Origin of the sequence: Paenibacillus sp. 7523-1, assembly GCF_002276415.1 — a bacterium.
In the GTDB taxonomy this organism is placed as follows: Bacteria; Bacillota; Bacilli; order Paenibacillales; family Paenibacillaceae; genus Paenibacillus; species Paenibacillus illinoisensis_A.
On record NZ_NPBR01000017.1, the window covers coordinates 57672 to 173014 of the forward strand.

The 115343-nt window shown below is 48.3% G+C and carries 104 protein-coding genes, 6 tRNA genes and 2 riboswitches (2 of these 112 cut by a window edge); of the genes, 34 read left to right on the forward strand and 76 right to left on the reverse strand.

The annotated features are described in order from the left end of the window. The 8 genes from cobT to cobD all read right to left on the reverse strand — a co-directional run. Positions 1–570, reverse strand: partial view of a nicotinate-nucleotide--dimethylbenzimidazole phosphoribosyltransferase gene (gene cobT, locus CHH60_RS18780; protein ID WP_095360842.1) — the 5' portion only. 558 nt of this gene lie to the left of the window's left edge; 570 of the gene's 1128 nt are visible here — the first part of the coding sequence; its start codon is at positions 568–570; its stop codon lies off the left edge, out of view. Between the two features lie 48 nt (positions 571–618). Further along, positions 619–1428, reverse strand: coding sequence for an ABC transporter ATP-binding protein (locus tag CHH60_RS18785; protein WP_095360843.1), 810 nt, complete (start codon positions 1426–1428; stop codon positions 619–621). 32 nt (positions 1429–1460) lie between these two features. Continuing rightward, positions 1461–2507, reverse strand: coding sequence for a FecCD family ABC transporter permease (locus CHH60_RS18790; protein ID WP_095360590.1), 1047 nt, complete (start codon positions 2505–2507; stop codon positions 1461–1463). Then, the gene (locus CHH60_RS18795; RefSeq protein ID WP_375335116.1) at positions 2504–3505 is read right to left on the reverse strand and encodes an ABC transporter substrate-binding protein; all 1002 of its coding nucleotides are present in this window, start codon (positions 3503–3505) and stop codon (positions 2504–2506) included. Before CHH60_RS18795 ends, CHH60_RS18790 begins: the two co-directional genes overlap by 4 nt. A gap of 409 nt (positions 3506–3914) precedes the next feature. Beyond that, a riboswitch (cobalamin riboswitch) is annotated at positions 3915–4043 on the reverse strand. A gap of 172 nt (positions 4044–4215) precedes the next feature. Then, entirely contained in the window at positions 4216–4863 is a 648-nt protein-coding gene (locus tag CHH60_RS18800; protein ID WP_176476121.1) for a histidine phosphatase family protein, read from the reverse strand. Further along, positions 4854–5834 (reverse strand): adenosylcobinamide-phosphate synthase CbiB, encoded by a 981-nt coding sequence (gene cbiB, locus CHH60_RS18805; protein WP_095360844.1) that lies wholly within the window; start codon positions 5832–5834, stop codon positions 4854–4856. Before cbiB ends, CHH60_RS18800 begins: the two co-directional genes overlap by 10 nt. Before the next feature lie 44 nt (positions 5835–5878). Beyond that, positions 5879–6673, reverse strand: coding sequence for an adenosylcobinamide amidohydrolase (locus CHH60_RS18810; RefSeq protein ID WP_095360593.1), 795 nt, complete (start codon positions 6671–6673; stop codon positions 5879–5881). After that, positions 6673–7800, reverse strand: a complete 1128-nt coding sequence (gene cobD / locus CHH60_RS18815; protein WP_095360594.1) for a threonine-phosphate decarboxylase CobD — start codon at positions 7798–7800, stop codon at positions 6673–6675. The genes CHH60_RS18810 and cobD overlap by 1 nt, the downstream gene beginning before the upstream one ends. Positions 7801–8011: 211 nt before the next feature. On the opposite strand from cobD, the gene CHH60_RS18820 reads away from it, so the two are divergent. Together CHH60_RS18820 and CHH60_RS18825 are read left to right on the forward strand one after the other, a co-directional pair. Further along, entirely contained in the window at positions 8012–9013 is a 1002-nt protein-coding gene (locus tag CHH60_RS18820; RefSeq protein ID WP_095360595.1) for a lipoate--protein ligase, read from the forward strand. 241 nt (positions 9014–9254) lie between these two features. Beyond that, complete coding sequence (locus CHH60_RS18825) at positions 9255–10058, forward strand: Cof-type HAD-IIB family hydrolase (protein ID WP_095360596.1); 804 nt, start codon at positions 9255–9257, stop codon at positions 10056–10058. Between the two features lie 272 nt (positions 10059–10330). On the opposite strand, the gene CHH60_RS18830 is transcribed toward CHH60_RS18825, so the two are convergent. Next, positions 10331–11269 carry a DMT family transporter gene (locus CHH60_RS18830; protein ID WP_095360597.1) on the reverse strand — a complete coding sequence of 313 codons (939 nt, stop codon included), beginning with the start codon at positions 11267–11269 and terminating at the stop codon, positions 10331–10333. Positions 11270–11389: 120 nt separating this feature from the next. On the opposite strand from CHH60_RS18830, the gene CHH60_RS18835 reads away from it, so the two are divergent. Further along, complete coding sequence (locus CHH60_RS18835) at positions 11390–12814, forward strand: aminotransferase-like domain-containing protein (protein ID WP_255248003.1); 1425 nt, start codon at positions 11390–11392, stop codon at positions 12812–12814. A gap of 142 nt (positions 12815–12956) precedes the next feature. On the opposite strand, the gene clpP is transcribed toward CHH60_RS18835, so the two are convergent. From clpP to cysT, 8 genes are all read right to left on the reverse strand, one after another. Further along, the gene (clpP, locus tag CHH60_RS18840; protein WP_095360598.1) at positions 12957–13541 is read right to left on the reverse strand and encodes an ATP-dependent Clp endopeptidase proteolytic subunit ClpP; all 585 of its coding nucleotides are present in this window, start codon (positions 13539–13541) and stop codon (positions 12957–12959) included. A 17-nt stretch (positions 13542–13558) separates the two neighbouring features. Beyond that, the gene (locus tag CHH60_RS18845; protein WP_095360599.1) at positions 13559–14428 is read right to left on the reverse strand and encodes an RNA polymerase sigma factor; all 870 of its coding nucleotides are present in this window, start codon (positions 14426–14428) and stop codon (positions 13559–13561) included. A gap of 158 nt (positions 14429–14586) precedes the next feature. Beyond that, positions 14587–15369 carry an MBL fold metallo-hydrolase gene (locus tag CHH60_RS18850; protein ID WP_095360600.1) on the reverse strand — a complete coding sequence of 261 codons (783 nt, stop codon included), beginning with the start codon at positions 15367–15369 and terminating at the stop codon, positions 14587–14589. Positions 15370–15558: 189 nt separating this feature from the next. After that, complete coding sequence (locus CHH60_RS18855; RefSeq protein WP_095360846.1) at positions 15559–16005, reverse strand: hypothetical protein; 447 nt, start codon at positions 16003–16005, stop codon at positions 15559–15561. 144 nt (positions 16006–16149) lie between these two features. Next, on the reverse strand, positions 16150–17211 hold the full coding sequence (locus CHH60_RS18860; RefSeq protein ID WP_095360601.1) for a sulfate ABC transporter substrate-binding protein: 1062 nt from the start codon (positions 17209–17211) through the stop codon (positions 16150–16152). Between the two features lie 26 nt (positions 17212–17237). Further along, complete coding sequence (locus CHH60_RS18865; RefSeq protein ID WP_095360602.1) at positions 17238–18302, reverse strand: sulfate/molybdate ABC transporter ATP-binding protein; 1065 nt, start codon at positions 18300–18302, stop codon at positions 17238–17240. Between the two features lies 1 nt (position 18303). Next, a complete protein-coding gene (locus CHH60_RS18870; RefSeq protein WP_095289208.1) occupies positions 18304–19101 on the reverse strand; it encodes a sulfate ABC transporter permease subunit in 798 nt (265 codons plus the stop codon). Further along, positions 19098–19913, reverse strand: a complete 816-nt coding sequence (gene cysT / locus CHH60_RS18875; RefSeq protein WP_095360603.1) for a sulfate ABC transporter permease subunit CysT — start codon at positions 19911–19913, stop codon at positions 19098–19100. Before cysT ends, CHH60_RS18870 begins: the two co-directional genes overlap by 4 nt. A 302-nt stretch (positions 19914–20215) precedes the next feature. Between cysT and CHH60_RS18880 the strand changes: the two genes are divergently transcribed. Then, a complete protein-coding gene (locus tag CHH60_RS18880; protein WP_095360604.1) occupies positions 20216–20617 on the forward strand; it encodes a secondary thiamine-phosphate synthase enzyme YjbQ in 402 nt (133 codons plus the stop codon). 179 nt (positions 20618–20796) lie between these two features. On the opposite strand, the gene CHH60_RS18885 is transcribed toward CHH60_RS18880, so the two are convergent. The 5 genes from CHH60_RS18885 to tkt all read right to left on the reverse strand — a co-directional run bounded on the left by CHH60_RS18885 (position 20797) and on the right by tkt (position 26231). After that, positions 20797–21378 carry a TetR/AcrR family transcriptional regulator gene (locus CHH60_RS18885; RefSeq protein ID WP_095289205.1) on the reverse strand — a complete coding sequence of 194 codons (582 nt, stop codon included), beginning with the start codon at positions 21376–21378 and terminating at the stop codon, positions 20797–20799. Between the two features lie 5 nt (positions 21379–21383). Next, positions 21384–22016 (reverse strand): YigZ family protein, encoded by a 633-nt coding sequence (locus tag CHH60_RS18890; RefSeq protein WP_095360847.1) that lies wholly within the window; start codon positions 22014–22016, stop codon positions 21384–21386. A gap of 169 nt (positions 22017–22185) precedes the next feature. Next, entirely contained in the window at positions 22186–23541 is a 1356-nt protein-coding gene (locus tag CHH60_RS18895) for a glucose-6-phosphate isomerase (RefSeq protein ID WP_095360605.1), read from the reverse strand. A gap of 184 nt (positions 23542–23725) precedes the next feature. Then, a complete protein-coding gene (gene ppnP / locus CHH60_RS18900; protein ID WP_095289203.1) occupies positions 23726–24043 on the reverse strand; it encodes a pyrimidine/purine nucleoside phosphorylase in 318 nt (105 codons plus the stop codon). 145 nt (positions 24044–24188) lie between these two features. After that, positions 24189–26231, reverse strand: coding sequence for a transketolase (gene tkt, locus CHH60_RS18905; RefSeq protein ID WP_095360606.1), 2043 nt, complete (start codon positions 26229–26231; stop codon positions 24189–24191). 422 nt (positions 26232–26653) lie between these two features. Here tkt and CHH60_RS18910 point away from each other — a divergent pair, with 422 nt between their 5' ends. Continuing rightward, positions 26654–27139 carry a hypothetical protein gene (locus CHH60_RS18910; protein WP_095360607.1) on the forward strand — a complete coding sequence of 162 codons (486 nt, stop codon included), beginning with the start codon at positions 26654–26656 and terminating at the stop codon, positions 27137–27139. Positions 27140–27210: 71 nt separating this feature from the next. On the opposite strand, the gene purU is transcribed toward CHH60_RS18910, so the two are convergent. Next, positions 27211–28104, reverse strand: coding sequence for a formyltetrahydrofolate deformylase (purU, locus tag CHH60_RS18915; protein ID WP_095360608.1), 894 nt, complete (start codon positions 28102–28104; stop codon positions 27211–27213). Positions 28105–28126: 22 nt separating this feature from the next. Next, the gene (locus CHH60_RS18920) at positions 28127–29254 is read right to left on the reverse strand and encodes a deoxyribonuclease IV (RefSeq protein ID WP_095360609.1); all 1128 of its coding nucleotides are present in this window, start codon (positions 29252–29254) and stop codon (positions 28127–28129) included. A gap of 167 nt (positions 29255–29421) precedes the next feature. Here CHH60_RS18920 and CHH60_RS18925 point away from each other — a divergent pair, with 167 nt between their 5' ends. After that, positions 29422–29892, forward strand: coding sequence for a DUF2621 domain-containing protein (locus CHH60_RS18925; RefSeq protein ID WP_095360610.1), 471 nt, complete (start codon positions 29422–29424; stop codon positions 29890–29892). Between the two features lie 148 nt (positions 29893–30040). Then, the gene (locus CHH60_RS18930; RefSeq protein WP_095360611.1) at positions 30041–30952 is read left to right on the forward strand and encodes a TIGR01777 family oxidoreductase; all 912 of its coding nucleotides are present in this window, start codon (positions 30041–30043) and stop codon (positions 30950–30952) included. Here the strand turns inward: CHH60_RS18930 and CHH60_RS18935 are convergent. The 16 genes from CHH60_RS18935 to CHH60_RS19010 all read right to left on the reverse strand — a co-directional run bounded on the left by CHH60_RS18935 (position 30941) and on the right by CHH60_RS19010 (position 45298). Further along, entirely contained in the window at positions 30941–32800 is a 1860-nt protein-coding gene (locus CHH60_RS18935; protein WP_141236968.1) for a DUF6382 domain-containing protein, read from the reverse strand. The genes CHH60_RS18930 and CHH60_RS18935 overlap by 12 nt on opposite strands. Before the next feature lie 24 nt (positions 32801–32824). Continuing rightward, positions 32825–33337, reverse strand: coding sequence for an A24 family peptidase (locus CHH60_RS18940; RefSeq protein WP_095360613.1), 513 nt, complete (start codon positions 33335–33337; stop codon positions 32825–32827). A 19-nt stretch (positions 33338–33356) separates the two neighbouring features. After that, positions 33357–34388, reverse strand: coding sequence for a TadE/TadG family type IV pilus assembly protein (locus CHH60_RS18945; RefSeq protein ID WP_095360614.1), 1032 nt, complete (start codon positions 34386–34388; stop codon positions 33357–33359). A gap of 31 nt (positions 34389–34419) precedes the next feature. After that, complete coding sequence (locus CHH60_RS18950) at positions 34420–36648, reverse strand: hypothetical protein (protein ID WP_176476122.1); 2229 nt, start codon at positions 36646–36648, stop codon at positions 34420–34422. After that, positions 36629–37303 carry a TadE/TadG family type IV pilus assembly protein gene (locus tag CHH60_RS18955; protein WP_095360616.1) on the reverse strand — a complete coding sequence of 225 codons (675 nt, stop codon included), beginning with the start codon at positions 37301–37303 and terminating at the stop codon, positions 36629–36631. The genes CHH60_RS18950 and CHH60_RS18955 overlap by 20 nt, the downstream gene beginning before the upstream one ends. Next, the gene (locus CHH60_RS18960) at positions 37287–37475 is read right to left on the reverse strand and encodes a Flp1 family type IVb pilin (RefSeq protein ID WP_095289191.1); all 189 of its coding nucleotides are present in this window, start codon (positions 37473–37475) and stop codon (positions 37287–37289) included. The genes CHH60_RS18955 and CHH60_RS18960 overlap by 17 nt, the downstream gene beginning before the upstream one ends. An 11-nt stretch (positions 37476–37486) precedes the next feature. Then, positions 37487–38356: a type II secretion system F family protein gene (locus tag CHH60_RS18965; protein ID WP_095360617.1), complete on the reverse strand. Its 870-nt coding sequence runs from the start codon at positions 38354–38356 to the stop codon at positions 37487–37489. A gap of 12 nt (positions 38357–38368) precedes the next feature. Further along, positions 38369–39130 (reverse strand): type II secretion system F family protein, encoded by a 762-nt coding sequence (locus tag CHH60_RS18970; RefSeq protein WP_095360618.1) that lies wholly within the window; start codon positions 39128–39130, stop codon positions 38369–38371. A 21-nt stretch (positions 39131–39151) separates the two neighbouring features. Next, entirely contained in the window at positions 39152–40456 is a 1305-nt protein-coding gene (locus CHH60_RS18975; protein ID WP_095360848.1) for a CpaF family protein, read from the reverse strand. Then, positions 40456–41676 (reverse strand): nucleotide-binding protein, encoded by a 1221-nt coding sequence (locus CHH60_RS18980; protein ID WP_141236969.1) that lies wholly within the window; start codon positions 41674–41676, stop codon positions 40456–40458. The genes CHH60_RS18975 and CHH60_RS18980 overlap by 1 nt, the downstream gene beginning before the upstream one ends. A gap of 178 nt (positions 41677–41854) precedes the next feature. Next, the gene (locus CHH60_RS18985) at positions 41855–42238 is read right to left on the reverse strand and encodes a VOC family protein (protein WP_095360620.1); all 384 of its coding nucleotides are present in this window, start codon (positions 42236–42238) and stop codon (positions 41855–41857) included. A gap of 230 nt (positions 42239–42468) precedes the next feature. Continuing rightward, a complete protein-coding gene (locus CHH60_RS18990; RefSeq protein ID WP_095360621.1) occupies positions 42469–43332 on the reverse strand; it encodes a DUF6612 family protein in 864 nt (287 codons plus the stop codon). A gap of 95 nt (positions 43333–43427) precedes the next feature. Continuing rightward, positions 43428–43850, reverse strand: coding sequence for a thiol-disulfide oxidoreductase DCC family protein (locus tag CHH60_RS18995; protein WP_095360622.1), 423 nt, complete (start codon positions 43848–43850; stop codon positions 43428–43430). Between the two features lie 148 nt (positions 43851–43998). Then, entirely contained in the window at positions 43999–44277 is a 279-nt protein-coding gene (locus CHH60_RS19000; RefSeq protein WP_095289182.1) for a hypothetical protein, read from the reverse strand. Positions 44278–44427: 150 nt separating this feature from the next. Further along, the gene (locus CHH60_RS19005) at positions 44428–44673 is read right to left on the reverse strand and encodes a zinc ribbon domain-containing protein (RefSeq protein WP_024629326.1); all 246 of its coding nucleotides are present in this window, start codon (positions 44671–44673) and stop codon (positions 44428–44430) included. A gap of 205 nt (positions 44674–44878) precedes the next feature. Then, entirely contained in the window at positions 44879–45298 is a 420-nt protein-coding gene (locus CHH60_RS19010; protein WP_095289181.1) for an organic hydroperoxide resistance protein, read from the reverse strand. Positions 45299–45729: 431 nt separating this feature from the next. Here CHH60_RS19010 and CHH60_RS19015 point away from each other — a divergent pair, with 431 nt between their 5' ends. Next, positions 45730–47025, forward strand: coding sequence for an Nramp family divalent metal transporter (locus CHH60_RS19015; protein ID WP_095360849.1), 1296 nt, complete (start codon positions 45730–45732; stop codon positions 47023–47025). A gap of 162 nt (positions 47026–47187) precedes the next feature. Here the strand turns inward: CHH60_RS19015 and CHH60_RS19020 are convergent, their stop codons facing one another. Together CHH60_RS19020 and CHH60_RS19025 are read right to left on the reverse strand one after the other, a co-directional pair. Next, positions 47188–47871: an HAD family hydrolase gene (locus CHH60_RS19020; RefSeq protein ID WP_176476123.1), complete on the reverse strand. Its 684-nt coding sequence runs from the start codon at positions 47869–47871 to the stop codon at positions 47188–47190. A gap of 170 nt (positions 47872–48041) precedes the next feature. After that, positions 48042–48437 carry a hypothetical protein gene (locus CHH60_RS19025; RefSeq protein ID WP_095289178.1) on the reverse strand — a complete coding sequence of 132 codons (396 nt, stop codon included), beginning with the start codon at positions 48435–48437 and terminating at the stop codon, positions 48042–48044. Between the two features lie 118 nt (positions 48438–48555). Beyond that, positions 48556–48728: riboswitch (cyclic di-AMP (ydaO/yuaA leader) on the reverse strand. Between the two features lie 368 nt (positions 48729–49096). On the opposite strand from CHH60_RS19025, the gene CHH60_RS19030 reads away from it, so the two are divergent. Next, entirely contained in the window at positions 49097–49573 is a 477-nt protein-coding gene (locus tag CHH60_RS19030) for a glutathione peroxidase (protein WP_095360624.1), read from the forward strand. A 138-nt stretch (positions 49574–49711) separates the two neighbouring features. Here the strand turns inward: CHH60_RS19030 and CHH60_RS19035 are convergent. Next, positions 49712–49794, reverse strand: a tRNA-Leu gene (locus CHH60_RS19035). 425 nt (positions 49795–50219) lie between these two features. Between CHH60_RS19035 and CHH60_RS19040 the strand changes: the two genes are divergently transcribed. The 3 genes from CHH60_RS19040 (at position 50220) to CHH60_RS19050 (ending at position 52097) form a co-directional block, all read left to right on the forward strand. Continuing rightward, positions 50220–50921 carry an urease accessory protein UreF gene (locus CHH60_RS19040; RefSeq protein ID WP_176476124.1) on the forward strand — a complete coding sequence of 234 codons (702 nt, stop codon included), beginning with the start codon at positions 50220–50222 and terminating at the stop codon, positions 50919–50921. Positions 50922–51179: 258 nt separating this feature from the next. Further along, positions 51180–51383, forward strand: a complete 204-nt coding sequence (locus CHH60_RS19045) for a Rha family transcriptional regulator (RefSeq protein WP_095360626.1) — start codon at positions 51180–51182, stop codon at positions 51381–51383. 57 nt (positions 51384–51440) lie between these two features. Further along, positions 51441–52097, forward strand: a complete 657-nt coding sequence (locus CHH60_RS19050) for a hypothetical protein (protein ID WP_095360627.1) — start codon at positions 51441–51443, stop codon at positions 52095–52097. Positions 52098–52132: 35 nt separating this feature from the next. Here the strand turns inward: CHH60_RS19050 and urtE are convergent, their stop codons facing one another. From urtE to urtA, 5 genes are all read right to left on the reverse strand, one after another. After that, complete coding sequence (urtE, locus tag CHH60_RS19055; RefSeq protein WP_095289171.1) at positions 52133–52828, reverse strand: urea ABC transporter ATP-binding subunit UrtE; 696 nt, start codon at positions 52826–52828, stop codon at positions 52133–52135. Next, positions 52806–53615, reverse strand: a complete 810-nt coding sequence (urtD, locus tag CHH60_RS19060; RefSeq protein ID WP_095360628.1) for an urea ABC transporter ATP-binding protein UrtD — start codon at positions 53613–53615, stop codon at positions 52806–52808. Before urtD ends, urtE begins: the two co-directional genes overlap by 23 nt. Further along, positions 53578–54669 (reverse strand): urea ABC transporter permease subunit UrtC, encoded by a 1092-nt coding sequence (gene urtC, locus CHH60_RS19065; RefSeq protein WP_375335117.1) that lies wholly within the window; start codon positions 54667–54669, stop codon positions 53578–53580. The genes urtD and urtC overlap by 38 nt, the downstream gene beginning before the upstream one ends. A 21-nt stretch (positions 54670–54690) precedes the next feature. Then, entirely contained in the window at positions 54691–55596 is a 906-nt protein-coding gene (gene urtB / locus CHH60_RS19070) for an urea ABC transporter permease subunit UrtB (protein ID WP_095289165.1), read from the reverse strand. Between the two features lie 148 nt (positions 55597–55744). After that, complete coding sequence (gene urtA / locus CHH60_RS19075) at positions 55745–56995, reverse strand: urea ABC transporter substrate-binding protein (protein ID WP_095360630.1); 1251 nt, start codon at positions 56993–56995, stop codon at positions 55745–55747. A gap of 220 nt (positions 56996–57215) precedes the next feature. On the opposite strand from urtA, the gene CHH60_RS19080 reads away from it, so the two are divergent. From CHH60_RS19080 to CHH60_RS19105, 6 genes are all read left to right on the forward strand, one after another. Beyond that, positions 57216–57557 (forward strand): urease subunit gamma, encoded by a 342-nt coding sequence (locus CHH60_RS19080; RefSeq protein ID WP_375335118.1) that lies wholly within the window; start codon positions 57216–57218, stop codon positions 57555–57557. 18 nt (positions 57558–57575) lie between these two features. Continuing rightward, entirely contained in the window at positions 57576–57965 is a 390-nt protein-coding gene (locus CHH60_RS19085; RefSeq protein ID WP_095360631.1) for an urease subunit beta, read from the forward strand. Beyond that, positions 57962–59680, forward strand: a complete 1719-nt coding sequence (ureC, locus tag CHH60_RS19090) for an urease subunit alpha (RefSeq protein WP_095360632.1) — start codon at positions 57962–57964, stop codon at positions 59678–59680. The genes CHH60_RS19085 and ureC overlap by 4 nt, the downstream gene beginning before the upstream one ends. Positions 59681–59836: 156 nt before the next feature. Next, entirely contained in the window at positions 59837–60532 is a 696-nt protein-coding gene (locus tag CHH60_RS19095) for an urease accessory protein UreF (protein WP_095360633.1), read from the forward strand. Positions 60533–60596: 64 nt separating this feature from the next. Beyond that, on the forward strand, positions 60597–61319 hold the full coding sequence (gene ureG / locus CHH60_RS19100) for an urease accessory protein UreG (RefSeq protein ID WP_095360634.1): 723 nt from the start codon (positions 60597–60599) through the stop codon (positions 61317–61319). Then, on the forward strand, positions 61234–62196 hold the full coding sequence (locus tag CHH60_RS19105; RefSeq protein WP_176476125.1) for an urease accessory protein UreD: 963 nt from the start codon (positions 61234–61236) through the stop codon (positions 62194–62196). The genes ureG and CHH60_RS19105 overlap by 86 nt, the downstream gene beginning before the upstream one ends. 119 nt (positions 62197–62315) lie before the next feature. On the opposite strand, the gene CHH60_RS19110 is transcribed toward CHH60_RS19105, so the two are convergent. From CHH60_RS19110 to CHH60_RS19125, 4 genes are all read right to left on the reverse strand, one after another. After that, on the reverse strand, positions 62316–62732 hold the full coding sequence (locus tag CHH60_RS19110; RefSeq protein ID WP_095289152.1) for a helix-turn-helix domain-containing protein: 417 nt from the start codon (positions 62730–62732) through the stop codon (positions 62316–62318). A 212-nt stretch (positions 62733–62944) separates the two neighbouring features. After that, a tRNA-Leu gene (locus tag CHH60_RS19115) sits at positions 62945–63027 on the reverse strand. A gap of 17 nt (positions 63028–63044) precedes the next feature. Next, positions 63045–63120 (reverse strand) — tRNA-Lys (locus CHH60_RS19120). A gap of 89 nt (positions 63121–63209) precedes the next feature. Continuing rightward, positions 63210–63281, reverse strand: a tRNA-Glu gene (locus tag CHH60_RS19125). A 319-nt stretch (positions 63282–63600) separates the two neighbouring features. Between CHH60_RS19125 and CHH60_RS19130 the strand changes: the two genes are divergently transcribed. Further along, on the forward strand, positions 63601–64377 hold the full coding sequence (locus CHH60_RS19130; protein ID WP_095360636.1) for a DeoR/GlpR family DNA-binding transcription regulator: 777 nt from the start codon (positions 63601–63603) through the stop codon (positions 64375–64377). A gap of 4 nt (positions 64378–64381) precedes the next feature. Then, a complete protein-coding gene (locus CHH60_RS19135) occupies positions 64382–65278 on the forward strand; it encodes a Cof-type HAD-IIB family hydrolase (protein ID WP_095360637.1) in 897 nt (298 codons plus the stop codon). Positions 65279–65309: 31 nt separating this feature from the next. On the opposite strand, the gene CHH60_RS19140 is transcribed toward CHH60_RS19135, so the two are convergent. Then, positions 65310–65981, reverse strand: coding sequence for an MgtC/SapB family protein (locus CHH60_RS19140; RefSeq protein ID WP_095360638.1), 672 nt, complete (start codon positions 65979–65981; stop codon positions 65310–65312). A gap of 260 nt (positions 65982–66241) precedes the next feature. After that, on the reverse strand, positions 66242–66841 hold the full coding sequence (locus tag CHH60_RS19145) for a flavin reductase family protein (protein ID WP_095360639.1): 600 nt from the start codon (positions 66839–66841) through the stop codon (positions 66242–66244). 150 nt (positions 66842–66991) lie between these two features. On the opposite strand from CHH60_RS19145, the gene CHH60_RS19150 reads away from it, so the two are divergent. Continuing rightward, positions 66992–67690 carry an ArsR/SmtB family transcription factor gene (locus tag CHH60_RS19150; RefSeq protein ID WP_095360640.1) on the forward strand — a complete coding sequence of 233 codons (699 nt, stop codon included), beginning with the start codon at positions 66992–66994 and terminating at the stop codon, positions 67688–67690. Between the two features lie 110 nt (positions 67691–67800). On the opposite strand, the gene CHH60_RS19155 is transcribed toward CHH60_RS19150, so the two are convergent. The 3 genes from CHH60_RS19155 to CHH60_RS19165 form a co-directional block, all read right to left on the reverse strand. Beyond that, positions 67801–67889 (reverse strand) — tRNA-Ser (locus tag CHH60_RS19155). Between the two features lie 6 nt (positions 67890–67895). After that, positions 67896–67971 (reverse strand) — tRNA-Asn (locus CHH60_RS19160). Between the two features lie 153 nt (positions 67972–68124). Then, on the reverse strand, positions 68125–68595 hold the full coding sequence (locus CHH60_RS19165) for a SprT family protein (protein WP_095289073.1): 471 nt from the start codon (positions 68593–68595) through the stop codon (positions 68125–68127). Between the two features lie 120 nt (positions 68596–68715). Here CHH60_RS19165 and CHH60_RS19170 point away from each other — a divergent pair, with 120 nt between their 5' ends. Beyond that, the gene (locus CHH60_RS19170) at positions 68716–69072 is read left to right on the forward strand and encodes a hydrolase/acyltransferase (protein ID WP_095360641.1); all 357 of its coding nucleotides are present in this window, start codon (positions 68716–68718) and stop codon (positions 69070–69072) included. 209 nt (positions 69073–69281) lie between these two features. Then, positions 69282–69425 carry a cortex morphogenetic protein CmpA gene (gene cmpA / locus CHH60_RS19175; protein ID WP_095289070.1) on the forward strand — a complete coding sequence of 48 codons (144 nt, stop codon included), beginning with the start codon at positions 69282–69284 and terminating at the stop codon, positions 69423–69425. A gap of 145 nt (positions 69426–69570) precedes the next feature. On the opposite strand, the gene CHH60_RS19180 is transcribed toward cmpA, so the two are convergent. The 6 genes from CHH60_RS19180 to CHH60_RS19205 form a co-directional block, all read right to left on the reverse strand. Next, positions 69571–71790, reverse strand: a complete 2220-nt coding sequence (locus tag CHH60_RS19180) for a Tex family protein (protein ID WP_095360642.1) — start codon at positions 71788–71790, stop codon at positions 69571–69573. A gap of 277 nt (positions 71791–72067) precedes the next feature. After that, a complete protein-coding gene (locus CHH60_RS19185) occupies positions 72068–74257 on the reverse strand; it encodes an alpha-galactosidase (protein WP_095360643.1) in 2190 nt (729 codons plus the stop codon). Positions 74258–74489: 232 nt separating this feature from the next. Beyond that, the gene (locus CHH60_RS19190) at positions 74490–74840 is read right to left on the reverse strand and encodes a type II toxin-antitoxin system PemK/MazF family toxin (RefSeq protein ID WP_024630714.1); all 351 of its coding nucleotides are present in this window, start codon (positions 74838–74840) and stop codon (positions 74490–74492) included. Positions 74841–74843: 3 nt separating this feature from the next. Then, the gene (locus CHH60_RS19195) at positions 74844–75125 is read right to left on the reverse strand and encodes a CopG family ribbon-helix-helix protein (RefSeq protein ID WP_056699650.1); all 282 of its coding nucleotides are present in this window, start codon (positions 75123–75125) and stop codon (positions 74844–74846) included. A gap of 262 nt (positions 75126–75387) precedes the next feature. Next, positions 75388–76575, reverse strand: a complete 1188-nt coding sequence (gene alr, locus CHH60_RS19200; protein ID WP_095360644.1) for an alanine racemase — start codon at positions 76573–76575, stop codon at positions 75388–75390. A gap of 439 nt (positions 76576–77014) precedes the next feature. Next, positions 77015–78226 (reverse strand): outer membrane lipoprotein-sorting protein, encoded by a 1212-nt coding sequence (locus tag CHH60_RS19205; protein WP_095360645.1) that lies wholly within the window; start codon positions 78224–78226, stop codon positions 77015–77017. 292 nt (positions 78227–78518) lie between these two features. Between CHH60_RS19205 and CHH60_RS19210 the strand changes: the two genes are divergently transcribed. Beyond that, the gene (locus CHH60_RS19210; protein WP_095360646.1) at positions 78519–80021 is read left to right on the forward strand and encodes a serine hydrolase; all 1503 of its coding nucleotides are present in this window, start codon (positions 78519–78521) and stop codon (positions 80019–80021) included. 47 nt (positions 80022–80068) lie between these two features. On the opposite strand, the gene CHH60_RS19215 is transcribed toward CHH60_RS19210, so the two are convergent. Beyond that, positions 80069–81928, reverse strand: a complete 1860-nt coding sequence (locus CHH60_RS19215) for an ABC transporter substrate-binding protein (RefSeq protein ID WP_095360647.1) — start codon at positions 81926–81928, stop codon at positions 80069–80071. Between the two features lie 122 nt (positions 81929–82050). On the opposite strand from CHH60_RS19215, the gene CHH60_RS19220 reads away from it, so the two are divergent. Next, complete coding sequence (locus CHH60_RS19220) at positions 82051–83319, forward strand: MDR family MFS transporter (protein WP_095360648.1); 1269 nt, start codon at positions 82051–82053, stop codon at positions 83317–83319. Positions 83320–83445: 126 nt separating this feature from the next. Beyond that, positions 83446–85623: a serine hydrolase gene (locus CHH60_RS19225; protein ID WP_095360649.1), complete on the forward strand. Its 2178-nt coding sequence runs from the start codon at positions 83446–83448 to the stop codon at positions 85621–85623. A gap of 100 nt (positions 85624–85723) precedes the next feature. Here CHH60_RS19225 and CHH60_RS19230 read toward each other — a convergent pair whose 3' ends face one another. Further along, entirely contained in the window at positions 85724–86779 is a 1056-nt protein-coding gene (locus CHH60_RS19230; RefSeq protein ID WP_095360650.1) for a hypothetical protein, read from the reverse strand. Beyond that, complete coding sequence (locus CHH60_RS19235) at positions 86779–88614, reverse strand: HSP90 family protein (protein WP_095360651.1); 1836 nt, start codon at positions 88612–88614, stop codon at positions 86779–86781. Before CHH60_RS19235 ends, CHH60_RS19230 begins: the two co-directional genes overlap by 1 nt. 457 nt (positions 88615–89071) lie before the next feature. On the opposite strand from CHH60_RS19235, the gene CHH60_RS19240 reads away from it, so the two are divergent. The 3 genes from CHH60_RS19240 (at position 89072) to CHH60_RS19250 (ending at position 91718) form a co-directional block, all read left to right on the forward strand. Next, entirely contained in the window at positions 89072–89977 is a 906-nt protein-coding gene (locus tag CHH60_RS19240; RefSeq protein WP_095360652.1) for an ABC transporter ATP-binding protein, read from the forward strand. Further along, complete coding sequence (locus tag CHH60_RS19245; protein ID WP_095360653.1) at positions 89970–90803, forward strand: ABC transporter permease; 834 nt, start codon at positions 89970–89972, stop codon at positions 90801–90803. Before CHH60_RS19240 ends, CHH60_RS19245 begins: the two co-directional genes overlap by 8 nt. A 108-nt stretch (positions 90804–90911) precedes the next feature. Next, complete coding sequence (locus tag CHH60_RS19250; protein WP_255248004.1) at positions 90912–91718, forward strand: MurR/RpiR family transcriptional regulator; 807 nt, start codon at positions 90912–90914, stop codon at positions 91716–91718. On the opposite strand, the gene CHH60_RS19255 is transcribed toward CHH60_RS19250, so the two are convergent. Beyond that, positions 91715–92701 (reverse strand): Gfo/Idh/MocA family protein, encoded by a 987-nt coding sequence (locus tag CHH60_RS19255; RefSeq protein ID WP_095360852.1) that lies wholly within the window; start codon positions 92699–92701, stop codon positions 91715–91717. The two genes, CHH60_RS19250 and CHH60_RS19255, sit on opposite strands and share 4 nt — an antisense overlap. A gap of 30 nt (positions 92702–92731) precedes the next feature. Further along, entirely contained in the window at positions 92732–93742 is a 1011-nt protein-coding gene (locus tag CHH60_RS19260; RefSeq protein WP_095360654.1) for a Gfo/Idh/MocA family oxidoreductase, read from the reverse strand. A 19-nt stretch (positions 93743–93761) separates the two neighbouring features. On the opposite strand from CHH60_RS19260, the gene CHH60_RS29880 reads away from it, so the two are divergent. The 3 genes from CHH60_RS29880 (at position 93762) to CHH60_RS19270 (ending at position 97045) form a co-directional block, all read left to right on the forward strand. Continuing rightward, positions 93762–93899: a hypothetical protein gene (locus CHH60_RS29880; RefSeq protein ID WP_176476126.1), complete on the forward strand. Its 138-nt coding sequence runs from the start codon at positions 93762–93764 to the stop codon at positions 93897–93899. An 82-nt stretch (positions 93900–93981) separates the two neighbouring features. After that, positions 93982–95268, forward strand: a complete 1287-nt coding sequence (locus CHH60_RS19265) for a DUF5050 domain-containing protein (protein WP_176476127.1) — start codon at positions 93982–93984, stop codon at positions 95266–95268. Positions 95269–95416: 148 nt separating this feature from the next. Further along, positions 95417–97045 carry a helix-turn-helix domain-containing protein gene (locus CHH60_RS19270; RefSeq protein ID WP_176476128.1) on the forward strand — a complete coding sequence of 543 codons (1629 nt, stop codon included), beginning with the start codon at positions 95417–95419 and terminating at the stop codon, positions 97043–97045. Positions 97046–97134: 89 nt separating this feature from the next. On the opposite strand, the gene CHH60_RS19275 is transcribed toward CHH60_RS19270, so the two are convergent. Beyond that, positions 97135–97710 (reverse strand): GbsR/MarR family transcriptional regulator, encoded by a 576-nt coding sequence (locus CHH60_RS19275; RefSeq protein ID WP_095289047.1) that lies wholly within the window; start codon positions 97708–97710, stop codon positions 97135–97137. A gap of 494 nt (positions 97711–98204) precedes the next feature. On the opposite strand from CHH60_RS19275, the gene CHH60_RS19280 reads away from it, so the two are divergent. Further along, a complete protein-coding gene (locus CHH60_RS19280; protein ID WP_095289046.1) occupies positions 98205–99434 on the forward strand; it encodes a quaternary amine ABC transporter ATP-binding protein in 1230 nt (409 codons plus the stop codon). Continuing rightward, positions 99400–101988, forward strand: coding sequence for a glycine betaine ABC transporter substrate-binding protein (locus CHH60_RS19285; protein ID WP_095360657.1), 2589 nt, complete (start codon positions 99400–99402; stop codon positions 101986–101988). Before CHH60_RS19280 ends, CHH60_RS19285 begins: the two co-directional genes overlap by 35 nt. 179 nt (positions 101989–102167) lie before the next feature. Here the strand turns inward: CHH60_RS19285 and CHH60_RS19290 are convergent, their stop codons facing one another. From CHH60_RS19290 to rhaD, 7 genes are all read right to left on the reverse strand, one after another. Then, entirely contained in the window at positions 102168–102380 is a 213-nt protein-coding gene (locus CHH60_RS19290; RefSeq protein WP_095360658.1) for an Imm17 family immunity protein, read from the reverse strand. Between the two features lie 210 nt (positions 102381–102590). Continuing rightward, positions 102591–108119: an S-layer homology domain-containing protein gene (locus CHH60_RS19295; protein WP_217990000.1), complete on the reverse strand. Its 5529-nt coding sequence runs from the start codon at positions 108117–108119 to the stop codon at positions 102591–102593. Positions 108120–108633: 514 nt separating this feature from the next. Then, positions 108634–109998 (reverse strand): ABC transporter substrate-binding protein, encoded by a 1365-nt coding sequence (locus tag CHH60_RS19300; protein WP_095360660.1) that lies wholly within the window; start codon positions 109996–109998, stop codon positions 108634–108636. A gap of 292 nt (positions 109999–110290) precedes the next feature. Continuing rightward, the gene (locus tag CHH60_RS19305; protein WP_095360661.1) at positions 110291–111112 is read right to left on the reverse strand and encodes a carbohydrate ABC transporter permease; all 822 of its coding nucleotides are present in this window, start codon (positions 111110–111112) and stop codon (positions 110291–110293) included. Then, a complete protein-coding gene (locus CHH60_RS19310) occupies positions 111109–112071 on the reverse strand; it encodes a carbohydrate ABC transporter permease (RefSeq protein ID WP_095360662.1) in 963 nt (320 codons plus the stop codon). Before CHH60_RS19310 ends, CHH60_RS19305 begins: the two co-directional genes overlap by 4 nt. 429 nt (positions 112072–112500) lie before the next feature. Further along, positions 112501–114318: an APC family permease gene (locus CHH60_RS19315; RefSeq protein ID WP_095360663.1), complete on the reverse strand. Its 1818-nt coding sequence runs from the start codon at positions 114316–114318 to the stop codon at positions 112501–112503. A 252-nt stretch (positions 114319–114570) separates the two neighbouring features. After that, a protein-coding gene (gene rhaD, locus CHH60_RS19320) for a rhamnulose-1-phosphate aldolase (RefSeq protein WP_095360664.1) crosses the window boundary here: on the reverse strand, positions 114571–115343 show its 3' portion. Its footprint extends 73 nt past the window's final position; the window shows 773 of its 846 coding nt (coding positions 74–846); its start codon lies off the right edge, out of view — the gene reads right to left on this strand; the stop codon is at positions 114571–114573.

Consider the following 115343-nt stretch of genomic DNA (forward strand, 5'->3'; position numbering starts at 1 on the left):
CATGACTGCAGCACTCGCCGTAGTATTTCCGATACCCATTTCACCGGTGACAAATAACCGGGTTCCCTTGGCGACTTCAGTCGCCACGACCTCGGCTCCGGCAAGAATCGCCTGGATCGCTTCATCACGGCTCATGGCTGGGCCCTGCGCCATGTTGGCTGTACCTTTGCGTACTTTGCGGGAGACCAGGTCAGGGTGCTCCAGATCGGCATTCACGCCAATGTCCACACAGATGACATCTGCCCCTGCATGGCGCGCCAGAACGTTGACGGCCGCTCCTCCTGCCAGAAAATTATGAACCATCTGCGGCGTTACCTCTGCCGGGAACGCACTGATGCCTTCGGCAACGACGCCGTGATCGGCAGCCATTACGATGACGGCCCTGCGATCCAGACAAGGGCGAGCCTCGCCGGTTATCCCCGCAAGTCGAATAACCAGCTGTTCCAGTTTGCCGAGACTTCCCGGCGGTTTCGTTAATGAATCCACATGTGCCGAGGCTTCCGCCGCCACTTCTTCATTAGGACCCACGATCCGATCGATTAACTGTTCCAACGTCTGTTCATTATTCATACCGCCAGCACTTCCTTCATCAAAATATAGGGTCTCCCCGCTTTTCATTCACTCGTGTTCTCGCCGCAGCAGCAATTGCGGCAATCCAGTATCGGGATGATTGACCATGGCCGGGTTCACCCGGAAGATATCCCGAATGTTCTCTTCCGTCATCAGCGAATGGGGTGTTCCACTGCTTACGCACATGCCCTCGCGCAGAGCGAGAATCTGATCGCAGAATTGCGCAGCGAGGTTCAGATCGTGCAGCACAGCCACAATGGTAATCTTGTTTTTTTGCCGCCAGGAGGATAACAGCTCCATGAATTGCAATTGATATCGGATATCAAGAAATGTGGTTGGCTCATCCAGCAATAATAATTGGGGCTCCTGAGCCATGACTTTGGCGAGCGCCACCCGCTGCCTCTGCCCTCCACTGAGTGCATCGAGCGGCCTGTCGGCCATTTCGGTTAGACCCAGTTCTTCCAGTACCCGGTCCACCACGGCCGCTCCATCCGCCGACTCCCTGCCTAGCCAATTCTGATAAGGATAACGTCCCATCTCCACCACATCTCGGACGGGATACGAGATGGCAGGCAGGCCATCTTGCTGCAGCACCGCAATCATGCGGGACAGATCTTTGCGAGTGTATGAGGTAATCTCCCGCCCTGCAATCCGAATGCTGCCTGCGCCAGGCTGTTCGGTTCCTGCAATGAGCTGGAGCAGCGTTGATTTCCCGCTTCCGTTTGGACCAACGACACCCCACCATTCGCCTTCTGTGACACGCCAGTCCACGTTATGCAGTGCCCGGTGCTCTCCATACATTTTGCCTGCTCCAGCAACTTCAATCAGTGGATCGTTTGAGGTAACGCTTGTACCCATGTTTGTACTCGTGTTTGCACTCATGCTTGTACTCATGGCATCACCCCTTTTCGCAGCTTTTTATTCCGATGCAGCAGATACGCGAAGAAAGGGGCTCCCACAAAGGCCGTCACCACACCAAGCGGAATTTCAGTCGGTGCCAGCAGGGAGCGTGCAATCGTATCGGCCCATACCATGAAGATGGCTCCGCCAATCGCGGACAAGGGAACCAGCAAACGATAGTCAGGCCCAACGATTAGACGAAGAATATGCGGGATGACAAGACCGACGAATCCAATGACACCCGAAACTGAGACGGCCCCGGCAGTAAGCAGTGTTCCTACGGCAAGGACAGATAGCTTCAGACCATCCACCTGGACACCGATATGTGCAGCTTGCCGTTCACCCAGTGCAAGAACATTCAAGGAACGGGCACGGCTCCAGAGGAAAATCAGACCCAGTATAAAATACGGGAAAAGGATGGCCGTATACGACCACCCACGCAGAGCCAGACTTCCCATCGTCCAGTATATAATTTCGTTAATCGTCTGTTTCGACATGGTCGACAGGAAGGAGACCACCGCTCCCAGAAAGCTTTGCATCACCACACCCGCCAGAATCAGGCTGTGCGTCGGTATTTTGCGCCCTTCACGAGCCAGGGCGAGTACAAACCATAATGTGAGCACGCCCGTCAGAAACGCAACGAGCGGCAAGGTCCAGATTCCGATCAGTGCATACTGCAATCCGAAGAAAATCAGAAAAGCAGCGCCCACCGATGCACCAGACGATACGCCAAGCGTAAACGGATCTGCCAGCGGGTTACGAAGGACCCCCTGAAAGCCTGCTCCGGCGATGGCCAGCGATGCACCCACGAGTACAGCAAGCAGTACCCGCGGGAACCTGACCTTCCATATAATCTGCTCGGCTGCCGTACTCCAGTCAGGCGTGATCCAATCTCCGATCCATGGCATGTGATGAAGCAGAATGCCTGCAATGTCACGGACAGGCAGAGCCACTGAACCGATGCCTGTACAGATCAGCACAGTCAGCACAAGCAGCAGAATTCCGGCTGTTCCGTACACTGCCAGCTTTTTACTCATTGGAACAGGTCAGGATAGATCGCTTTGGCTACAGCTTTCAAACCTTCCGTTACACGTGGGCCCGGACGGCTCAGCAGGTTGGCATCCAGGCCAATAACTGCATCGTCTTTCACCGCCGTGATTTGATCCCAGCCGCTGCGCTCTTTGATGATCTGATCCAATGTTTTGGAGTTCTCATCAATAACATCATTGGCGTACAGAATGACATCCGGATTGGAAGCAATAATGTTCTCTTCGTTAATTTCATTCCAGCCCACGAGGTCGGAAGCAACGTTGATTCCACCGGCTACCGTAATCAGTTCATCCATGAATTCGCCTTTACCCACAGTCCAGCCTGGGGAGAATTCAACATATACCTTTTTCTGATCTTCCGACTTCACAGCCTTAACCGCTTCGGTTACGTCCGCAACGTCCTGTTTCATCTTCGTGATGAGCTCCTGTGCCTGCTCCTGATGATCCGTGATTTTGCCGAACGTTTCGATGTTGTTCATCACATCGTCTATCGATTTCGGATCTGTTTTGAAAATGGTGATTCCCAGTTCGCGCAGCTTCGTCACAGCTTCTTCGCTCATGGAGATCCCTGTAAATACGATGTCTGCTTCCGCTGCGATAATTGATTCTTCATTGGGCTTCGACACACCGCCCATTTTCGGTTTGGTCGTTGCAGCTTCCGGATAATCGTCATAGTCGGATACGCCTACGATCTGCTCGTCTAGTCCAAGCGCGAACAACGACTCGGTTTCTGCCGGAGATACGGATACGATTTTGGCTGGCGCTTTCTCAAACGTGAAGGATTCACCTGTCGCATCCGTTACCGTAAGTGGATATTGTGTTTTGAGATCCGTCTGCTCCTGGCCTTGGGATTGCTCCTGTGCCGGCTGCTGTGTAGAGGTACCTGTTCCCTCGCTCGTTGTTGCGTTTCCACATCCGGCCAAAGCCAGTGTGAGCATCGCTGCTGTCAGCAGGGACGCCATGCCTTTCCAATTCTTGATGTTCATTCTGTTCATTCTCCCCTTCTCTATTTGTACTATTTCTTGCAACATGCTCAAACTCTTACTCCCCATACTTTGGTGTTCCTATATAAGGTTTGAACTGCAACATTTACACGTTAACGGAGAGTACAGAACCGATCTGGAGAAACGAAGTGTTCGCCTTTATCACCGGATTTCCCCTTTTAATAAGGGGATCAAAGAAATCTGGGGATAACAGCGATCGGAAGACGGTACTGCAATCGTAGTGGTCTAGTGTAAAGCTTACAGGTTCATCCTATATGAACAAAAAAATCCCCGATCCTTACGTCAGGATCAGGGATGACGTCTCGCATATGGCGATCTGCACATCTACAGCGTACCCGCCGTTGATGCACATAGAATTGCCCGAAACGCTGTCCTTTCCTCGAAGGAACACCGGTTTGTACGTCCAGGGCAGGTAACCTGACTTACAGGACTGCTCGTCCTGATTTACAGTGGCGGGACCGTGCCGGATTCACACCGGCTTCCCTATTTCACCCATTGTGCCGTTCATCGTTTGCATAAACTTGATGAGCTCTTCTTGCTCGCACAAGGGACCCGTGGTCGCTGATATTGTAACCATTCAAGTGAGCATGTCCCATCCCTCAGCGCTTAAACGCATAACGAGATATGTATTCATGCTGAAGTCACACTTCTGTTGTGATTATAGGTTATATTGCACATCCTTACAACCCGATTCACGGAAAAGATACCCTGCTTGAAACCCAGCTATTTCCCCTTTTTTCAAGCCGGACCTTAATTGCTTGCCCCGGAATGACCTGCGTATCCCAGAATCCCAGTTCCGTTATGAGGCGTGACATGGCATACCGAATGACACCGCCATGGGTAACTACGGCAATCGCTGGAACATGATTTTCTTCGGAATGTTCCTCTGGCGAAACGGACACAAGGCACTCCTCCACGAAGGAGTCGATCCTCGCAGCAAATGCCTGCCAAGGCTCGCCGCCCGGTGGCGTCACATCCTGCGGTGCATCAATCCAATTCCGGTAGAGCGGATTATCCTTGAGCTCATTGTAAGTCATGCCTTCCCATTGCCCAAAATCAATCTCACGCAGACGCGGATCATACTGTGCTTGTCCTGCTTGTACCGGGGCAATTCGTTCCACGGTCTGCCGGCAGCGCAGCAAATCACTGCAAAATAGTGCATCCCATGTGATCCCGCGAATGGACTCACGAAGCGGAGCCAGTTCCCGCTCTGCATCCGGCAGGAGACCAATATCGGTATGTCCGAGGTATCTCTTTTCCACATTCCAAGAAGTTGTCCCATGACGGATAAACACGATCTCCCGCGTTGCTGTTCCACGCTTCCCGGATTCTACTTCCATAACAGCGCACCTCCTGCTGTCCAGATGCCGAACGTTACCAGCCAGCATAACAGCACAAAAGCTCCCGCCGACCAGAACATCAAACGCGTGGTCCGCACGATATCCTCTGCTTCCATCAGCCGTGTCTGATCGCCCATATAGGCTCGAAAAGAAGCCACTCCGTGATAGACGTTATACCCGCCAAGCCTGATGCCCAGCGCTCCCGCAACGGCCGACTCCGGGAATCCGCTGTTTGGGCTAGGGTGCAATCTGGCATCCCGGCGAACCATGCGTGCAGCGCCTTTTGCGTTCAATCTCATGAACCATGCACCCGTAATGAGCAGCAAGGCAGTAAGCCGCGCCGGAATCCAGTTCGCCCAATCATCCAGACGAGCAGAGGCCCATCCGAGATGCAAATACTTTTCATTTTTATAACCAACCATGGAATCCAGGGTATTGACGGCCCGATAGGCCATCGCAAGCGGAGCACCGCCAATCAGGGCATAGAACAGCGGTGAAACGATGGCATCTACGATGTTCTCCGCCACAGTCTCCACGGTTCCCCTTACCACTTCCGGTTCATCCAGATGCGCTGTATCCCGCCCCACGATCATGCCCAGTGAACGTCTAGCCGCAGGCCAATCCCTTTCTCTCAGATGACGATACACTTCCATGCCTGCGTCCTTCAGTCCTTTGGAAGCAATGGTGGTGGCAATCAGTACTACTTCTGCGATAACGGCAACCACCGGGTGAACAAGTCCAAGGATGTATAACACTCCCCAAGTAAGCACAAATGAACCACCAGCAATGATGATCGGAAAAAGCAACCCTGCCCGTTTAAGCCCCTGATCGCTGCTCACTCGTTTTCTTATGGTCCGCTCCAGTGCAGAAATTCCTTTGCCCATGCCGATCACCGGGTGGGGGATCCAGCGTGGATCTCCAATGAGGCGATCCAGTATGTATGCTGCTAAAATAATCCATGCTCCTGTCATTCCTGCCCATATGGGCCAGTCCGCCCATTGACTCAGAGATATCATCACTTGCTATTCCTCTCTTTCCACGCCTGTCCAGCTTGCAAACTTTCGGTAACGGCATCATAGACGACACGCCCAATTCCTGCCCCAATCACTGTGGCTGTACCTGCGTAAGAGATCAGTGGTTTCCCCTCCACCTGACTCGTGGCCAACACAATGGCATCCGTCGTCGTTCCCGTTGCAGTCAGTCCATTTTCCGCATCCATTACACCGCAATCCGAGAGCGCTGCCGTTTTGGCTTCCACCGCTGTCTGAATGGCATTGACCATAGCTCCGGGCGTCATGCGGCCGTTGATCCATAACATGATATTAATTGTACCGGGAGTGTAGGGTGATTCAGCGGATATTCCCTCCTGGCTAGTTATGTTCCCTGCAGCATCAAATACGGTTCTTGCGGAGCCTGCCCGGGCAGCATTGGATACACCTGCTGTCGTACAGCACAAAATCCCTGCTTCCTCGCCCACATATTCCTGAACCGATGTGTGAGCAAGCTTAACCGCTGTCAGCAATCCGGCACAGCCTGTTGTGCGCTCCTCCCACCCTCTCAGGAGGTCTGCAATATCACGCGGCGGGTCGTCACAACGATAATGCCTGTCTACATAAATATTGAATATGCGATCCAGCTCGATCATACCCCCGCCGAACACGGCACTCGAAATGGCGCTTACCGGGTTAGGGATCGCTGCTCGAATATGGCGTTCATGTGCGCTGATGGTTAACCCGGGCCATGCAGAAGAAGTATATTCATTTTGCTCTACATTTGCATGGGTAAAGTGCTTCAAGAATGGCAATGCCATTACTCCGCCCCCCCGCCCGTTGGCACCGGAGTCGGTTGTCCGCTCACACTTCTCATTTCGTTCACCAGACGAAGATTCGACTTCGCGTCCTTCACCGCCAGTCGGATATGTCTTTCCCCGAGTCCAGGGTACATGGCGCAGCTTCGGATCAGAATCCCTCGCTCCCCCAGAGCCGCCTGTATGGTTCCTGCTGTCCATGGCTTCGGCACACGTGCCAGCAAGAAGTTCGCTTCCCCGCGTGTCACTTCGCATCCACAGGCCTCCAGGCCGGATGCCAGTTTCTCTCGTTCAAGCGCCACCTGTTCCAACGTCTCCCGTTCAAAAGCTTCCCCGCTGCTTAGACAGGCTTCTCCAGCGATCAGTGCCAAGCCGTTGACACTCCAGGTTACCTGTTTCTTCGTCATGGCACGAATCAGATCCGGGCGTCCAATCGCATAGCCAAGCCGAAGACCCGGAATGGCATAGAACTTGGTCATCGAGCGAATGATGATCACCTGTGGGTAATCCTGTAATCGGGAAGCCAGGGATTGTCGCTGCGTTTCAGGAATGAAATCCATAAATGCCTCATCGATCACCAGGACCGTATCTGTCTTCTCGGCATGACGGGCCAGCCGCTGCAATACTTCAACCGGATACTGTACTCCATTGGGGTTGTTCGGCTGTCCAAGAAACAGCAAGTCCACCTGTTCCATCAGCTTCTCGATATCTTCGGGAGCTGCTCGCCATTCGAGCTCCTCCTGCCCCAGAACATGATGCATTTCTGCCCCAAATTGCTTGGACAATGAACGATACTCCGAGAACCCCGGTTCCACTGTGCCCACCTTCCGTGGAGAGAGTCCGAGCAGGATCAGAGCCATGCTTTCCGCAGCTCCATTCCCTATAGATATATACTCCTCTGACAGGCCAAGGCGTTCGCCAAGCAATGATTTGAATGTCCGATGTGCAGGATCAGGATAACGAAGTATCGCCCGCATCCCTTGCTCCAGCGCTTTCAGAACGTCCTTGGGCGGACCCAGAGGGTTAATGTTTGCACTAAAATCAAGGAAATCCTCAGGACTTCCCCCAAATCTTGACGCAGCAGTCTCCACGTCACCACCATGTCCAAAAACTTCAATGATACCGCTCATTTTGTCCGTCATCCTTTCTGCATGTCATTTTTATTATGGATGGCGTAACTGTCACGGGTCAATCCTGATTTACCTACACCATCCATTCCCTGCTTCAATTCCTTTGTGTCCAATCGACAATTCGATTACAATAGAAGAGGAATTTTGATTCGCAGGCGCAACACTACATAAGGGATCATCGTCCCTCACATACATTAATGGAGGAATGACCATGCTGTTTGTTGATAACCAGGGCATTACAGATCCTTCTGTAAACCTCGCGATTGAGGAATACATTTTGAAGCATCTGCCGATGGATGACAGCTATCTGCTGTTTTACATTAACCGCCCTTCCATAATTATTGGAAAACACCAGAATACTATCGAAGAGATTAATATCGAATATGTTCAAGATAACGGTGTGCAGGTTGTACGTCGTCTCTCCGGAGGCGGAGCAGTCTACCATGATTTGGGCAACCTCAATTTCAGTTTTATTACCAAGGATGACGGACAATCCTTCCACAACTTCCGCAAGTTCACCAAACCTGTCGTGGAAGCTCTGCAGGAGCTTGGTGTGAATGCCGAGCTGACTGGACGTAACGATCTGCAAGTCGGGGAAAAGAAAATCTCGGGTAATGCCCAGTTCTCCACCCGCGGACGCATGTTCAGTCACGGAACGCTCATGTTTGATCTTAATCTGGATCATGTTCAGGCATCCCTGAATGTTAATCCTGAGAAATTCAAATCCAAGAGCACCAAATCCGTACGCAGCCGGGTTGCCAACATTCGGGATCTGATTGACAGCAACCTGACCATTGAACAATTTCGGGACGAGCTGTTGCGTCACATCTTCCGCATGGAGCCGCAGGATGTTCCCCAATATGAACTCACGGAGAAGGATTGGGACAAGATCAAGGAAATCTCCGCTGAGCGTTACAGCAACTGGGACTGGAACTATGGGTTGTCTCCGGAGAGCAATGTGAAGCATACCCGCAAATTCCCTGTCGGCATTATCGATCTGCGCATGAACATCAAGGATGGACGAATCGAGGATATCAAAATCTTCGGTGACTTCTTCGGTGTAGGCGATGTGGCGGATATCGAAGATATGCTGCGTGGCAAGCGTTATGAGGAATCCGAGGTGCGCACGGCACTTGAGGGCCTTGATGTGAAACACTACTTCGGTAACCTGGAGCTGGAGGACTTTATCGGCCTCGTTTTCCTGGAAGAATAGATTTAGATGTAAGTATAGTTTTAGAACGAATTCCTTTATTACACTTTAACGGAAAAAGCAGAATCAATCTGGAGAAGCAAAGCGTTCGCCTTTATCCCTGGATTTTCCCCTTTATATAAGGGACTCAAAGAAATCTAGGATAACAGTGATCGAGAGATGATTCTGCGTTTGGAGTGATCTGGTGTAATGATGGATCCATTCGTTCGTGATTATAGATACAGATAAAAGGAGAGAAACTCAAATGGCTTACAAACTGATGGCAATCGACATTGATGATACCCTCATCAACGACAACAAGGAAGTAACCCCTGCAACACAAACGGCATTGGAGCAAGCGGTTGCTCATGGTGTAGTCGTTACCCTGGCAACAGGACGTGCCTATGCTTCTGCACAAGCACTTGCTCGCCAAACGGGATTAAACGTGCCAATCATTACCTATCAGGGTGCTTTGGTCAAAAACCTGCTGGACGAGAAAGTACTCTATGAGCGCTATGTACCGCAAGACGCTTCCCGCAAATTGTACGACTACTGCCTGGAGAACAATCTCCATCTTCAAACGTACATTGATGACAAGCTGTATGCTCGCGAAGAAAACGACAAACTGCGTGATTACGCCAAGCTGAATGGTACCCAGTACCATATCGAGCCGGACTTCATCAAAGTTATTGAACAACAAACACCAAAATTGCTTATCATCGATGAGCCAGACTATCTGGATAAAGTGGCCGTTGACCTGCGTGAATTGCTTGGATCAGAAGTCCATATCACCAAGTCCAAACCATACTTCCTCGAGATCATGCATCGCGAAGGAACCAAAGGCCATGCCCTTACATTCCTGGCAGATCACTTTGGTCACCAATTGAGCGAGTGCATCGCGATCGGTGATTCCTGGAATGACCATGAAATGCTGGAAGTTGCCGGTCTCGGCGTGGCTATGGGCAATGCGATCCCTGCTCTCAAAGAGCTGGCAGATTACATTACGGCAAGCAACAACGAAGACGGCGTGAAGCAGGTCATTGAGAAATTTGTGCTGAACGCGGAGTAATACGATAACGCTAAGCATACGGTAAAACAAAACAGCCCTGGGCAGCGAATAAACTCGCTGAACCAGAGGCTGTTTTTGTTTTTGGTCATATCCTGGAATCATTTCTATTGATATCGGGAATTCAACCATATTTTGCGAAAGTAACCCAATAGTGAATTGAACATTAGAAATACCAGAGCTCCGACACCAAACAGCAGTGCAATCATAATCGATTCGCTATGTGGACCTTTAACATGATTCTTTACCTCATTCCTATGTAAAAAAGGTAATACCTATTTTACCACAGGTTTGGAAGTTTGCACCAATGAATTAGCTCGTTTACCTCTCTTCAGCCAGCTCATCACTTTCTCATTCATCGCCAGCAAGCCGGATACAACCAGTACAACACCGATCCAGGTGATCCAGCTTACATGTTCACCATAGACAACCGCTCCAAGACCGACCGCAATCGGAGGAGAAATGTACAGCCAGGTTGCCGGGAACAGCGGGTTGGTACGTGACATGATCCAGTAGAACAGGCTATGCCCTACCATTGAACCAATCACCGTCAAGTAGATCAGGGACAAAATCGCCGAAGCCCAATCAAGTCCAGACGTGCTCCACGATTCCGTCACTGCCGAGAGCCCGGATAACAGCAGGCCTCCATACATCATCTGTACGGCATTAATCGCTACGGGACTTGCTTCCTTGAACTGGTTGATCACCTTCTTGGAGTACAGGGCGCCTGCCGAATAGCATACTTCTCCCACAAGTACGGCGATACACCCCCATAACCACAGTGAACTCCCGCCAATGGATACACCGGGTAAAACGACAAGCACAACGCCTCCGAAACCGATCAGGCAGCCTGCAATCATGCGGGCAGAGGTTTTCTGCCGCAGCAAAGCAGTCTGCATTACCATAATCATCAGCGGCCCGGTAGCTGACAAAATAGCCCCGACGCCTGAGCTGACATATTGCTCTGCCCAATATAACGTGGCAAACGTACCAAAGGTCAGCCCTGCTCCGGTCAGGAGCATTTCTTTTCTCCACAGCAGGGACAGATTCACCTTCCCTTTCATCCACATCCATGCAAACATCAATGCCCCTGCAATAATAAAACGTAATCCGGCGGATAGAAAAGGCGGCATGCCTGCCTCGACCCCAATTTTAATCGCCAGGAACGTTGTTCCAAAAATAAGACACATTACTGTAAATGCTGCTGCAACCATGCTAGCCCCTCCTTCATCTGTTCTCCATCATATAGCACTGTCTACAGAACAGAATGAAGAAAACAGAACAGAATCTACTCCTTTCCTGTTACAATAGAGTCCAAAAGGAGCGTGAGTCGGGTGGGCAAAGCCATGTTGATGACAGATAACAGCCTTAAACTATATGAACAGGTGGTTCATTATCTCGTGGTGCGTATAGAGGCGGGAGAGTGGGCCGAACACGAAAAGCTCCCTTCCGTGCGAAGCCTGTCCGAGCAGCTCGGTGTACATCGGCTTACGGTGTTCAAAGCCTATCAGGAGCTGAAGGAACGCGGGAATGTATACGTTAAGGACAAGTCCGGTTATTTTGTCAGCCCTGCTGACCCGTCCCCTGTAGCGGACCAGGCAGATGACCCTGCTGTATCCGCCTGGCTGCACTGGGACTCACTCGCGCGCGTGCAATCCCTTGAAGCAGAATATCAATTTTCGAAGTCACTGATTGATCCCGCCCTGCTCCCTAACCGTTACTGGGGAGAACTCATGCGGGATTTGCTGGATCAGTATCCCCGGCTGCTCGGTACGTATTCAACCATTCAGGGTGATGTGGAGCTGCGTAGTGCGCTGGCAAGCCATCTGACACTGAAAGAACGATTTTACATTTCAGCGGAAGAAGTACTCATTACTACGGGAGCGCAGCAGGCCATTGATCTGATCTCTCGAAGCCTGGTCAGACCAGGCGACCGTGTCCTGATGGAAAGGCCGACCTACGGTCCTGCCATGGAAATTTTCCGCAAACAGGGTGCACGCCTGATCTTCACGGATATACACCCGGCGGGTTATGATCTGGAACAGATTGAGCATCTGATGAAGACGGAGAAGCCCCGTGTATTTTACATGACGCCAACCTTCCAGAATCCGACCGGTATTAATATTCCAACCGAGCAGCGGAAACAGCTTCCCGAACTTGCCGAACAATATGGATGCTTTCTCGTTGAAGATGACAGCACGTACGATATTTATTTTAAGGAGAAACCTCCGGCGCCAATCTTTACGTACGATACGACAGGACACACGCTCTACATCCGCAGCTACAGCAAATATGTTGCGCCGGGTCTGCGTATTGCGGCCATTATGTGCCGTCCCCGGTTTATGCCAGGACTGCAGGCGGTTAAAGCACTGGCTGATAACGGAACTCCCCTTCTAAACCAGAAGCTGTTTCTCCGGTACTTTCAATCTCCGCGCATGCATCAGCACCTGTCGAAGCTGCGCACCGCCATACAATTACGGATGGAAGTCATGGAAAAATGTCTGCAAGAAACAGACTGGAATTGGACCCGGCCTGAGGGCGGACTCAACATCTGGGCAGAGCTTCCGGAAGGCATCGATACAGGACGACTGCTTCACCAGTGCATGGAACATTCTGTGGCTTTTGTCCCCGGAACGGTATTTGATCCTTCGGAAGCTTCCGCAAGTCGCAAACTGCGTTTGTCCTTCTCCTATACACACGAACAGCAGATTCGCGAAGGGATGAACAGACTCATGGAACTAGTTAAAAGGATGAATTAGCTCCCGTATGCTTCCACTGTTTAACTGACAACAACAATGGAATTACAGTGAAATTACAGTGAACGAACCAAAGAGCCCGGAAGATCAAATGACCTTCCAGGCTCTTTAGATGTTTTAAGGTGTAAATTATACGGCTGCTTGCTTAATCTGTTCTGGATATTACTTTGTCCACCAATCCATATTCCACTGCTTCCGCTGCGGTCAGGAAATAATCGCGATCCGAATCTCTCTCGATGCGCTCCAGCGGTTGGCCTGTATGGTTCGCTAACAGCTCGTTGAGCCGCTGGCGGTGCTGAATGATCCGGTTGGCATGAATCAGCATATCCGATGCCTGCCCGCGCGTACCTCCATGCGGTTGATGGATCATAATCTCACTGTTCGGCAGAGCGAGCCGTTTTCCTTTGGTTCCACCTACTAACAGAATCGTACCAAAACTCGCGGCCATGCCCGTGCAGATCGTTGAAATATCCGGCTTCACAAATTGCATCGTGTCATAGATTGAGAATCCGGCTGTAACAGATCCGCCCGGACTGTTGATGTACATCTGGATATCCTTTTCGGGGTCCTCTGCGGTCAAAAACAGAAGCTGGGCCACAATGGCATTTGCCATCTGATCCTCAATCTCCCCGGACACCATAATAATTCGATCTTTCAGCAAACGTGAATAAATATCATAGCTCCGCTCACCGCGGGCTGTCTGTTCAACTACATAAGGTACATGGTTCATGCTTGTCGCCTCCCGGTTTACGCAACCATGAACGCGGCGTATCCTCCTCCATACATCATTGAAGTCATGCCGGAATTGGAATACCCGTACATCATTGGCTGCGTTGATGAAGACGGCAAAGACTGCTGCAGAATCGTTCCTGCCACGGCCACCGGATCATCCGTACGATTGAGGCACAGATCAATCAGACGCGCGGTATCTCCACTGCGAAAAGCCATCAAATAACTTCGCAGCTGCTCTGCGCTCACTGAATCTTCATCTGCACCACTCACTGCTTCGCCTTCCGTTTCCAGGCGGCTTCGTCTGACGCGTTCCAGAGCAGATCTGGCGCGATTCAGCGCGGCTTTGACCGCTCCTTCCGATGTCTCCAGCATCTCTGCAGTCTCTGCCGTCGTGTAACCCATTAAGTCACGTAATACATATATCGCTCGCTGCCACGGCGGCAGCTCATTGATAAGGATCTGAACAGCAGACTCGATCTCCTCGAATCGCTCCTCCTCCGCACATTCTTGCATAAACGGTTTCAGGCTATCCAATTTACAAGCGAGCTTCTCCCGCTTCCGTATGACGTCAATCCATGTGTTGCGCGCAATCCGGATCAGATAGGCTTCCCAGTTCATCTCTTGCTTTGTACTACAGGACTGCATAGCCGAAGAAGCCAGCATTTTCACGCAGGTATCCTGAACCAGATCCTCGGCCTCCCAGGTTGAACCGGTCAGAGACAGACAATAAGCATAAAGGCTGCTCATCAGATCCGGTAGCACACTTTCCATCATCTGTTCAACGCTGCATTCAGCTTGATGACCAGTCTGGGTATATGGTTTGAATAAGTTACGGTTATCATGTGGTCTGTTGATTCTGCAATCCACGGACTTCACAAAGGCCATGTTTGGGGCCCCCCTTTGTTGGTTCCTGATTGATCTTGCTTCATGTCATGCTTTTCGATGTCTTGCTCTTATGGTCTTACACTATGTAAACGAAGAACGTCCGGTAAAGGATACGCTCTTCTGTATTTATTTTTTTATATTCCAAATAGGTTCTAAACTTAAACGCTGCCCAGCTGTACCTTCATGCCTGTAGCTGCCAGCGTAATACCTGGATCCAGATCGTAGTTTTGCTGTACATCCACGTCATGAGACATATGGGTAAAATAGGTGCACCCCGGTTTCAGTTCCCGCAGCAGTTCCTGCGCCTCACGCATGTCGTATACGGAACGTGTGGAGAATTCCGCAAGCTCATGGACGAAGCTCGTTCCGAGCACCAGCAGATCCAGCCCGTGCAGCGGCTTCTTCTCCGCTTCCTTCAGATCGATGGCATCCGAACAATAAGCCCAGCAGTACCCTTCCCGCTCAAGCCGATATGCATAGGAATAACCGTTTTTACCATGGCAGACCTTCCAGGAGTGCACGTTCCATCCGCCAAGCTGGATATCATCATCCGTTTCCAGAAAGTTCATGTGCGCGCTTAGCCAAGGAAATTGACTCTGAATGGTTGTGATCACTTCGCGCGGTGCGTACAAGCTGCCCTTAACCCCCAGCCAGCGGCAAGCATCCGCCCATTCCGGCAAACCTCCAATATGGTCAAAATGCGCATGTGTCACCAATAATGTATGAACCATACGCAATCCCTGATCCTCCATCTGTGATCTCCAGTCTGGTCCGCAGTCAATCATAAACGGTTCGGATGCACCATCTGAATGGATCAGAACAGAAGAACGTTTACGCTGGTTGATCCCGGTCAGACGGGCCTCCGTGCAGACTGCGCAATCACAGTATACACGCGGTACGCCCATGGCATCCCCGGTTCCCAGAAATGTTAGCTGATTCATTACAGTGATCCCCTCTCTATCCGATGCTGTACTTTCCAAGAAGTTCTGTTTTCCTAAATTGTATATCCTCGCCCCCTGCTTTTGCAAAAAAAAGCTCTCCCTATGCAGTTCAAATCCTGCATCAGGGAAAGCCTGATCTCTGACTATATGTAGTCAGCGTATGTCACTTCTACTTGGCCCGCTTGTCGCCTAGACCAAGGCACGCAATTTCAAGGTCAATTCCTGACCCTCGGGCACATCTCTCGAATCCGTAATGACCCAGTTCGATGCAAGGCGCTTCGCCAGCACTTCTGCCTGCTCCGGCTTCAACTTCAGGCCGGTTACTATGCCCTCACCGACCGTGAAATCACGCTCCGGTTGTAAACCAAAAGCCTTCTCAATCCAGATACCCAGCCCGCCCCGGGTATTGAAAGTAATTCGGTAGCCCTCTTGAACGGCCGCTTCCAGATTTTCACCATGCTCATCTGCATATGAGATAAAATCATCGTATCTGTAGTGCTCTTCGGAAACGGCATCAAAAGCTGCCACGTCCTTGGCCTTGATGGCTTGCAGTATTTGATCTTCAGGCATGCCTTTACCACGGGCCTGTTCCAGGCGAATGGCCGTGCTTTGGGATAATTTGATCTCTGTACTCATCATCTCTCACCTTCCTGCAAGACCTTCGGGAGTAGGATGGTCTTACACTACTCTATGATTTCCTTTTACAGCAAAAAACCTTCATCTCTACTATATTCCGCGAAATGAAGGCTTGATGTCAATGCTGTGACTAGACGTAACCAACTATAATCCCGCCAGCACCTGATACCAAACTCCCCGTTTGGAGTACAAGGTACTGCGGACTTCGTCCCAGCCACCAAGGTAATGGATATCAAACAGACCTTCAGGTGTTGGAAACGATGATTCAGTCTCGGCAAATACATTCGGATCTACCGAACGAAAACCATGCTTGGCAAATATGCGCTGAGCCTCCGGGGTTCGCAGGTAATCCACAAATGCCTCTGCCAACTCCCTATTCCCATGTTTATCCGCATATTTATCCACCACAACCGCCGGATTTTCAATCAGGATTGTATTCTTCGGTACAACGATATCGTACTTAACACCCTGGGCAATACGAGCAAGCAATTCATTCTCATAAGTCACGATGACATCGCCGACGCCATATTCAAAGGCTGCCATGGAAGATCGGCCGCTCTTATCCAGCGACTCGACATTTTCATGCACTTTCTCTAGAAACGCTTTGGCAGCGGCAGGGTCCTTCTGGCCCTTTTCTTCCGACATCTTCAGCCCAGCTCCGTAGATTGCATTGATATCCCATTGGGCTCCGCCTGACGTTTTGGGATTGGGATACAGCACCTTGACTCCCGGCTTGGTCAAATCCTCAAAATCACGAATTCCAAGTGGATTGCCATCCCTTGTTCCAAGAACAACAATCGAACGTGTAATCATGCCATCATTCGGCGTTTGTTTCCAATCGGAAGTCACGAGGTCGGCTTTGACCAGTTTATCGATGTCACTTTCCATGGCAAGCAGTGCCACATCAGCCTCGAATCCACCGACAATGGCTCTTGCTTGTGTACCAGAGGCTTCATAGGACTCCTGGAAATTGACGGTCTGTCCGGTTTTTGCTTTCCATTCCTCCTTAAACTTGGGCAGCAGCTCTCCTACAGCATCCTTGGCTACACTGTATGCACCAATGACAAGCGTATTGGATTGTTCAGCTGCAGAGGGTCCGTTCTGTTCGTCTTCCGCTTGCTGATTGCTGCAGCCTACGGTCATGCAGACGAGCAGAAGCATAAGGGCGGCGTATATGGGGGTTCTTTTCTTCTTCATCGTCTGCATGGGGCAGCCTCTCTTTCGAGTGCATTTTAGATCATGACCGGCATTGGATCTTCCTTCAAACGATTCTCGACAACCCAGCTATCCGTGTCATTAAACAGATAAGCGCGGTGTACAAGCACCCGGATCTGTTGACCAATCTCCAGTGTCGTTTTCTCAAGTGAACGATATGTGATCAGCTTGTGGCCCTGTACCTCGACTTCCACCATCCACTCACTACCACGGAAGTGAAGATGCTTCACCGTACCCTTTTCGGTAGCTGACAGCATGGAGAATTCGTTTTTCAGACCAATCTCGATATACTCAGGCCTGATTAAGGCACGCGTATGATCTCCTTCTACAGCATGTTCAAAGCCCTTAAGCTGCGAGGCATCCTCCACAACGGTGGATTCACCAATAAAGGTTGCCACAAATGGAGTCTGCGGATTTTTGTAGATATCCCACGGTGTTCCTTTTTGCTCTAAACGGCCTTGGCTGATAATCATGATCTCATCTGCAACTTCGATCGCTTCATCCTGATCATGTGTTACAAATATCGAGGTAATGCCGACACGCTCAATCAGCTCTCTCAACCATGAACGCAGCTCTTGGCGAATCTTGGCATCGATGGCGGCAAAAGGCTCATCCAGCAGCAGCAGCTGCGGCTCAGGAGCCAAAGCTCTGGCAAATGCGACACGCTGACGCTGTCCACCGGACAGTTGATGCGGATAGCGCTGTTCAAAACCTTTTAGCCCGGTCAGCTCAACAAGTTCCATGACCCGATCGCGAATCTGGGCTTTGGGTGTCTTTTTGACCTTAAGTCCAAAAGCGATATTATCAAAAACAGTCATGTGTTTGAACAAGGCATAGTTCTGAAAAACGAACCCGATTCCCCGCTCCTGCGGAGGCAGATGATTCACAACCTTGCCGTGAAAGCGAATCTCTCCGGAGCCCGGGTTTTCCAGACCGGCGAGCATGCGCAGAATAGACGTTTTGCCTCCTCCACTGGGCCCCAGCAGACCGATCAGATGGCCTTTGGCAATATCGAACGAGACATCTTTTACCGCATGAAATTGACCGAAATGTTTGTTCAGATCACGGACTTCCACATGCATATCAATGCACTTCCTTTCGCTTCTTGGCCCATTCCATCATGAGCAGCAGCCCAACGGAGAAGGTAACCAGTACCAATGCCACACCATTTGCGGCAGAGACATTAAAATTCTCAACATCCTGATAAACAAGCGTTGTTGCCGTCTGCGTTCTGTTCATAATATTGCCCGACACCACCAGCACTGCACCGAATTCTCCAAGCGATCGTGCAACGGTAAGTACAAGCCCGTATACGACAGCCCAGCGGATGGAAGGCCAGGTGACACTCCAGAACGTTCTCCACCCATACGCGCCAAGCGTTGACGCCGCCTCTTCCTGCTGCGAACCGAGTTCCTGCAGAACCGGCATAACCTCTCTGACCATCAGCGGGAATGTGACAAACAGCGTTGCAATGACCATACCCGGGAAGGCGTAGACTACATTGAAGCCGATTCCTTCAAAAAAGCCACCCATAATGCTGTTCGGCCCGAGCAGCAATACAATCATTAACCCGCCAATGACGGGGGACACCGCATAAGGCAGGTCCACAATGCTGTTCAGCAATCCTTTGATGCGATCACTAAGCCATCCAGCACGAACGAGGTAAATGGCCATCATAATGCCAAACAATGTATTTAACAGCGTGACGACCAGAACCACAAGTCCGGTCATCATCAAGGCATGCAGCGCCTCAGGGCGCATCAGCCCATCCAGAAAGCCTCCTGCACCGTCTTCAAATGCTCCGATCAAAATGCGTCCCAAAGGAATAATCAGAAGCACAATAAATACCGCAAATGTCAGTCCAATTAATAGTCGTCTCATCGTTTTCTCCCCCGCATCTGCACCAGATTAATCAGCCAGAGGATCAGGAAAGAGAGCGTGAGGAGCAGCACGGATACAGCAGCTGCACCCGTAGGATTGTCACTTTCAATCTCGCCGTAGATAAATACGGAAGCCGTTAGCGTCCTGCCCGGAATGTTGCCCGCCACCAGCACAACTGCTCCAAACTCTGCAAGTGCTCTGGAAAAAGCAAGCATGCCACCGCTAATCATGCCTGGAGCCATAGAAGGCAGAATGACCTGCCTGAAAGTACGCGCCTTCGATGCACCCATGGTATAGGAGGCCTCTTCCTCAGAAGGGTCGATCTCCTCCAGCAGGGGCTGCACCGCACGAATCACGAATGGAAACGTAACAAAGGTCATCGCAATGACGATCGCAGGCTGATGAAACACGATTTCAATTCCCATGGTTTCAGCAAGCTTGCCTACAGCACTGACCGGTCCAAGCAGCAGCATAATCATTAATCCGCCAACTGCAGTAGGAAGTGCGAAAGGCAGATCTACGAGACTGTTGAGAAACGATCTCCCAAAGAAACGATAACGCGTGAGCACCCAGGCAATCATGGTTCCAAGTACCACGTTAATCAGTGTGGCGATAACAGCCAGTCGAACGGTCAGCAATACGGCTTTCCACGCGATTGGATCCATGATGCTCTCGGCGAAATTGCTCCATCCTTCAGAGAAGGAATTGACGTACACACCGATAATTGGAAGCACGATGAGTACAATAAAATATAGCAATACAGTACTGCGGAATCCCCAAGTCCATCCCTTGTGACGAAGAACGGTATTCATTGCTGCATTCCCTCCCAGCCTCCGGTTCCATATCCGGTCGGCAGTCTCCCTGCTTTGGTACATTCATTTTCCTAAGTTAAATTATATCACTTTAACATTATTCCCATTAGTCTACTTGGTTTTTTGCTTATCTGATACTTTACCAGTTTGCAGTGCTAACCGTCAATGTTTTTATTGTACATAATTTGGGCGTATAGCAGATGATTGGTTACCCATTTTACCCGTGAATTGTGGTTTGTTTGAATTGGAGTGGTTAAGGTACAATCTAGAAGAGAATTTAAGAGGATAAGGAGTGCTGCCAGATGCTATATACGAAAAAAATATCGACCTCCAGACGGGATGAAATCAAGGATATTACAAGAGAAGTAGAGCAGGTTGTCCGCAATAGCGGTGTACAAAACGGAACTGTACTTGTCTATTGTCCCCATACTACAGCTGGTATTGCCATTAATGAAAATGCCGACCCGGATGTTAAACATGATGTGCTGCTTCGTCTGGATGAGGTGTATCCTTGGGAACATCCCCAATATCGACATGCTGAGGGGAATACCGCTTCCCACCTGAAATCAATCACAACCGGTCCATCTCAAATGGTGATCATTCATGAAGGCCGATTATTACTCGGCAGATGGCAGGGTATTTATTTCAGCGAATTCGACGGCCCTCGTGAGCGGGAATATTTTATCAAGATTATGGAAGGCTAATTCAGCCAAACGCAAACAGGCGGACAACCCTGATTTAGGGCTACGATCCGCCTGTCTTGGTCTTTCGCGCCAATAAACTTTCGCGAGACAACGTTATAAAGAATTAATGTTATGACAATTCACCGCCCTGAAGTATAGGAGTGCGACAAAAGCGCCTTTTATAGGACGCCAGGCTGGTGTTATAGATTGCGGCATAGTACTTTGACATGAGATAATGCCGACGATTCAATCTCAGCAAACGTTACACGATCCTGAATATAATACGATATAAATCCGTGCATGGACAAAAACAGTGTGCGCGGCACACATTGGATATCCTCATCCGTACAGCCTTCCTCGTTCATGTACTGCCTGACAATGGATGCAAACAATTCAAAGCATCTTCCCTGCTCCGTACGACAATAGGATAACAGCTCCTCATCCCGAATCATGAACATAATCTCGTATTGATACGGATTCTCCAGGCCAAAACGAATGAATTCCAACATGATATGCTCTACCTTGCTCATACCGCCCACGACTGGCCTGACCATGGCTTGCAGCAGCAAATGTCCCAGATGATTGAAATCTTCTACCACAATGGCATAGAACAATTCTGCCTTTTCCTTAAAATGATAATACAGCGACCCATGACTATAGCCCAGATGCTGGCCGATGCTTCGCATCGAAATGGCGCGGTATCCTTTGGTAATAAAAAGATGTCTCGCCGCCTCCAGGATCCGCTCCCTCGACAACTCTTGTTCGACTGCTCTTCTAGCCATATATTTTATTCCCCTTCAATAAAATAAAGCCGCTGTCCCTCCGTGATCCGGGATTGCCCTTGCGTCAAATCCGTGATCCAGGCGATAAATGCCTCGGTTTCACTATCCGGCGGAAGACAAGTCAACGTAACCTTATCGGTGAATCCAGTCTCACCCGTACGGACTTCCCGGCTTCTTAATTCATTTTCCACTTTTCCCAGCCACGTATAATCCAGCTCCACAAACACTTCACGATGAAGCACTTTGGTTATGGCCTCTCCAGCTTCAATAGCGGCTACAGCGCCATCCGTATATGCTCGGATTAAACCGCCAGCCCCAAGCATGATTCCCCCAAAATACCGTGTAACCACAATAGCCACATTTTTCAGTTGCTGATTTTTGATGACTTCAAGAATGGGTTTCCCTGCAGTTCCGCTTGGTTCCCCGTCATCGGATTGCTTCTGGATCTCATCTCTCTCTCCTATCATGTAGGCGGAACAGTTATGAGTGGCATTCCAGTGTTTCTTCTTGATTTCATCAATAAAAGCAACTGCTTCTTCTTCCGTTGTAACTGGCATAATATGACCGATGAAACGCGACTTCTTGATGACAACTTCCAGATTGCCCGGTCCTCGAACCGTGCGGTAACGTTCAAGCATTTCAATCCAACTTTCCGATTTAATCCATTTTACAAGAAAGCAGTTCCCCGCGCGGACGCGGATGAACTGCCTTGGTTTAAACATCCGGGGATCACTGCATTTTACCTCACAATGAAAACCCGGGTGTCATTACACATGCTTTATTTAACTATATGAGTCAAACCATGAATTATTCAGAAAGTCTCGCTTCAAGCGCCGCTTTCTCTTCTTCAAAGCCTGGTTTGCCCAGCAATGCGAACATATTTTTCTTGTAAGCTTCTACTCCTGGTTGGTCAAACGGGTTGACGCCCAGCAGATATCCGCTGATGCCGCATGCTTTTTCAAAGAAGTATACCAGATATCCGAAAGAATATGGAGACATATCCGGAATATTCACAATCAGGTTTGGAACTTGGCCATCTGTATGTGCAAGCAATGTGCCTTGGAACGCTTTTTTGTTGACGAAGTCCATTGTTTTGCCTTCCAGGAAGTTCAGACCATCGAGGTCATCCGGATCGGCTTCGATCGAGATATGCTCGGATACCTCAGCTACCTGAATGACGGTTTCGAAAATGTTCCGGCTTCCTTCCTGGATGAATTGACCCATGGAGTGCAAGTCCGTGGAGAAATCAACAGATGCAGGATAGATTCCTTTGTAATCTTTACCTTCGCTCTCTCCGTAAAGCTGTTTCCACCACTCGGATACAAAGTGCAGGGATGGCTCGTAGTTAACGAGGATTTCTGTTCCTTTACCTTTGCGGTACAATGCGTTACGAACAGCAGCATATTGATATGCTTCATTCTCAGCTACATTCGGGTTGCTGTATTCTTTGGATGCGTCAGCTGCACCTTGCATCATTTCTTCGATGTTAATGCCAGCTGTAGCAATCGGCAGCAAACCTACTGCTGTCAGTACGGAGTAACGTCCACCTACATCATCCGGAATAACGAAAGACTCGTAACCTTCTTCGTTCGCCAGTTTTTTCAGTGCGCCGCGCTCTTTGTCTGTTGTAGCATAGATACGTTTGCGTGCTTCTTCTTTACCGTATTTTTTCTCCAGTGCAGCACGGAAGATACGGAAAGCAATGGCTGGCTCGGTTGTCGTACCGGATTTGGAGATAACGTTCACGGAGAAGTCTTTGCCTTCAACCAGATCCAGCAAATGAGTTACATATGTGGAACTGATATTGTTTCCTGCGAAATAGATTTCAGGCGTTTTGCGTTTATCTTTTGGCAGGTTGTTATAGAAAGAGTGTGTCAGCATTTCAATCGCTGCGCGTGCACCCAGGTATGAACCACCGATACCGATTACAATCAGTACTTCGGAATCGCTTTGGATTTTGGTAGCCGCTTTTTGAATGCGGGAGAATTCTTCCTTGTCATAAGCGGTTGGCAGGTCAATCCAGCCCAGGTAATCGGATCCGGTTCCCGTTCCGTTGTGGAGCTGCTCGTGAGCCAGACGAATCGGTTCAGCGAAATAGTCCACTTCATGCTGGTTTACAAATTGCAAGGCAGTGCTGTAATCAAACTTCACTTTTTTTGCCATGATCTAAAAACCTCCTGATATCGGTAGCTTATTTTTCCGTTTTCCATTCAAACAACTTAGCATAAGGATACTTCAAATCCACGGGGCTGACAAGCTTGCAGCTTGAACTTTGTCACTTCAAATTCAAGAAGCAAAAAGGGTAAACCAAACCCGCTGATTGCGGGGTTTGGCTACCCTTCTTGTATTATTCCGCCGGGTACGAGCAGCAGTAGTCGGTAACGCTGCGTATCTCCAGTTTGAATTTGGATTCGGCAGGCACGTGAAACGTAGCTTGACCTTGAATCTCTTGCCAATCTTCTTCTCCGGGAAGCAATACTCTCAGATCGCCGGACAGAATCTCCATGATTTCACGGGAATCTGTACCGAACTCATAGCTGCCTGGGAGCATGATGCCCAGAGTCACTTTGCTGCCATCCCCCAAAATAACCGTTCTGCTGGTTACCTGGCCATCATAATAAATGTTGGCCTCTTTTACTACACTGACTTGATCAAACTGTGACATGCGTACCCGCTCCCCCTGAAGTTAATGAAAACAAAAGGCAAAACAGATCAGGATGAATCCTCATCCTTACTCTGCCGGAAATAACTTTGCTGCCACGAACAGAACAGATTAGGCTGTTCGATTCGCAGCAGCGTTTTTCAAGCTATTACAGCAATGCTTTTACGCGGCTAACCACGTTATCGACTGTGAAGCCATACTCTTCGATAACACGGTCGCCAGGCGCGGAAGCACCGAATGTGCTGATTCCGAGAATGTCGCCTTGATCGCCAACATATTTCTCCCAGCCCATTGGATAAGCCATTTCAATAGCCAGACGAGCTTTAACATCCGGAAGCAGAACGGATTCTTTGTAAGCTTTGTCCTGTTTCTCGAACAGATCCCAGCTCGGCATGCTGATTACGCGAACTTGGATACCTTGTTCAGCCAGTGCAGCTTGAGCTTTGACAGCCAATTGCACTTCGGAACCTGTAGCGATGATTTGTGCTACTGCTTTGCCGTCTTTTGCATCCGAAACAACATAAGCGCCGCGTTTAACGTTCTCGCGGGAGCCTTCTACTGTTCCTTCCAGGATCGGCAAGTTTTGACGAGTGAGTACGAGTGCTACCGGGTTGTTCTTGTTCTCAAGCGCATAAGCCCAAGCAGCAGATGTCTCGTTACCGTCAGCCGGACGAATAACTGTCAGGTTAGGAATGATACGCAGGGACGCGAGTTGCTCAATTGGCTCGTGTGTAGGACCATCTTCACCAACAGCGATACTGTCGTGAGTCAGAACGTATGTCACAGGCAGACCCATCAGGGAAGCCAGACGAACAGCCGGACGCAGGTAGTCAGTAAATACGAAGAATGTACCACCGAATACTTTCACACCGCTGTGCAGTGCCATACCGTTCATTGCTCCAGCCATACCGAATTCACGGATACCGAAGTAGATGTTGCGGCCAGAGTAATCTTCTGGAGCAAAGTTTGCAATGTTGTTCAGGTGTGTCATTGTGGAGCTTTCCAAGTCAGCAGATCCACCAGTCAGATGAGGCACGTTGTGCGCCAAACCGTTCAGTGCATTACCGGAAGCAACACGAGTGGAAAGAGCTTTGTCTGTTGCAGCATATTTAGGCAGATCGCGGTCCCAACCTTCTGGAAGGTCACCGTTGATTGCTGTTTCGAACTGAGCTGCCAGCTCAGGGAATGCTTTTTTGTACTCGGCGAATTTCTCGTCCCAAGCTTTGTTTGCGGAGATACCACGATCTTTGACTTGAGCAAAGTGATCGCGAACTTCAGCTGGTACGTGGAAATCTTCCTCGTAAACCCATTTGTAAAATTCTTTGGTCAGTTTCGCTTCGTCAGCACCCAGTGGGGAACCGTGAGTACCGCCGTGGCCGCCTTTACCTTGTTTGTTCGGGCTACCATAACCGATAACAGTTTTCACTTCGATCAGTGTAGGACGAAGTGTATCTGCTTGTCCTTCCTGAATTGCTTTTTCGATTGCAGGCAGATCGTTACCATCTTCTACGCGCAGCACTTGCCAGCCATAAGCTTCGAAGCGTTTTGCGATGCTTTCGGAAGAAGACAGGTTCAACTCACCATCAAGCGTGATGTCGTTGGAGTCGAACAGCATGATCAGTTTACCCAGGTGCAGGCGTCCAGCAAGGGAAGCTGCTTCGTGGGATACGCCTTCCATGAGATCACCGTCACCACAGATTGCATAAGTGTAGTGGTCGATTACGTTGAATTTATCCTTGTTGTATGTCGCGCCCAGTTGTGCTTCAGCCATAGCCATACCAACAGCCATTGCAATACCTTGACCCAGTGGGCCAGTCGTTGCGTCAACACCTGCAGTATGTCCAAATTCCGGGTGACCCGGAGTTTTGCTTCCCCATTGGCGGAATTGTTTCAATTCTTCCATAGGAAGATCGTAGCCGCTCAGGTGCAGCAAGCTGTACAGCAACATGGAACCATGTCCTGCAGACAGCACAAAACGGTCCCGGTTAACCCAAGTTGGGTGGTCCGGGTTATGTGTCATCGTTTTTGCAAAAAGTTGGTATCCCATTGGAGCGGAGCCCATAGGCATTCCCGGGTGTCCCGATTTTGCTTTTTCGATTGCATCAATTGCCAGAGTACGTACAGTTGTAATCGACAGGTTGTCGATTGTGTTGTTCTCGTCCTTTTGAATCGCTTCGTTCTTGTCAGTCATGGTTTGTCCTCCTCATGTCTTTAGATAAGTCGGGTGCGCAAGCGAATCCCTCTCATCATACAAGCAAACCGTATATAACAATAAGTGAATCCGCTTGAATGTTTCATTTTGACTTATTCACTTTTGTATTGTATCACTTGGCGTGAAGCTTTTCCATAACCTTCTTTTAGAAGTTCCGGAAAATTCGGTTGTTTGTGGGTGAGATGGGTTTATTCCAGCGCAGAATAAAAGGTGTTCGGTAGAGCATCTAAGCCCATGTCCGGCTTGGCAAGCCTCGCTAATCCATCGGATGAAGTATAACCTTTAACCGGAAAACCATACACTTTTTACAGCTCGAAGTTTTTTTCATAGGGTATCGTTCATGTTTCTGATTCGCAATCTCTACGGCTGTGTTACTCTCAGAAAGAAAGGAGGCTTGCCGCATGTCGCGACCACAAGCTTTGAAGCAAAATTCATCAAATCATTCATTACCCTGGATTGCAGGGACGTTAACAGGCATCATCACCGGGTTGTTTCTTGGTTTTTTTCTTAAAGTGGTTCAGGCTTACACGGGTGAAAAGGTGTATACCCTGCTGCTGAATGTTGATTTTGTGCCCTGGCTTCCGCCCATTTTGCCTGAATGGTTTGAATTTACGCTCCATCTTCTTGTTTCTGTTATCATCGGCCTCTTCTACTTCTGGTGGATTCAACGTTCCGATTACCCTTTGGTTAAAGGCGTTTTGCTCGGTGCGTTCTCTTCCCTGCTATATATTCCGCTCTCTCTGTTATCTGTACGAGTTCCAGGCTTATTGGATTTCAAGGCCATATCGCTTTGGATCATTGGACACCTTCTATTTGGTATCCTCCTTGGTGTCTGCGGACGGATATGGAAACGACAAAAAGGCGATTCCCATTCAGCTCGCAAATAGGAAGTCGCCTTTCTTATCTTAGCCGATTCATATGGTCCCGAATCAACCTTGCACAGTATTAAAGCATCAAGCTAAAATACAACGGTTTTGTTTTCGTGAACCAGAATCCGGTCTTCAACATGCCACTTAACCGCACGTGCAAGTACAACACGCTCAATGGTACGTCCGATCCGTTTCAATTCGGTCACATCATCTCCATGGCTTACACGCTGAACGTCCTGCTCGATAATCGGCCCGCCGTCCAGTTCTTCAGTCACATAATGTGCCGTTGCTCCGATAATTTTAACACCACGATTGTACGCCTGAGCATACGGTTTACCACCCACAAATGCCGGAAGGAAGGAATGGTGGATATTAATAATCCGGTTACGGTAATGTTCGATGAACATTGGAGAGATAATCTGCATATAACGCGCAAGTATAATGACATCAATATCGTTACCGATGACGTCCAGCTGGCGCTGCTCCGCTTCCTTTTTCGTATCAGCCGTTACCGGAATATGATGATAAGGAATGCCGAATGATTCCACGTAATCCTTCATATCCAAGTGGTTGCTTACTACAAGAGCGATATCAGCATCCAGGTCTCCGGCCTGCCATTGCCACAGCAATTCAACCAGACAATGATCTTCCTTGGATACAAAAATAGCCAGTTTCTTCTTGCGGCTAACCGCAGAGAGGGACCAATCCATCTTGAAGCGTTCGGCCACTACCGCAAAATCAGCTTCCAGCTTGGCCAGACTCGCTGTCAGTTCCGGAAGATCGAATTCAATGCGCATGAAAAACATGCCGCCAGACGGGTCCATGGTGTACTGGTCAGACTGAACAATGTTTGCACCATGCTGGTGCAGGAAATGTGATACGGCAGCTACAATCCCTGGACCGTCCGGACAGGAAATAAGCATCCGCGCCCGATCGGCGCGGTTTTTGGAATCAGGACGTGCTTGTTTTGCATGAATCTCCATCGGGCTATTCTTCCTCCTTCAATTAAGCCGTGACCAGCAGTTCTTTTCCTGCAAGCCAGGCGATCAAACGATGATTCAGTTGCTCTTCGTTCAAATGCGGGAACAACGCTGCTTCCGCTACCAGATCATACAACCGCTCCAGCGGTTCACGCGGATCAGCCTTTTTGGCTTTTGCATCATTCTTGAGCAGCGTCCAAACGTCGAGAATATAGGAACGCGAGTCAATCTCTTTCCCTTGGAAGAAGTGCTGCAGCTGCTCCACCTCTGTCAGGAATTCCGGACCACACCGGCCGCTCACATCTCCACGAAGCAATGCAATTTCCACCTCATACATCGGACGTTGTGTCTTGGCTTCCTTCCCGATCCAAGGTGTCTCCAGAATAAATGGACGTCCTTGAAGCGCCTCGTGATGAACGATGCGGTTAATCGCTTCAAAACCAATCCAACCGGAACCAATCGGTGTATGACGGTCCTTGCGTGCACCTACTGCATTCTTACTATCATTAATATGCATTACGGTAATGCGGTCAAGCCCTACCGTGCGATCAAACTGCTCAAGCACACCATCCAGATCATTCACGATATCATAGCCTGCATCATGAATATGGCATGTATCCATACATACAGCGAGACGTTCGTTGTGCGTAACCTTCTCCATGATCTGTGCGATCTCTTCGAAGCTGCGGCCCATTTCGGTCCCTTTTCCAGCCATTGTTTCAAGAGCAATCTTCACATCGGTCTCTTTGACACCGTCGAGCACTTCATTGAGCCCTTCGGCAATTCGTCCAATACCATAATGAGCATCCTTATCCGTGAAGGCTCCGGGATGCAGCACAATATTTTTGACACCAATGGCATGCGTGCGGCGGATTTCTTCCTGAAGGAAGCTTACAGCCAGTTCATACGTGTTTTCTTTGTAGGAACCAAGGTTAATAATGTATGGCGCATGGACAACAATATCTTCCATTCCGCCCTCTTGCATGGCAAGCTTGCCTTCCTCGATATACATGGACTCAATAGGCTTGCGGCGCGTATTCTGCGGTGCACCCGTATATATCATAAACGAACTGGAACCGTACGAGGACGCTTCCTTCGTTGCACTCAATAATCCCTTGTCCGAAAAGGACACGTGGGAGCCGATTTTCAGCATCATTGATCCCCCTTTTTCTGAATTATCCCTTATTCTAACGCGATTATCGAAATAAATCTAGAAATGCGCTATAATTCGGGTTACAGGCTATTTTTTACAGCTAATTTGGAACATGGTGGGCGGAATCCGTCTTTCCGTGAAAATCAATGAACCGAGGTGACTCCGCAATGATTTTCGGCTCCTATGCTATGACGTTAGTCAGCAGTTCCCCCAGCAATTGGTTTATGAATACGATCGCATTCTGGACATTTCTTTTGCTTGGCAGCATGTGTATCGGTGGATTTTTTATGATGCGCAAGTTTTTGAAAGTGCTCCCAAAAGCGGACGGCAAATCTAAACTGGATTGGCAAAATTATTGGGTCGAAACAAGCCGCCACCTGTGGACGGATGAGGCCAAGGCTTTTCTGGATCAACTCGTAGAGCCCGTTCCCGGTCCGTTTCGCGATATCGCCAAACATTCGATTGCAGCAGAGATTGGTAAAATTGCTGTTGAAAACAAGGCAACCGAGGTGTCCCGAGATCACTGCATCAAAGGATACATTATAGCCACACCGAAGCGTGATAATAAGTTTTTGGTCAAATTTTTGGAGAAAAACCAAATTGATTACTCGCCTTATAAACATCTCATGAATAAATAAAAGAAGTTTCCATTGTGGACGGAATCGCATACTCATCTCCAACACACGAGCTCCATCAGGTAAGTCATTCGCAGAAAGGCATTACTTACCGCCGGGGCTGTTTGTTGATCCGCCATATATGAAATTCACAATACAGGAGGGCTGAAGCATGAAAATTGCCATATGTGGAGGAACAGGATTTGTGGGAGGTGCACTTGTGGATTACTGGCTGCAAGCAGGTCATCAGGTTCAGATTATCACGCGCAAACTGCCTGATCTTCATGATCCCGGTGAACGCCTTACATATATATCTTGGGAACAGCTTGAAGAAAGACCTCATCTACTGGAAGGATTGGATGCTCTGGTGAATCTTGCCGGGGAAACGCTGAATCAGCGCTGGACGACCAAGGCCAAGCTGGAAATTGTAGAATCGAGGGTAACTACGGTATCCAAGGTAGCCCGGCTTCTGGATAAACTTGAACATAAACCGGAGGTTGTCGTGCAGGCATCCGCCATGGCTATATACGGAACCTCTCCATCGGAGACATTTGATGAAAGTTCCCCGCAAAAATCAATGAACTTTCCGTCCCGGGTTGCCGAACAATGGGAGATTGCTGCAGATGCCATCCAGGATGTGAGACTGGTCAAAATTCGTGTCAGCCTCGTACTTGGTCATAAAAGAGGTGCCTTTCCGTTAATGAAGCTGCCATATATGCTTGGTGTAGGCGGCAAAATTGGCAGCGGCAAACAGTGGACGACCTGGATACACATATTGGATATTGTAAGGCTTATTGATTTTTCGATACATAATAAGGAAATCTCGGGTCCGGTGAATGCATCCGCTCCGAATCCCGTAACCAATGACGAGTTTGGACGTACAGTTGGCAAGGTTTATCATCGTCCACACTGGTTCCCGGTCCCCGGTTTCCTGATTAAAGCAGTGGTCGGAGAACTCTCTGTCGTATTGCTTCAGGGGCAGCGTGTTATTCCGCAGAAGGCGCTGGATCACGGGTTTCAATTCACCTTTCCAACCTTAACCGATGCCCTGGAAGATTTGAAGCATCGTGGATTATCCGACTGAACGGTAGGTATAGACGGATTCTGCCAGCATGAAGGTGTCCCCGTCTTCCAGTGGATATTCTTTATAGGGTGCAAGAGGTTTACCCTGCAGTAAGGTGCCATTCACAGAACCCAGATCCTTAATGACATAGCCCGATTTGTTCCGGCTCAACTCCACATGAGCACGGGACACACCGGTTGTTGAATCCACCCATTGAACCATCTCTGCCGATCGGCCGATAACAAAAGAAGCTCCCTGCACATCCATCCGCTCATTCCGGTTACTTGCCCCTAATCGGCGTTCCAGATAAAAGGATGGAGTTACTGGACCGACGCCCTTTGCTGCTTCCCCAGTCATACTTTGCAGATTTACTGTTGCCTCCGTTCCAGATTCAGTCCGAATCAGCCCAGACGTTGGTGCAGTAATATGATCGAACTGTTGTTGGATCATGGGTGATGATTCTGATTCTGGCTCTGGTTCTGGTTCTGATTCTGGTTCGGTATGTAATCGTTGAAAGCGCGAATTCAGAGTTTTACTGGCAATACTGGCATACCCCTGTGCAGGTGGGTCATTGTCAGTCTTCGGCTCTGAATTGTTCCAGCGCCAGCTCTCCTGATATAACTCCTCTGATTCTTCTTCATTTTTAGTTCGCTTATGACCTAATTTGAGAAATGAAGCTTGATCACTCCTTCTGAGCCCTGCCGCTTTGGATATGCCGAATTTCCCTTTGCTAATCCAGGCCCAGCAAGCAACCGCAAGTAAGACAACACTTAGAACGATGGATATTATCATAGGTGTCTGCCCGGGCTGCTCCATATAAGCGAATCTCCATACCAAGGCTATACCGACCATGCAAATAAGAACAATATACGTCACTTTCGACGTTCCAGTCGTTTGTTCCATTTCCATATTCTCATCAAATGTAGTTTCGTTAGGTTTGTTCACCGCTGGATCGGTTCTGTCTGTAAAAGGAGACGAGCCTTCTCTGGAAGGACGTGTGCTCAGGAAGTTTGGACTAAACCTGTTACTGTTCGACCCTTCCTGCTCCAATACTCGATCCGGCTGTTGACGTGAACCGGAGTACGTTTCAGCCCGCATTTTGTCTTGGTCAGACTTCGATCGGGCATGTTGCCTATGTAAACGTGGCAATTGTGCAAACTCAGGTTCAGATTCAACATAGGCAGAACGTTCGTTCATAGTCCCATTCTCTCTAGGTTCGTTCACACGGGAAGACAAAAATGTTGAGCTACCGGGCCCTGCTTGTTCATCCGCGTAGAGTTCCAGTAACAATTCCCGCAGCTGTCCAACATCCCACCGTTCGTCATCACATAGCTGCAGAACCCGCTGAATGCCTTCACCCTGTAACTCCTGCACATGAGCCATCAGTCGGATAACCAGTTCACGAAATTGTCCCGGAGTCGGATCCACAACTACTGATTCCTGAATCGGTATATAAATCATGCCCAGCTCCCCTTGTTCCAGTGAACCTTTTACAAATATGCTCTCTTCCTGCAGCATCAGCTTACGGGGTTCGAGCATGTATTGACGGCATTCCGTGAAGGTGTCTGCGAGTTGAAACAATAGACCGTACAGCACACGCAGTTTAATTTTGCCTGCCTTTAAGAACTGGGATAACATTTTATACCCGGAAATATCATATTGAAGAGTAACATTGCGATCCATCTCACGAATGTGGAGCGGAAGCAGGCGAGGAATATCATTGGAGGACATCATCCCCGTCTGTACACGGCTTAATTCGTCCATTCGTAATCCTTCGGCTTTTTCCAGAACCATAAATGCTCCGCCGTTTCTTATAAAATCTTTCGTTAATCCATACATGCCAATCCTCTCTTTCCGGTGTAAATTCAACTTCAACTTTCTTCCTGTATCGATCTATGAAACCATATAAACATAGGCACTGATAAAGCCTGGCAATACAGCCAGCATGAACGGGAACTTCAGCGTTTTCTCCTTGCTGACCAACTTGAGTGAACCGAGCATGAAGAAGCCTGCAAGACCACCGGCCATGTTACGAATTCGTTTGGCTGAATCCCTCCGGAACAACAGAATAATTAAGCCGATTGCCCCGGCATATAGAACGGAATATACAACAACGTGAATTCCAAAAGAAATGCCCGTCCATGCTCCAATCCCGCCAAACAGTTTTACATCTCCAGCTCCTACTGCTCCAATCGCGTACATCACCAACAAAATGCCAAAACAGGCTGCAAACCCCGCGGCAGAGAAGATCAAGCCTTCCCATCCATCCCATATCCCATGGGCCAGCACACCCAGAGCGGTTACAGGCAACGTCAGCAGATTTGGAATTTTCATGGACCGCACATCGGTTACAAAGGCAATCACCACGTATAGGCCACAGGCTGCAATGAACCATTCCACCCCCATCACTCCTCTATCCATATCACTATTTTCTTGATGCTACATTAAACTCCGTTGTTGTCTTGCTGCCATCCGCAGTTTCCACTACAAATGTCCAGGTCCCTTCCGTCGTACGAGTACCTACAAACCAGTTCCACTCAATCACGCCATTCTCATCCGCTGTAGCCCAGCCAATATGTTTCGCTGTACTTTCTCCCGACTTATAAAATATGGTTAGGTTTGCAGTGGCCCCTGGTTCCACCTGAACCTTGATTGTTGCATTATTCCCTATGTAGGCAGGCTCTGGCTTGGATAACACGGTTATTGAACCTGCAGCGTCTCCATCGCCCTCATTACTATTAGAACCTTCTCCCGTATCTCCGATCCATACGCGCTCAGCGGCAGCAGCCTGAATCCGTAATGGTTTGCCGAGGAAAGGCACTTTAATCGGCAGTTCATAACTGAGCTCCAGCCTGAAATACGGATTCGTTTTGTTCTTGAGATCCGGCACAGATATCCCGTTAACATGTACACGATCCATATCCAGCAATACAGGATCTATAAAAGGTTGAAGCAAGGGTTTTACAGCTGGATCAAGTACAGTCTCGATAACCGAAGTCTTAATCTCCTGCAAAGGCTGCTCCCCACTGGCTGCAGCCGCACGCACCCAATTACTTAATGGATCCGGCAGAGACGAAGCATACTCTTCAGCCCATTCCGTTAGTGACAACTCTGGTATGCTCCAGCCTCTTCCCTTCTCTCCACCACCAGCGGAATCCGTTGGAGTGAAGACAAGAGAAACCGGATAAATCTTGGTGGAGAGCTGCTTTACGGCTTCACCCGCTGTGCTTTGCAGAGCTGTCGAGATCAGTGTCATTTGTACGATGTAGACAAGGAACATGACAAAGAACAGAAACACAGGCAGAACGAGCGAAGCTTCCAATACGATGCTTCCCTGTTCCTTTTTCGAAGAGCTTGTCTGCATCGGCAGAGATTTCAATTGTTCCAGTTTGCGCAACCGTGTTATTCGAAGCAGCCATCGCGCATATTCTTTTTGATCTAGCTCCTGCTTCTCCATAATCCCTCCACCTGAAAAGGTACTGCTTGATTCAATAGGAATAATCCGTCCTCCGGTCTATGAATAATCGCCCATCTTCAACCTGGTCTGCATTCCCCATAACTGCACCTATACTTTTGATCACCCCTGGCAAAAACCATAACTTCACACTGCTGCGTATGTTCCCTGATGCATACGTTTGTTTTTCATCGGGATTAACGCCTGTATTCAGCCGAATCAATGCCAGCATTCTGGACATTTTACGTTCATTGTTACTGTGCATTAAAAGGAATAGTCTTAGATGGTCCCTGTATGTAAGCTTAACTTTGATATATTTGGACAACTCCACATTGCCCTCTTTGGAGAGCTTCACCATATCCGCTATGGCGTGGGTAATCCCGTATAAAATTGCAGCCGATAACACCAGAAGGGGATTACCGAGTTTACTGTTCTCAATTAATCCTTCTGCGGTTCGAATCGCCAAACGCATACCAAATATTTCTGCATATGCAGCCGCAATGTTGCCTGAAGGATTGTGAAACCCGTAAATGATATATTCCAGCTCCTGATTCTCCAATTTGAAGACCTCACTCGTATCCCCGCTCCCTTCAGTCCAATCGAGCAGCTGTCCAAAATCCATCGAATTGAAATAAGCGAGTGCGTATTCATTCTGGAATAATTCATCCCCTAGACTATCCAGCAGGCCAGACATCCCGCCAAATAAACTGTCCATTCCATTCATGGCGTCACCGCCTGAATCGTAAGGATCGCCTGCAATTTCCGCCATTTTGGCCTCCTCCCGGCTTGCCTGGTTAAATGCAATGTTGGCATTATAATATCGCTCCAACTGCTTGAATGCTTCCGTTGATCCGGAATGTCCATTTTCAATCTGTGACAATATGCGCTTTATGTCCTTTAATTTTGCCTTGGACTCCTTGTCGTTGGCCTTGCGCTGTGCATCAGATCCCCGACCTTCCTCAAGCAGCTGTTTGCTCTGAAGAATGACATTGGAGGCACCACTTCGTACATAAGAGTCCATGTATCGTTCTGTGACCTGACTTGCCTGTCTTACAGCAGGCTTAACAGGCACACCGCTCTGACCCGTCACATTGCGAAGCTGTGTATTCAGGTCAAGGCTGTCTTTTCTAACCTGATTAAAGTCTGAGGTTTGGGAGCGGATATGTTCTTTTAACTTATCAAACAATGCATCGGCTCTCACCAACTCAGAGGCAAGTGAACGTGTATCTTTGGCTTCGCTGCCTGATCCGGTAGATGGTGGACTCTGCCCAGGAAGGTTTGAATTCCCGACTTTTTCATAACTCGCATTCTGCGAACGGCTCTCCCCTTCAGCGATAACCCGCTTCATTTCCTCGTTAAGATTACGTGCTTCATCAATTAGAGTCTGGGCTGCCTCAAGTTTCGTCTGATGCGCCTGTTGTGCCAGCTGCAGAACCATACTTATGCCGGTAGCCACATTACCAACACCTGTCCGGTAACGAGCCAGCTCCAGAATATACTGCTGCTGGTTAAATGGTAGTCCTTCGTCTGCTTGTTTCTTGCTTAGATAATCCGTATAACGTGCTGCGATCTCGGCAGCAGTCTCCGGCGTTTCTTCCATCATTTCATCGTAAATGGCAGGTGAGGGAGGGCTCATGATCAGAACAGGGAGATCTTTCAATGTATTGGCTGAATCGGTCTGATTGGCTATCGCCTCATCCAGCAAATCCTCACGCTTGTCATATAGCTTCTGTAATTTCTTGAGCAAGTCTACGGTATGCGCGGCTTCTTTCATTTCCTCCGACATTGGCTTGAAGCGATTGACCACCTCTAACGTAAAATCAACCGGAGCCCGATATTTCATGTCCTCCTGAATCTGGCGATTGAAAATATCATACCTGCCCAATTCCCGTTCCATGCTCAGGGTGCTTGTATCCCACTGTATATCCAGAATGGGGAAACCGTCCTTCACAGCCGATGGCTTCACACTATCATTCAGTACCTTAGCCATAATGGCTTCACCACTGCTGTCTCCGTAACCAAACAACCCATATTCCCGGAGTGACGTGTCGTATGCAGACATCACCGATCTTAACGCTGCATGAGCCATGCGTTCTGACTGAACTTTGAAGGCGGCTATCCGGGCATAATCAATAAATACGGCGACAAACATATAGATTCCCGCCAGGATTAAGATCAAGAACAGGGTCACAGCACCTGATTCACCGTCTTTTTTTCTGAACAGCGCTGCTCTCCTCCTCTCTCTACTTTTTGGATTTTCCAAAATGCTGCAGGACCTGTCCTGCTTCAGCTGCTGTACCGGTTGCCTCGCCGCCTTTCCCTTTGAATTTGGCAGCATAATAACGGACCAGATCCACCGTTCGGATAAATTCCGCCGGCTCGACAACCGCTGATGAACCTTGCGTCAGAACACGGTTACCCGAATCAAACAAAAAAGAAGGAAGAGGCAAAGAAATAACCTGCTCCAGCCTGGTCGTAACTTTTCGCTGTATCAAGGAGTTCTGATACTCGATTGTTCCACGCATCCCACCCGGCATGTTCTGAACGGCTTGGGATAACTTCTGTTCAGTCAGACTCCCGCCTTCACTAGCAGGCACGGGAACACTAATCTGATTATCCGCACCAGCCCAGCCAAACAGTGCTCCGAGCAATCGGTCATCCGTCAATCTCCAGTAAAGATTATCATGTTCGCCTGCCGCTACTTCACCTGTCATGGCCTGCTTGTGACTGTTATCCCAACTGTAGGCGGCTCGTTCCGATGCTGCATAGGCATGCTGGTTTAAAAAGGTTTTTTGATACATATACATCGTGAAAAACAAAATTAACACGAGAATAAACAGCACCACCGGGAAGACCAGGGAAGCCTCGATCGTGAAGCTTCCCTCTTCCCTTTTGAATCGTTTACTCAAAAAATTCATCACTCTTCTTGCTAACTTGACCCAGTAAACGAGTTACCAAGGTTTTAATTTGGTCTTTAAAAATCAATGCGATAATAATGATGACACCAATAATCAGAATCAGCTCCAGCGTACCCAGACCGTCCTCTTCGTTCCAAAATGTACTTGCTTTGCTTTTCAATATTTCCTGCATTTCCATTCCTCCTACATATTCATCATCATAAAAGCAGGTGCTCCGATCATAACCACAATCGTAAAAAAGATCAGAACCATCGGAAACACCAGTTTGGAAGATGCCTGTTCTCCCTTTGCCCGACTGACCGCCTTGCGTTTCTCCCACAACACATGGGACAGATCCCGCAGCGCGAGTACAAAGTCACCTCCCCCACGGCGGAAATTCAGCAGGACTGTCGTCGTAAAAATCGTAACTTCCTGCACACCACAGCGGCGGCTGAACTGTTCAAACGACTGTTGAAAAGAATACCCGTTATTCCAATCACCGACCGTCTTCCGCAGCTCGTTGTAGAGCGGATGTTCTCGCTCTCCCTGACTTGCAACACAGTGAACGATAGCTCTTTGTACGGTTTCCCCTGCCCCAACAAGCAGCACAATCCGATTTAATAACTCGGGCAGCTCCATAAGAATATCCTGGTCTCTTCGCTGTACCTTGGTATGAAGATCTTTATAGAGTGCAAAAGGCAGTGCAACCGCGAGGGCAAGCCCGCCTAACAGACCTCCATTTCCGATATCGCCAACGAGTGATAACAGACAGCCCACAAGCAGCATCAGCCAGGCATACGTCAGCATTTCAGCACTATAGAGCATCGTTTTCTCTCCGCTATGCTGTATGCCGTGCATTTTCTGGATGGCATGCTGCATGCGGTACATCAGCACAGGCAATCTTCGGCCTACCTCATATCTGTCCAGCAAAAACAGAAAGGGTCCATGCAGTTTTTGCAGACGCAAGCCTTCCATATGAAGTTTGCGCAGATGGCGGTAGGTTTGTCCTCGCGTTCGATCCAGCACCAGCCACCCTGCTCCGAGCACCCCTCCGAATATGACGGGAAGCAGCATCGAATCAGCTCCTTATACTTTGATATCCATAATGCGTGTAATCCACAGATAACAGCAGGCGAGCAATACCAAAGCCACGCTGGAGATCAGATATCCCATACCGCTATACAGTGGTTCCATGAAATCCTTGGCCGTCAAATTCAAAAAAACAAGAAAAATAAAAGGCGCGGCAAACATCGCCTTGGACTCAAACCTTTTCTGTGCCACAGCGACCATGATATCCTGCTGGATGTCCAGTTTCTCACCAATCACAGCAGAGGTTCGGCGAACCACTTCGACCAGGTCTCCACCCGTCCGCTTGCACGTGATGAATACGTCTGCAAAATTCGTTATATCCTCGATGCCAGCACGGTCAGAAAAGTCCTGCAGCGCCTCCTCAATCGGTTGACCGTATTCCATTCTTGTCCGCAAAATAGTGAACTCCCGAATGAGATCGGTATCCGCTTCAGGATTGAGCATCCGCAGATCTTCTACCGATTCCTTAAATCCATTTTCCACGGATTTCCCCGCAGCCAGTGCGGAGGATAACGCATATAACGCTTGTTTAAAATGTAAACTCAGTGTCATTCTTCTTCGTTCCAGCAGTACCTTTGTCCAGTGTTTTGGCACCCATATGCATCCCGCAGCCAGTATCACCCCTGCCAGCCAGTGGTGATAGAACAAAATACCGACACCAAAAAATAGCAGTCCACTAATCAACATGCAGACGGTTCGTTGTCTACTGGATAGCGTGTATACGGTATAATCTGTTAACACCTGCCTGGACTCACCCAACCTAATCACCTTCTAATCGCTTCAATTTACCTTGTTATCCGAATCTTCTAATTCCTTATGGTACCGACCTATGTATTCACTCAGCCACTCTCCAAGCCCGGCCATTTGGATTTTCTCAATCTGCTTCAACTTTCCGACTTGTACCAACCCTCCAATGATCCTGCCTTCCCTTTCATCCCGCTCCTGGAAACGAAAGAGCGGGTTCAGCAGTACTTCCCCGTTCTTCATGCCAATGACTTCACTGATTTCCGTCACTCGTCTTGAACGATCTCTCAGCCGTGATAGATGAACGAAGATATCAATTGCCGAGCTGATCTGCTGCCGCACAACCGAAATAGGAAGCTCTGCCCCGCTGAGTACCATTGTCTCCAATCTGCTGATCATGTCCGAGATGTTATTGGCATGCCCTGTAGACAATGATCCGTCATGACCGGTATTCATGGCCTGCAGCATATCAAGCGCCTCTGCCCCACGCACCTCTCCGATTACAATCCGGTTGGGTCTCATCCGTAGTGAAGACTTGATCAGATCCCGGATGGAGATTTCACCCTTGCCCTCGGTATTGGCGTTCCGCGTCTCCAGTGACACCAGATTCGGCACCGTGACAATTTGCAGCTCGGCGGAATCTTCAATCGTAATAATCCGTTCATCCGGAGGAATAAACTGTGATAATGCATTCAGAAAGGTTGTTTTCCCTGACCCGGTTCCGCCCCCGATGAAGATATTGAATTTGCTGCGCACCAACTGCTGCAGCAGCTCTGCCGCTTCCTCATGCAAGGCACCTTTTCCAATCAGGTCCGACATGGTCATCGGTTCACTTGGGAACTTGCGAATCGTCATGGTAGGACCTTTAAGCGCAATCGGCGGCAGCACAATATTGACCCGCGAACCGTCCTTGAGCCGCGCATCCACAATGGGGGAGGACTCATTCACGATCCGGTTCACCCCGGAGACGATCATCTGGATAATATCCTCCAGCCGTTCTCTCGATTCGAATTCGAGCTGAATTTGGCTAACTTCCCCTTCCTGCTCGACAAAGATCTCCCGGTGACTATTAATCATAATCTCCGTAATGTCCGGATGATCCACCAGGGGTTGAAGAATGTCCAACCCGCGAAACGAATCAAACAGCCTCTGCACCAGCGCATGTCGTTCTCCAGATGTCAGGTCATCCAGTTCCGGATCAGATAACACCTTGCGCTCAATCCCCTGCCACAGTTCCTTGTCCCCCGCTGAAGACGTTAAGTCAAGGCCTGCCCTGACTTCGCGGCGCATGTTCTGGAATTGTTCTTCACGGTCCAAAACTCTATGGGATGGTTCACTCATCATGCCCACCCATCTCCCTTATGGATGCGACCCGTCTGCTTCAGATCTTCCTCTCCGTCCTGTACAAGCATGGCACACAGCCTTTTTACCTCACGCTGAAATATGGGAGAGCTTAGCAGCACTTCCTCCTGGTGAAGCTGCTTCCAGGAAGGGATATAAGGCAGCACGGCATCCAGCTGCAGCTCAGGTCGTGGAACGGCATTGACTACGCTGTCTCGGTATTTGTTTACCACAAAGCGGGCACGATCCAGTACACGTTCAAACAAGTCAGGCTCAGTCCGCTCTGCATGCGCCAGCCATTGGCCCCACCGGTGCATGGCAGACAGGTCATCTTCAACCAGCCATATCAAGGCGTCTGCCGCTTTCAACATGCCTCGACTGCGTTCGTCCCAGCCGGAGTCTCCATCCAGAATCAACACGTCATATTGCCCAGAAGCAGACAAATAATGAACGAGCCCCATCGTATCATCACACGACATCTGCAGCAGTTCCTTCCGGTTGGATAATGGCCAGAACACGTCTGCCTTCAATCCATCATGACGAAGCACGTAACCATCTATGCCCTTGGAGGGAGCCTGTGTAGTCACCTGCCCGTGCTTGCCCGATTCCTTCCTCCCGACCTTGAGATCATACAGCAGTCGCGACAGCCCCGTTTCGGCATCGGGAACACGCTGTACACTTCGGGATAATCCCTTCTCAAGGAACGGCAGCACGCTATCCAGCGTCTCCAGATTAAGATAGAGCACGGCGTAGCCTGCCAGTCCGAGCTGCTTTGCCATATGCAGTGCCACTGCTGTCTTGCCACTTCCTCCCGAAGCTGACACCACTCCAATGGAAAGGGTTTGCTGTCCTGGGCGGTGTACCTTTTTGCGACGAGGCTGCCGACTTGCATTCAGAACGGTATCCAACAATGCAGGCAGAGGTTGATATTTCATTAAGCGCTTGTCTTCCTCCACCTCCTCATGACCTTCACTGAGAAGCAGCCAAGGCACACCCGGACTCTCACCCATACGTTCCAGCCAGGGATTCAGAAACTCAGGTTCGGCAATAACCAGATCCGGCAGTTCCTGTCCTTCATGTTCATGCATATACTCCTGAAAGGATTCCCACTGTGAAAAAGCGGTAAATCGCATTGCTGCACCAAATGAACTCCCCTGAACAAAATCAAGCCAGGCACTTACATACTCCTTGTCTTTTGAAGCAAGTACCGCCTTCAGCACGATCAATTTCTCCTCCCTCCCTGTAGAAAAGCACAAAAAAAACACCGACCATGATCCGCATGTATTATGCAAGATTATGGACGGTGCTTCCGTCACGTGCTATGAATGTATGGATAATATAGCATACAATTTCTGGACGAGCAAGAGATTTATACAATTAACAATCTGATTTCCACTCTCAAGAATGATAAGGTGCATCAAATTCAATAATGTTACGATCCGGGTCAAGAACGAAGATCTGTGCGAACCCTGCAACACTATCCGGTCTGGCTTCATACTCAATTCCCTGCTGTTCCAGCCAGGCTATCGTTTCGTTGTGGCTTTTCACCCAGATGGCAAAGTGCCCATCCGTCGTATCAATTCCCGCCTCACGCAGCGTATGTCCTTGCGGATGCTGGAGCAGATGCAGCTGCTGACTGCCAATTGCGTACCATGTGCCTGTAGAGCGGAAAGGCGGACGTTCAATCTCCTGCATGCCTAGCAGTCCGGTATAAAATTGTTTGGCAACATCCAGATCACGCACAGCCAGGCTAACATGATGTATATGAGCATATTCAATCATCGCATAATTCTCCTTCCAAGTAATATGATATCAATATAAGTTAATCGCTTACACGACTATACTATACCTTCGTGCTTCCTGACCAGTTGTTGAAAAGAGAAAAAACACCCTCGATCCAAGCGGGCATCCTCTCTGGCACGCCTACTTGAGTCAAAGGTGTTTTCAAAAATAAGCCACGTTACATGGATTTAAAAGGGATGCTTACCCTTTTATCAAGCTCGAATCTCTCTCTATTTCGCGCTATCCAATGCTTCTTGTGGAATCTCAATCTCTTCTACCTGGTTATGGTTGGAGAAGGTGCTTGTCATCTTCATGTCCATGGTGATTTTCTGGCCTTCCTGCTCCATCTCCATCACCATATTCACGTCGGTACCAACAGGAAGATACGTCTCCTTGTTCACCATATATTTCATTTGCATACTTGTAATATTCATCTGTTCAAGCATCGCTTGTGTCTGGGCGTCAGTTCCATTCTGCTCCATGACGGATTGAGCCAATTCCTTCACGTTATCACCCGATACGTCTGCGGTAATGACATAATTGTCGCCCTCTTCGGTGATCTTGGTATCTTCCGCAATTTTATTGAATTGGTCCAATTCTTCTTCAGGGTTCAGGCTTGATTGCATTTGCTCAATCAGCTGCTTCGTTTGATCGTCAGGAATTTTAACCCATTGATCTCCCACCTGCGAATAGATGGCATCAGAAGTAATGTACTGCTTCACGTTTTGTGCTTCCTGCCCGGACATTTCCATGTTCATCTCTTGATAGATCATCATCGGATCCTTGATGATGTCCATCTTCATTGTTGTTTTTACCTGCTGATCCTGTGACTGTTCGCCAGCCTCCAGCTTCAAATTCTGATCAATGGTTGCATCACTCGAGAAGCTTTTCAATTCCTTGGCTGCTTCATTCGTTTTGGTAATCAATTCTTCCAGTGTAGGGATCTGTTGTTCCTGCTCTGCAGGTGTATTGCCCTCGTTTGTCGCTTCGTTGCCAGCCGGCGGCGTTGCAGTGCTGTTATCCGCATCGTCACCGCATGCTGTCAGGCTTACTGCCAATAATGCCCCGATAATGAATGTCGTCCATTTCTTCAACTGTTTGTCCTCCCAAAATAGATGTGATCCGTATTCATTACCCAAATGTTTCCTTTATTAATCATGTTTGTGGTACATGCGTTCTCTAGTACGATTTACAAAAATCGATTCTTGATCTCAGGTGTCGGCAGCATACACGCTTCGTCCTTGCCAAACCACCGGTAACGATTACGAGCCACCCAGTTATATACGGCATTACGAATGAATTTGGGCACAATAATAAAGACATATAATAATGGATACGGAAATTTTAGACCTTTGGCCAGCCGCAGTGCTGCTGTCGAACGTGTATAGTAATGGCCATTTTCGATAAGTACAAATGTATCCATGCTGTCTGTAGACAGATTTCCTTTCTTCAGCAAGTCCTTGGCTACATCGGATTGGAGCGATGCAAAATGATATTTCCCTTCCGGATCACGTTTGATAATCCATTTGGTTAATCCTTGGCAAAAGTGGCAAACCCCGTCCACGAGTACAATCGGGTGTCCCTCATGCTCATCCGCTCGAATTGATGTCATAATTGAAGCCTCCTCATTTATGCTGTTAGATTAACTTACCCACTTTTCACCTTCACGTTCGCTGTCCACTAAATTTATACTACTCAAAAGGAATTGAATAGAAAAAGAGCGCAGGCTCTAAAGCCTACGCTCGTATCTGTTGGGGCAATTACTCAGCAATTGCCTTTTCCATCCACTCATCTTCAATCATTTGTTGGTGCAGGTCTCCTGCCCATTGGTCCATGCATTTGCAAATGAAATCTTTGCGGCATACTGGACAAGGCGTTTTCTGCAGACGGCTGATAGCTGTCATCTTCCATTCCGGAGATTTGGAGTAGAATACGCGGCACTGTGTGCCATCTACCAGCTTCATCGTAAATTCATACAATCCGTCATTTTCGTTTTTGCTGGCTACTTGCAATTTTGCAATACGTGGTCTATAAGACATGGATATCACCTGTCAATTCAAATTTGTTTCCTGCATGACTTTTCTCAGTACTAAGTCATATTAAAGAAATTTTAGTTCGATGTCAACTCAGGGAGCACGAACCTCCCAGCTTATTTTGAATGGATTCCATACCCACCAAGTTATGCCACACTATCCGCCGAACAAAATATCCAATATTGTGCCTACCTGACCCTGCTTTTTGCCTTTCAGTACATCGGGGTCGAATACTTCCACATAACCGCATGAGGAACAGGCTACGAACAAATAGTGGTTATGCTGAATATCGAACATTTTGCTAAGACCAGCCCCGGACATTGAGACTTCCTTGATGTTGCAATCCGTTCCCCGACATTTCGTACATACAAACCTTCGCTCAATCATCTCTTCAATACTCATTTGCATTCCCCCTTTTTCAGATGCCTGGCATGAAGCAAGAGTATAATTATGTAAAAGAGTACGCGATCTGACCTGCAATCTCCTGCATGTCTTCTGATTTTAAAATACAAAGCCCTGCCGTTTGCCAGCAGGGCTTGTACCGAACAACAGGTATCCATGATAGCCTGCTTAATATATCTCTCCCTTTACTCCAGCGAGTATCGGTTTATACCACGTTCAGTACGACATCAATGTTGCCACGAGTCGCTTTGGAATACGGGCAAAAATCATGAGCCTTGCGAGCCAGATCCTCTGCCTGACTGTGATCCACACCCGGCATGCTTACATCCAGTCGGACCGACAACTGGAATCCGTCATCCGCAGGGTCTTTTCCAATGGATACATTACTTGTTACCGTCACATCTTCCAGTTTAACGCCTGCTTTACGCGCCACGTTGGCAAGAGCACTTTCGTAACATGCACCGTAGCCTGCTGCAAAGAGCTGCTCAGGGTTCGTACCTTCACCGCCGGATCCACCCAGTTCTTTTGGCATTTTCAGATCATGTTTAAGGACTCCATCCGATGAAGTTACCGAACCTGTACGTCCACCTTTGACTGTCGCAGTTGCTGTATATAAAGCTTCCATTAGAATCTCTCCTTTTTCTCCAATATTTTTGCTGCCTACAATTCAATTTAAACTTCTGGCTTAATTTGAAACGGTTTTGGGTTACTTCATCAGCTTCTGCATCTTTGTCATTTTCATGCATCCATCCCGCCATCTGCATAACGCGATTTATGATATAAGTTAAATTTTCTGAAGTTGGGTAATATACTAAGGATCTGTAACCTCATCCGCTTCTCATTTTGTCCATCTACATAAAAGTTGCACTAGACAAAAATTATTGAATGAGTACAATGTAAGTAACGACATATATTTTCAGACATATAAAAGTGAATGACCCCGGTCTTCATCATAAGGAAAATCAATACGATTATTATTAAAAAGTCAGGTGAACATGTATGAGTAAAAAAAATCCATTCAATTCTCCTTCGGCTGAGCAATTAGCCGCAGCAGGCATGGCTCCCTCCCTCGGGGAAGCACACAGCTCCATGAAAGTTCCGAAAAACGCCGTCTGGTGGAAAAAATTCCTCGCCTTTGTCGGCCCCGGTTATCTGGTGGCTGTCGGCTATATGGACCCGGGTAACTGGGCAACAGATATTGCCGGCGGTTCCAAGTTCGGTTATACGCTATTATCCGTTATTTTAATCTCAAACCTTATGGCCGTCGTATTACAGTCCCTTGCAGGTAAGCTTGGTATTGTAACCGGACGCGATCTGGCCCAAGCTTGCCGCGAACGGTTCAGTATGCCGGTTGTCATTATGCTCTGGGCTCTGTGCGAACTGGCCATTGCTGCTACAGATTTGGCTGAGGTCATCGGTTCAGCCATCGCACTGAAGCTCCTGTTCAACATCCCGATGTTATACGGCGTCATTATTACGGCTGTGGATGTTCTGATTATCCTTTTGCTGCAAAATAAAGGCTTCCGCGCCCTGGAAACACTGGTCATCGTGCTGATGGCAACCATCGCCCTCTGCTTCGGGATTGACCTGTTTCTTGCCAAACCGGATATGGGCGGGGTACTCACCGGCTTTGTACCAAGTGCCGAGATACTACAGAATCCAGCGATGCTGTATATTGCCATCGGAATCATTGGAGCAACGGTTATGCCGCACAATCTGTACCTGCATTCATCCATCGTGCAGACCCGGCAGATCGAACAGACAACTCAGGGGAAAAGAGAAGCCATTCGTTACTCCACTATGGATTCAACGATCGCTTTGACCCTGGCCCTGTTTATCAACGCTGCCATACTCATTGTGTCAGCCGCTGTATTTCACAGCGCAGGCATGACACAGGTCGCTGAGATTGCAGATGCTTATCACTTGCTCACACCTCTGCTGGGCACAACCATTGCAAGTATCCTGTTTGGTGTCGCTCTGCTGGCCTCAGGTCAGAACTCTACGCTTACAGGTACACTGTCCGGACAGATTGTCATGGAAGGTTTCCTGAACATTCGGATTCCGGCTTGGCTCCGCCGGCTCGTGACCCGATTAATTGCGATCATCCCTGCCGTTATTGTGACGGCTATCGCCGGCGAACATGGAACGGAAGAATTGCTGATTTTGAGCCAGGTGATTCTATCCTTGCAGCTGCCTTTTGCCGTTATTCCACTTGTGATGTTTACGAGTGACAAAAAAAGCATGGGCGCATTCGCCAACAAACTGTGGCTCAAAGTCGTCTCTTGGATCATCGCTGCTGTGATTGTGGTTCTGAACGTTTATCTGATTATCCAAACCATCATGCTGTTTTAATCTATATAGCGCTAAAACCGTTTCCCTCTTACTATAGATTTATAAAAAAAGGCTGATCCCTCATCAAGAATATACTTGAGGGGATCAGCCTTTTAGCTTGCCGTACACTTGCCTTGTCCAGTATTTAATGACGCGAAGGTCATCTCTTTTTAATTTTATCCGCTAACCTTCAGAAGGCACAAGCAGTGGAATAATCTGCTCCAAGGCTTCGATGGTCCAGTCTGCATGCTCTTGGCCCTCCAGCTCAGGCTGAAATCGTCCATAGCCCTGCAAAATCCGAATCGTTCGCATCCCCAGCTTCTTGGCAGGAATGATATCGTTATCAATCCGATCCCCAATCATGACTGCTTCCTGGGGTTCACATCCCGCCTGCTTCAAAGCCACAGCATAGAGTTCCGGATCCGGCTTGGATACGCCTTCTTCTGCCGAGCAAGCCAGTACATCCACGTACCTCCGCAGACCGTAGCTCTCCAGGCGCTCTGCTGTCCCTAGACTCTGATTGGCAATAATGCCAATTCGATAATGGTGTGACAATTCCTTCAACACCGCGTCAGCAGAAGCGAAGGGTTTCTCCAATTCCTTCCGGAACTTCAACTTCTCCTGGATCTGCTCCCTATGACGTTCATCGCTGATTAGCGTTCGAATGGCTACCCTCATGGGCCACTGCTCATAATTTCGGTAACACGAGGCAAATATCTCTCGCACTTCCTCTATTTTCACCGGATATCCAAGCAAGCAGGCTTCTTTTACAAACTGCCCTATAATATCATCTACCGGCTCCCATTCGTCCACCAGCGTATCTCCTACATCAAAGAACAACCATTTTAACCCCCGTACATCCGGCACGCCTATTCCTCCTTGTTAGCCATGAACGCAATCTCTAAATCAGCAATGTACATTAATGCTCAAATAAAAAAGAAGACCCACCATCATGCATGAGTCTCCTCAGAATTCCGTTTTTCCACAAGTTCAATTATAACAGGCACCTTACACCGGATCAATCGGCAGCTATCACATTAACCATTAAGCAAGAAGCCAACTTCTCCATTAAGGGAATACACAATGCGGTCAGCTCCCATCCCGCGGTAAATGCCTTTGGGGTGACTCTGTTCCGTAATCACACATAGTGATTTGGAGGTCCAGGAACGGCAGATCTGCAAATAGCGGCAGGTCAGGTTCAAACTGTTCTCGAAAATAAAAACGTTGCCTACACTCGACTGCGGTAGAAACCACTTCTGAGCTTCAGCTGTATTCATGCGAATGACGTTCTCCACTCCGATTCTGCGGAGCTTCCGTTCTTCCCCTGCACTGTTAGTCAGAACGGCAAACGGCATTTTTTTGTACATCAACAGCTTGATAAACTTGCGGCCTGCTTCATTCGGTGCTGTTACTAGAATCATCTCATTATCCATCGTTCGTTCCTCCCTTGGCGTGAAAAGACAACAAAAAAGAAGCGTGGGGGACCAAGGCCTCCCGAACGCTTCTTGAATAACCCATGACGAAAACGCCATGAATATGCGTACGGCTTGTTGCCTCTCCCTTTAACGCTTACGAGGTTAGCTGACGGATTCGGGCGCGAGAGTCGCCCTATTTCCGGCTTGCACCGAAAAATTCACCCCATGGATTAGCTGCAATGACAGCCGTTCCGATTGGTTCCCCCGTTTCCCACCCATGAATGAATGGAAACTCAGCGATTAAAACATCGTTCCTGTTTCATGTATTGACCAGAGCGATATTATCGTTTGTTTCGTTGTTCATGTTAAGTTTAATTGAAATAGAAATTACGATATGAATCATACACCCGCGACATGTTAGTGTAAAGTCCGGTCAGATCAGCGAATGGACGAATTTAAGGCATTACACATCAATGATATCGCTTACAACCAATCCATTCTCCATCCATCTCTGTGAATCTCGCTAATTCTCGTCCTTATGAAAAACGTATGTAATTTTAAATATCTGTAAGTAAACATAGGAATTTATTTAATTAGTTTTGCATTATCTAATTGTAAGCAATATAATATAACTATAGGTATCATTAACCCATTATACGATATGGAGGCGACTGATCATGTCCGTTTATGACTACAAAGTCAATACCCTTCGGGGCCAGGAAGTCGAGATGTCCGATTATCGCAACAAGGTGCTGCTAATTGTAAATACGGCGAGCAAATGTGGTCTGACCCCGCAATTTGAAGGCTTACAGGAACTCTATAACAAATTCAAAGACCGGCAGTTTGAAGTACTAGGCTTCCCAAGTAACCAATTCGCTCAGGAAAAAGGATCTTCCGACGATATTGCTGAGTTCTGTCAGATGAATTACGGTGTAAGCTTTCCTATGTTTGAGAAAATTGATGTTAATGGCTCAAGCGCTCACCCACTATTCCAACACCTGACAACAGAGGCACCGGGACTGCTCGGATCCAAAGCCATCAAGTGGAACTTCACCAAATTCCTCGTTGATCAGAACGGACGTGTCATGAAGCGTTATGCTCCAAAAACGACTCCTGACCAAATTGAGGCTGATATTGAGAAACTGCTGAAATAAATCAATATGGAGAGGCCATAATCAACAGGGAACCAGAGAAAGTCCGGTTCTCTGTGAATGGCCTTTTTTTATTGTATTTCCAACGCAAAAAAAGAGGTTTTCCATATTCGGAAAACCTCTTCTTGTCGTACAATATGATGCGGTCGAGAGGACTCGAACCTCCACGGGCATACGCCCACTACCCCCTCAAGATAGCGTGTCTGCCATTCCACCACGACCGCATGTCGTAAATAATCGGCAACAAAATTGATTATACAGGTTTACATTATAAAAGTAAAGCACTTTTATAAAAACTACTTTTGCACCTGTGTTTCCCCTCCAAATATCGGTTTTTTTCGTCATGATCTTTTAACTGCTGCATACATTAAATTTCAATTCATTTATACATCCTCATTTTTAATTTTAGCTCCCCATACGAAAGTGTATCATATACCTATCATTAGTTTTCTAGCATTTAATCATTACGAGTCATATAATATAACATTAAAATATATTTAAAACTCAAAAGCAAGAAATTGTTGACAAAATACGGATGTTTATGTGATTATATATATCATATAATTCGGATTTTAAACATAAAAGGATTCAGAAATCAATAATAATGTTATATAATATAACATTTTACGAACATAGGAGGCGAAAGACCGTGAACCGTGGGAATAAGCTGCTCGATTATGTCAAACTGCTTGATTCCTCCATTCATGTCGGAGGTTTTACCCATTCATTTGGTATGGATGTACACATCGCTGAAGGCAGCATCCGAAATGCCGATGATCTGGAATCCTTCATGCGCTGCCAGCTGCATCCCAGTATCGTTCGACTTGAGGGCATGGCGATTAAAGGTATCTACAGCGCAACGGATCATAATGACACATGGCGAACAGCACTCATTGACAAGTTGGTTCACGTTCAGCGGACTCCTTCTGATCAAAGGGAGCAAGCCGCTGCCATGGGCAAAAGACTGATCAAGCTGGCCCGGGCTCTCCACCCCTGGATTGAATTCAACCAGCTCGAACATACCCTTGCCAAATACGAGTCTATAGGCTGCCTCTCTACTGTTCACGCCTGGATCAACCACTACCTCGATATCCCCGTCGAGGAAGCGGTAATGGGTTACTTGCACTCAGCCATGAATGCATGCATAACCGAAGCTTCCAAAGTCCTCCCCATGCATAACGAAACCACCCAGGAACTGCTGGTTCGCCTGGCCGCAGACCTGGAGCATGAATGGAATACCGTTAGCGCCTCCGCTGCGGATGGACCGGCACAGCCAACCTCCATGTCCATGAAATCGCTGTTCCCCAGCTTCCACATGCTTGGCGCAGGGCTGCATGCTTATCGCGCCTAATCTTACCGCCTCCAAGCTTCCTTCATATTTCCCCAAACGAAAAAAGCACGCAGCAACCTCCTTGCTGACGTGCTTTTTCTCGTATGCCTATAGAACATCACGTTTTTACGTCATTATTTAATATTAATACACTACTTTTCATCATTTATAATTGTTACATGACGTAAATGCGTATATAATGTAATGAACAGCTCGCATCTCCCTCTATTATACACAGCCGAAGGCGGGTTGAAATACTTCTATGAGGGGTGAACCCTTTTGAACAAAAAGAAACCCGTGACTCCGTTCGGATGGGCCATCAAACGCCGCTTAACGGAGCTGCAGATGGACCAGAAAACGTTCTGCGAGAAGCACGACATCCCGCCGTATCGTTTATCCAATCTCATCCATGGCACACGAAAAGCCACCCGTTTCCGAAACCAGGTGGCAGAGATTTTGCAAATTTCGGATGAACTACGATGACACCACCATTAGCATACCGTCCCGATCCCTTAACTGATTGCCAAGGAGGGCCTATTCATGAGTTTCTTTACAACCGACCTTGAAAGGTTATCCTTTCAATCCCTACGTCATCAACTCATCATCGTCGACCGCGACTGGAGAATCCGCAGCTGCAATACCGCATGGCAGAACGGACTCGGGCGATTGCATCTCTCAAAATACAAAAAAACCGACGCCCACCGATCTTCTTGCGAAACGTTTCATTATCTTCAGCTGCTGCAGATATGGGCAGCCCAGGAAGAGGAAACGGAGAATTCATCGATTATTCAGAAGTTAGAGAAGATTCAATATCCCTTTGTTCACTTCCATACATATGACATATCTGTACAGTCTGCGAACCTGGACCTTCGATGGTTCAGGCTGGAGCTTACACCCTTGAATCAGGCGGATCCTCCTTCTCCGATGGGACTAGCTCTGATCTCGCATACAGACATCACGGAACAGAAGCGAATTGAACAGCAATTGAAGCTCGCTCTATCCGAAGTGCGGACACTACGCGGCCTGCTTCCCATTTGCGCCGTCTGCAAACAGATTAAGGATGAGCAGGACGTCTGGAATTCAGTCGAAGGTTATTTGGAGAGACATACCCATGCAGAATTCACACACGACATCTGTCCGGACTGCATCCGCAGGCTATACCCGAAGTACTCCAACATTTTGGATAAACGCTCCTGAGCATAACAAAAAAAGCAAAAAAATAACCACCTCTCCTACACGGACAGGTGGTGTTCAAATTGAGACATATCCAATTCCTCCGGCGATCCCTGCAGCGCAATTGCTCCCTTATCCATGACATAGATAAAATCCGCAGCACCACGTACGAAGTCAATACTTTGTTCGACAAGCAGCACCGAAATGTCGCCCTTTGCCTTGATTTGCAGAATGACCTGCCGAATATCCTCGACAATTGACGGCTGTATGCCTTCCGTTGGTTCATCCAGCAACAATAGTCCAGGCCGTGAGGCAAGCGCTCGCGCGAAGGCAAGCTGCTGCTGCTGGCCACCACTCAGATCACCGCCCTGTCGTCCATACATGGTCGCAAGGACCGGAAACATCGCGAGCACATCTTCAGGAAACGTCTTCACCCCAGGCGCAGATGTCTCCAGACCGAGCAGCAGATTCTCCTTCACCGTGAGCTGAGGGAAAATCTCACGCCCCTGAGGAACATATCCAATGCCTGCCTTGGCACGTTTGGCAGGCTCCAAAGCGGATATATCCTGCCCTTTCCAATGGATGGCCCCCTTCCTCGTTTTGAGCAGGCCCATCAACGTTTTCATCAGCGTTGTTTTGCCGACACCATTCCGGCCCATTAGGCAGACCACCTGTCCAGGCAGGACATCCAGATTAACACCACGCAGCACATTACTTTCCCCGTAGCCGGATTCAATTCGTTGCAGCGACAGCATGGTCATCTCTCCTTTTTCCCAAGTAGACTTCGGCCACCCTAGGATCTTCCTGCACCTCAGCCATGGTACCTTCCTTCAACAGCTTCCCTTCATGCATCACGGTCACTTTCGCCGCGTACTCACGGACAAACTCCATGTCATGCTCTACAACCACGACCGAACGTTCACGCGCTATCCCCTGTAACAACCTGCCCGTTTTATGCGTTTCCTCGTCCGTCATCCCGGCAACCGGTTCGTCCAGCAGCAACACACGCGGTTCCTGAAGCAGAAGCATACCTATTTCCAGCCACTGCTTCTCGCCGTGAGATAGCGCCCCTGCCCGTGTATACACGCGGTCTTGCAGTCCAATTTGCGCTATGACCTGTTCCATTGCCGTGTTGATTTTCCCAAACCGCGGAATACCAAGAGTCCGAAGAGGTGAACGCTGATTTTCCGCCGCCAAGGCCAAATTTTCCTGTACGGTAAGGCCTCCGAAGATGGATGGAGCTTGAAATTTGCGTCCTACACCCTTTCGGACGATCTGATGCTCCTTCAGACGTGTCAGCTCTGTGCCATCTTCCAGCCGCACCGTGCCGGAGACGGGTTTGGTTTTTCCGCAAATGACATCCAGCATTGTCGTTTTCCCCGCACCATTGGGGCCGATCAGAAAATGCAAATCATGCTCATGCAGCTTCAGGTTCATGCCATTAACTGCGACAAATCCGCCAAAAGCTACGGTAATACTCTCAGCCATCAATACGGTTGAAGGTTCAGTAGACTTCAGGTTTTTCTTTACTGACAGGGACATGCACAACCTCTCCTCTCCGCTTCAGTAATCGAACGACATTTCGATAGACTCCAACGAGCCCGTGAGGCATGAACAACACCACCGTTACAAACAGCCCGCCGAGAACAAACAACCAGCCTTCAGGGTACGCCTCACTTATCCCGGTTTTGGCCGCATTCAAAACCACCGCACCGATCACAGCCCCAATGAGCGTGCCGCGACCACCCAAGGCAACCCATAACACCATTTCGATGGATGGAACAATCCCCATCATGGACGGCGATATAATCCCGACCTGAAGAACAAACAGCATACCCGCTATTCCTGCAAGCGCACCAGAAAGGGCAAACGTCAGCGTTTTATAACCCGCCGGATCATAACCCAGGAAACGCACCCGGTTTTCTCCATCCCGCGAAGCTTCAAGCACCTGACCAAACCGACTATTTACCATTCTTCTGCAGAGCAGGTACGTGAGCACCAAAATGGCAAGTGTAATATAGTAGAGCACAATTGTTGTTCCTGCAGAATGCAGCGTGAAACCAAAAATGGAGTTATAGCCGGTTATACCATTAGTCCCCCCGGTCCACTCCTGTTTGCCGATAAACAAGGTAACCGTGATTAACACAAGGGCTTGTGTTAATATCGTAAAATACACACCGGTAATCCGGTTACGAAACGTGAACCACCCCAGCACAAATGCCAGCAAAGCCGGCAGAGCAATACCCAGAAATAACGCCACTGGAAATGAACGAAATGGTTCCCAAAACCACGGTAAGCCTGACAAGCCGCTCCACCCCATGAAATCAGGCAGGGATGTACCGCTCGCCTGCAGTTTCAGATACATGGCCATGGCGTAACCACCAAGACCGAAGAACACTCCATGCCCCAGACTCAGAACCCCGCCGTAGCCCCAGATCAGATCCAGTCCGATGGCCAGAATAGCCAGTGCCAGGAATTTAGCGAGCAAACTAAGCCGAAACTCGGTAGAGATTAGCGGGGCAAGACACATTAGAATCAGTACGACCGCCCAGATGATTCTCGTTTTTAAACTGCCTGACTTCAGAAGTGCTGACATCATATAACCCCCTTCTTCCTGTTAGTCGAGACTGCGGGTTCGCATGGCAACCAGCCCCCGCGGCTTCCATTGCAGAAAAGCAACGATACATACGAACACCAGCACTTTGCCGATGGAGGCCGATGTGTAGGTTTCAAACAACGTATTGAACATGCCAATCCCGAGCGCTCCGCATACCGTTCCTACCAGTTTGCCAACCCCGCCAAGAACTACAACCATAAATGCATCTACAATATAATAGGTTCCCAGCGAAGGGCCGATCGGCCCAATGAGCGTCAGAGCACAACCCGCGATACCCGCGATTCCTGAACCAATGGCAAAGGTCATGCCATCTACCCGTCTGGTCGAAATCCCGAGACAGCCCGCCATGCTCCGGTTCTGCATGACAGCGCGCATCCGTCGTCCGGAAGAAGTGCGGTATATGTACAGATACATACACAGCAGGACAACCGCGACAAGTGCGATGATAAAAATTCGTTTATACGGAAATACGATACCGTCAGAGATCGCAAGACCGCCGTTAAGCCAGGACGGACTGGATACCCCCACATTCGGTGCCCCGAAAATGGTACGTGCCAGCTGCTGCAGCATCATTCCAACTCCCCATGTAGCCAGTAAACTGTCCAAGGGCCTACCGTATAAATGCCGGATCAAAATCACTTCAAGCAGCCAGCCGATAAGTGCCGCTACACCAAACGCGATCGGCAATGCCACGATAAAATAAACTTCAAACCACGCTGCCGGAGCATAGGAAATAAACAGATTCTGAGTCACATACGTTGCATATGCACCAATCATAATCAACTCACCGTGAGCCATGTTGATGACATTCATAAGACCAAACGTTACTGCGAGCCCCAGCGCAATCAATAACAGGATCGAGCTGATGCTAAGGCCATTGAACATTTGCAGAACAAACATATCCATCCCGATCACCCTTTCACATGCTAAAAGCCTCATTCCGATTCAAATACACCACCAAGACTACGCATCAACGCTTTATCGTAATATTGTACGAGGGTGCGCTGTCCCACCCTCATCCGTAATCTCAGAAGTTTGGACATGAAGGACTTGCTTATTGATTGCTTAGGGAAGCTCCCCATTCGTAGGTTTTCAAATAAGGATCAGGCTTGACAGGAGAACCGGAGTTCCACAATTCCTTGAATTGACCATCTTCCTGCACCTCTCCGATCCGGACGGTTTTGTATATATGCTGATTCTCTCCGTCAACGGTTACTTTCCCCTCGGGAGCATCAAATTCCAATCCTTTTGCTGCTTCTCTGACCTTCTCCACATCGGTTGAACCCGCTTTTTCAACGGCTGCCTTCCAGAGGTACACTGCTACGTAACCCGCCTCAATCGGGTCAGCCGTTACCCGGTCAGCACCATATTTTTCTTTATATTTCTCAACAAATGTTTTGTTTTCTGGAGTATCTGTTGTCTGATAATAGTTCCATGAAGCCAGGTGCCCTTTCAGCACATCTGCTCCAATGCCCCGAATTTCCTCTTCCGCCACACTGACCGACAGCGTCGTCATCTGTTCCGAGGTGATTCCAGCATCCTTCAGCTGCTTGAAAAAGGCTACATTGCTGTCCCCGTTAAGCGTGTTATACACCACATCCGGCTTCGCAGCTTTGATTTTGCTTATGATGGTACTGTAATCGGTATGGCCTAGCGGTGTGTATTCCTCGCCAACCACTTCTCCGCCTTCAGCTGCCAATTGAGCCTTGATCACCTGATTGGCCGTTTTCGGGAAAACATAGTCCGAGCCAAGGAGATAAAATGTTTTGCCCCTATTCTCGAGCAACCAGGTTACGGAAGGAACAATTTGTTGGTTTGTTGTTGCACCTGTATAAAAAATGTTGGGAGATGACTCCAGTCCTTCATACTGCACCGGATAAAATAAAAGCCCTTTATTCTGCTCGAACACTGGGAGCATCGCCTTTCGACTCGCCGAGGTCCATCCGCCAAAAACAGCGGCCACCTTATCCTGCTGAAGCAGCTTCCCGGCCTTTTCCGCAAAAGTCGGCCAATCCGAGGCCCCATCTTCAATGACAGGCTCAATCTGTTTGCCAAGGACACCACCAGCTGCATTGATCTCTTCAATCGCAAGCATCTCGGCATCCTTGACAGACACCTCGCTTATTGCCATCGTTCCACTCAAGGAATGAAGAATGCCTACCTTGATCGTCTCATCGGACGCAGCGACCTCCCCTGTTCCACCGGAATTCGAAGTCTCAGGTGGCGTTCCACCTTCCACACATCCCGTTAAAGCAATGACCGCCCCCAGCAAAATCCCCCATAATCTGACCGATCTCTTCTTCAATAGCCTACACTCCCTTTTTTTAGTCTATTGACGAACATTAAGGTCATTTAACACCGAAATGTTCGTTGATCCAAATTATGGAGTCTCCAACTCTTCATGTCAATAATGCTTACATAATTTTATTTTACGCCTACTTGTTTCATGCATGCTGCTAATATGTTTCAAACCTTATTGACAAAGGGTCACCCTGTGTGAGTATATTTAACATATAACATGATACATGAAGATATATACTTTTATGGGAAAGGTCGGATGGCCCTTGCACTGGACGGAGCAGGAAAAAGAAAAACTGCTGATTACCGTAGCCGCCAATCTCGCCCGCGAACGCAGAGGACGCGGATTGAAGCTAAATGTTCCCGAAGCCATCGCTTTGTTAACCTCCGAGCTCATGGAACGAGCGCGGGATGGAATGAGCGTAGCGGATTTGATGAGATATGGCGGTACAATCCTTACACGGGATGATTGTATGGAGGGAGTTGCTGATATGATTCCCGAGGTACAGGTGGAAGCTACATTCCCTGACGGGACCAAGTTGGTTACCGTGCATGAACCCATACGCTGAGAAAGGCAGGAGAATGCCATGATTCCAGGCGAATATCGATTGAAACCGGATGAGATTGTCTGTCATCCCGATCGCCAAACGATACGATTAATGGTCTTGAACCGCGGTGATCGACCCGTGCAGGTCGGTTCTCATGTTCACTTCTATGAAGTAAATGCCGCTCTGGACTTCAACCGCACCGCAGCGTTCGGACATCGTTTGCATATCCCTGCAGGCACCGCCGTTCGTTTCGAACCCGGGGAAGAAAAGCCGGTTGAACTCACCACTTTTGGCGGCAAACGACAGATTTATGGATTTAACGGATTAACAGAAGGGTCGGCAGACCAGCCTCCAGACCCGCAGAAACTCGAAGCCTTCCTGAAGGCTTTTGCCCCCACGCCATCACAGGACGGAGGAGATCCAGCATGAAACGCATGTCTCGTGAACAATATGCTTCCATGTTCGGTCCAACAACCGGGGATGCCGTAAGACTGGCAGATACGGAGCTCTGGGCAGAGATTGAGCATGATTACGCTGTATACGGGGATGAGAGCAAATTCGGAGGCGGAAAAGTCATCCGGGACGGCATGGGCCAGTCCGCAACCGCTCTTCGCAGCCACGGTACGCCGGATACTGTCATTACGAACGCCATCATTATCGATCATTGGGGTATTGTAAAAGCAGATATTGGCATCCGCGACGGAATCATCTGTGCGATTGGCAAATCCGGTAATCCGGATACGATGGACGGGGTCGATCCACTCCTTGTGATCGGCGCTTCAACCGAGATCATCGCCGGCGAAGGCATGATTGTCACCGCAGGCGGAATCGATACCCACATTCATTTTATTTGTCCGCAGCAGATTCAAACTGCCCTGTCTTCCGGAGTAACTACCATGATCGGCGGAGGTACAGGACCAGCGACAGGCACCAAAGCAACGACCTGCACACCTGGAGCCTGGCATATTCACCGCATGTTAGAGTCCGCTGAAGCCTTTCCTATGAATATTGGTTATCTGGGCAAAGGCAATAGTTCTACCACCCCTCCACTTATTGAACAGATCGAAGCTGGTGTCATCGGCTTAAAATTGCATGAGGATTGGGGAACGACTCCAAGCGCCATCGACGCCTGCCTCACTGCCGCCGGAGAGCATGATATCCAGGTAGCCATTCATACCGACACCCTGAATGAGACTGGATTTCTGGAGAATACACTTGCTGCCATTAACGGCCGCACGATTCACACGTATCATACGGAAGGTGCAGGCGGCGGACACGCACCAGACATTATCCGCGCTGCCGGTGAATCGTACGTGATTCCTTCTTCAACCAACCCCACGCGTCCTTATACTCGGAATACAGTTGAAGAACATCTCGATATGTTGATGGTGTGCCACCATTTGGATCCGGCGATTCCAGAGGATGTTGCTTTTGCCGATTCCCGGATTCGCCCAGAGACCATTGCAGCAGAAGATATTTTGCATGATCTCGGTGTCTTCAGCATTATCAGCTCTGACTCCCAGGCCATGGGCCGGGTAGGCGAGGTCATTATCCGTACCTGGCAGACCGCAGACAAAATGAAGAAACAGCGCGGCAAGCTGGAATTGAAATCAGATTCCCCTTCCGACAACGACCGCATCAAAAGATATGTCGCCAAATATACGATCAATCCTGCCATCGCTCATGGCATCAGCCATATCGTCGGTTCTGTGGAAGTAGGCAAGCTAGCGGATCTGATCGTCTGGAATCCAGCCTATTTTGGGGTCAAGCCCGAAATGGTGATTAAAGGCGGTATGATCACTTTTGCTCAGATGGGTGATCCGAACGCTTCCATCCCGACACCTCAGCCCGTGTTCGGCAGACCGATGTTCGGGTCATACGGTGGAGCTATCGCCAAAGGGTCCATTACTTTCGTCTCCCAAGCTGCTGCTGATGCAGGCATCAAGGAGACACTTGGATTAAACAAGCGCGTGGAAGCCGTCAAAGGCTGCCGCTCAGTGAGTAAAAAGGATATGATCCACAACGATGTGACACCTCACATTGAAGTCGACCCTGAGACGTATGAGGTTCGAGCCGATGGGGTACTGCTTACCTGCGAACCTGCGGATGAGCTGCCGATGGCACAGCGCTACTTCATGTTTTGACATCTAGTTATAAAGGCAAGCGTTTCACTTCTTCAGGTTCGTACTCCCCTCTTCATTATTGTGTAAAATCATGTCCAATCTATATCCTTACATTATTTTTATATCGGATTTTGGTTGGAAGGGAAATAAGACAGAAGCAAAGAAAGGACGCTTGGCATGATGCAAAGTGGTACGAAGCTGCTTCGATATGTTCAACTGCTCGACTCGGCCCTGCCCATCGGCGGGTTCTCCCACTCTTTCGGTCTGGAAGCATACACGCATGACGGCACCATTCGAACAATCACCGAGCTTGAACAATTCATTCGCAGCCAGCTTCACTCCAGCCTGATTCGGATCGATGGACTTGCTATCAAAGGCGTTTACCAAGCAATGGAGGAACAAGACTCCGCTCTACTCGCTCTCTATGATAAGCGGGTTCACGCCCAGCGAACCCCCCGGGAGATTAGGGAAAGCGGCCATAAGATGGGAAAGCGGCTGCTGAAACTTGCCCGTTCTCTCTATCCTTGGATGGACTTCTCACTTATTGATGAGGCTGTGCAGGCGCATGGTGCCTATTGCGGGATTACTACCATTCACGGTTATATCCTTTATCAGTTGAAAATCGGATTAGACGAGGCCGTTACCGGTCACTTGTATACCTCAGTGAATGCTTATGTCAACAGCGCACTGCGCCTCCTGCCGATTGGGCAAACCGAGGCACAGATGCTCATTCAGAAACTGCTCGATGATATCGAATCCGAATGGATTCGAATTCGGGATGACAACCCGGAAGATATGCACAGTTTCGGTATTGCCCAGGAAATCTACGCCATGCGGCACGAAAGCTTACCAGCCCGGCTGTTTATGTCCTGATACCCATATTTATAAGCTACAACTTTCTATTAAAATAAGCCGATAATCCAAGGAGGAATTTGTTATGTGTGGAGGAGCTAATCATACGCATCATCCGGAGTGGGAACGTAAGGCATTTGATCGCAGCAGACCAATGCGAATTGGTATTGGAGGCCCGGTAGGCTCTGGCAAAACTGCCCTTGTGGAGAAGCTGTCGAAGGCGCTGCGTACACGCTATAGTCTGGCCGTCATCACAAACGATATTTATACCAAGGAAGACGCCGAAATCCTGCTGCGCCAGAACGCTCTTGCGCCAGAGCGCATTATTGGCGTTGAAACAGGCGGATGTCCGCATACAGCCATTCGAGAAGATGCCTCAATGAATTTTGAAGCCGTAGACGAATTGGTCGAGCGTTTTCCTGATCTGCAATTAATCTTCATTGAGAGCGGCGGCGATAACCTCTCTGCTGCATTCAGCCCGGAACTTGCAGATGTGTTCATCTACATCATTGACGTTGCCCAAGGGGAAAAACTTCCTCGCAAAGGCGGTCCAGGCATTACCCGCTCAGACCTGCTGCTGATCAACAAAACAGACCTTGCACCTTATGTTGGCGCAAGTTTACAGGTGATGAAGGATGATACCGAGCGGGTACGCGAAGGTCGCCCATATGTGATGTCGAATCTCATGAGCGGTGAAGGTGTATCCGAGATCATTCACTGGCTTGAGCACCAATACATGGATGACGATGCAGCCGCTGCGCATCTGCATTCACACAGCCATGACCACGGCTCAGCCCACAGCCATTAATTCATCCCCCGTATCAGAAGGAGCCGAAACGAAGTTGGGCATTCGTGCTGAAGGAGCGGTGATACGACGCAGCGAGCTTCGAGCCACATTTGCCCTTCAAGAGGGACGTACGATCATGACAGATCGTTATTACAGCGCACCTCTCCGGTTCAGTCGCTCCTTTCGCCCACCGGGGAACAGCAATGGGTTATGCCTCTACACATCAGACGTCTCTCCCGGTGTTCTTAACGGGGATCATTATCATTCCGAGTGGCATTTGGGTGAAGGCACCCATGTGATGCTGAGCAGTACATCAGCGACACGCCTTCACCCTACGCCTTCACTTCCCTCGTCGGTCAACCATCACTTCCAGATCAGGAAAGGTGCTGTGCTAGAATACTTCCCGGAATGTGTAATCCCATTCAAAGGTAGTTCTTCTTCGCTTACCGCCACCTTCCATCTGGAAGAACAGGCTATTCTCGCTTATGCGGATGTTTGGTCAGCCGGACGAATTCACCGGGGTGAGGCTTTTGAGTTCAGCAAATATCGAAATTCAACCGAAATATGGCAAGGGGACCAGCTTGCTGTGTGGGACCGATTCGGAATGGAACCTTCACGCGATGATCCACAAAAATCAGCTGCATTGCTGGATTTCACCCATACTGCGGCCCTGTGGATGATCGCTCCTGGACTGGGGACAGCGGAACTGGAAAGCATCAGGTCTGCACTGCCTCCGGATGGTCGAATGCTCGCTGGTGCAAGCCTGCTCGCGAGCGGAGGGATCGGCGTCCGTTTGCTCGGCATGGCTGCCTGGGAACTTCAGGAACAATGCCTGCACATTTGGAATACCATTCGACCGCAGCTGTTAGGCAACGAGAATCTTACGTTTCGCAAATGAACTGCACATCATAATTTGATGAAGTCAGAGATGAAGACGACTACAATCATCTCACATGAATACAAAAAAAACCTCTGAACATTTCCGGAAATCATCCGGATTGATTCAGAGGTTTTGCATTAGATCGATTCATCCGTTTCAGGTTTATCATCTTCTTTATATCGAAAGTCAGCAGCATTTCTACTTTCCTTGGACTTGCGATAACGGGTAAATTCAATATATTCGCTGATAAAAGACTGCTCTTCGGTCGATAATTCACTCTCCTGGCAATCCAATTGCCGCAACACGCCAAAAAAATAATCCTCCCGTTTTTCCCGTACCATCGCTTCCTTGGATGGACGTCCAATCATGAGCCAGTCCAGACTCACATCAAAAAACGCAGCGATCTCAATCAGTTTATTCGTGCTTGGAATCGACTTTCCACGTTTCCAATCACCCAGATTCCCGGTGCTGATCTTCAGTTGTTGACAGAATGCTTTCTTTGTCATCCCTCGCTCGGCAATCAGGTGTTCAATTCGCTCATATATCGACTGCATACAGGACCGCCTTCCAACCATAATATCTAAAATCCATATCTTGCACCATAACGTAATTCTCCGGCAACATTATATAGACAATTATACCACAACAGATATTAATCCTCAGCCCTTCTTCATCCATGAGCAGTTTTCACATAGATATATGAAAAAATAAAAATAGACTCTCATGGATATCCACGAGAGTCTACTTCCTTAACGTTTACATGTAATGCGGTCGAGAGGACTCGAACCTCCACGGGTATACACCCACTACCCCCTCAAGATAGCGTGTCTGCCATTCCACCACGACCGCATATTCAATTGTATAAATGGTGAGCCATGAAGGGCTCGAACCTTCGACACCCTGATTAAAAGTCAGGTGCTCTACCAACTGAGCTAATGGCTCTTGCTGTAACTTCACCGATGTGCCATATCATCTCTTGGTTTAAGAACAATGACTTGCGAGGTTTCCTTATTAAAAAGGTGGTGAAGATATGACCCGTAGGGGATTCGAACCCCTGTTACCTCCGTGAAAGGGAGGTGTCTTAACCCCTTGACCAACGGGCCTTGTTAACAAGTTGTCTTTCTTGGCGACAAGAATGAGTATACCACACCACATAAAAATAGTGCAACACTTTTTTTATTTTTTTATCTAGCGTTTTTTTAAAGATCATTTTTCAATAAAATTTAGGCTCGTTTAACTGGCTCTACCATTTGAGAGATCTGAATTTCATATCAATGTCATCAGAATCATTAAATCATGTTAAAGTAATATCAAAACACTTATAAAAACTTATGTTCACTTAAAATATTGCAAATCAAATTACAAATACTTATAATTAGGTTATCAGTAGTACGGTCACTCATTAGTAAGGAGGCGGCATGCTTGTTTCAGGAAGAACGAATGCAGCTGATTATTGAACATCTTCGCAAACACAACCGGATCTCGGCAGACGAGATCGTTACCCTTTTTGACGTCTCACGGGACACGGCTCGAAGGGATCTGATTAAGCTGGAAGAACAGGACGCCATTATCCGAACACGGGGCGGCGCCATCCTCCCCTCTCCTCCCCGTGAATATATCTCATACAAGGATCGCCTGCTCCATGTTTCGGAAGAAAAAAGGGCTATAGGCAAACTCGCTGCAGCCATGGTCCGCCAAGGTGAAAACATCATTTTGGATTCTTCCACGACGGTGCAGGCTTGTGCTGAGCATCTGAATGGAAAGTCATGTACAGTCATCACCAATTCCATTCATTCCGCAGATCTTCTCTCCAATCACTCGGCTGTCCATATTCGTTTACTTGGCGGCAAAGTCGACAAGGAACAACGTTATGTTTACGGCGCCTCGGTGATCGAAACACTCTCTCATTATTACGTGGATAAAGCCTTTATCGGTATTGGCGGGATTACGATGGATGGATTCAGTGCTTCCGAAGAAGAAGGCAAGATTAAGCAAAAAATGATGCAGGCGGCCAAAGAAGTCTTCGTGCTCGCAGATCATTCCAAATTTGATAAACGTTACGGGTACCGTTTTGCCGACTGGTCACTGATTGATGTACTGATTACCGACCAATGGCCATCAGACGAATGGCGTAACTTTTTGAATGAACAACAGGTTGAGATTCTCATTCCTGAACCAACAGAAGATAAGGAGTTGTAAGGTGATGAAATTATTTGCTACGGATTTGGATGGAACACTGCTAAACAGAGACAGTCAGATTAGCCCGGAAAATGCAGCCGCTATTCACCGGGCCCAGCAAGAAGGATTAAAAGTTACAATTGCAACGGGACGCGTCTATTCGGACGTTGTCGGCATTTGCCAAGAAGGCGGGATTAACACTCCTGTCATTGGGTCCAATGGTGCCACGATTCATGACGCTGAAGGGAACCGTCTGTATCATCTTCCGCTCGAACGTGAGACAGCAGCATCCGTCATGCAGTGGCTCGAAGATCATGAGTGCTATTATGAAGCGTCCACTCAGCAGGGAATATACGCCCCAATCAGCAGCCACGATACGATGCTTGCCGAGATGGACCGGATCTTGGGAACAAGTCCTGGCGAGGACGTTGAGCGCCTGATTCGCGCCGTTAAGAAGCATTACGACAAGAAAGACTACCATCGCGTTCATTCCCATCAGGAGATTCCTGCAGAAGCTTACATTTACAACATCATGGCTTTCTCACTTGACCCGGATCAATTGCAGAAAGGAAGAGCCTACTTTGCCTCCAGATCGGATGTCGCAATGGTGGTATCCTCTGAACACAATTTCGAAATGCAGCATCCCGATGTGTCCAAAGGCAATGCTCTCACTAAACTGGCAGCCCATCTCAATGTCTCCATGGAAGATACGGCAGCTATCGGCGACAATTTCAATGATGTTTCCATGTTGAAAATGGCCGGACTCGGCATCGCCATGGGCAATGGTGAACCGGAGATTCAAGCCCTTGCCAAAGCTATAACATTGACCAATGTGGAACACGGTGTAGCCCATGCCATTCACTCTGTACTGGACGGCAAACCGATCTCCCGGCCCGAAATCGTTGCTGAAGGCGGTCAATAAATTCGGTCCTGTCAGGAAATCGCACGAGCTCTCACTTTAACTCGACGGATTTCACATGCGGCACATCCTGCAGCAGCACAATCAACTGTTCTCCCCGGAAGGACCCGGGCATCTGAACGGTGAATTCAAGCACAGTCTCCTGAGCCGAGCCTGTGCTTGTTTGTTGTTCCGTCCTGAATCCGATGACCGAAATCTTTTCCTGCCCCAGCAGTGCCAATATGGCTTTCAGGCTGTCTGCTTCCTGCTCCAGGCGAATGGTTAACGTTTCTGTTCTCCCAGAAACCAGCCAGCGTGTCGGCCGATGCAGCAGCATCTGTGCGAGCACGATCAGCAGGGTTACACCTGCTCCCGTCCAATAGAGTCCAGCACCCACAGCCAGTCCCATGCCTGCTGTTGCCCAGATGCCGGCAGCTGTCGTCAATCCCCGAACGGTATGACGCTGCGTGAAGATCATTCCGGCCCCAATGAACCCTACACCGCTAACCACCTGTGCTGCAATCCGGGAAGGATCAAGCGACAGATTAGCCCAGCCTGCCTGATCCTGAAATCCATACTTTGAGACAATCATCATTAACGCTGCACCAACAGCGACCACAAAATGAGTCCGTATTCCCGCTTCTTTCATCCGGTTTTTGCGTTCATACCCGATAAGGACCCCGCAGATCCCCGCTATGAGAACTCGCATCAAATATTCCATTTCCATTCTCAAGCCACCTCTCTTATGTCAGCATTTTGCAGATGGATCATCACTTACTGGATGGATGCAATACGCTTATGTATATGCTTACATGTATCCTTCTTTACTATTTACCCATTTCCTCTCCAATAATTAATCCACACAGCAACTTCCTTCTATTTCAGTAGGCACAAAAAAAGAGACCTGTACGGCCTCCACTTAAATTTCTCTTATTACCCATAATTACAAAAATGGTATGATTCTATCCTTTCTGTTTCCAGCGATACCTATTCAGCTCGGAAGTTCTCCCCTTGTCGCTCTCCTAATCCGTAATAATGGCGGAAATTATAGATTAACGGGTTCCACTTTGCTGGATCAATTTTATTCAGTCCAGATATAAGCTTCTTATGTGCATGTACCTCCAGCGATTTCACTTCGACTACAGCCATAAAAGGCGTATGCTCTGGGGTACGGATATGCTGTACAGATGCCTCAATCTGAACCGGACACTCAGCTATTCTCAGAGGTTTAACCCGAAGCGAATCCTGAGCGGTTAACCCGGCTGCTTCAAATTTCTTCGAACAAAATTCATAGCCCATCTGTCTTTTCTCCTCAGGAACCGGATATGTACCCGTATAACGCCCCAGAGATTCGACTGCTCTCCACATGGACGCATCCGGCAAATTTATGACACATTCAGGATGTCTTTTCAAGTTCTCATAGGCTTTTCCCTGGATGCCCAAGCCGAGAACAAGACAATCCCCCAACGCCCAAGAAGAGGACAATGGCGACAGGTTCGTTGACCCATCCTCGTTTAAGGTGCTCAAGAGAAGTACGGGTGTTCCATAATATAAAATGCTTGGGTTAATTGTCTCATGCTGGTCCATTACTACCTCCTCAGCAGATCGTTTACTCGCGTTTTCGAAATTCATTGGTTTGCTCCATCTCCTGTCTCACATTCTTGGCCCCTCAATGTTTGAAGTCTGCGGTGGCCTGTCCCAATTGTAATACGCCAACAGTTCAAGTATCATCGAAGTATGAATGCATATCCAAATATATCTGTTATCGCGTCATTAATTGCCGATCCGAGTCGCGCTGTCTTTCTCGAAGCACTACTGGGTGGACAGTCCCTGCCTGCAGGCGAACTTGCCTATATGGCTGGTGTCACACCTCAAACCGCGAGCAACCACCTTGCCAAACTTGTAGAAGGCGGGCTGTTAGTTGTTGAACGGCAAGGCCGGCATCGCTACTTCCGGTTGGCTGGCCAGGAGATTGCCTTTCTGATAGAAACGATGGGCAGTATCGCTCCTCCTGTTCAGGTAAGGTCACTCAAACAGTCCAATCAGCTCCAGCATCTTAGCTTTGCTCGTACCTGTTATGGACACCTTGCTGGTAAGCTTGGGATTGCACTGTGCGATGCATTGTTGCGGGAGGAATATCTACTGGAGCCGGAAGCAGATCAGGCTAAGGATTATCACATTACGGAGAAAGGAAGACAATGGTTTACTTCATTCGGAATTGATCTTCAGGTGAAACTGGGATCAAGACGTGCCATCGCCCGCAAATGTCTGGACTGGAGCGAGCGGCGTCACCACATATCCGGACTGCTGGGGGAACAATTGGAACGCAGACTTTCGCAGCTTGAGTGGACCCGGAAGAAGTCTGGCAGCCGCTCTGTTGAAGTTACGGATGCTGGCAAGAAGGGTTTATACGAGGTTTTGGGGATCTCGCTGTAGGCAGGTTTACGTTGCAGCTCTCACCAAAGGAAGATCTACACCAAAAAATCCCCTTCACAACGAACCGATCAACGGTCCATGTGAAGGGGATTCTATTCGTGTATTCAATACGGAGAGAGAGGGATTCGAACCCTCGCACCGCTTACGCAGTCTAACCCCTTAGCAGAGGGTCCCCTTATAGCCACTTGGGTATCTCTCCAAGAAATGGCTCCCCGAACAGGACTCGAACCTGTGACAACTCGATTAACAGTCGAGTGCTCTACCAACTGAGCTATCAGGGAATAATCTCGAATAAACATAATTTATCATGATTAATAAGCCAAGTCAACATCTTAACTATACTTTATTGCTAACTGTAAAAAAGGGAGAAAATACAGCTCATACCGGTATATTGCATCCCCTCTTCAAGCCCGTTATATCCATTAGGATGAACACTACTCGTTAGAGATGGTTTGAAGAGCCAGCTTGCCGGCACATCGGCCGCATCTGTACCGTTTGGGATCCATTTTTCGTTTACGCAGATATTCTGTTCCACAGCTCTTGCATACCAGCTTGTACCGATAAGGCTGCGGCTTTCTGCCCTTGCCATCCGGAAGAGACTGACAGAACCTCGAACCGCCTACCTTTTGCAGAAGAGCCTTGAATTCCGGGTCCCTGTGGCGATAGCCGCGTCCGCGAATATGCAGATGGTAGTGGCACAATTCGTGCTTTATAATTTTCTCGACCTCATCCCGCCCGTATGCCTCAAGCTGATGTGGATTAATCTCAATTCGGTGACTCTTCAACATATATCGGCCGCCGGTTGTCGTCAGACGTCGATTAAACAAGGCCTCGTGGGTAAACGGAACCCCGAAATGATCCAGCGATACCTGCTCAATCCACTGCTGCAGCTCAGCATTATCCACCCGGTTCCCCTCCTTTCTCACCCCTTGGACCGCTCCATTTTCCGGTATAATACTTGAATTTTAACCGTTTCGTAGGCTACACTGTCAAGTAGAATGTATGAGGGGAGATTATTACACGTTATGCCTACAATGCGTTATGTCATCCTGCAGCAGGAACAGCAATTAGAGTTTGTTGAAATGCCCGCTGATTATGCCTATCAACTCAGTGCACTCAACCTGCGTCTGCACAAAGAGGTTGATAAACTTACTGCAGCGGATGTACCTGTACTGCCCTGGGCCATCGCTGAATGTGACGACCTTGATCTTCTGAACGAGCAGCTCAGTATCACCGGAGGGCTGGATTACATCAATGCGCTTGAGCATAGTTTCGCCAAACTGCGCGAGACGCATTATCCCTTGATTTCCTTACTCACCGAAATTCGGGCCCTTCAAGCTCAGCTCGAACAATGGTACGAAGAAGAAATGGAAACACTCTGATTCATTTATCGTTTTCTAAATGTACACGTCCTAACCTGTAAGCGCATTTCCGTAACTGGATTTGCGCTTTTTATTTTATCTGAATCGACAGGTCGGTTGACAAGTCGGACAATGTTTTTTACACGTTCCGCGCGGCTTAATCCGCACAGTCCAGGCTATTGCCACATATGCTAACGTACAGATGAATTATGCAAGAGGAGGAGATCCCTTTGCCTCAATGGCTTTGCAATCAACTGATGCGTGCATTTCACAAGAAAGACAGCAGACAGATCAAGCTGCTGAACGAATGCTGGTTCTTTTACCGAAACAAACCTGCAAATGGCACACCGCGCAGCGCGGATCGTGAACTCTAGAACTTGACATCACTCTTCATGTATACAGCCCATTCTCTCTTCCTATATTAACTCATTCGAAGAATATGGAACGGTCGACAACACCATTCGAGCCGACAACAAACAGCCTTCCCACAACTGGGAAGGCTGTTCTCGGGTCATGGGACTACGAAGTCTGCTTCGAAGCAGGCTTTTTCATGGTCAGGCCGACCCGGCCCTTTTTGGTATCCACATTCAACACCCATACCGTTACATTATCACCGACAGAAACAACATCCATCGGATGCTTGACGTAACCGTTGCTCAGCTGTGAAATATGGACAAGTCCATCACTCTTGATCCCGATATCGACGAAGGCACCAAAATCAATTACGTTGCGAACGGTACCTTGGAGTTCCATGCCTTCAACCAGATCCTCAATTTTAAGGACATCCGTACGGAAAATAGGCAGCGGCATTTCTTCCCGAGGGTCACGTCCCGGGCGCTGTAAGCTGTCGAGAATGTCGCGCAGGGTAGGCACACCCACGTCCAGTTTCACAGCCAGTTGTTCAGGCTGCTGTTCGGATAGAAGTACAGACAGCTCCTTGCTGCCCAACTTGTCCAGTTCCACCTGAAGTTCTTTGAACAACTGATCGACGACCTTGTAGGATTCCGGGTGAATCGGTGTACGATCCAGCGGATTCTCACCTTCACCAATGCGCATGAAACCTACACATTGTTCATAGGTTTTGGCGCCCAGACGTGGTACCTTCTGCAGCTGACGACGGTTCGTAAAGCGTCCGTTTTCCTCGCGGTACTTCACAATGTTTTTGGCAATCGTCGCATTCACGCCGGCCACATAGGACAGCAACGATGGCGAAGCCGTATTCACATCCACGCCTACATGGTTAACCGCCGATTCCACGACCGCTTTCAGACTTTCCTCCAGAATCTTTTGAGAAACGTCATGCTGGTATTGGCCTACGCCAATGGCCTTTGGATCAATTTTCACCAGTTCAGCCAGTGGATCCTGTACACGACGGGCAATGGAAGCTGCACTGCGTTCGGCTACGTCCAGATCCGGGAATTCCTCCTGCGCCAGCTTGGAAGCGGAATACACACTTGCTCCTGCTTCATTAACGATGAGGTACACGAGACTCTCATCGCCATTTTCCTGAATGATCTCGGCTACAAACTGTTCCGTTTCACGGGAAGCTGTACCATTACCGATAACAATCAGTCCGATGTCATACTGCTTGATCATCCGGTGGAATACCTCGGCTGCTTCGCGCTTTTTGTTGTGTGGTGGCGTCGGGTACGTAACAGCGACTTCCAGCAGTTTGCCCGTATCATCTACTACAGCCAGTTTGCAGCCCGTACGATAAGCAGGGTCGACACCAAGCACACGTTTGCCATGAATCGGCGGCTGAAGCAGCAGGTTACGCAGATTGGCGGAAAACACGGATATTGCCTGGCTCTCTCCCTTTTCCGTCAGTTCTGCCCGGACTTCGCGCTCAATTGAAGGTGCAATCAGACGTTTGTAGGCATCTTCAATAACAGTGCGCAATACATCCTGTACTGCAGATGCACCTTTGATGATCTGACCTTCCATATGACGATGGGCCGGTTCAGGCGGAACCTCCAGACCTACTTTCAGAATGCTCTCGCGCTCCCCGCGGTTAATGGCGAGAATCCGGTGCGGAGGCATCTTTTTGGCCAATTCACGATAATCATAGTAGTTCTCATAGACCGATTCCTGTTCCGCATCCTTCGCTTCCGAAGTCAACATGCCATGATCCAGCGTATAGCGACGAATCCACGCACGAATGGCAGCATCATCAGCGATGTTCTCGGCGAGAATATCTTTGGCTCCCTGAAGGGCTGCTTCTGCATCATCCACTCCAAGCTCTGCATTGATGTAACGCGCAGCTTCTTCGAGCACATCCCCCTGTTTCGGTTGACTCCAGATCCATACAGCTAAGGGTTCAAGACCTTTTTCCTTGGCTACGCTGGCACGTGTTTTGCGCTTCTGGCGATAAGGACGATACAGATCCTCTACCTCCTGCAGCTTTACAGCCTGGGTAATGGACTTTTTCAGTTCTCCCGTCAATTTACCTTGTTCTTCTATAATACGGATGACTTCCACTTTGCGATCCTCAAGGTTACGCAGATATACAAGACGTTCCTCAATCAGTCGCAGCTGGTTCTCATCCAGCTCTCCAGTCATTTCTTTACGGTAGCGGGCGATAAACGGAATCGTATTGCCTTCTTCCAGAAGCTCTGACGTCGTGCGCACCTGCTTCAAGGCCAGTGACAGTTCCTTGGCTACCTGTTTGATGATTCTTTCCTGGCGTTCTGCCTTTATTGTTTCTTCATTGGGTTCCAGAACCGTTCCCTGTTCAGACAAATAAATCCCTCTTTCCTTCCTGAATCGTTTCAGATTAAGCATGTTCAGGGCAGCTATGCTGCTGTAATCACAGTATCGAACCTGCACGCATGCAGATTGCTCTTCCCTATATTATCACAAAATCCCGCTCAGTTTTCCAGCATTCCTACCAGTTACAAGTTCTTACAGTGAAGTTTATGGTTCATCGCTTCGCGTAACCCATAAGAAAAGACCGAAAAACGTCACCCCGACGTATTCCGGTCTTCCCCGAAAAGCGCTGCATTAAACGCAGGATTACCTATACCCGTTCGAAACGGAACATCTCGCTCAAATAATCTCCTGTGGCACGGCCTACGGAAATTCCGCCATACATCAATGCATCGCCCGTGTACGTCTCGGTGCTGCCCTTCAGGCGGTAATCGGCGTCAGGATCCAATCCTTTCAGCTTCAGACGTTGGAGAGGAGCATTCGGCTCGGACAACACGCGGAAATAGAATACAACCGCTTCGCTTCCATCTGGTGCGATAAACATCCATGCCGTTTCGTTACCCTCAAACGGGCTGAGCAGACGACGGAACGTGCCATACTGAATGGTGCCCCGAATCTCCTTGTACAGCTCCACTTGAGCCTTCACAATGGCATTCTCTTCTTCTGTGAAACGTGTCAGGTCAAGCTCGTAGCCGAAGTTGCCCGACATGGCAACATGTCCGCGGATCTCCAGCGATGTAATGCGGTTAACCTGATGATTCGGTACGGCCGAGATATGCGATCCCATGGAACTTACCGGATACACGAGACTTGTCCCGTATTGAATGCGCAAACGGGATACAGCATCCGTGTTGTCGCTTGTCCACGTTTGCGGCATGTAATACAGCATACCCGGATCGAAACGACCGCCACCACCTGAACAGCTTTCAAACAAAATATTAGGGAATGAGGATGTAATCCGTTCCATCACTTCGTATAATCCAAGCATATAGCGGTGAGCTGTCTCACGCTGTCTATCCGCAGGCAGCTGCGCAGAGCCGATCTCCGTCATATTCCGGTTCATGTCCCATTTCACATACGAAATCGGCGCAGATCCCAATACGTCGCTCAGCATACGGACGATTTCATCCCGAACGTCTTGGCGGGAGAAATCCAGCACCAACTGCTGTCTGCCCTCTGTCCGGCGACGGTCAGGCACATGCAGGCACCAGTCCGGGTGCTTGCGATACAATTCGCTGTCCGGCGAGATCATCTCTGGCTCGAACCACAATCCAAACTGCATGTCGAGTGCGGTTACACGGTTCGCCAGGTCATCCAGACCTTGAGGCAGTTTGTTCTTGTCCACAATCCAGTCACCCAGTGAGGAGTTGTCACTGTCACGATGTCCGAACCAGCCGTCATCCAATACAAACAGCTCGATGCCGAGCTGCTTCCCTGCACGCGCAATCTGTTCAATTTTATCTGCATTAAAACCAAAATACGTCGCTTCCCAGTTGTTCACCAATACCGGACGCTCTGCATTGCGGAATTTGCCGCGAGCAAGCCGTTCGCGATAAAGTTCGTGATAAGACTGGGACATGCCGTCAAGTCCTGCATCCGAATAGACCATGACCGTTTCAGGTGTTTGGAAATCTTCTCCGGATTCCAGCTTCCAGCTGAACTCAAACGGGTTAATGCCGAGTGATACACGCGTGGTGTGGAACTGATCCACTTCTGCTTGCGCTGTGAAACTTCCGCTGTATACGAGACTGAAGCCGTACACTTCTCCCTGATCTTCATCCGTGCCTGGCGTCATCAACGCGATAAACGGGTTTTGTTGATGGCTGCTTGAACCACGGCGGCTTTCCACGCCTTGCAAGCCAGAAGCCAGTGGGCGACGAACAATATCGCGTTCCCGCGTCCATGCACCTGACAGCTGCAGCAGTTCATAATCAGCATGCGGGAAATCTACGGAAGTGCTTAGTGCACGAGCCACATTCACCGAGGTAGCGCTCTCATTAATGATACGCATTGACCGCGTAATGGCATTAAAGGACGAATAAGCTGTGTAGGAGAGCTCGATGCGGACTCCTGCCACGCGATCCTCCATTTCAATAACAAGTGTGTCAGCTTCGTCTGCAGCTTCCACATAAGTCGCCGGCAACCCCTGAAGAGCAGGTTTGCCTTTCTCCAACCGATGGCCAACATATGTGAATTCCGAGACACTTGAACCATTCTCCAGTTGAAGCTGTACGGCCGGGTTACGGAAATCACTTGTCCCGTAAACAGGCAGCTCCAGTGGCAGGGTATCAAATGAGATCGTCCGATCCTCAGGTACCGGATTCGGGCTGAAGGAAGCGCGTTCTGTCCGAACATGGAGCCAGCTCAGATCGGAGTCGCGTAATTTTTTGCCATAATACAGATGTACCAAATATCCCGAAGGAAGCACCTGGAATACGTAACTTGCCTTGCGGGTTTGTAAATGAAATTGTAGTTTCTCTTCATTGATATAAATGCTCATATGTCTCCTCCACCTCTATATACGTCTTTGGCGTAAACGGTTTCTCAGGTTCCATTATAGCGAAAAGCGCGCCAATGTTCTACGCTTTCATTTTTGTTCTGACAAAAGAGCGTACCACAGCCCTTGGGCCGCGATACGCTCCTCTGAAATGTTGTCTGTAATTGTGTGTTCCCCGCAAGGAACATCCCGCTACGGGCGGATTGATGGCAGCCCAAACCAGGTGCCATGCAACCTAAAAATCGATCAAACCAAGACTAATCTGCAACGCCTCATTGACCAATTTCATGGTCTCCTCATCCAGATGGGTAATCTTGTCAGTCAGTCTTTGTTTGTCAATCGTCCGTATTTGTTCGAGCAAAATCACAGAGTCCCGGTCAAAGCCATGAGCCGCAGCATCAATTTCGACATGTGTCGGCAGCTTTGCCTTCTGAATCTGGGCGGTAATAGCCGCCACGATACACGTTGGACTGAACCGGTTACCGATGTCATTCTGGATGACCAGCACCGGCCTGACTCCACCTTGCTCCGAACCGACAACGGGAGAAAGATCCGCAAAAAAAACGTCACCGCGTTTTACGATCAATGTCTACACCCCGCTAACTAAGCGGTCCAGAGTGCTGTCCGCATCTTCCTCCGCGTGAAAGGCCTCGGATGCCATGGTCAGATTAATTTTTGCCATCTCCATGTATCCGCGCTGCATGGACTCACGGATGTAACGCTTCTTCCGTTCGGTCAAATACAGCTTCATGGCCTGCCTAATCAATTCGCTGCGGTTGGAATTCTCCAGCGCTACGATGCCATCCACTTCCTGCAGGAGATGATCAGGCAAACTGATCATAATCCGCTTGGTGTTCTGCAAGTTGGCCACCTATCTTCCACCCCCACAAACCTTTCGCCATTGTGAACCAGTATTACGTTTTTCCAGAACTTTTATACAAAGGAATATATATGCCCCGAGTATATCAAGTATGCTGTACTCCATTATAAACATGGGGGGCAATATTCGTACAGACCAAACATCTCTTTTCAGGATTTTTCATCCTCGTCAATATAACAACATTCGAGATGCTCCGACACTTTTCCTTCCGTTCCGAAAAAAAGTTTATTGGTAATAGCGTCCAGTTAACCTGTCAGGATGTCAAAAGAGGATTAACCTTGGCGACTTCAACACCGTTCCGGAAATAGATTCGTGGAATCCGATGAGCCATCATGCAGATCACCTCATAGGCAATCGTATCAAGCTGGGAGGCCACTTCATCTGCGGTAATCACACCATCAGATTGGTGACCGATGAGGACAACCTCTTCGCCGGCTTGAATTTCTTCCGCCTCTTCAGCGAAAGATTGCAGCGACACCATACACTGATCCATGCAGATCGTACCGACGACGGGAACGCGGCGGCCACGTACAAGCACTTGAGCTTTACCTGTCAGCATTCTTGAAAATCCGTCTGCATAGCCGATAGGCAGGGTCGCAATTCGTTCGTTCCCTTGTGTCACATAACGGGTTCCGTAGCTGACCCCCCAATGAGGCGGCAGCGTTTTGACCAGAACCGCTTTCGTCTTCAGTGTCAATACCGGGACCAGTTTCACTACCTGATGATTCACCTCGGCCGAAGGGTACAGCCCATACAGACTGATCCCCACTCGTACCATATTGTAGGATAATTCCGGTGTATCAATGGCAGCTGCACTGTTCGCCGTATGTATAATCGGGATGACACATCCCTGATCCCGCAGCGCTTCAACCACGCTTTGAAACCGTCGATACTGCTCCAGTGTATAGGTCTTGTCTTCTTCATCCGCTTTGGCATAATGAGTGAACATGCCTTCGAGCAGGATCTGATCCATTGCTGCTGCTTCCTGTATGAAAGCAATAGCTTCATCACCGGGCAGCAGACCCAGACGTCCCATACCGCTGTCGATTTTGATGTGAACCTTCAATTGGTTTTGAGACGATCCTGTGTCCAGAGCACGAATCGCTTCAAGCACTTCCCTGCTGAACAGGGTTATGGTCACATCTTGTTCCCTGGCTACAGCAATACCCTCAGGCGGTGTGTAACCCAATACCAAGATCGGAGCCTTGATTCCGTTTCGTCGCAGTTCAAGCGCTTCGTCCAGAAAAGCGACACTCAGATAATCCACTCCGATTCGTTCCAGTTCTCTGGCCGTCTCCACAGCTCCATGTCCATAAGCGTTCGCCTTGACACAAGCTAGAAACTTCATGCCTTCGGGCAGAACCGAGCGGAAAGCGTCTACGTTGCTACTCAAATGATCCAAGTTGATTTCCGCTTGGGTCGGCCGATATTGTCCTTGCACGTTCTGTCACCTTCTCTAGTCATCTTAATCCGGCTCACATATCAGACTCCATCGTAATGCTCAAGCATGTGACTGTCAAATGAGCAGAATAACTGCAACTCAAAAAGTGTGCCCAGCATAATGTCGAAGCCGGAAGCGGATGAAGAAACAGGCTGATAAGCGATACGGACATGAGTTCAAAATGCAGCCTCACGCCATCTCTCTCTGCCTATACCGATTACTTACCCGGTTCATCCCGCATATAAGCGTGTTTTGTATTTATTGGGTCAACCTGCCCATTTCACTATTCATTTCTCAAGCAATACCCATTACGAAACGTCCTGCTTTTCCTCTCCATCATATGCTGCGGCAACCTAACTGTGTACATCAAAAAGCACCGGAGAACAAGTCCCCGATGCTCCTTAGCATTCCTAATGCCCTAACGACTATACCTATTACATCATTTACCTGACTGCTCCTGCATCGATGTTGCAATCTGAACCATTTCACTCTCCGGCAGATCCGCGCTCGTGATTCTATATTCAATTCCATCGGTCATCCATGTTAACGTCTGTAATGCGTCTCCACTAATCATTCCCAAAGTGAATCCAAGATCCACTACGCGGGATGGTGCGAGTGAAACAGCTCTATCCTGCGGTCTGGCTTCGAAAATCGTATAATTATACGTTCCTTCGTAGCGGAGCATGACCGAGTAATCGCCGGATTCCTCCACAATTTGGTCATCCTTCAGCTTGACGCCTTCCGGGGCGTATGTTGGTTCGATCACGCCAAAGCTGCCGGCTCCTTCCGGTTCAGTCATAGTAGGCTCCTCTGTGCCTGGTTCACCACTCGCCGGGTCCTGAGCTCCCTGTTGATCCGGGTTCTCGCTCACACCGGTTTGTCCATCAGTGACATCTTCAGCAGAACCTGTTGTCGGTTCTTGACCTGGGGCAGTTTCGGAGCTTGCTGGCTCCTTGGTACCATTCTCTCCTGCCTGCTCGGCCGGATTCGTTGTGTCTGTTCCGCTATTTCCTTCTGTGCCTGCTGTCATGTTGCGCTGCATATCAAAAGCATCTTTGCCGAATTCTGCACCGAATTTGAAGCTGTCAAATTTAACGTCTACGACGACGTTTGCATTGGAGTCTGAGACCTCCACCTGTTTGGGTGCATAATCACTTTTGTTGAGCCAGATTTTCTGTCTGACCAGTGCGTGCGTATTATAATTGGCAGCTACATCAAATACGTAGCTCTCCTTCTCATCTGCGAACTGACGTGTTGTATCACCTGTGATGCTGCGAATCAGTGTCTCATAGAGATAAACTTGACCCTGGTTATCCGGCCAGTTGCTCTGGAACCGGAAGCTTTTGTTCTGGCTTGGTGTCAGGACGAATACTCCCTCATCGTTGCGCAGTACAATCTGGGTGACATCCTTTTTGGCGTTGGTAAGCGCAATTCGGTAATATGAAGGCTTCTGATGCCACACCTCGACCTTATACTGCTGCGGCGTATCTCCAGTATGCAGTGTCATAACACCTGCTCCCTGGTAACTCTCCATCTCTCCTACGACTTCGTTCAGATCTTTGACCACGGCTGCCGCATCCTTCTTCCCGCAGGCGGCAAGTAAGGCCGATAAGACCAATACCATGGCAAGCATCCATGATATTCGGCGCATGACATCATCCCCTTTAGCACAATGTTTTCACTTCAGGATTGTGCGTACAGCAGAACCCCTACTTGATTAGTACATGTCTATGAGGGACTTGTTCGATTTATGCGGACTGGTTTGACAAGCTTTCTATTCCCTTGTTAGGACAAGTGATAACAGGCAAATCAGTCTCGGGTCCGATGTTAACTTTATCCAGAAAAGGCATAGTTGATAATGAACAACTTCTTGGATGACAACTACATACGAGTTTTGATTTCTTGGTTTCAACACACTTCATATTTTTATTGGAGGGATCATAATGACTACCACAAAACATCGCTCATTACTGGACGGACTGGATGAATTCGTAGCTGAACAGCTGCATACCTGGAAGGGTGTTGGAGCAGCGGTCGCTGTAATTCACAAGAATGAGGTCATTTGGCAAAAAGGCTATGGGTATCGCGACCTGGAATCCAAACTCGAAGTAACACCAAGCACTCTCTTTGCCATCGGGTCCAGTACAAAAGCTTTTACGGCAACAATCGCTGCACTGTTAGTCGATCAAGAACTGCTGAACTGGGATGCGCCTGTTAAAACGTATATGGATGATTTTAAAATGTTCGATCCTGTGGCTACGGAACGCCTGACCATTCGTGATATGTTATGTCATCGCTCCGGACTACCCAGGCATGAAATGGCATGGTACAACTCTGCACGGACCAGAGAGCAGCTCGTCAACGCTCTACAGTATCTCGAGCCCAATGAGGATTTCAGAAATAAGTGGCAATATCAAAACCTGATGTACATGACTGCGGGCTTTCTCGTCGGAAAGTTGAAGGAAACAACCTGGGAGAACGTCGTTCAGGATCACCTGTTTGAGCCTCTAGGGATGACATCCAGTTTGTTCTCTGTGGAGGAAATGCAGCTCCAGCCTGATTTTGCTGTTCCTTATATGGAGAAAGACGGCGAAAATGTACGAATTCCGTATCGAAACATCGATGCAATCGGTCCGGCAGGCTCCATGAATAGCAATTTGGAAGACATGATAGCCTGGCTGCGCTTGCAATTGAATCAGGGGCAGCATGATGGACAGCAGCTCGTCTCCAAGGAACAAATGGAAACATTACACAGTCCGCAAATGCCTTGTGATTCTCCGTTTCATGGTCCAGAGATGCCTGTCTGCACTTACGGATTAGGTTGGTTCATCGAACCTTATCGTGGACATTCGTTAATTCATCATGGGGGCGCTATTGATGGTTTTAGTTCACAGGTCGCCTTTTTGCCGGAAGAAGAGATCGGGATTGTAGTACTGTGCAATACGAATGGAAGCATTGTCCCCTACACTGTAACCTTTAACATCATAGACCGATTGCTTGGAATGGAACCTGTGGATTGGAGCGAGAAGATGGCCAAGTTAATGAGTGGCGGGGAGCCAATGGAATCTGCAATTACGGATACGCCAGAAGCGTTGGATCCCGCTGCAGAACCAGTGAACGATGATGAGGAAAAAACGGATGATGCACAAGATGATACAAAAATTATGCCCCTTGACCGACCTTTAATTACCTACGCAGGTATCTATGTTCATGCCGGATACGGAGAATTGTCCATTCAACTGAAAGATGACGGCTTACAAGCGATATTTAACGAGATTGAAATGCCCATGGAATACACAGGGAATGATACCTTTTCCGTCCTGCTTGTTTTATTTGGACTCAAAATCACGTTTACTTTCCAAATCGATCAGGAAAATAACACGCATTCCATTTCCATTCCTTTCTTGATGGAACCGGGTGCGAAACCTATTGAGTTTATGAAGTAAAGCGAAGAGTAGCGGCTCACTACAAGGCTCATCCCGCTGTGTATCACTTACCACAGCGGGATGTAGGCCGGATAACTTGCTTCCTTATGATCAGCGTCCGGTTTGCGTTTCACCCACAGACGGCGTAAATCAGGCATCCCATACCCCACCACATTATAATCACGAAGTGAGGCATGATGAGCATGTTCCTCCTTGAAACGATATGTGGGCAGCAGCAGCGCTTCCTTGATCAGTTTGGCCTCTACCCCCAGCAGTGCTGCCAATCGTTCGCCACCTTCCCGAATTCCTACGATGCGCCTGCATTCCTTGTCTAACTCCTTTTTCCGATCATCATCCATGGCAACCAGAAACAATGTATTCTGAAAGGTAAACATGATGAACAGGCTCAGCATGACATGATCATCGAACACTTCCCCCGTATAGACGAGATCACATGACCTGAATTCATCATGGTAAACCGCACTTACGGGATCACCTGGAACGATATCGATATGCAGTCCGATCCGTTCACAGCGTTGTACAAACCAGAGCATGTCCGTCTCCATTTTCTGCCCATCCTCTACCCATAACCGCAGCGTCTGGCCCGCGTAGCTGCTTCGCTTAAGCAGTTCTTCCGCAAAGGCCAATGAGGAATCTGTGATGAAATCCTGTGTCCTCATTCGTTTCTCTTGTATAGGCAAGCTGCCCATCTCTACTTCCCTCGTATCCCCATAATTATCCCGAACCAGGCTGTATGCAGGCTGATTACGCGTATCCCGGAACGCATCCATCATCTCCTGTTGATTCAGCAGCTGCTGCACAGCCTGGCGAAAATAAAGATCCTGCTGTGGACCTTCTTTTCGCATATTAAACGTCATATATACTCCGCCCTGAACTTCATGCTGTACCGCATGAGGCGCTCCATCCGGAAACAAATCCTGCTTGATCACCGACTCTACGAGTGCGGACTGCGGGAGCTGCCACACCTCAACCCGATCAATGTAGGCACGTCCTCTGAAATAGGAAGGGAATACATCCAAAACGAGTAGTCTGGGGTGATTCTTCGTTAAACGATAAGGGCCTGTTCCAACAGGATGCATCCGGTCGAACTCCACATCCCGCGGCAAAATCGACGCACACATGCTGCTCATCAGATCCGGGAACATGAAGTTTGAGCTAGATAATGTAAAACGAACCGTCAGCTCATCAAATGTCTCGATCTTCGCAATGGTGCCAAACAGCGGCCGGCAGGGATTGCCGGTATCCTCAAGGATTCGTTCAAATGTGAACTTCACATCCTCTGCATCCAGTATTCTGCCATGATGAAATAGAACACCTTTGTGAAGATAAAATGTCCATTCTGTTCCTTCAAGGTTGCTCTCCCATGCCACGGCAAGACTTGGTTCACAGATGCGACGCTCAGCATTATAGCGTACCAGGCGATCGAATACCTCTGCGACAATGCCCACTTCTCCCCACATGGCAGCCCGGGTAGGATCCAAGGTCTCAAACGGAAAGTTCTGTGGGATCCGCAGGATATCCATCCTTCCCATGGTACCCTGGTCTGAACGAAGACCAAACTGTTCCTGCAGACCCTGCATTAACATTTCCCGCAACGAAAAAGGCAGACTCGCGGCCAGCTGATAGGCTTCTTCCAGCCTGTTGCCCTGCAGCAGGCGATCAAAACGTTCACGGGCTACATCAAGCAGCGGTGCCTGAAAGACCAGCAAGGACTTCTTCCCTCTACCACGCCTCGGACTCCACCCAATCCAGTCGTTATCCATGAACTTGTTCATAATCAAATTCATGTTACGCATGGTGCAGCACAAATGCTGTGCCAGCTCTCCAATCGTCGTTGGCCATTCTTCATCATCTTGAACGTTCGGAAACGCCATACGCAATTGAATATAATGGTCAGCTACTTCCACGGCATTCCCTACCTTCCCACTCTGCTAAAATACGAAATTCATTCATCCGCTTCTACAGTTTTTCTTCAGGTTTTCCTCCATTATACTCAGTAACATCTACATGACAATCCAGGAAGGAAGAAATGCAACCGATGAAATATGCTGATTTGCACCGCAACATTAAAATTCGGATCATCACTGACTTTTTTACAGACTTGACCCAGAAATCAATCATTCCGTTCATGGCCATTTATCTGAGTGTCCAGATGGGAGCTGGCTGGGCTGGTGTGCTGCTTACGGTCAACATTGTATCCTCCATGATCGCTAGTCTGGGGGCAGGATATTGGTCGGATCGGATTGGACGTAAAAAAATGATGGTCATCGCTCAATGTGTACAAGTATTCGCTTTATTCTGGCTGGCTGCGGCGAATTCGCCCTGGCTGAACTCGGTAGAACTGACCTGCATCATGTTTTTTCTTAGCAGTCTAAGCTCTGGTATCACCGTTCCAATCGCAGGTGCGATGATCGTGGACGTAAGCAGTGAACATGAACGACATTATGTATATGGATTACAGTATTGGACGACCAATGTAGCCATTACATTTGGCGCACTGATGGGCGGATTGTTATTCGACTCCTTCCGATTCATTCTGTTCAGTCTGGTGTGCATGGAGAGCTTGGTAACCTTGTTCATTTTGTTGTTTTTCATTCAGGAAACCATGGAAAGAACAACAAAAACGGGCTCGGTTCAGACCATTGCGCCAGTCAGAAGAAATATGCTAAAGACCTATGGAAGTGTACTTAGGGACAGGAAGTTCATGGTCTTCTTCACCGCCTCGGTTCTGGCCGTCTCTCTCGAATTCCAACTGGATAAATACATTGCTGTCCGTCTGAAAAGTGAGTTCAGTGCCCAGCTGTTCCACTGGAACATTTCGGGTCTGCAGATGTTCAGCCTAATCTTGGCGATCAATACAGTACTGGTTGCCTTGATTGCTATCCCATTCTCCAAATGGATGGCACGGTTCCAATCCAGATCCATCATGACGGTAGGTATGTGTCTCTACACCGCCGGGTTCGCCGTACTTGCATTTAGCAACTGGGCCTTACTCCTAATCGGCTCTGCCGTCCTGCTGACAATTGGCGAATTGATGTACTCCCCGGTACGTCAGGTACTTCTTGCCGGGATGATCCCCGATTCGGATCGAGCAGCATATATGGCTGCAGATGGCATGAGTTATAATGTCGCTGCCCTGCTGGGCAGTTTGGGGCTAATGATCGGAGCTGTGCTGCCTTCATATGCCATGGCCAGCCTGTATGTCATCATTGGGGCCTTTGCTCTTATATTTTTCCGCCAATCACTCAGGCCGTCAGCTGAACCGAGCGAGTCCCTGCGATGTGCAGATGCCTCATAAGCTCCTCACCGTTAGGAAACCTGTCTAGTTTCGTAATCTAACTAATCCTGAAACCTATCGAGCCAATTGGAAGTAATACACAGTGAACAGGCTTTATTGCCAAAATTTGAGCAAGGGAGTGTTTACATGCATTTATCCAATCGAAGGAGCCGCTTCGGATTCACCTCGCTAACGGGTGCATTCATGGCTTTCGTTCTGTCGCTAAGTCTCTGGGCACCGGCGGTTCATGCGGAAACCCCATCACCTCAGGTCAATGAAAAAGGACAAAACAAAGCTCTAACCTCTGAATCAGCGGAGGCATTTCTGGACACGTTTTTTGATTCGGCTGAAGCCAAGGCACAGTATGTCGGTGCTTCCGTTGTTGTCGTCAAAGATGGCAAAGTCCTGGCAGAGAAAGGCTACGGCTATGCCGATCAGGAGAGCAAGACGCCTGTCGACCCGAAGAGTACGGCTTTTCGCGTAGCCTCCGTCTCCAAAACATTTACGGCAGCAGCCGTCATGCAATTGGTGGAGCAGGGGAAGGTAGATCTGCAAGCCGATTTTCAAACGTATGTGAAGGGACTTGAGTTTGATAACCCTTTTGACAAACCTGTCACTGTGGAAAACCTGCTTACGCACACTACCGGATTCGAGATTCGTGATCCGCAGCAGGAAGATATTCACGCCGACTTCGACAAAACAGTCTCCATGGAAGACTATGCACAGCAGCACATGCCTCCAGTTGTCAGAGAACCTGGCAGTGCCTATATGTACGACAACTTCTCATTCCTGCTGCTCGGCATGATTGTGGAGAATGTCAGCGGTGAACCATTTGAGACGTACATGCAGCAGCACATTTTCAAACCACTCGGTATGGATAACAGCAGTTTTGTGTTGAACAACAAGTTCAAGGATCAGCTCGCGACAGCGTATGACGCGGTACATAATCCGCTCGATCTGTACACCCTCTCTCCAACACCGATGCCTCAAGGAGGCATGTTGTCAACGGCCGAGGATATCGGGAACTTCATGATCGCTTTTCTGAATGATGGTGTGAAAGATAGCGAGCGTATACTGAAGGAATCCACCGTCAAAAGCATGGAGCAATATCGTTCCTCCATTCATCCGGTACTCCCTGACACAACATATGGATTTGAAGCAGCATTTCAGCTGCCTGGTGCGGGCAGCAGCCCCGCAATTATTACCAAGGCAGGCGACCTGATCGGTTTCAGCTCTTATCTCTTCCTTATTCCAGAGCAAAATACAGGCGTCTTCCTTACGTACAATCAGTCGGGAGCTCTTCGTAATCTGTTCTACCCGGCTTTCATCCAGACCTTCTTTCCGCAATATGCGGAGCCGGCGGTAATCAAGGATTTTACACCCCAATCCACCAATGAACTGCAGCGCTTTGCCGGACTCTATGCTGACCTAAGACTGAGCACGATCGTCAGTTCCCTCAAAAGCGGTGGCACAGAACCCGGTAAATTGAGCATCTCAGATGCCTTCCTGGGCCCACGTACCCTGATTCAGGTGGATGAGAATCTGTTCAAGGATGAGTTAACGGGTCAATTCACAGCCTTTAAGGAACAAGCAGATGGAACAATCTACATGAAAGAGCCCTACCTCAATCCGCTGGGATATGAGAAAAAAGGGCAGCAGCCTCAAGGATTCCGGGATGTTCGTCCGGATAGCCCTTATGCCGAAGCCATCTATGGATTACAGTCGCTCGGTCATTATGACAATGATGCAACCGAGGCATTCCAGCCCAAGTCGGCCGTTACACGCGCGGAATTCATAGAGAATGTATTGAAAATGAGCGGTCTCAAACCAAGCCAAACAACACCGCCTGCGGATAGCGATTGGGCCAGTCACCCTGCAGCAGGCTACATCCAGCTCGGTTATGAAGCCGGCATGATTACGGGTGCGGATTCCAAACAATTCAAGCCGAACCAAGTCATTACCCGCCAGGAAGCCATGGTGATGATCTGGAGATCGCTACAGGTGCAGTATCCGAGTGAGCTGTTCCAGGATGTGAAGCTTGCCGGACATGCGGATGAGTGGGCTGTACCTGCAATCCAGATGATGGTTAAGCTCGGCATTCATGGTCCGGAAGTGAAGGTACTGGAGGATGGTTCTGTGGATGTTCTTGCCCGCAAACCGCTTATTCGTCAAGAAGAGGCTGCCATCATGTATCAATTGTTTACGCAACCAACGGATAAGATTGTGGCAGAACTTATGGCCCAACAGCCTCAACCAGAAGCCTCCAATGTGGATGAGGCTGCCGAGGCTCAGCCTTCACCTGCCAATACGGAGGAAACACCTTAAATGATTAAATTTCAGTAACACAATTCAAGACACGTCCAACAGGCTTGTTCGGAAGGAGGGTAACCTTCTTCGAACAAGCCTGTTTTTTTACCATATTATGTTACACTTCGGAGAGCAACGAAGAGACATGATGATTGCCATTCCGTTGATCGTATTTCTCTGCAGCCGCCTTAGCATATTCCTCAAAATAATCAGCCAATGCGCGCAGGTCTCCAGGGTCTCCTTCATACGGGAAAGAAGCAGGAAGGCGTAATCGGTATCCTGGCGATTCCTCTGCCCAGCGGCGCAGCAGCTGAGCTGCTCTGGCGTAGAACATCATTTTGGCAAATGGATCTTCATGATCGGCGGCCAGTACCAGACTTTCTTCCAATACATCAATTCCCTTCGACGGGTTGGTTCGTGCCAGATAATCCATTTGTTCTGCAAAGCTCTGTACAAAATCATTTTGGCCCTTGATCATCCGGTAACCCTTCTGCTGATGCTTGTTCGCTTCCTCAATCCGTCCGAGACGGTATAGCGGCATCAGGACTTCGGATAACGTCAGGTGTGGGATTTCAGCGCAGCTCATACGTCCTTTCAAGATCGGTTTGGCCGCCTCCAGAACCTGCTCATCGTCTCCCTTTAAAATCCAGTAACGCATGATTTCATCCTGTTCGCAAGCTTCACAATCACTCATAAAGTCACGGTCCATTATTTTGAACTTGGCATAACTGCTTCCTGCTTCCTCCAGATCACCAAGATCCATGAATATGCGGAAACGGTAATACCAGTATGAACGCTCACTATAGCCAAAGGATTTGAAACGTCGTCCAAAGTCCTCCAGCAGCTCCATCATCTTATCGCGAGAGACCTCGGGAAAACTGGAGAGTTCGCCCAGAATCCATTTGTACGACCACATTAATGTCTCTTCATCATAGCGCTCAGGCTGCTGATCAAACTTGCCGAGCTGCCAGGAAAAAGCGATAAGTGCTTTCATGGGATATCCGCAGAACGTGGCTGTTTCCACAATCTCGGATCGTGCTTCGTATGCCTCTTCCTCCATGCCATTTACGTCGGCCACTCTGGCTGCTTCTTCAAGCATACCCAGTTTCGCTGTACCGTTAGGCAAGCCATAGGCCTCGTCCATCAATTCCTCGAAATCCATCTCTGTCTTCATCAGACATCCCCCTTACGATCCGTATTTGCGCGTAAACCCCAATCAATAAAACGAACGATGCCTTGATTCAGCACCTCAAGCTCCTGCCGGTTCATGGCATAGTGGCCCATCATCAGCGCATTCACATAGAGCATCTCAACGGCGATCGGCGTCATTTGGCTATCTGGTGTCGTTAACACGCGCTGAATGATTGGATTATTTACATTCAGATACAAGGTGGAGTAGCCAGCAGAGTTGATACCAGCAGATAATGAGCCCAGTACGGAAGAGAACAGTTCTGTACTCTCCTCACTCGCCTTTTCCAATGCCCGAAGCGTCGAAGATTCCTGCGATAGAGTGAACAGTACAGGCAGGTCCTCCGGTTTGAACCCCTTTACCTCGGCACGGCAGCGAAAGCGCTGAAGTGCCGAATCCGCCAGACGCAGCGCATCATAATAATCATTGCGCTGGGCTGGAGGTACATCCGTGAAGCTAAGCGAAACCTGATCCGGCTGAAGTCGCTCTGTATGCACATTTTGTACCGCTAGTGGCAGAGTCGCCATCAATTCGTTGTCATAGATGTATCCGCCATTAATAACGAGCAGGGATTGCGCAGACGCGACATGGTGAATCTGACGATACTCATCCACCGTAGTCGTGAAGTATAACGTCTCTCCTTCAGCCATTAACTCTCCCAATTCCCGGTGGCCCCGTGTACTCTCAAATGGCAGCCAGCGATAGATCATGGCGTAAAAATCCTGATCCTGCACAGCCAGTGCCTTCATGGAGAGTGCATGCAGACGTATGAGCTTCTTCAGACGCTCTGTCTGGTTCTCCGCCATATCAGACAGTCCTTGCCGGAGGGCATCGCCAAGTTCGGAGCGTACTTCTTCCAGCTTTTCATTTTCATAAAAATGTTCACGCGAAGCCGTTGGTTGAAGCTCATCGGTCCAGATCAGACATTTCACAAAGAAAGCCCAATCCGGCAAAATATTCTCTGCCTTCTCCGAGATCAGCATCCGCTTCAGATACACCCTGTGAGAACGCTTGGCATTCAAATTAACGGCATGTGGAAGCACAAATGCAATCCCTCCGGTACGCCCGGAAGCTGTCGTCAGTGGGATGAAATCTTCAAATGTCTCCCCAAGCAGGCGCCCACCAAATGCTAGCACCTCCGCTTTGCGCCCTTTGGCAAGTTCCGGCTGCGTAAGCCACACAGGCGAATCGGCATTGACGATGTCCTGTACACCTTCGCTCTGAAGCGTCACGGGATAAGGTAACAAGGCCCCATAATAGAACAAAGCTTCCTTCACATATTCCGGTTCAAAATAATGGGCGGCATCCGGCGTACAGCGCAAATACACTTTGGTCCCCGGGGATAACTGGGTCTCAAGCTGGCGAATGGTATAGGTTCCATCCGGCTTGCCGCGCCATTCCATCGAAGGTCCTCCCTTCGCCGATTGGGTCAGCATGACGATCTCATTGCTCACCATGAAGCAGGACAACAGCCCGATCCCAAATCGTCCGATAAAAGAAGTCTCTCCATCCAGCAGGGCTTGCTGCCCACGCTTCGAGGATTGTCCGATCATCGCCAGAAATTCGTGAATATCGGCTTCGGTTAAGCCGATGCCGTTATCCTCCACCATCATCGTTAACTGCTCACCTGTGCCTGTCAGCTCTACGCGCACTTCACCTTGAAACCCGGGCTCTGCCTCACTTCGTGCTGTAATGGCATCGGTCGCGTTCTGCATCAGCTCACGCAAGAAAACTTTGGGACTGCTATAGAGATGATTCGATAATATCTGAATCATGCCACTCAAATTGACCTGAAAACGATATTCATTGGATGCTGCCATTGTTTACTCACCTTCCTCTGGTCCAACACACACATAGAAATTCGACTTCATATGTGTACATACGATGTGTTAGACGAATTATTAATTTTCAAATATGTACCTCTAAGACATCGGCATTTCAAACCTGAAATTGCCAAACGATCACGCCAAGCCGGCCCTGGTGGTAACCAAGACCGGCGTTAGATGAATATTCAGGCATATATCATATGTATAAGGCCTTCCCTTTTATTACCTCATTATGGCTGGCAATGAAACGGGATGTTGTATCCTTTTTACCACAATACAATGAACAAGAGAATGAGAAAACAAACCTGAGACCCGATTTTTCCAGACTTTAGGGCGGAAGTACACTTTCCCCTTGGGACTTTGGACCGAATAATATTTTTTACAACCCATTTGAACGATATTATCCTGCTAAACGTATCATCTTCAAATGGAGAACGGATGGTGAAAGCATATGATTGAAGTTCGCAGCATATCCAAACAATTTATGGAGCACCAGGCCCTTCGTGATGTCAGCTTCACAATTGAACAAGGCAGCGTTACCGGATTAATCGGCCCCAACGGTTCAGGCAAAACGACACTGATCCGCATTATGAACGGTGTCCTTGGGGCAACAAGCGGATCCGTAACGATTAACGGATTGGATCCCTCCACCCATGCAGAGAAGGTGCTGGCCATATGCGGTACACTCACGGAACAAAGTGGACTGTATGAAAATATGAGCGGACGCGACAATCTCGTTTTCTTCGCAGATGCTTTTGGTGTACAGCAGCATTCCAGACGAATTGACGAGCTGGTAGAGCTGTTCGAATTACAGGAGTATCAGCACCGCAAAGTGGGCACCTACAGCACAGGCATGAAGAAACGGCTCGGCCTTGCCCGAGTTCTGCTTCATCGCCCGTCCATTCTATTTCTGGATGAGCCGACCAATGGCCTGGACCCCGATGGGATTCAGATGGTACTCCGGATCATTCGCCGGATGAACCGTGAGGAGAACATGACCATTCTGGTCTCTTCTCACGTCCTGTCCCAACTCTCAGCCGTATGTGATCGATATATTTTCATGGAAAAGGGACGTAAGGTTGAAGAAGGCTCGGAGCAGGAGATTATCCATCGTTATCTCACTGCACCACGGCTTGAGGTAGAGGCTGTCCTGGCTGATGGATGGAGTGCGGCTGCTGAGTTTAATCCGGAGATCCTCTCGGCGGACAAGGCCATTTTCCAGCTCCAGTCCCGTGAGGAAATCCCCATGCTGCTCAAACATTTAACCACCAACGGACAAGTCTATCAGGCTCGCCTAATCGGCAGTGATCTGGAAAGCATCTATTTTGCCATCAGGGAGGCACACCATCATGAATAATCGTCAAGCCATCAAAGCACTGGTACGCAAAGATATTCGGGCCATTACAGCCAGCATTCAGCTATGGCTTCCCATGCTGATCGTTCCGCTCATTATCGGGGTTACCATGCCCGCCATACTCATATGGCTCGCTTCCCGAGTTGAACTTCGTTCCATCGGAAATATCGGATTCCTGCTCGACAGTCTCGATATCTTAAGCAGCTCAGGACAGATCCCGGAACTCGCCTCAATGGCTACAGACAATCATCGCATTGTCTATTATCTGGCCTTATATATGTTCGCACCGCTGTTTCTGATCATTCCGGTGATGGCCTCCAGCATTTTGACAGCGAACAGCTTCGCCGGGGAGAAGGAACGCAAGACGCTCGAAGGTCTTCTCTTCACACCCATCAGTATGAATACCCTGTTTAAAGGCAAAGTGCTGGCTGCTCTTATACCTTCCATACTGCTGTCCTGGATTACCTTTCTCATCTATGGGATCATTGCCAATATTCTGATGTACCCCATGTTCGGAGCCTTGATGTTCCCAAACTGGAATTGGATCATTCTTGTACTGTGGGTGGTTCCGTCATGCAGTCTTATGGTCATCCTGCTCAATGTGTTGATCTCCGCCAAAGTTCGTGGATTTCAGGAAGCTTATCAGCTGGGAGGACTTATCGTTATTCCTCTGCTGGCACTAATTGCTGGTCAGGCAAGTGGAATGCTGCTTATTAGCCCGGTTTTGCTGCTGCTGATTGGAGCTGCGCTACTGCTCATCAGCCTGGTCCTGCTTCGTCTGGTTGCGCTCTGGAATAGTCGCCAGCAGCTGGCTGAGAGTCAGATCTGATCATGGTGACAGCAAGAGTGTATCCATTCATATGGCGGCCCGATTGAGAAAACAAAAACGACAGGTTATGATAGGGAGACATGCACTTAGGGATGACCGCAGAGAGGAATGGAACGAACGATGGAATACAGTCTGCTTCAGAAAATGAAATATGCACAGCAACTAACGGCACAGGAGAAGCATATTGTGGACCACATTCTGAACAATCCCGAAGTTGTTTTTGAATCTACGGCTCATGAACTGGCTCAAGCCACTTTTACAAGCTCATCAACCATTGTTCGTTTATGCAAAAAGCTGGGTACCACAGGGTACCCAGACTTTCAATTAAAGCTTGCCCTCGATTATCAGCGGGCTCCTGCCACGCTTCCACCTGCGGATCATCCCTTTACCGAACTGGAGGATGTACGTTCCGCGATGGATTCCGTACCTTACCTTTATCATCAGGCATTGGAGGAAACACGCCGTCTGCTGAACGTTTCTGTGTTGCAGCGAATCGCCAATTGGGTGAAGGAGTCCGGCCGGATTGATATCTACGGCAGTGGTATGAACTACTATCTTGCACAGCAGGCCTGCACCAAGTGGAATGAACTGGGCATCTCCGCTATCGCGCACAACAGTCCGAATATGCATTATCTGAACACGATGAACCCCAATGTATCCACACTTTCCTTCGTCATTTCACATACCGGGGAGAATCAGTCGATGGTTGATGTCGCCAAAATTCTGAACGGGAAAAACAAGACCGTCATTGCGATCACCGGCAATAACCATTCCAGCTTGTCCAGACAATCTACCGAAACTCTGCTCAGCTATGGCTACAATGAACAAATGAGGCTTTCCAAAATGTCCTCTATGGTTTCTGTACTTTATATCTTCGATGTCCTGTACATGAGCAGTATTCGTGACAGCTATTAAACCCGATCGGCAGCAAAGACAATCCCCGCATCCTTGCGCGCTTCTGCCAATATGTTCATCACAGATTGACTGTGGCTGAGGAGCTCATAACATTTCGTGTAATCCTTATTGTTATAGATAGTTCTGAAGGCTTCCCATTCGTAATAAAGCCAGTTTGACTGTGCCTGCACATTGATGATCTCCAAGGGCTCCTGCCCAATCTGGACCTTAATTTCCTGACACCCGTTAGCTCCTCCCACAACTTGAATATACCCCTTCTCTCCCTGGATCAGGACAAAATTCATGCTGCTGGAATCTTTGCATCCCACACACTCCGCAATAAATTCGGGATACTTTAGAACCACCACCCCTGATGTATCAATTCCATTGACGTGTCGGTTGGCCGTATAGGATATGGTTTGCGGGCTGCCAAACATCTTCATGACAAAATGAAGGTTGTAGATGTTGATGTCCATCAGTGCACCACCGGAGAATTCGGGATTAAATACATTTGGTGTCTCCCCGGCAAGCAGCTGATTGTATTTACTTGAATACTGGCTGTAATTGCACTGAATGAACCGAATATTCCCCAGTTTGGACAGCTGCTCCTTCACCTTGTTGTAATTAGGAAGATGGATATTTGAGATCGCCTCAAACAGGAACAGATTATTTTCCCGGGCCAGCTCAATCAGCGTTTGGGCTTCCAATGCCGTTGATGTAAATGGTTTTTCACAGACGACATGCTTGCCATGTTGAAGCGCCTGATAGGCCTGCTCATAATGCATGCTGTTGGGTGATGCGATGTAAATAAAGTCCACATTCGGGTCAGCATAGAGTTCGTTCAGATCCGTGTAGATGGTCTGCACTCCATATTTGTCTGCAAGCGGCTCTGCTGTTTTCCTTTTGCGGGAGTAAATGGCTGTACAACTCACTCCATCCACTTCGTTGATTGCCGATAAAATGGCATCCACAATAAAGCCTGTCCCAATCGTTGCTATATTCATCATTGTTCCACTCCTCTTCTTTATATCCATTCATCTAGCCTTTTTCGCAGCTTCGACTCCATCATGCAAAATATCCAGTACATATAACACTTCATGATCCTTGACGGGCTTCTCACCGTGATGACGGATAGCCTCAAGCAATTTCTCATATAACATGCCGTAGTCGGTCACTTCAGACGGTACGTTCTCCGTATGGGACTCCCCTTTTTCATCCACATAACTCAAAGTTCCCCAATTCGTTTCGGGTTCAATGTCATAGGATACCGATGTTGGTCCGGCTCCGTTTTTCGATTGATGACCACTGCTGTACTTCACAAAACTGCCCCGGTCTCCGTGTATGATAAATTTCGGATGTTCGATTTTGACAAGCAGGCTGCACTTCATGGTTGCTTTCATCCTACCGTACCGGAAATCAATATCAATGTAGTCATCCGATTCCCCAGGCGCCACCAGACTTCGGACATCATAGTCAATCCGGTCTGCTTCACCATATAACGAGATTAGCTGATCAATCGTATGCACGGCCAGGCCATGCAATAACCCAAACCCTTTGGGAGTGTACTGAGGATGAAAATAATCATAGTGGGACTGGATCTCCACAATATTGCCCAGCTTGCCGCTCTCAATCACTTTTTTCAAAGTAAGAAAGTCCCCGTCATACCTCCGGTTCTGGTTCGCCATCGCGATAAGATGTTTACGTTCTGCCAGTTCAAAAATCTCCTTGGCTTCAGCCGAAGAAGAGGCAAACGGCTTCTCAACCAAAACATGTTTGCCATATTCCAATGCCAATTTGGCGTATTCAACATGACTGTCCACATGAGTCGCAACAACAATCAGTTCGATATCCGGATCATGCAGTATATCATTAAGAACTGTAGTAAACGCAATCTCCGGGTAATAGCTTTCTCGTTCCGTGTCACCCACCCGGTCTTCCTCACGTCGATAGATTGTCTTCACCTGGATCTGCTCTCTTCCCTCCAGATAAGGCAGATGATAATTCACTACGGCATTTCCAAATCCAATGATAGCGATCTTCAACATATGGGATCACTCCTCTACTTTGGTTAAGCGCAATGTTATCATGCAGCAGACTCGTGGTGAATGCTTTGGAGAAGGAATGGCCGCAACATTCGAAAATGGATTCAAGGCTTGGGATAGCGTGAAATTCAATTTCAAAATGTGGGCATCGGGCAGCTGAGATATAACAATTTTTCCCTAGTTTACCGATATAATTTAAGAAATGAACTACATACATATGGATGAAGGGTGTCGATGGAGACATGAGCAAATGGTTTACAGGCATGCAGCGCAAGATCAGTACTTTCCTGTTGTTTACACTGATCACTGCAGCAATATTGGGTGGAGGTAATGCAGCGCAGGCAGCTTCCCTCAATCAATCTACGGTGTATTACGATTCGGACGGTGTATTGTACAAAGTATCCGGGGATGGCAGCAATACGACTGAAGTTTTACTTGATTTTCAGGGTGTGGACCTTGTAGCAGCAGGGTCTCACCTCTACTACACTTCAACTGAAACTTCCACAACACTGCTTCGGGTCCCCAATGACGGATCGCGCGATATCCCCGAGACGTTTGCAACCGACGTTCTGCGTTACGATACGGATAACGGATTCATATATTACATGGATTCCAAAGGTTCGATCTATCGTGCGAGTGGTGATGGTGAGCCAACTTCCGTTAAAAAAATCGCAGACAAAGCAGATACGGATTTCCCGCTTCTCGCTGTCATTAAGGGCCGCGTTTATTACAACGCCCTCGTTAACGGCAATACCTGGATCGTCTCCAAAGCTACAAATGGCAGCGGAACGGTACAACGAATTGCTGAGGGCGCAGTTGAAAGCAGTTATTTTATGAATCCGGCGAAAAACAAACTGCAACTGCTGGTTAACACCAATCCTTATGAAACCTACTACTCCACCAATGCAGTGGTCATGTACGCCGTGAACTACAGTACAGGCAAGGCAAGTGCTGTAAATCCAAAAGCCAAGCTGGACGTGAATGCAGTATATTCCGGTGGCTGGGGCAGCTCGTTTTACGTGTATAACAAAGGAATCAGCCTGGACAGCAACAAAGATTACAACTACGCAACAGGCAAAGCATTTGCCCTTACCACTTCAGGCAAGACATTCCAGCTTCATAGCAAAAGTATTAGAGAAGTAAGTGCACTTGGTACAGACAAGGCAGTTATCATTGATGCAGGTAAAAAAGCGTACGCAAAAACCGTATCTGGCAGCAAGGTCACCAAAACGACCAATCTAAATTTGAGTAACGTCAATTACGTTGGGGATCAGCTGACCAATGGCACAGCAACACTTGCCTACATTTCTGGCGACAATGGCCTCTACGCTGTAAGTTCGGCGCTCAAAGTAACCAAGCTGGTCGGGGATGAATGGGACACCTTCCATTTCAGAGATGATGTACCAGGCATTTTCTACATTAACGCGAAAGACCTCTATCGTTTGTATCATATCCAGGCGAATGGCTCAGGTAATAAAGCGTTAAGCGAAGTATTCCTGGACGACATTCTGTTGGTAACACCAAACTAAGCCTATACAAGATAAAGAGGATTACTTTGCAGCCCTGCGGCTCCGGGTATCCTCTTTTTTATATGTTCACAACTATTTTTGAAAAACGTCTTCCATATGAGAATGATAATTGTTATCATTAAGAAAATGAGACAAAAGGATGGTCCGTATGAATGAACAGCTTCCCTTCATTTCTGAAACGTCAACTCTACCACTCCTCTCTTCCATGTGCCGTGTACGCCGTGGGGAGAATTTCCGTGTGCATGGCAAGACGGTTTCCCGGCCTATGCTGTGTCTTGTTTTGCAAGGAGAAGGTGTCCTCATTCTTAATGATCAAATACATAAAGCCCGTGCCCATCAACTATTTGTACTGGAAGAGGGGACCACGATTGAGGCAGCCTCCCGCTCCGGTATTACGGAATGTATTCTCTTATCGATGAACACAGTCCAGTTGAAGCAAGTACGTGGTGAATGGAAGATGATTTCTGATCCCTGCCTACCCTTCCAATGGTCAACGGGTCCTATGCCTGTTCGTCATGAGCAGCAGATGGTCGCGCGCATGGAACAATTATATACAGCCTATCAGGGCGTTCAGCAGGAACATTTTATTAATATACACACGCAGCTCCACGAATTGTTGCAGTACATTTCCGAGAATCGTCTAGAAGCCAATCATGAGAAAGTCGACCCTGCCCTGGAGCGAAGCATTATGTATATGCACCGATTCATGGGAGAAGGCATAAGTATGGACCAGCTGGCCAAGATCGCCGGCCTGACTCCGAGCTCATACTCCCGCAGCTTCAAGAAGGCCAAAGACATGTCACCAACAGATTACCTGAATCGACTGCGGATTGAAGAAGCCAAACAACAATTGCAGCAGGATCCATGTTCCATCAAAGATGTCGCTGAATCTGTAGGTTATGGCAATGAGTATTATTTTAATCGCAAATTTAAACAAGCTGTCGGTATCTCACCCAGTATATATATGAAGAGAGAACAATTACGAGTCGCAACGGCTTCCGTTTCGGGCCTGGAACATAACTTGTCTTCCCTAGGGCTAGAAGCGATTGCGACGCTAAACGGGTTCACAGATCAGGAACTGAGCGAGAACGAACACCAGCATAAGCTCACATTGCAACTCAACAAGCTTCGCCAATCCAAGCCTGATCTGATTATTGCCGACACACATCATGAACCCTATTACGATAAACTGAAAAGTATTGCGCCAACCGTCCTCCTTGAACCTGTTCAGGACTGGAAACAAATTCATTCCCGTATGGCCGAGCTGGTTGGACGGGAAAAACAAGCCTTGGATCATTTCAAACAGCTTGAATTCAGAACGCTGGATGTGGGCAAACGTCTGCAGCAGTTTTTTGACCATGAACGGGTTACACTTGTGGAGGTTAAGCCTCCGATGATCCGGCTTCAGGGAACGATCAATCATCCCCTGAGTGATTTGTTGTATACCGAGTTGGGGCTGCAACCAGCACAGATTGCTCCGCCAGAACACCAGTGGGTGGATTATCCTGCTGAGCGCATTCCTTTGCTGGATACGGATCACTTGTTCATTCATCGTCTTTCCATGCATCCAGCCAGTGAAAAACTGCTGCGGCGATTAAAACAGACGTCTTCATGGAATCGTTCGCCTGCTGTACTTGGTGGCAATGTACATGATATTTCAAGTTGGCTGATGATGAGCTGGACACCTTCAGGACGACACCGGATCATGGATGAACTTGTACACCTTGCAGAACAGCACTCGGCCCTCTCTCATGCCGGGCTGATCGGGCAATTCTAATGCATATTGGAATGAAATCTGATTTTTTTCTTCATTATAATACACAGCAAAAAGGCGCCTCCAATAGGAGAGCGCCTTTTGGGTTCTGCTTAAGAGTTATCTTGAATCTCTTCTCGCGGAACCAGTTTATAAATTTCTTCATCTTCCATGGTGTCGATCAGTCGGTCCAGCCATTTGTAATATGCTTCCGCCTGCAACACTTTATTTTTGTCTACCTTTAGAATGTGAAGAAGTTCGGCATCTGCTTGCTCGTCCAGGTCCTTAATCAAACGATTCAGCTCCTCAACGGACTTGCGCAGCACCTGAAGGTTACTCTCCACAGCTTTTCTCCATTTAATCGCAAAATAATCCGTAAACGTCTGATGCCAGTCATACTCCACTTCATATAGGTCTTTGCGGGAGCCCTTGCTCCATACCTTATTTACCATCTTCAGATCCAGCAGTGTACGTACACCGGTACTCATGCTCGTTTTGCTCATTTCCATTTCCCGGCCCATATCGTCAAGGGTCATTGGTTTGTCTGCAAAAAAAAGCAATCCATATAAGTGTCCCGTGGACAGCGTAACGCCGTATAGATCCATATTACGTCCGATAGCTTCAATGACGCGTTTACGGATTCTAAGAACGGTTGCCTGCTGTTCTTCTTGTAAATGGTCCAAGCCCATGCTTGCAACCTCCATTCTGAACATTCCCAGTCTTGGCACAAATAATTGCAACCATACAAGATCCTGCTTACATGGGAAAGCATCCGGCCGGACATCCTATATGCCAGAGGGCTTTCGTTCACCCAATGTATGAAAATGGAACCTTACCAGGTTGCATCTGCCTACGACTATCTTTAACCAAAAAACAGCTTAAATTAGCTCATTGTCTATTGTAGGAAAAGCAATATCAAATGTAAAGCAGCCTTATTAGGCAGAATAAGGAGTAAAACAGAGCATTCGGACGGAAAACTTTGTACAGTTTTTACTGTACAAACATTATGTACTGTTTATTCAGTTGATATACTGGTTAAGTATTGATACAATACAAAACGTTACCCAGAAAGACGGGAAGCGAAGCAACAATTACCGGATTTCGTGGCTGGGCGCACAAGTGTATGGGCTTGTGGATGCTGAAAGCCGTTCGAAGTGCACAACACATCAGAAGGGGTGAAAACATGACCATACTTGAAGTGAAAAATGTAAGTAAACTGTTTGGCCCCCAAACCGAGCAAGGTCTGCAATTACTGGAGCAAGGTTGGGGAAAAGAAAAGTTGGCCAAAGAAAAACAGATAACGGTTGGTGTCAACCGGGTCAACATGGAAATTAAGCAAGGTGAGATTTTTGTCATCATGGGACTTTCAGGAAGTGGTAAATCCACACTGGTTCGAATGTTCAATCGACTGATTGAACCAACATCCGGTGAGATTCTCGTTCATGGCAAGGATCTACGTAAAATGAACAAAGAACAATTGCGCGAAGTACGCCGGAAAACAATCAGCATGGTATTTCAAAAATTTGCGTTGTTCCCGCACCGTACCGTTCTTGATAATGTGGAGTATGGACTTGAAGTCCAAAAGGTGGACAAAGCTGTTCGCCGGGAAAAAGCGAAAACCTCACTTGAACTGGTTGGCCTTAAAGGCTGGGAAGATAAGATGCCAGATGAACTGAGTGGTGGTATGCAGCAGCGTGTCGGCTTGGCTCGTGCGCTAGCCAATGACCCGGAAGTACTTTTAATGGATGAAGCGTTCAGTGCACTAGACCCACTGATCCGCCGGGATATGCAGGATGAACTGATTGAGCTTCAGGATAAAATGAAAAAGACGATTATTTTCATTACCCATGACTTGGACGAAGCGCTGCGCATCGGTGATCGTATTGCCCTCATGAAGGACGGCGCTGTCGTGCAGATCGGTACTCCGGAAGAAATTATGATTCAACCGGCCAACTCTTATGTGGCCCGCTTCGTCGAAGACGTGGATTTGTCCAAAGTCCTCACTGCATCACATGTTATGCGGCGTCCTGAAACAATTACGCTTGACCGTGGTCCTCGTGTTGCCCTCGAATTAATGCGCGAACGTGGTATTTCCAACCTGTTTGTCATTGACCGTTCGAAGAAATTGCTTGGTGTCATTACAGCAGATGATGCGTCCCGCGCGATGCGTGAAAATAAAGTGTTGAACGACATTCTGATCACGGACGGGCCGACTGTGGCGCCTGAGACCCTGATTCATGAATTGTTCGAAATGGTAAGTTCAGCCCACGTGCCTCTCGCTGTTGTAGGTGAGAATGGCCGTCTGCAAGGTGTTATCGTCCGCGGTGCCCTTCTGGGTGCGCTTAGCGGTGAAGTTGCAGTAAAGGAGGAACTTGTGAATGATTCCCAAAATACCACTAGCATCGTGGATTGAATCCATCGTTGACTGGATGAGCTCCTCGCTCTCCGGATTGTTTAATGTAATCTCTGTTGTTATTCAGGAAGTTGTTGGATTTTTCTCAGGGCTATTTATGCTCCCCCATCCGCTCCTGTTTATTGCGATATTGGGTGTTCTAGCGTTCATCGTGGGTCGCCTCCCATTGACACTATTTACGGTTATCGGATTCTTGCTCGTGGATAACTTGGGATACTGGTCCCAATCTATGGACACACTCGGTCTGGTTATCACTTCAGGACTAATCTCCATTCTGATTGGTGTTCCGGTCGGTATCTGGCTGGCATACAGCAAAACTGCAGCACGCATTATTACACCGCTGCTTGACTTCATGCAGACAATGCCTGCATTTGTCTACTTGCTGCCTGCGGTTACATTCTTTAGTCTTGGTGTTGTTCCAGGTGTTATCGCCTCCGTTATCTTCGCGATTCCGCCAACCATTCGTCTGACTCATCTGGGGATCAAACAGGTTTCTGGCGAACTGGTTGAAGCCGCGGATGCATTTGGTTCGACTTCCATGCAAAAACTGTTTAAAGTACAGCTTCCACTCGCCTTGCCTACGGTTATGTCGGGTATCAACCAAACAATTATGCTGTCGCTGTCCATGGTTGTCATTGCATCCATGATCGGTGCACAGGGTATTGGTGCGGAAGTATATCGTGCGGTAACACAGCTTCAAATTGGTAAAGGTTTCGAAGCAGGTCTTGCTGTCGTGGTACTCGCGATTGTACTCGACCGTTTCACGCAAAATCTGTTTATGCCTGGTCGGAAAAAGACCTCTCGTGTATCTTCTAAACAGAAAGCTTGGATTACCGCAGCAGCTACACTCGTGGTGCTGGTTGCAGGTTTCTCCCAATACTTCACGGGCGGGACTACTTCTGCCGGCGGTAACAACACAGCAGCCAATGCTGTAGGTGAAGAAGTCAATTATCAGATTATTGGTATCGATCCAGGGGCTGGTATCATGAAGTCCGCTGCCAAAGCGATCGAAGACTATAAACTGACTGACTGGACTCTTATTGAAGGTTCTGGTGCAGCCATGACGGCTACGCTGGACAAAGCGATCAAAAATGAGGAACCAATCATTATTACAGGTTGGACTCCGCACTGGATGTTCAACAAATATGATCTGAAATATCTGGAAGACCCTGAGAAATCTTTCGGTGATGCGGAAGAAATTCATACCATTGCACGTAAAGGTCTGAAGGAAGATCACCCTGTTGCTTACGAATTCCTGTCCCGTTTCCAATGGACATCGGAGCAAATGGGTGAAATGATGACTGCTATTCAGGATGGCACATCCCCGGAAGAAGCAGCTAAAGCATATGCTGAGAAACATGCAGATCAGATTGCTGAGTGGACCAAAGGTCTGACACCAGTGAACGGTGATGCATTCAAACTTAGCTATGTGGCTTGGGATTCCGAAATCGCAAGTACCAACCTGCTGAAATATGTGATGGAAAACAAACTGGGTTATAAAGTTAATGCTCTGCAAGTCGAAGCCGGACCGATGTGGACCGGGGTTGCTTCAGGCGACGTAGATGCTTCTCCGGCAGCTTGGCTGCCACTTACTCACGCTGACTACTGGGAACGTTACAAAGACCAGGTGGATGATCTCGGAGCCAACATGACAGGTGTACGTACCGGTCTCGTTGTTCCTGCATACATGACGGACGTGAATTCGATTGAAGATCTGGAAACTGGTGCTGCTTCCTCCGCCCCAACGGCTAATGCTAACGTTGGAGAGGAAGTTAATCACCAGATTGTTGGGATCGACCCAGGTGCAGGTCTTATGAAGGCCACCAAAAATGCCATTGAAAATTACGAATTGTCCAACTGGAACCTGATTGAAGGCTCCGGAGCAGCGATGACTGCTTCGCTGGACAAGGCCTATAAAAATAAAGAGCCAATCATCGTTACAGGCTGGACTCCGCACTGGATGTTCAATCAGTATGATCTGAAGTATCTGGATGATCCCGATTTAATTTTCGGTGATGCCGAAGAAGTTCATACTGTAGGACGCAAAGGGATAAAAGAAGATCATCCCGTTGCCTATGAATTCTTCTCTCGTTTTAATTGGACTGCAGATCAAATGAGTGAGATCATGGTCGATATTCAAAAGGGTGTTTCCCCTGAAGAAGCTGCCAAATCTTATGCAGAAAAGCATCCGGACCAAATTGAAGAATGGACCAAGGGATTAACCCCTGTTAAAGGAGACAACTTGCGTCTTGGTTATGTTGCATGGGACTCGGAAATCGCAAGTACGAATCTGCTGAAATATGTGCTTGAGACGAAACTTGGCTATACAGTCAAAGCACTGCAAGTTGAAGCCGGACCGATGTGGGCAGGCTTGGCAGCAGGTGATATCGATGCATCTCCAGCCGTTTGGCTCCCGCTTACACACGGGGATTACTGGGAGACCTATGGAGACCAGATCGAAGATATAGCGGTCAGCATGACTGGCGTAAAACAAGGTCTGGTTGTTCCAACTTACATGGATATCGACTCAGTTGAAGATTTAAAAGATAATTAAACCATTTTGAGATGGTTAAACCTGAATATGGTAAAAAGACTACCGAAATTTTCGGTGGTCTTTTTTATTTGCTGCTTTTTCTGGAAATTCGAGCAAGCTGATTTCATTTAAGGCTAGATCTTATATGAGATGTACTTCTAATGGAGCTATGTAGGTATACTTTGAACTAAACAACTAGCTTATCCGATAAGTAACAATAACACACCAATTGTAATGAGCACTACACCCAAAACGCCATACACTACCCTCGCTGCCTGTCGCCCAATCGTTTTCACGAAAAGTCCTGCCTGAAAGGTATTCATGAACCAATCCCAATTTTTCATACCGCCCAACATGCTGAAAATCCCTGCGATTATGGCAACCAATGCAAGCAAGATCGGTTGATCCTGCATATCATCACCCCTTCCAATATAATCCTGTATACTATACTCGCTCCTGGTGAAAATGAACAGTAATTAAATAGTAAAAAAACGGCTTACAGATTGTGATCTGCAAGCCGTTTAATCAAGTGCTAGAAGTTACACTCTTTTGAGATTTGTAGGGATTAAACAAACCTGGCTGTTTCTGATTGCGAAGCATCGTTTCTTTAATACGGATTCCAGTTATAGCTCACTTGCCGACAACAACAGCGTCACCACTTCTGCACGGGTTGCATTCGCAAGCGGATTAAACATGTTATTGCCTGTTCCCTTAATTAATCCGGCTTCATATGCTGCTGCAATGTAAGAGACTGCCCATGCCGGAACTTGATTTGCATCTGTGAAGCTTAACGTTGCATTGGATTCGATCGGAAGTCCCAGCGCTCTTACCAGCATGACGGTCATTTCCACACGTGATACTTTGCCTGATGCACGGAATGTCTCATCGGTGTATCCGCTGATAATGCCTTGCTCAACCGCCTGAGCTATAAACGTTTGTGCCCACGCCGGGATTTGTTCAGCATCCTTGAACGTTAACGCCTTGCTGCTGGCTGGAAGCTCGAATGCTCTTGCAAGCATTACTGCAAATTCAGCACGTGTAGCCGTAGCATTAGGACGGAAATTACCGTCTGCATATCCGTTCACAATTCCCCGGGAAATGGCCTGCTCGATTGCAGCTGCTGCCCAGTGATTACCGATATCCTTCAGAATGACACCCGAATTCGGTGTTGTCGTTCCACCATTTCCATTACCGGGAACTGATGGCGTTGTTGGTGTCGTTGGAGTGGTCGGATTGGTTGGCGTTACCGGTGTTGTTGGTGTCGTTGTGCCTCCACCACTATTGCCACTGCCCGGATTGCTGCCATTGTTGCCACCGCCATTCCCAGGATTGCTTCCATTTCCGTCACCTGGAAGCGGAGATCCTTTCAGATCTGTACTGCGTCCTTCTGTTGTCTGATTGACTACACCCACTCGATCCAGATGCTCATGGAAGACCTCATAGTCTACCAGGTTGAGTTCGTAGAATCGGTTGGCATCCTTCGCTGTTCTCATGGAGCGGTAGAAATCTCCCCCATTCGCCATAAAGGAGTTCGTTGCCACGATATAATATCCGTTTGGATCAATATCCGTGTACGTACCATCCGCATTTTTGATTTGCACTTTCACTACGCGTTGACCTTCTTGCGTCACGGTATTGGTCGCAGAATCAATTTTCTCGCCCGGTTTGGTGGAATCATAGTAGAAGCGCATACCCGATACTTGCGGGAAGCGTCCTTCTCCTGTTTCCACACCACTCACACCATTTTCGAGAGCAGCTGTAATTTCCTTACCTGTCATTTTCAGTGCAGACAGATTGTTACCGAATGGCATAACGGTGAGCAGATCGCCCAACGTAATGTTACCTTTCTGGAACGATGCCCGGATACCGCCGCCATTTTGGATGGCCACATATCCTTTGACGTCGTTTTCCTTAACGATGGATTTTACTTTTTCCAGCATACCGTCTGTCATCAGGTTACCCAGGTTGGTTTCCTGCTTACGCACGTTACCACGTTCTCCATCGAGCAATACGTTCGTTTTGCCGATAACTTCCTTCTTGAAATCTTCCAGCAGTGGTGCATATTCCGCCAGCTTGGCTTTTGCTGCCGGGTCATCTTGATATACATATTTACCCGCGGAATCCTTTGCATCCAGGCTCAGCAATTTGCCGTTCCACGTTTTCAACACACCTTCTGCATCAAACGTGACATCCAGTTGACCCAGGGACACATCATATTCTCCCGTTTGGACAACTAAAGTTGGATTTGTATGAGTATTAATCTCAACGGGCTCGCTAAGAATCGTATGTGAGTGACCTCCGACTACAATGTCAATGCCTTCCACGGCTTCTGCCAGCTTCAGGTCTTCCGAATACCCCAGATGGGTCAATGCAATAATTTTGTTAATGCCTTCTTGCTCGAGCATGGCAACTGTTGCCTGTGCACTTGCAATGTAGTTTTCAAATTTCAGGTCATCTCCCGGTGAGGACAGGGATACGGTATCTGTAGTTGTTAACCCGAAGATCCCGACCTTCTCGCCGTCTACTTCCGTAATGATAGCCGGATAGATCTCAGCATTCTCAGCTGGTTGACCAATGACGCCCTTGTTGTACACACTACCCAGGTTGCCATCCTTCGAGAAGTCGATATTGGCACTTACGAATGGGAATTCCGCTTTCTCAATGAATTCCTTAAGCACGCCTGTGCCTTTATCAAACTCATGGTTACCAAAGGTCATTGCGTCGTATCCGATCATGTTCATGAATTCCAGATCCGCTTGACCGTTGAAGAGATTGAAATACAAGGTTCCAGAGAATACGTCCCCGGCATCCAGCACCAAGGTGTTATCGTTGCGTGTTTCTTTGATCGCCGTTACGCGGCGCGGAATGTTATCCAAGTGCGCGTGCGTGTCATTCGTGTGCAATACACGAAGGTTGAAGTCGCCCTCTTCTTCACTGCTGCCAATGCTCAATTGTGCAAGCAGTGGATCATGGTCACTGACGCGTCCATCCGCTGTTTCAAAATCCGCATTCACATGCACCACTTCAATGGCTGCCGTTTCAGACAGATTTTTGCTCACCAAAATGTGGTCCAGTGTTTGTGAATTACCGTCATAGATGTAGGAATAGCGTTTATTTTCTGGCAGCTTATTTACCAGGTTGTCCAGTTCATTGCCTTCGATAATATTCAAAGTCTTGGAGAACTGGAAGTCATTAAAATCCCCAAGCACAGCTACATTTACGTCAGGATCTTTATCTAAGAGTTCTTTCACAAAACCATTCACTGCCGCTGCCTGTCTGGCACGCTGAATTTCACTGCTTCGTGTCGCAGGCTGAATGTTACCGTAAGGTTTCAGATCGCCACCTTTGGAATTCAGGTGATTCGCGATCACGACCACTCGTTCTCCATTAAATTCAAATTCAGCTGCAAGAGGTTTACGCGAGCTGGCAAATGCATCGTTTGTTGGATCAATACGTCCTGGATTCAGGGACAGCGTTCCATCCGATCCCACCCCAATTGCTGTTGCAGCATCTCCCTTAGTTCCTTGTTTCAAAGAAATTCGCGCCTCGTTGTACAGGAATCCTACACGAATGTTGGCACCTGGAGCCCCGCCATCCAAATTGTTTACCGGAGCAATATCCGTGTACTTATAAGTAGGACCACCATTACTAACAATTGCATCAATTAAGGTCTGGAAGCTCGCATCCGCAGCAGTTGTTCCACTGTCGGTTGCTCCATCGTTATCCTGCACTTCCATGATACCAATAACATCAGGATTCTTGAGGTTGTTAACCACAATACTACCGATTTTCACTGCTCTTGCAGCATCCTTCTGGCTGAAATTCTCCACATTGAAAGTTGCAATCGTCAGTTTATCATCAGCTTGCTCAATTACCGTTGTTGCCTGTTTAAGGTCACTCGAAATAATTGCCGGCAAATCCCCTTCCGGAGCTACCTTATAATTGCCGTTAGCGTAAGTCATCACACCTTTGACAGAATCAGCGAGCTTGTCCCCCGTTTTAACGGCCTGAGAAGGCTTTTTATTGATAAACAGCCGCTGTGGATTCAGGGAGCTCTCGAATGGTTCCGCCCCATCTCCTGTCAGAATGACGCCTCCTGCAGGCGTTCGTAACGGATTGTTTTCACCATTATCTACTACGACTGCCAGTCCTGGTTCACTGGAATACGGAACGATAATCGTGGCTTGATCAAGCTGCACTCTCATGCCTTCCAAACTCTCATAAAAGTCGATTGCATCCACATCCGGATTAAACTCACCAAACTGATCCGAATCAATTACGGTAGGAATTATACGGCCATTCTTCCCAAGGATAACAGGTTCAGGCAGTGTCTGATTTTCACCTTCAACCGTAATCGCTGCAGCCACAATTTCGGTTGTTGCCAGTTCGGTCGTTGCTGTCGCATATTCCTTCACTTGACCGGATACGCTGACTTTGTTGCCTACCGCCATGCCATGAGTGGATTTATAAATAAGGATACCCTCAGATGTTTTTGCGTTGTCATCTTCCATGCCAGGAATCTCCTGCATATAGAACGAACTTGCATTGACAACATGAGTCACGATACCTTCAACATTTTGGACCGCCAGACCATCATACAGGGACTTATGAGTTACTCCTTGTATATCGTGAATTCTCAGGTTGCCCAGTTCCTGAAGAACGGTGTACGTAAAGCTATATACTTCACTTGTATTACCGCCTGATACGGCGATCGCTTTAACAACCGTATCTTCGTCTACTGTGATCGGGCCACTATAAAGTGTAGATGTTTGGGTTGGTTCTGTTCCATCAACCGTGTAATAAATCTCCGCTCCTGCTGTTGGTGAGGATAATGTCACGGTTGATCCTTTGACAATACCACCGGACGGAGTGCTAGCTGTTACGGAGAGCAGATTTTCGACAACATCTGCTGCCGTACGTGGAATCAGCTCAAGGCCATAGCTTGTGTGATACGTCATGACGCCTGTCACTTTTTCGTATGTTTTGCCTATTGCCAGTGCAGTTGGACTATTCTTCGCATAGATCGTGATTTCTTCACCATCGGCATCTGTCGCAAAGAAGGTAGAACTGCTGCTTCTTGTCACTGTGACTTCATTCACTTCGACAAGCATCCCCTCAAAAATACCGCCTGCACCCTTGCCTCCGCCCTCAGCCGGCATGAAGTCTTTGGATGTCAGAGTGATCGGTGCTGGAATTCCTTGATTCTTGTCCAAAATTTTGATGTAACCGCCCGGGAACCCGGCCTTGTCTTTCTCTATCTGAAGCAAACCGTTATAAATAGTGAGTGGGCCATACGCTTCAATACGGTCTCCCGGCTCTACTGTGGAATCCGTTCCACGAACGACGATTCCGGCATTCTCATCCTGAATATACAGATTGGCCATGCCTCCAGACTCTTCCCGGTAGGTCACAATCCCTTGAACGGTAACCGGGGTGTACTCCGATTGGTTTCTGGCACTGGAGATTGAGATTGGCGTATTATCCACAATCGTATAATCGAAATTGGTAACATCACTATTTTCCAGACCGTCTTTTGCTGCATAGGTTTCAATATAAGTTGCATCATTTACTGTAATGGGTACGGTGTATGGGAGATAGTCAGTGTCATCATTTTGCTTGTAGTAGACTGCGGCACCAACTGTGGTTGTTGCAAGTGTAACCTTTGTTCCAGCTGGAACCGTACCTGAGGAGGGATTAGCGGTAACGTTTGCCACTTTGGTTTCAGGTGTCTCATCAATCAGTTGGAAGGTGGTGGAAGTGGAATCAATATATTTTATTCCCCGAATTTCAAAGTATTTCTCTAGTTTAGCGTTGCTTACCCTGACTTTCTTGCCAATAGCTTGAGGGTTCCTTGATAAACCAAAAATGTCTCGAACAGACGTAACATTGGGAAGTTGAACTGGCATCATGTTAGCAATATTGGTCTCCGAAGGGTTATCAGCGATTGCAAAATTTGTATCACCACTGAACGGAGAATTCATTTGTACAGAAGATTTACTGGAATAAAAACCGACAACATACCCCTCTACAGATGCAATTGATCCATCGTTGTTACGATCAAGTGCCTGAGCAACCGTTAACGGCTCGTCCGCAGCAGCTGCCTTGCTGTTAAATAACCCAGCCGGAATAGCCCCTGTAATCAGTAGCATCATGGCTAAGAATAATCTGAGCCAACTCCTTATTTGCTTACTATGCATCCTTTTCCTACCCCCATGTTTCGAATTTGCAATCATTTGTTCAAAGAGCTTGTACATTGGTTCAAATATAAGATAACTGAACTCCTTTATGATGTAAACCAAATTCTTTTACTTTGATATAAATTAGTACATATACTTTACACAGTTTTGATAAAAAGTGTTTTAAAATTAATTATAGGACCACGTTTTGATAAAAAACGTGACTTTTTGACTCTAAACAATCAATAAACCATGCGCATTCGACTAATTTAAGTTAGGTATTATCACATACCGTTTCAATCAAATATTTTTCTCGACATAAACTGATAACATTTTAATTTTAAAGAAGTGTTAACCCGAATCTTGATCATGCTTTTAGACACAGCAAAACGATGCGTCGTTCCATCAAGAGCGCCGCATACGCTGTGTTGTTATATAATACTTCGATACTGTACCTAACGGATGATTCCGTTGGATTACTAAACTTTTCTTATTTCTTCACTGTACTGTTATACTGTGCAATCTTGTCTGTAATTTGTTTCGCAGCTGCATCGAGTGCTTCCTGCGGTGTACCTTGCCCGTTCAGCACGGTCTCAATCGCTCCTTCGACAAGTTGTCGAGCCTCAGGGAATACACCCATTACAGCCCCGGATGTTGCTGTCGAATCAGCAGAAGCGTGCAATTGGTCGACTGCTGTCTGGAATTGCGGGTACTTCGCCATATTCTCCTTTAATACTTGTTGATCGTAGGCTGCTGTCGTAATTGGGAAGTATCCTGTCGCAACACTCCAGTTGGCTTGTACTTCAGGTGTCGCCAAGTACTTGATGAATTCCCAAGCAGCTTGCTGCTGTGCTTCCGATTTGTTGTTCATAATGTACAAGCTTGCCCCGCCTACAACCACGCCGCCTTCTTTAGCATCTGCCGGACGAGGCAGGAAGCCTGTTCCCAGTTCAAACTTGCCACCAGCACCTTCTACAATTTTGCGCAATCCAGCGGTGGAATCCAGTGTCATACCGATTTGCTCTGCGGTAAATGCCGCCGTTGTATCATCTGTGCTGCGCCCCAGATTGGAGAGTGTCTTCTCATCAATCATCTTTTTCCACCATGTCAGCGTCTTCACGCCCGCTTCGGAATTCAAGAGAGATTCCGTTGCAGCGCCATCTCTTCCGTTACCATTGTTTACATAATCTGCATTCTGGTTTGCAAAGAACTGCTCCATGAACCAGCCGTAGATGGCCATGGATGCACCCGGCTTGCCGTCTTTTGCCAGCGCTTTCGCCGCTTGTTCAAACTCTTCATACGTCTTCGGCGGATTCTCTGGATCAAGACCTGCTGCCTTAAACATATCCTTGTTGTAGTATAGAATCGGGTTCGAAGTGTTGAAAGGCATGGCGTTCAGTTTGCCATCAATCGTGTAATAACGGATGATATTCGGCTCCAGTTGGGACAGGTCGAACTTGTCTTTATCGATAAAATTCTGTACTGGTGTGATCATGCCCGAATCGATCATAAACTTGCTGCCGATCTCGTATACCTGGATGATGTCCGGACCGCTGTCCGATCCCATGGATGCTTTCAGCTTGTTTAGACTCTCATCGTATTTCCCTTGATAGATTGCTTTTACCTGAATATCCGGATGACTTGCATTGAAATCGGAAGCGAGCTGGTTAATGGCTTTCTCCCCTGCTCCGGACATGGAATGCCACCACGTCAGTTGAGTCGGCTCAGCAGCTGCTGCATCCGCTTGAGCCCCACTTACCGGACTGCTTGTCTCTGTTTTGCCGCCGCAGGCGGATATAACCAACATGAGTGCAGCCAACATCAATGCAAATGTGCCTCTTTTTTTTAAACGCATAATCTCTCTCCTTTTTTTGTGGCTCATTTCAAAAATCAATCTTGGGAATTCTGCAAGGTGGCCGTTGCGGTCACGAATCGTTCTTCAGATTGCTGTTATCCCCGGATTCTTTTATCCACTCTTTAGAGGGATAATCCGGTGCTAAACGCAAACGCTTCGCTTCTTCAGAATCGACTTCGTCCCCTCCACTACTTTCGCAGTTTCTCCAATAAATGGTTTTAAGAGTGCGCCTTATTTATTCGCTCCTGGGTATCAAAAACCGCCAACCTGAATGCACAACATATTTACTCCACTAGCCCTTCAGTGCGCCTGCGGCCATACCGCGGACAAGCTGTTTCAAGCCGAATACGAGCAGCAGCAGCGACGGCAGGATAACTAGTGCCGTTCCGGCAAATACCAGGTTCCACGCCGTGGATTCCTGGAACTCCAGCATCGAAATTCCGATCTGTACCGTTCTCATCTCTGGCGTGTTGGTTACAAGCAGCGGCCACAGATACGAATTGTACATATTCAGGAATGAATAGATCGCCAGCGTTCCCAATGCAGGACGGGATAGCGGCAGAACATGTGATACAAAATAGCGGATATGTCCGCACCCATCGATCTTTGCCGCTTCAAATAACTCCTTCGGCAGCTGCATAAAGAACTGTCTTAACAGGAATGTGCCAAATGCCGTGGCCAGAAATGGTACGGTAAGTCCTTGATAGCTATCCAGCCACCCCCAGCTGCGGATCGTCAGATAATTGGGAATCATGGTGACTTCCCACGGGATCATCATCGTTGCGACGAACATGCTGAAAATGATATTCTTCCCTTTAAACTGCATTTTGGCAAAAGCATACGCAGCCATACTCGCTGTTATCAGCTGTCCAAGCATCGTCAGACCTGCAACCAGGAATGTATTTCCGATAAAGGAACCGATGGGAACAATATCAAACACTTCGGTAAAGTTGGATAAATCGATCGACTTCGGAATGATATGCGGCGGATAGGCACTGGCATCCTCAGGCGTCATGACGGCCATGAAAAAGGTATACAGCACCGGATACAGCACTAGCGCCGCACAGATGGTAAGCAATACATACAATAGCGTTTTCGTCCACGGTGTCCTCATTGGTAATGCACTTTCCTTTCCACCCACTTGAATTGAATCAGGGTTAGCAGCATAATGACCGCGAAGAGGATGAGTGCCTGTGCACTTCCCGTTCCGAAGCGGAAATTCACGAAGGCTTCCTGATAGATGGAATAGACGAATACATTGGTACTGTCCATTGGGCCCCCACGGGTTAATATGTTAATCTGTCCAAACGATTGGAAGGCTCCGATGATCGAAACGACTGTAACAAAAAACAGCGTTGGTGAAAGGAGTGGCATGGAGATTTTGCGAAACGTAAGCAGAGGTCCTGCACCATCAATCTTCGCACTTTCATAGATCTCATCCGGGATGCCCTGCAATCCGCTGGACAAGATAATGTAATTGAATCCAAGATTCATCCAGATTGTCATGATGGAAATGGAAACTAGCGCCCAATCCGGACTGGTCAGCCAAGGGATTGGATCGATGCCCACCTTGCTAAGCAGATAATTCAACATGCCCAGAGTCGGATGGAACAGGAACTTCCAGATGACAGCCGACGAACCAACCGATAATACAACAGGCAGAGAGAACACAAACTGGAACAAGCGCATGCCCTTGAAACGATTGTGAGTCAGCGCGGCCAGAATTAGGGCAGCCAGTATGCCGGTTGGCACGGTGAACAGGACAAACAGCAGCGTTACTTTCATTCCCTGCAAAAACAGTCCCGACTGAAACACGGCCTTGAAGTTGTCCAGTCCCACATAAGCCGCGATTTGACCGGTAGGATCGGTGGAATGCAAACTCAGATAAACAGACTTGAACATTGGGTAAAACAGAAACACTGCAAACAAAAGCAGCGATGGTGCCAGGAAACCATAGGCCAGCAAATTCTCCCTCATCCGCTGCACTCGCAGCGAAGCTGTCCGGCGCTCTTTGGTATTGGATACGCGCCGTCTGGCGGCGGGCAAGCTGATCCGGTTGTCAAGCTCACTCATCGGATTTTCTTCCCCCTTGGTCTATGCATTCGGTGTGTGAATATAACTTAAGCTTCATCAACACCACGTTATCTAGTGTAAAAGTCGAATGTCACAGCAGGATTCACTCAGAATCAACTTAACGTTAATCGTGGACAAGGGACTTTACCATATGAGCGAGCATTCAGATCGACAGGTTGGAGGCTTATAAACGAACGAAAAAACCGCAGCAATCCCCCCTTCCGGGATATTACTGCGGTTCATTGTGTAAACGAAATATAAACGGGGATGCCGTAATATTCCCATCCTTTTTTTACAATAATCTACAATACGTCCAAATGAACTTGTCGATTAGTTAAGATCATTGGCTAATCGCGATAGCATGGAAAAGGCAATGTAATCGGTAGAATTTAGATAAGGCTCGACTGCTCAAAAGGCAGTGGCACAGCTCTATCGATTAAGATGATACGGGACCGTCGTCACAATCACGTCTTTATAATTAATCAGATAAGCTCTTATCATGAAGCTGGTCTGGTTATGCAGGACATTTTGCCACCAATGCTTGGTGATGAATTGCGGAATCAAAATGGTGATATGGTCGGTCTCGGCCGTTTTCCACTCCACGGTATCGATGAATTTCTTCAGCGGACCCATAATGCTGCGGTATCTCGATTTGATAACAACCAGTCGCACACCCGGGTTCCATTCCTCCCACTTCTGCTCCATCTTGCGGATGGACTCATCATCGAATCCGATATACAAGGCCACCACATGATCCGACATCGTCTGCGCATAACTGATCGTGTTCATGACCACCCGCGTAATACCAGCTACCGGAATGACAATCGTGTTGCCTTTTTGCGCTGGCTTATCAATCTTAATATCAATGCGCAGCTCATCTGCGATATTGCAGTAATGGCGGTGAATACGCATGAAGACATATACAACAAGCGGTAAAAAGATAAAGATGACCCACGTTTGCGTGAACTTGGTGAAAATGAAGATCAAGGTGATCGACAGTGTGGTCAGCATACCGATCGTATTCACCAGCAGCTTCATCTGCCAGCCTGACGGCTTCACTTTGATCCAGCGAATCATCATGCCTAGCTGCGACAGGGTGAATGGGATAAACACCCCCACCGCGTAGAGCGGGATCAGGCTTTCCGTATTTCCTTTGAATCCAACAACAAGCAAGGCGGACATGACACTCAGAAAAATAATGCCGTTCGAGAAGCCCAGCCGGTCTCCCCTAACCATAAACATATGAGGCATATATTTGTCCTTGGCCATCATGAAGGACAGCAGCGGGAATGCGGAATACGCCGTATTCGCTGCCAGGAACAAGATGAGTGCCGTCACCCCCTGGATGATAAAATACATCCATCCTCTGCCGAAGGTTGCTTCGGCAATCTGTGATATCACCGTAGCATGGGGATCCGGTTTCACTCCGTAACCGAAGGCGAGCAACGTGATCCCGATAAACATAACCCCAAGAATACATCCCATGAGCATCAGCGTGCCAGCTGCATTTTTCTCGGCAGGCTGCTTGAAATTTGGAATGGCATTACTGACGGCCTCCACACCGGTCAGAGCGGAACAGCCGGAGCTGAATGCCTTCAGCAGCAGAAATATACTCACATGAGACAGACTTGTTCCGAATTCAGGCGCGGCTGCTTCCATGCCGCCTGTCAGAAACTTAATGCCGCCGGATATAATCAAAACCGCAATTGAAAAGATAAACAGGTAGATCGGAATGGCCAGTACGGAAGCCGATTCCGTAACCCCACGCAAATTCATAATCGTCAGAAAAACAATCATGATTAGTGCAATCACTACGCTGTAATCATGAAGCACCGGAAAAGCCGATGTAATGGCATCCGTCCCTGCAGATGAACTTACAGCAACCGTTAGAATATAATCGACCAGCAGAGATCCTCCAGCAATTAGGCTGGATGTTGTCCCCAGATTATCCTTGGCTACGATATACGCACCGCCACCTGTAGGATAAGCAAATATCGTCTGACGGTAGGAAAAAATTAAAATGACGAGTAATCCGAGTACGGCGATGGAAATGGGCACAGAATACCACAAGGCGGCAAATCCGGCCGCTACGAGCACCAGCAAAATCTGTTCCGTTCCATAGGCTACAGAGGATAGCGCATCGGAGGACAGGATGGCGAGTGCCTTCCATTTCCCCAACTTTTCTGCATCCAGTTCAGCCGATTTCATCGGTCTGCCGATTAAGATTCTCTTCATTTTGCCAAGCATGATCATGACTTCCTTCCATCTCTCATCTGTGAAGCATTGTTATTATGCAAAATCCAAAGCTCCCTGACAATACGTCATTTCACCCGAAAATCGCCAGCGTGTGATAATGCATCCTACGATTCAATAATGGATAACAAAGCGGTTCTTTATCAGTGTTTTGAACTTTTTTGAACCAAAATGACGTTTGTTAGCCGAAAAATAAGAAATGGCCCTTGGTTCATAGAACCAAGGGCCAATCATTTTATCAGCTTCTCAATTATCAAGTATACCTGCACGCGGGGTAATCCCGAACGCCTGAGCCAACGTGGTCAGCTGTTCGTCCGTAATTCGCTGCTGAATCTCATGACCCGCAACCAACATGTAAACCTGGGCTGCTTTCTCAATCGTCTCAATGAGACCGAAGGCCTCATCGATGGTTGTTCCTGTCCCGAAGATCCCGTGCTGCGGCCAGATGACCGCATGAACTTCCTTCATTTTCTCCGCCGTCTCACGGCCGATCTCATTCGATCCAGGTACCATCCACGGGATGATGCCAACGCCGTCCGGGAAAACGACCACACATTCCGTACACATCTGCCATAGGGTTTTCGTGAATTTCACTTCATCCAGTTCGTGGATAAACGTCATCGCCAGCACGTTGGTGGCATGGTTATGCATGACGACCCGGTGGTTCGGGTCCACTTTTAGACGCTCAATATGGCTCATAAAATGCGTAGGCAGCTCACTCGTTGGATTAGCCCCGTTCTTCAATCCCCAGAGCACCTCCAGCTCTTCTCCATCATTCGAGACACGCAGCAAGCCCAGATTGCTCTCCGGATCCGCAAGTACATTTTTGAAATATTTGCCCGATGCGGTTACGATCACATATTTGCCTGCCAGTTCATGGACCGAAAACGCGGGTTTAATCCGCCTTATAACCTGATGAACATCAATGTATCTTGCCACTTCTTCTTCTTCCAGCAGATAACTGACATTCCCTCCGTTGCGCTCATCCCAACCATTTTTCCACATATGCTGCGTAATCT

What these genes read in the sequence shown, in the direction of transcription:
- CHH60_RS19280 (WP_095289046.1), top strand. Translation starts at nt 98,205, where the DNA reads ATGACCATACTTGAAGTGAAAAATGTAAGTAAACTGTTTGGCCCCCAA.
- CHH60_RS19135 (WP_095360637.1), top strand. Translation starts at nt 64,382, where the DNA reads ATGAAATTATTTGCTACGGATTTGGATGGAACACTGCTAAACAGAGAC.
- urtC (WP_375335117.1), bottom strand. Translation starts at nt 54,669, where the DNA reads ATGTCAGCACTTCTGAAGTCAGGCAGTTTAAAAACGAGAATCATCTGG.
- tkt (WP_095360606.1), bottom strand. Translation starts at nt 26,231, where the DNA reads ATGACTGACAAGAACGAAGCGATTCAAAAGGACGAGAACAACACAATC.
- CHH60_RS18845 (WP_095360599.1), bottom strand. Translation starts at nt 14,428, where the DNA reads ATGGCCTTTGTGAAGTCCGTGGATTGCAGAATCAACAGACCACATGAT.
- CHH60_RS18975 (WP_095360848.1), bottom strand. Translation starts at nt 40,456, where the DNA reads ATGAGTGAACCATCCCATAGAGTTTTGGACCGTGAAGAACAATTCCAG.
- CHH60_RS19255 (WP_095360852.1), bottom strand. Translation starts at nt 92,701, where the DNA reads ATGAATATAGCAACGATTGGGACAGGCTTTATTGTGGATGCCATTTTA.
- CHH60_RS18940 (WP_095360613.1), bottom strand. Translation starts at nt 33,337, where the DNA reads ATGGGGGTGGAATGGTTCATTGCAGCCTGTGGCCTATACGTGGTGATT.
- ppnP (WP_095289203.1), bottom strand. Translation starts at nt 24,043, where the DNA reads ATGTCACAGTTTGATCAAGTCAGTGTAGTAAAAGAGGCCAACATTTAT.
- CHH60_RS18870 (WP_095289208.1), bottom strand. Translation starts at nt 19,101, where the DNA reads ATGAGACGACTATTAATTGGACTGACATTTGCGGTATTTATTGTGCTT.
- CHH60_RS19250 (WP_255248004.1), top strand. Translation starts at nt 90,912, where the DNA reads ATGGAACGAACGATGGAATACAGTCTGCTTCAGAAAATGAAATATGCA.
- CHH60_RS18825 (WP_095360596.1), top strand. Translation starts at nt 9,255, where the DNA reads ATGGCTTACAAACTGATGGCAATCGACATTGATGATACCCTCATCAAC.
- clpP (WP_095360598.1), bottom strand. Translation starts at nt 13,541, where the DNA reads ATGAACCATGTACCTTATGTAGTTGAACAGACAGCCCGCGGTGAGCGG.
- CHH60_RS19150 (WP_095360640.1), top strand. Translation starts at nt 66,992, where the DNA reads ATGAATGCATATCCAAATATATCTGTTATCGCGTCATTAATTGCCGAT.
- CHH60_RS19315 (WP_095360663.1), bottom strand. Translation starts at nt 114,318, where the DNA reads ATGCTTGGCAAAATGAAGAGAATCTTAATCGGCAGACCGATGAAATCG.
- CHH60_RS18855 (WP_095360846.1), bottom strand. Translation starts at nt 16,005, where the DNA reads ATGAGTACAGAGATCAAATTATCCCAAAGCACGGCCATTCGCCTGGAA.
- CHH60_RS18995 (WP_095360622.1), bottom strand. Translation starts at nt 43,850, where the DNA reads ATGACATCAATTCGAGCGGATGAGCATGAGGGACACCCGATTGTACTC.
- CHH60_RS18850 (WP_095360600.1), bottom strand. Translation starts at nt 15,369, where the DNA reads ATGAATCAGCTAACATTTCTGGGAACCGGGGATGCCATGGGCGTACCG.
- CHH60_RS19305 (WP_095360661.1), bottom strand. Translation starts at nt 111,112, where the DNA reads ATGAGGACACCGTGGACGAAAACGCTATTGTATGTATTGCTTACCATC.
- CHH60_RS18785 (WP_095360843.1), bottom strand. Translation starts at nt 1,428, where the DNA reads ATGGGTACAAGCGTTACCTCAAACGATCCACTGATTGAAGTTGCTGGA.
- CHH60_RS18895 (WP_095360605.1), bottom strand. Translation starts at nt 23,541, where the DNA reads ATGGCAAAAAAAGTGAAGTTTGATTACAGCACTGCCTTGCAATTTGTA.
- urtB (WP_095289165.1), bottom strand. Translation starts at nt 55,596, where the DNA reads ATGGATATGTTTGTTCTGCAAATGTTCAATGGCCTTAGCATCAGCTCG.
- CHH60_RS19235 (WP_095360651.1), bottom strand. Translation starts at nt 88,614, where the DNA reads ATGGCAGCATCCAATGAATATCGTTTTCAGGTCAATTTGAGTGGCATG.
- CHH60_RS19260 (WP_095360654.1), bottom strand. Translation starts at nt 93,742, where the DNA reads ATGTTGAAGATCGCTATCATTGGATTTGGAAATGCCGTAGTGAATTAT.
- CHH60_RS19270 (WP_176476128.1), top strand. Translation starts at nt 95,417, where the DNA reads ATGAATGAACAGCTTCCCTTCATTTCTGAAACGTCAACTCTACCACTC.
- CHH60_RS18955 (WP_095360616.1), bottom strand. Translation starts at nt 37,303, where the DNA reads ATGAATTTTTTGAGTAAACGATTCAAAAGGGAAGAGGGAAGCTTCACG.
- CHH60_RS18920 (WP_095360609.1), bottom strand. Translation starts at nt 29,254, where the DNA reads ATGCTGAAAATCGGCTCCCACGTGTCCTTTTCGGACAAGGGATTATTG.
- CHH60_RS19205 (WP_095360645.1), bottom strand. Translation starts at nt 78,226, where the DNA reads ATGCGCCGAATATCATGGATGCTTGCCATGGTATTGGTCTTATCGGCC.
- CHH60_RS19225 (WP_095360649.1), top strand. Translation starts at nt 83,446, where the DNA reads ATGCATTTATCCAATCGAAGGAGCCGCTTCGGATTCACCTCGCTAACG.
- CHH60_RS18885 (WP_095289205.1), bottom strand. Translation starts at nt 21,378, where the DNA reads ATGGCTAGAAGAGCAGTCGAACAAGAGTTGTCGAGGGAGCGGATCCTG.
- CHH60_RS18925 (WP_095360610.1), top strand. Translation starts at nt 29,422, where the DNA reads ATGATTTTCGGCTCCTATGCTATGACGTTAGTCAGCAGTTCCCCCAGC.
- CHH60_RS19210 (WP_095360646.1), top strand. Translation starts at nt 78,519, where the DNA reads ATGACTACCACAAAACATCGCTCATTACTGGACGGACTGGATGAATTC.
- CHH60_RS19095 (WP_095360633.1), top strand. Translation starts at nt 59,837, where the DNA reads ATGATGCAAAGTGGTACGAAGCTGCTTCGATATGTTCAACTGCTCGAC.
- CHH60_RS18985 (WP_095360620.1), bottom strand. Translation starts at nt 42,238, where the DNA reads ATGATTGAATATGCTCATATACATCATGTTAGCCTGGCTGTGCGTGAT.
- CHH60_RS18800 (WP_176476121.1), bottom strand. Translation starts at nt 4,863, where the DNA reads ATGGAAGTAGAATCCGGGAAGCGTGGAACAGCAACGCGGGAGATCGTG.
- CHH60_RS19145 (WP_095360639.1), bottom strand. Translation starts at nt 66,841, where the DNA reads ATGGACCAGCATGAGACAATTAACCCAAGCATTTTATATTATGGAACA.
- CHH60_RS18945 (WP_095360614.1), bottom strand. Translation starts at nt 34,388, where the DNA reads ATGGAGAAGCAGGAGCTAGATCAAAAAGAATATGCGCGATGGCTGCTT.
- CHH60_RS19000 (WP_095289182.1), bottom strand. Translation starts at nt 44,277, where the DNA reads ATGTCTTATAGACCACGTATTGCAAAATTGCAAGTAGCCAGCAAAAAC.
- CHH60_RS19265 (WP_176476127.1), top strand. Translation starts at nt 93,982, where the DNA reads ATGAGCAAATGGTTTACAGGCATGCAGCGCAAGATCAGTACTTTCCTG.
- urtD (WP_095360628.1), bottom strand. Translation starts at nt 53,615, where the DNA reads ATGTCCCTGTCAGTAAAGAAAAACCTGAAGTCTACTGAACCTTCAACC.
- CHH60_RS18830 (WP_095360597.1), bottom strand. Translation starts at nt 11,269, where the DNA reads ATGGTTGCAGCAGCATTTACAGTAATGTGTCTTATTTTTGGAACAACG.
- CHH60_RS18965 (WP_095360617.1), bottom strand. Translation starts at nt 38,356, where the DNA reads ATGCTGCTTCCCGTCATATTCGGAGGGGTGCTCGGAGCAGGGTGGCTG.
- CHH60_RS19240 (WP_095360652.1), top strand. Translation starts at nt 89,072, where the DNA reads ATGATTGAAGTTCGCAGCATATCCAAACAATTTATGGAGCACCAGGCC.
- CHH60_RS18820 (WP_095360595.1), top strand. Translation starts at nt 8,012, where the DNA reads ATGCTGTTTGTTGATAACCAGGGCATTACAGATCCTTCTGTAAACCTC.
- CHH60_RS19085 (WP_095360631.1), top strand. Translation starts at nt 57,576, where the DNA reads ATGATTCCAGGCGAATATCGATTGAAACCGGATGAGATTGTCTGTCAT.
- CHH60_RS18860 (WP_095360601.1), bottom strand. Translation starts at nt 17,211, where the DNA reads ATGCAGACGATGAAGAAGAAAAGAACCCCCATATACGCCGCCCTTATG.
- CHH60_RS19080 (WP_375335118.1), top strand. Translation starts at nt 57,216, where the DNA reads ATGAAGATATATACTTTTATGGGAAAGGTCGGATGGCCCTTGCACTGG.
- CHH60_RS19025 (WP_095289178.1), bottom strand. Translation starts at nt 48,437, where the DNA reads ATGGATAATGAGATGATTCTAGTAACAGCACCGAATGAAGCAGGCCGC.
- CHH60_RS18865 (WP_095360602.1), bottom strand. Translation starts at nt 18,302, where the DNA reads ATGCATGTGGAAGTCCGTGATCTGAACAAACATTTCGGTCAATTTCAT.
- ureC (WP_095360632.1), top strand. Translation starts at nt 57,962, where the DNA reads ATGAAACGCATGTCTCGTGAACAATATGCTTCCATGTTCGGTCCAACA.
- ureG (WP_095360634.1), top strand. Translation starts at nt 60,597, where the DNA reads ATGTGTGGAGGAGCTAATCATACGCATCATCCGGAGTGGGAACGTAAG.
- CHH60_RS19185 (WP_095360643.1), bottom strand. Translation starts at nt 74,257, where the DNA reads ATGAGCATTTATATCAATGAAGAGAAACTACAATTTCATTTACAAACC.
- CHH60_RS19170 (WP_095360641.1), top strand. Translation starts at nt 68,716, where the DNA reads ATGCCTACAATGCGTTATGTCATCCTGCAGCAGGAACAGCAATTAGAG.
- CHH60_RS18795 (WP_375335116.1), bottom strand. Translation starts at nt 3,505, where the DNA reads ATGAACATCAAGAATTGGAAAGGCATGGCGTCCCTGCTGACAGCAGCG.
- CHH60_RS19275 (WP_095289047.1), bottom strand. Translation starts at nt 97,710, where the DNA reads ATGGGCTTGGACCATTTACAAGAAGAACAGCAGGCAACCGTTCTTAGA.
- cbiB (WP_095360844.1), bottom strand. Translation starts at nt 5,834, where the DNA reads ATGACAGGAGCATGGATTATTTTAGCAGCATACATACTGGATCGCCTC.
- CHH60_RS19030 (WP_095360624.1), top strand. Translation starts at nt 49,097, where the DNA reads ATGTCCGTTTATGACTACAAAGTCAATACCCTTCGGGGCCAGGAAGTC.
- CHH60_RS18930 (WP_095360611.1), top strand. Translation starts at nt 30,041, where the DNA reads ATGAAAATTGCCATATGTGGAGGAACAGGATTTGTGGGAGGTGCACTT.
- CHH60_RS19285 (WP_095360657.1), top strand. Translation starts at nt 99,400, where the DNA reads ATGATTCCCAAAATACCACTAGCATCGTGGATTGAATCCATCGTTGAC.
- CHH60_RS18790 (WP_095360590.1), bottom strand. Translation starts at nt 2,507, where the DNA reads ATGAGTAAAAAGCTGGCAGTGTACGGAACAGCCGGAATTCTGCTGCTT.
- CHH60_RS19110 (WP_095289152.1), bottom strand. Translation starts at nt 62,732, where the DNA reads ATGCAGTCGATATATGAGCGAATTGAACACCTGATTGCCGAGCGAGGG.
- CHH60_RS18890 (WP_095360847.1), bottom strand. Translation starts at nt 22,016, where the DNA reads ATGCTTGAACGTTACCGCACGGTTCGAGGACCGGGCAATCTGGAAGTT.
- CHH60_RS19230 (WP_095360650.1), bottom strand. Translation starts at nt 86,779, where the DNA reads ATGAAGACAGAGATGGATTTCGAGGAATTGATGGACGAGGCCTATGGC.
- CHH60_RS19300 (WP_095360660.1), bottom strand. Translation starts at nt 109,998, where the DNA reads ATGCGTTTAAAAAAAAGAGGCACATTTGCATTGATGTTGGCTGCACTC.
- CHH60_RS19290 (WP_095360658.1), bottom strand. Translation starts at nt 102,380, where the DNA reads ATGCAGGATCAACCGATCTTGCTTGCATTGGTTGCCATAATCGCAGGG.
- CHH60_RS19050 (WP_095360627.1), top strand. Translation starts at nt 51,441, where the DNA reads ATGAGTTTCTTTACAACCGACCTTGAAAGGTTATCCTTTCAATCCCTA.
- CHH60_RS19005 (WP_024629326.1), bottom strand. Translation starts at nt 44,673, where the DNA reads ATGAGTATTGAAGAGATGATTGAGCGAAGGTTTGTATGTACGAAATGT.
- CHH60_RS18960 (WP_095289191.1), bottom strand. Translation starts at nt 37,475, where the DNA reads ATGCAGGAAATATTGAAAAGCAAAGCAAGTACATTTTGGAACGAAGAG.
- cobD (WP_095360594.1), bottom strand. Translation starts at nt 7,800, where the DNA reads ATGAGCGGTATCATTGAAGTTTTTGGACATGGTGGTGACGTGGAGACT.
- CHH60_RS18910 (WP_095360607.1), top strand. Translation starts at nt 26,654, where the DNA reads ATGTCGCGACCACAAGCTTTGAAGCAAAATTCATCAAATCATTCATTA.
- CHH60_RS19140 (WP_095360638.1), bottom strand. Translation starts at nt 65,981, where the DNA reads ATGGAAATGGAATATTTGATGCGAGTTCTCATAGCGGGGATCTGCGGG.
- CHH60_RS19310 (WP_095360662.1), bottom strand. Translation starts at nt 112,071, where the DNA reads ATGAGTGAGCTTGACAACCGGATCAGCTTGCCCGCCGCCAGACGGCGC.
- CHH60_RS19015 (WP_095360849.1), top strand. Translation starts at nt 45,730, where the DNA reads ATGGCTCCCTCCCTCGGGGAAGCACACAGCTCCATGAAAGTTCCGAAA.
- CHH60_RS19245 (WP_095360653.1), top strand. Translation starts at nt 89,970, where the DNA reads ATGAATAATCGTCAAGCCATCAAAGCACTGGTACGCAAAGATATTCGG.
- purU (WP_095360608.1), bottom strand. Translation starts at nt 28,104, where the DNA reads ATGGAGATTCATGCAAAACAAGCACGTCCTGATTCCAAAAACCGCGCC.
- CHH60_RS18880 (WP_095360604.1), top strand. Translation starts at nt 20,216, where the DNA reads ATGCTATATACGAAAAAAATATCGACCTCCAGACGGGATGAAATCAAG.
- CHH60_RS18810 (WP_095360593.1), bottom strand. Translation starts at nt 6,673, where the DNA reads ATGGCATTGCCATTCTTGAAGCACTTTACCCATGCAAATGTAGAGCAA.
- urtE (WP_095289171.1), bottom strand. Translation starts at nt 52,828, where the DNA reads ATGCTGTCGCTGCAACGAATTGAATCCGGCTACGGGGAAAGTAATGTG.
- cysT (WP_095360603.1), bottom strand. Translation starts at nt 19,913, where the DNA reads ATGAATACCGTTCTTCGTCACAAGGGATGGACTTGGGGATTCCGCAGT.
- CHH60_RS19295 (WP_217990000.1), bottom strand. Translation starts at nt 108,119, where the DNA reads ATGATGCTACTGATTACAGGGGCTATTCCGGCTGGGTTATTTAACAGC.
- CHH60_RS19220 (WP_095360648.1), top strand. Translation starts at nt 82,051, where the DNA reads ATGCAACCGATGAAATATGCTGATTTGCACCGCAACATTAAAATTCGG.
- CHH60_RS19010 (WP_095289181.1), bottom strand. Translation starts at nt 45,298, where the DNA reads ATGGAAGCTTTATATACAGCAACTGCGACAGTCAAAGGTGGACGTACA.